83 protein-coding genes and 1 pseudogene (1 of these 84 only partly in view) are annotated in these 115,343 nt (G+C 54.3%); 45 read left to right on the forward strand and 39 right to left on the reverse strand.

Translation table 11 applies throughout. The features are described from left to right. The 5 genes from R3C20_11470 to R3C20_11490 all read left to right on the forward strand — a co-directional run. A protein-coding gene (locus R3C20_11470) for a hypothetical protein (GenBank protein MEZ6041119.1) crosses the window boundary here: on the forward strand, window positions 1–753 show its 3' portion. It extends 336 nt beyond the left edge of the window; only the last 753 of its 1,089 coding nucleotides appear in the window; the start codon falls outside the window, past its left edge; it ends in the stop codon at window positions 751–753. A 96-nt stretch (window positions 754–849) separates the two neighbouring features. Next, window positions 850–2,430, forward strand: coding sequence for an isochorismatase family protein (locus tag R3C20_11475; protein ID MEZ6041120.1), 1,581 nt, complete (start codon window positions 850–852; stop codon window positions 2,428–2,430). Beyond that, window positions 2,420–4,039, forward strand: coding sequence for a VCBS repeat-containing protein (locus tag R3C20_11480; protein MEZ6041121.1), 1,620 nt, complete (start codon window positions 2,420–2,422; stop codon window positions 4,037–4,039). Before R3C20_11475 ends, R3C20_11480 begins: the two co-directional genes overlap by 11 nt. 39 nt (window positions 4,040–4,078) lie before the next feature. Then, a complete protein-coding gene (locus R3C20_11485) occupies window positions 4,079–5,365 on the forward strand; it encodes a lysophospholipid acyltransferase family protein (GenBank protein MEZ6041122.1) in 1,287 nt (428 codons plus the stop codon). Continuing rightward, window positions 5,362–6,732, forward strand: coding sequence for an MFS transporter (locus R3C20_11490; protein ID MEZ6041123.1), 1,371 nt, complete (start codon window positions 5,362–5,364; stop codon window positions 6,730–6,732). Before R3C20_11485 ends, R3C20_11490 begins: the two co-directional genes overlap by 4 nt. A 95-nt stretch (window positions 6,733–6,827) precedes the next feature. Here R3C20_11490 and R3C20_11495 read toward each other — a convergent pair whose 3' ends face one another. Then, window positions 6,828–8,945 (reverse strand): prolyl oligopeptidase family serine peptidase, encoded by a 2,118-nt coding sequence (locus R3C20_11495; protein ID MEZ6041124.1) that lies wholly within the window; start codon window positions 8,943–8,945, stop codon window positions 6,828–6,830. A 103-nt stretch (window positions 8,946–9,048) separates the two neighbouring features. On the opposite strand from R3C20_11495, the gene R3C20_11500 reads away from it, so the two are divergent. Next, on the forward strand, window positions 9,049–10,008 hold the full coding sequence (locus tag R3C20_11500) for a hypothetical protein (GenBank protein MEZ6041125.1): 960 nt from the start codon (window positions 9,049–9,051) through the stop codon (window positions 10,006–10,008). Window positions 10,009–10,092: 84 nt separating this feature from the next. Here R3C20_11500 and R3C20_11505 read toward each other — a convergent pair whose 3' ends face one another. From R3C20_11505 to R3C20_11520, 4 genes are all read right to left on the reverse strand, one after another. After that, window positions 10,093–11,847, reverse strand: a complete 1,755-nt coding sequence (locus R3C20_11505; GenBank protein MEZ6041126.1) for an amidohydrolase — start codon at window positions 11,845–11,847, stop codon at window positions 10,093–10,095. A 187-nt stretch (window positions 11,848–12,034) separates the two neighbouring features. Further along, window positions 12,035–12,379, reverse strand: coding sequence for a zinc ribbon domain-containing protein YjdM (locus R3C20_11510; GenBank protein ID MEZ6041127.1), 345 nt, complete (start codon window positions 12,377–12,379; stop codon window positions 12,035–12,037). Between the two features lie 184 nt (window positions 12,380–12,563). Next, complete coding sequence (locus tag R3C20_11515) at window positions 12,564–13,727, reverse strand: Xaa-Pro peptidase family protein (protein ID MEZ6041128.1); 1,164 nt, start codon at window positions 13,725–13,727, stop codon at window positions 12,564–12,566. Window positions 13,728–13,854: 127 nt separating this feature from the next. Further along, window positions 13,855–14,979 carry a thioredoxin-disulfide reductase gene (locus R3C20_11520; GenBank protein MEZ6041129.1) on the reverse strand — a complete coding sequence of 375 codons (1,125 nt, stop codon included), beginning with the start codon at window positions 14,977–14,979 and terminating at the stop codon, window positions 13,855–13,857. 375 nt (window positions 14,980–15,354) lie between these two features. On the opposite strand from R3C20_11520, the gene R3C20_11525 reads away from it, so the two are divergent. Next, window positions 15,355–16,128 carry a dienelactone hydrolase family protein gene (locus R3C20_11525; GenBank protein ID MEZ6041130.1) on the forward strand — a complete coding sequence of 258 codons (774 nt, stop codon included), beginning with the start codon at window positions 15,355–15,357 and terminating at the stop codon, window positions 16,126–16,128. A gap of 322 nt (window positions 16,129–16,450) precedes the next feature. Here the strand turns inward: R3C20_11525 and R3C20_11530 are convergent, their stop codons facing one another. The 8 genes and pseudogenes from R3C20_11530 to R3C20_11565 form a co-directional block, all read right to left on the reverse strand. Further along, window positions 16,451–18,613, reverse strand: a complete 2,163-nt coding sequence (locus R3C20_11530) for a PDZ domain-containing protein (protein ID MEZ6041131.1) — start codon at window positions 18,611–18,613, stop codon at window positions 16,451–16,453. 430 nt (window positions 18,614–19,043) lie between these two features. Continuing rightward, a complete protein-coding gene (locus tag R3C20_11535; protein ID MEZ6041132.1) occupies window positions 19,044–20,192 on the reverse strand; it encodes an AI-2E family transporter in 1,149 nt (382 codons plus the stop codon). Between the two features lie 93 nt (window positions 20,193–20,285). After that, on the reverse strand, window positions 20,286–20,489 hold the full coding sequence (locus tag R3C20_11540) for a hypothetical protein (protein ID MEZ6041133.1): 204 nt from the start codon (window positions 20,487–20,489) through the stop codon (window positions 20,286–20,288). Window positions 20,490–20,580: 91 nt separating this feature from the next. Beyond that, window positions 20,581–21,006: a phage holin family protein gene (locus R3C20_11545; GenBank protein ID MEZ6041134.1), complete on the reverse strand. Its 426-nt coding sequence runs from the start codon at window positions 21,004–21,006 to the stop codon at window positions 20,581–20,583. A gap of 7 nt (window positions 21,007–21,013) precedes the next feature. Then, window positions 21,014–21,226: a hypothetical protein gene (locus R3C20_11550; protein MEZ6041135.1), complete on the reverse strand. Its 213-nt coding sequence runs from the start codon at window positions 21,224–21,226 to the stop codon at window positions 21,014–21,016. Beyond that, on the reverse strand, window positions 21,219–21,689 hold the full coding sequence (locus R3C20_11555) for a hypothetical protein (GenBank protein MEZ6041136.1): 471 nt from the start codon (window positions 21,687–21,689) through the stop codon (window positions 21,219–21,221). The genes R3C20_11550 and R3C20_11555 overlap by 8 nt, the downstream gene beginning before the upstream one ends. Window positions 21,690–21,952: 263 nt before the next feature. Continuing rightward, a pseudogene (locus tag R3C20_11560) lies at window positions 21,953–22,108 on the reverse strand (CsbD family protein). Between the two features lie 465 nt (window positions 22,109–22,573). Then, on the reverse strand, window positions 22,574–23,443 hold the full coding sequence (locus R3C20_11565; GenBank protein MEZ6041137.1) for an NAD(P)-dependent methylenetetrahydromethanopterin dehydrogenase: 870 nt from the start codon (window positions 23,441–23,443) through the stop codon (window positions 22,574–22,576). Window positions 23,444–23,529: 86 nt separating this feature from the next. Between R3C20_11565 and R3C20_11570 the strand changes: the two genes are divergently transcribed. Together R3C20_11570 and R3C20_11575 are read left to right on the forward strand one after the other, a co-directional pair. Next, the gene (locus tag R3C20_11570) at window positions 23,530–24,180 is read left to right on the forward strand and encodes a LysE family translocator (GenBank protein ID MEZ6041138.1); all 651 of its coding nucleotides are present in this window, start codon (window positions 23,530–23,532) and stop codon (window positions 24,178–24,180) included. A gap of 95 nt (window positions 24,181–24,275) precedes the next feature. Further along, entirely contained in the window at window positions 24,276–25,439 is a 1,164-nt protein-coding gene (locus R3C20_11575) for a serine hydrolase domain-containing protein (protein MEZ6041139.1), read from the forward strand. Window positions 25,440–25,541: 102 nt separating this feature from the next. Here the strand turns inward: R3C20_11575 and R3C20_11580 are convergent, their stop codons facing one another. The 5 genes from R3C20_11580 to argF form a co-directional block, all read right to left on the reverse strand. Continuing rightward, window positions 25,542–26,336 carry a DUF455 family protein gene (locus R3C20_11580; GenBank protein ID MEZ6041140.1) on the reverse strand — a complete coding sequence of 265 codons (795 nt, stop codon included), beginning with the start codon at window positions 26,334–26,336 and terminating at the stop codon, window positions 25,542–25,544. A gap of 8 nt (window positions 26,337–26,344) precedes the next feature. Beyond that, window positions 26,345–27,106: a HisA/HisF-related TIM barrel protein gene (locus R3C20_11585; GenBank protein ID MEZ6041141.1), complete on the reverse strand. Its 762-nt coding sequence runs from the start codon at window positions 27,104–27,106 to the stop codon at window positions 26,345–26,347. A 68-nt stretch (window positions 27,107–27,174) separates the two neighbouring features. Further along, entirely contained in the window at window positions 27,175–29,232 is a 2,058-nt protein-coding gene (locus R3C20_11590; protein ID MEZ6041142.1) for a POT family MFS transporter, read from the reverse strand. Window positions 29,233–29,282: 50 nt separating this feature from the next. Beyond that, window positions 29,283–30,011, reverse strand: a complete 729-nt coding sequence (rph, locus tag R3C20_11595) for a ribonuclease PH (GenBank protein MEZ6041143.1) — start codon at window positions 30,009–30,011, stop codon at window positions 29,283–29,285. A gap of 77 nt (window positions 30,012–30,088) precedes the next feature. After that, window positions 30,089–31,003 carry an ornithine carbamoyltransferase gene (gene argF / locus R3C20_11600; protein ID MEZ6041144.1) on the reverse strand — a complete coding sequence of 305 codons (915 nt, stop codon included), beginning with the start codon at window positions 31,001–31,003 and terminating at the stop codon, window positions 30,089–30,091. Between the two features lie 466 nt (window positions 31,004–31,469). Here argF and R3C20_11605 point away from each other — a divergent pair, with 466 nt between their 5' ends. Both R3C20_11605 and R3C20_11610 read left to right on the forward strand, forming a co-directional pair. Continuing rightward, window positions 31,470–33,179: a hypothetical protein gene (locus tag R3C20_11605; protein ID MEZ6041145.1), complete on the forward strand. Its 1,710-nt coding sequence runs from the start codon at window positions 31,470–31,472 to the stop codon at window positions 33,177–33,179. Window positions 33,180–33,386: 207 nt separating this feature from the next. Continuing rightward, on the forward strand, window positions 33,387–34,145 hold the full coding sequence (locus tag R3C20_11610; GenBank protein MEZ6041146.1) for a hypothetical protein: 759 nt from the start codon (window positions 33,387–33,389) through the stop codon (window positions 34,143–34,145). Window positions 34,146–34,592: 447 nt separating this feature from the next. Here R3C20_11610 and R3C20_11615 read toward each other — a convergent pair whose 3' ends face one another. The 5 genes from R3C20_11615 to R3C20_11635 all read right to left on the reverse strand — a co-directional run bounded on the left by R3C20_11615 (window position 34,593) and on the right by R3C20_11635 (window position 43,202). Beyond that, a complete protein-coding gene (locus R3C20_11615; protein ID MEZ6041147.1) occupies window positions 34,593–35,831 on the reverse strand; it encodes a hypothetical protein in 1,239 nt (412 codons plus the stop codon). A 471-nt stretch (window positions 35,832–36,302) separates the two neighbouring features. Then, window positions 36,303–36,794: a tRNA adenosine(34) deaminase TadA gene (tadA, locus tag R3C20_11620; GenBank protein ID MEZ6041148.1), complete on the reverse strand. Its 492-nt coding sequence runs from the start codon at window positions 36,792–36,794 to the stop codon at window positions 36,303–36,305. Window positions 36,795–37,570: 776 nt separating this feature from the next. Continuing rightward, window positions 37,571–39,463 (reverse strand): hypothetical protein, encoded by a 1,893-nt coding sequence (locus R3C20_11625; GenBank protein ID MEZ6041149.1) that lies wholly within the window; start codon window positions 39,461–39,463, stop codon window positions 37,571–37,573. A gap of 347 nt (window positions 39,464–39,810) precedes the next feature. Next, entirely contained in the window at window positions 39,811–41,709 is a 1,899-nt protein-coding gene (locus R3C20_11630) for a PDZ domain-containing protein (GenBank protein ID MEZ6041150.1), read from the reverse strand. A gap of 1,076 nt (window positions 41,710–42,785) precedes the next feature. Next, on the reverse strand, window positions 42,786–43,202 hold the full coding sequence (locus R3C20_11635) for a hypothetical protein (protein MEZ6041151.1): 417 nt from the start codon (window positions 43,200–43,202) through the stop codon (window positions 42,786–42,788). A gap of 291 nt (window positions 43,203–43,493) precedes the next feature. Between R3C20_11635 and R3C20_11640 the strand changes: the two genes are divergently transcribed. Together R3C20_11640 and R3C20_11645 are read left to right on the forward strand one after the other, a co-directional pair. Then, complete coding sequence (locus R3C20_11640) at window positions 43,494–44,084, forward strand: ECF-type sigma factor (protein MEZ6041152.1); 591 nt, start codon at window positions 43,494–43,496, stop codon at window positions 44,082–44,084. Continuing rightward, entirely contained in the window at window positions 44,081–47,224 is a 3,144-nt protein-coding gene (locus tag R3C20_11645; GenBank protein ID MEZ6041153.1) for a tetratricopeptide repeat-containing serine/threonine-protein kinase, read from the forward strand. The genes R3C20_11640 and R3C20_11645 overlap by 4 nt, the downstream gene beginning before the upstream one ends. Window positions 47,225–47,354: 130 nt before the next feature. Here R3C20_11645 and R3C20_11650 read toward each other — a convergent pair whose 3' ends face one another. Further along, window positions 47,355–48,317: a bile acid:sodium symporter family protein gene (locus R3C20_11650; GenBank protein ID MEZ6041154.1), complete on the reverse strand. Its 963-nt coding sequence runs from the start codon at window positions 48,315–48,317 to the stop codon at window positions 47,355–47,357. Window positions 48,318–48,518: 201 nt separating this feature from the next. On the opposite strand from R3C20_11650, the gene R3C20_11655 reads away from it, so the two are divergent. Further along, entirely contained in the window at window positions 48,519–50,087 is a 1,569-nt protein-coding gene (locus tag R3C20_11655) for an alkaline phosphatase D family protein (protein ID MEZ6041155.1), read from the forward strand. Between the two features lie 17 nt (window positions 50,088–50,104). On the opposite strand, the gene R3C20_11660 is transcribed toward R3C20_11655, so the two are convergent. Then, window positions 50,105–50,917, reverse strand: coding sequence for a DUF6655 family protein (locus R3C20_11660; protein MEZ6041156.1), 813 nt, complete (start codon window positions 50,915–50,917; stop codon window positions 50,105–50,107). A gap of 563 nt (window positions 50,918–51,480) precedes the next feature. On the opposite strand from R3C20_11660, the gene R3C20_11665 reads away from it, so the two are divergent. The 4 genes from R3C20_11665 to R3C20_11680 all read left to right on the forward strand — a co-directional run bounded on the left by R3C20_11665 (window position 51,481) and on the right by R3C20_11680 (window position 56,965). Continuing rightward, complete coding sequence (locus R3C20_11665) at window positions 51,481–52,143, forward strand: hypothetical protein (protein ID MEZ6041157.1); 663 nt, start codon at window positions 51,481–51,483, stop codon at window positions 52,141–52,143. 390 nt (window positions 52,144–52,533) lie between these two features. Then, a complete protein-coding gene (locus R3C20_11670; GenBank protein MEZ6041158.1) occupies window positions 52,534–53,904 on the forward strand; it encodes a nucleotide sugar dehydrogenase in 1,371 nt (456 codons plus the stop codon). Between the two features lie 262 nt (window positions 53,905–54,166). Next, a complete protein-coding gene (locus R3C20_11675) occupies window positions 54,167–54,334 on the forward strand; it encodes a hypothetical protein (protein ID MEZ6041159.1) in 168 nt (55 codons plus the stop codon). A 669-nt stretch (window positions 54,335–55,003) separates the two neighbouring features. After that, window positions 55,004–56,965 (forward strand): hypothetical protein, encoded by a 1,962-nt coding sequence (locus tag R3C20_11680; GenBank protein ID MEZ6041160.1) that lies wholly within the window; start codon window positions 55,004–55,006, stop codon window positions 56,963–56,965. A gap of 232 nt (window positions 56,966–57,197) precedes the next feature. On the opposite strand, the gene R3C20_11685 is transcribed toward R3C20_11680, so the two are convergent. The 3 genes from R3C20_11685 to R3C20_11695 form a co-directional block, all read right to left on the reverse strand. After that, entirely contained in the window at window positions 57,198–58,400 is a 1,203-nt protein-coding gene (locus R3C20_11685; GenBank protein MEZ6041161.1) for a TlpA disulfide reductase family protein, read from the reverse strand. A gap of 381 nt (window positions 58,401–58,781) precedes the next feature. After that, a complete protein-coding gene (locus R3C20_11690; GenBank protein MEZ6041162.1) occupies window positions 58,782–59,180 on the reverse strand; it encodes a hypothetical protein in 399 nt (132 codons plus the stop codon). A gap of 53 nt (window positions 59,181–59,233) precedes the next feature. After that, window positions 59,234–59,665: a TM2 domain-containing protein gene (locus R3C20_11695; protein ID MEZ6041163.1), complete on the reverse strand. Its 432-nt coding sequence runs from the start codon at window positions 59,663–59,665 to the stop codon at window positions 59,234–59,236. A 214-nt stretch (window positions 59,666–59,879) separates the two neighbouring features. Between R3C20_11695 and R3C20_11700 the strand changes: the two genes are divergently transcribed. The 6 genes from R3C20_11700 (at window position 59,880) to R3C20_11725 (ending at window position 68,543) form a co-directional block, all read left to right on the forward strand. Next, window positions 59,880–60,626, forward strand: coding sequence for a pyridoxamine 5'-phosphate oxidase family protein (locus tag R3C20_11700; protein ID MEZ6041164.1), 747 nt, complete (start codon window positions 59,880–59,882; stop codon window positions 60,624–60,626). Window positions 60,627–60,742: 116 nt separating this feature from the next. Next, complete coding sequence (locus R3C20_11705; protein MEZ6041165.1) at window positions 60,743–61,441, forward strand: hypothetical protein; 699 nt, start codon at window positions 60,743–60,745, stop codon at window positions 61,439–61,441. A gap of 34 nt (window positions 61,442–61,475) precedes the next feature. Next, complete coding sequence (locus R3C20_11710) at window positions 61,476–63,809, forward strand: hypothetical protein (protein ID MEZ6041166.1); 2,334 nt, start codon at window positions 61,476–61,478, stop codon at window positions 63,807–63,809. Next, window positions 63,806–65,092 carry a glycosyltransferase gene (locus tag R3C20_11715; GenBank protein ID MEZ6041167.1) on the forward strand — a complete coding sequence of 429 codons (1,287 nt, stop codon included), beginning with the start codon at window positions 63,806–63,808 and terminating at the stop codon, window positions 65,090–65,092. Before R3C20_11710 ends, R3C20_11715 begins: the two co-directional genes overlap by 4 nt. 34 nt (window positions 65,093–65,126) lie before the next feature. Next, on the forward strand, window positions 65,127–67,745 hold the full coding sequence (locus R3C20_11720; protein MEZ6041168.1) for an endonuclease/exonuclease/phosphatase family protein: 2,619 nt from the start codon (window positions 65,127–65,129) through the stop codon (window positions 67,743–67,745). 9 nt (window positions 67,746–67,754) lie between these two features. Next, the gene (locus R3C20_11725; protein ID MEZ6041169.1) at window positions 67,755–68,543 is read left to right on the forward strand and encodes a hypothetical protein; all 789 of its coding nucleotides are present in this window, start codon (window positions 67,755–67,757) and stop codon (window positions 68,541–68,543) included. Between the two features lie 33 nt (window positions 68,544–68,576). On the opposite strand, the gene R3C20_11730 is transcribed toward R3C20_11725, so the two are convergent. After that, window positions 68,577–69,077: a hypothetical protein gene (locus R3C20_11730; protein MEZ6041170.1), complete on the reverse strand. Its 501-nt coding sequence runs from the start codon at window positions 69,075–69,077 to the stop codon at window positions 68,577–68,579. A 475-nt stretch (window positions 69,078–69,552) separates the two neighbouring features. Here R3C20_11730 and R3C20_11735 point away from each other — a divergent pair, with 475 nt between their 5' ends. The 5 genes from R3C20_11735 to R3C20_11755 all read left to right on the forward strand — a co-directional run bounded on the left by R3C20_11735 (window position 69,553) and on the right by R3C20_11755 (window position 75,858). After that, entirely contained in the window at window positions 69,553–71,007 is a 1,455-nt protein-coding gene (locus R3C20_11735; protein ID MEZ6041171.1) for a sigma-54 dependent transcriptional regulator, read from the forward strand. Between the two features lie 511 nt (window positions 71,008–71,518). Next, window positions 71,519–71,674 carry a hypothetical protein gene (locus R3C20_11740; protein ID MEZ6041172.1) on the forward strand — a complete coding sequence of 52 codons (156 nt, stop codon included), beginning with the start codon at window positions 71,519–71,521 and terminating at the stop codon, window positions 71,672–71,674. A gap of 94 nt (window positions 71,675–71,768) precedes the next feature. Further along, a complete protein-coding gene (locus R3C20_11745; protein MEZ6041173.1) occupies window positions 71,769–71,933 on the forward strand; it encodes a DUF1328 family protein in 165 nt (54 codons plus the stop codon). Between the two features lie 85 nt (window positions 71,934–72,018). Next, window positions 72,019–72,264, forward strand: coding sequence for a hypothetical protein (locus tag R3C20_11750; GenBank protein ID MEZ6041174.1), 246 nt, complete (start codon window positions 72,019–72,021; stop codon window positions 72,262–72,264). Between the two features lie 192 nt (window positions 72,265–72,456). Continuing rightward, on the forward strand, window positions 72,457–75,858 hold the full coding sequence (locus R3C20_11755) for a response regulator (protein MEZ6041175.1): 3,402 nt from the start codon (window positions 72,457–72,459) through the stop codon (window positions 75,856–75,858). A gap of 124 nt (window positions 75,859–75,982) precedes the next feature. Here R3C20_11755 and R3C20_11760 read toward each other — a convergent pair whose 3' ends face one another. Continuing rightward, a complete protein-coding gene (locus R3C20_11760) occupies window positions 75,983–76,405 on the reverse strand; it encodes a hypothetical protein (protein ID MEZ6041176.1) in 423 nt (140 codons plus the stop codon). A 360-nt stretch (window positions 76,406–76,765) separates the two neighbouring features. On the opposite strand from R3C20_11760, the gene R3C20_11765 reads away from it, so the two are divergent. Beyond that, the gene (locus R3C20_11765) at window positions 76,766–76,969 is read left to right on the forward strand and encodes a carbon storage regulator (protein MEZ6041177.1); all 204 of its coding nucleotides are present in this window, start codon (window positions 76,766–76,768) and stop codon (window positions 76,967–76,969) included. A 39-nt stretch (window positions 76,970–77,008) separates the two neighbouring features. Here R3C20_11765 and R3C20_11770 read toward each other — a convergent pair whose 3' ends face one another. Next, entirely contained in the window at window positions 77,009–78,181 is a 1,173-nt protein-coding gene (locus R3C20_11770; protein ID MEZ6041178.1) for an AI-2E family transporter, read from the reverse strand. An 833-nt stretch (window positions 78,182–79,014) separates the two neighbouring features. Here R3C20_11770 and R3C20_11775 point away from each other — a divergent pair. Further along, the gene (locus R3C20_11775) at window positions 79,015–82,374 is read left to right on the forward strand and encodes a PAS domain S-box protein (GenBank protein MEZ6041179.1); all 3,360 of its coding nucleotides are present in this window, start codon (window positions 79,015–79,017) and stop codon (window positions 82,372–82,374) included. Window positions 82,375–82,435: 61 nt separating this feature from the next. On the opposite strand, the gene R3C20_11780 is transcribed toward R3C20_11775, so the two are convergent. From R3C20_11780 to R3C20_11790, 3 genes are all read right to left on the reverse strand, one after another. Beyond that, window positions 82,436–83,860, reverse strand: coding sequence for a hypothetical protein (locus R3C20_11780; GenBank protein ID MEZ6041180.1), 1,425 nt, complete (start codon window positions 83,858–83,860; stop codon window positions 82,436–82,438). A gap of 88 nt (window positions 83,861–83,948) precedes the next feature. Next, on the reverse strand, window positions 83,949–84,737 hold the full coding sequence (locus R3C20_11785; GenBank protein ID MEZ6041181.1) for a hypothetical protein: 789 nt from the start codon (window positions 84,735–84,737) through the stop codon (window positions 83,949–83,951). 214 nt (window positions 84,738–84,951) lie between these two features. Further along, a complete protein-coding gene (locus R3C20_11790; protein MEZ6041182.1) occupies window positions 84,952–86,109 on the reverse strand; it encodes a hypothetical protein in 1,158 nt (385 codons plus the stop codon). Window positions 86,110–86,450: 341 nt separating this feature from the next. Between R3C20_11790 and R3C20_11795 the strand changes: the two genes are divergently transcribed. The 6 genes from R3C20_11795 to R3C20_11820 all read left to right on the forward strand — a co-directional run bounded on the left by R3C20_11795 (window position 86,451) and on the right by R3C20_11820 (window position 96,081). Further along, window positions 86,451–87,485 (forward strand): hypothetical protein, encoded by a 1,035-nt coding sequence (locus R3C20_11795; GenBank protein ID MEZ6041183.1) that lies wholly within the window; start codon window positions 86,451–86,453, stop codon window positions 87,483–87,485. A gap of 77 nt (window positions 87,486–87,562) precedes the next feature. Beyond that, window positions 87,563–88,615, forward strand: a complete 1,053-nt coding sequence (locus R3C20_11800) for a hypothetical protein (GenBank protein ID MEZ6041184.1) — start codon at window positions 87,563–87,565, stop codon at window positions 88,613–88,615. 130 nt (window positions 88,616–88,745) lie between these two features. After that, window positions 88,746–90,188: a serpin family protein gene (locus tag R3C20_11805; GenBank protein ID MEZ6041185.1), complete on the forward strand. Its 1,443-nt coding sequence runs from the start codon at window positions 88,746–88,748 to the stop codon at window positions 90,186–90,188. A 173-nt stretch (window positions 90,189–90,361) separates the two neighbouring features. Then, window positions 90,362–91,276, forward strand: coding sequence for a dihydrodipicolinate synthase family protein (locus R3C20_11810; protein ID MEZ6041186.1), 915 nt, complete (start codon window positions 90,362–90,364; stop codon window positions 91,274–91,276). Window positions 91,277–91,466: 190 nt separating this feature from the next. Further along, entirely contained in the window at window positions 91,467–94,091 is a 2,625-nt protein-coding gene (locus R3C20_11815) for an alpha/beta hydrolase-fold protein (GenBank protein MEZ6041187.1), read from the forward strand. Window positions 94,092–94,224: 133 nt separating this feature from the next. Next, window positions 94,225–96,081 carry a hypothetical protein gene (locus tag R3C20_11820; GenBank protein ID MEZ6041188.1) on the forward strand — a complete coding sequence of 619 codons (1,857 nt, stop codon included), beginning with the start codon at window positions 94,225–94,227 and terminating at the stop codon, window positions 96,079–96,081. A 263-nt stretch (window positions 96,082–96,344) separates the two neighbouring features. On the opposite strand, the gene R3C20_11825 is transcribed toward R3C20_11820, so the two are convergent. Further along, window positions 96,345–96,563 carry a hypothetical protein gene (locus R3C20_11825; GenBank protein MEZ6041189.1) on the reverse strand — a complete coding sequence of 73 codons (219 nt, stop codon included), beginning with the start codon at window positions 96,561–96,563 and terminating at the stop codon, window positions 96,345–96,347. Between the two features lie 457 nt (window positions 96,564–97,020). Between R3C20_11825 and R3C20_11830 the strand changes: the two genes are divergently transcribed. Continuing rightward, on the forward strand, window positions 97,021–98,565 hold the full coding sequence (locus R3C20_11830) for a DUF4080 domain-containing protein (protein MEZ6041190.1): 1,545 nt from the start codon (window positions 97,021–97,023) through the stop codon (window positions 98,563–98,565). Here R3C20_11830 and R3C20_11835 read toward each other — a convergent pair. Further along, on the reverse strand, window positions 98,559–100,190 hold the full coding sequence (locus tag R3C20_11835; GenBank protein MEZ6041191.1) for a formylmethanofuran dehydrogenase subunit A: 1,632 nt from the start codon (window positions 100,188–100,190) through the stop codon (window positions 98,559–98,561). The two genes, R3C20_11830 and R3C20_11835, sit on opposite strands and share 7 nt — an antisense overlap. Window positions 100,191–100,492: 302 nt before the next feature. On the opposite strand from R3C20_11835, the gene R3C20_11840 reads away from it, so the two are divergent. The 7 genes from R3C20_11840 to R3C20_11870 all read left to right on the forward strand — a co-directional run bounded on the left by R3C20_11840 (window position 100,493) and on the right by R3C20_11870 (window position 111,223). Beyond that, a complete protein-coding gene (locus tag R3C20_11840) occupies window positions 100,493–101,938 on the forward strand; it encodes a VWA domain-containing protein (GenBank protein ID MEZ6041192.1) in 1,446 nt (481 codons plus the stop codon). Between the two features lie 144 nt (window positions 101,939–102,082). Next, window positions 102,083–103,894 (forward strand): HAMP domain-containing sensor histidine kinase, encoded by a 1,812-nt coding sequence (locus R3C20_11845; protein ID MEZ6041193.1) that lies wholly within the window; start codon window positions 102,083–102,085, stop codon window positions 103,892–103,894. Continuing rightward, window positions 103,891–104,571 (forward strand): response regulator transcription factor, encoded by a 681-nt coding sequence (locus R3C20_11850; GenBank protein MEZ6041194.1) that lies wholly within the window; start codon window positions 103,891–103,893, stop codon window positions 104,569–104,571. Before R3C20_11845 ends, R3C20_11850 begins: the two co-directional genes overlap by 4 nt. Window positions 104,572–104,943: 372 nt before the next feature. After that, a complete protein-coding gene (locus R3C20_11855) occupies window positions 104,944–105,837 on the forward strand; it encodes a uracil-DNA glycosylase (protein ID MEZ6041195.1) in 894 nt (297 codons plus the stop codon). Between the two features lie 122 nt (window positions 105,838–105,959). Beyond that, window positions 105,960–109,256 (forward strand): efflux RND transporter permease subunit, encoded by a 3,297-nt coding sequence (locus tag R3C20_11860; protein ID MEZ6041196.1) that lies wholly within the window; start codon window positions 105,960–105,962, stop codon window positions 109,254–109,256. A 1-nt stretch (window position 109,257) separates the two neighbouring features. Then, entirely contained in the window at window positions 109,258–109,419 is a 162-nt protein-coding gene (locus R3C20_11865) for a hypothetical protein (protein MEZ6041197.1), read from the forward strand. Window positions 109,420–109,462: 43 nt separating this feature from the next. Further along, window positions 109,463–111,223 (forward strand): SMP-30/gluconolactonase/LRE family protein, encoded by a 1,761-nt coding sequence (locus tag R3C20_11870; GenBank protein ID MEZ6041198.1) that lies wholly within the window; start codon window positions 109,463–109,465, stop codon window positions 111,221–111,223. A gap of 35 nt (window positions 111,224–111,258) precedes the next feature. On the opposite strand, the gene R3C20_11875 is transcribed toward R3C20_11870, so the two are convergent. From R3C20_11875 to R3C20_11885, 3 genes are all read right to left on the reverse strand, one after another. Further along, complete coding sequence (locus tag R3C20_11875) at window positions 111,259–112,266, reverse strand: endonuclease/exonuclease/phosphatase family protein (protein ID MEZ6041199.1); 1,008 nt, start codon at window positions 112,264–112,266, stop codon at window positions 111,259–111,261. Between the two features lie 409 nt (window positions 112,267–112,675). Continuing rightward, window positions 112,676–113,707, reverse strand: coding sequence for a Gfo/Idh/MocA family oxidoreductase (locus tag R3C20_11880; GenBank protein ID MEZ6041200.1), 1,032 nt, complete (start codon window positions 113,705–113,707; stop codon window positions 112,676–112,678). A gap of 144 nt (window positions 113,708–113,851) precedes the next feature. Continuing rightward, window positions 113,852–115,276 (reverse strand): DUF1501 domain-containing protein, encoded by a 1,425-nt coding sequence (locus R3C20_11885; GenBank protein ID MEZ6041201.1) that lies wholly within the window; start codon window positions 115,274–115,276, stop codon window positions 113,852–113,854. Between the last annotated feature and the right edge of the window lie 67 nt (window positions 115,277–115,343).

A 115,343-nucleotide genomic window follows, 5' to 3' on the forward strand; every position in this document is an offset into this window, starting at 1 on the left:
CAGGGATACATTTCTGTTCTGGCCTGCAATTTCAAGAGTAACCAGGACGAGAAGATCGATGTGGTTCTGGACTATCTGAAGAACAAATTCCGTCCCCAGTTTCTGATGGATGAAGCCAATGGCGGACTGTTTGCGAAGACTCCCGGTCGGCCGGGTCCGTTGAAGCCATGGGTCACTGTCAATCCGCTGCTCTCGCCTGCCGAGGTGAAGGAGCGCACGATCAGTCTGGAAGATCAGAAACTGATTCTCTCGCTGAATTCGGACAGCGACTATTCGCTGCTGAAGAATCGTGGCAAATACACGCTGGTCCTTGCTACGTTTTCCGGAAACATGATCACCCAGCTGGGGGGCAAGGCGGATTCAAAGAGCATGTTGCGATTTGGAAGCAGCTTTGGATCGAATCTGGACGAATCGGCAAAAGAAGCGTGGGCAATGACCGAAGGTCTGCGTCATGCGAAATCAGCGGGCTATGACCAGGACTACGAAGCCTGGCTCTACCACGATCGAAACAGGTCCTATGTTACGATCGGGGAATTCAACAGTCTCAACGATCCTCGCATTCAAACCCTTGCGACGCAGTTCAGGGCAAAGCTGCGTCGCAATCCGGCGACTGGCGAAGAAGAGATGATGCCTGAGGTCTTCTCCCTGCCACGGAACGCCAGAAAAGTCGGCAACGAACTGAAGTACGATCGGTGGTGGATGTTCGACGGCGAGCCAAAATTGATGGAAGTCCCGCGAATCTCGCGAAAGTAGCGTTTCCTGCCCGGAATGATCAGAATAGCAGAGCCCGACATCCCTGTCGGGCTCTCTGTGTTTCGGCCCCCCTTCCTTCAGAAGGAAACGTCTGGTATGAACGCTCCGTCATTGCTTCGAACAGCATCCATCCTGATCGTCTCGCTGCTGCTGCCAGCCATGGTTTACGGGCAGTCGACAGCGTTGTCGCTGAATTGCCGATCGCGACATGAAACGGAAGCTGGTTCAGGACGCTGGCATTCGGTTGTGAAGCCGGTTGAATGGAAGAGCAGCGAAACGGCGATTGTTGTGTGCGATATGTGGGACAAACACTGGTGTCCGAATGCGACTGCGCGCGTTGCAGAAATGGCCCCTCGGATGAACGTCGTATTGAAAGAGGCGCGTCGTCGGGGTGTTCTGATTATTCACTGTCCCAGTGATACGATGGACTACTACAAGGATTACCCTCAAAGAGAACTTGCCCGGTCAGCTCCGGTTGTCGAGACAAAGATTCCGCTGGAACGCTGGTGTCATCTGGATTCGGAACGCGAAGGCCCAAAGCTGCCGATCGATGATTCGGATGGTGGCTGTGATTGCGAGGGACCAGTCAAATCGTATCGAGCGTGGAGTCGACAGCATCCTGCAATCGAGATCGCGGATCAGGATGCCATCACCGACAGCGCGGAAGCCTGGTACCTGATGAAACAACGCGGCATCACCAATGTCATTGTGATGGGTGTTCACACCAACATGTGCGTCCTGGGTCGTCCATTTTCTATCCGGCAGATGGTTAATCAGGGACAAAACGTTGTTCTGATGCGGGACATGACTGACACCATGTATAACCCGGCTCAAGCGCCGTTCGTCAGCCACTTTACGGGCAACGATCTGGTGACGGAGCACATTGAACAATACTGGTGCCCTTCCGTGACCAGCGCAGACATCACAGGCGAAGAGCCATTTCGTTTTTCCGGGGACAAACGTCCGCATCTGGTAATTGTGACATCAGAACCAGAATACAAGACAGAGATTTCTTTGCCGAAATTCGCGCGCGAGCACCTTGGGAAAGATTTTCGGGTCAGCATCGTTTATGGAGATGCGAAGGTTGCCGACAGTCTGCCTGGCATAGAAGTGATTCAGTCGGCGGATCTGCTTTTCCTCAGTGTTCGTCGTCGAACTCCGCCGGCAGAACAACTACAGGTCATTCGGGATTACATTGCTGCCGGCAAGCCTGTGATGGGAATCCGCACAGCCAACCACGCGTTTTGTCTTCGCAACAAACCCGCTCCGGAAGGTTTGGCTGACTGGCCGGAATTTGATCGGGATGTGATCGGCGGCAGTTATACGAATCACTGGGGGAATGGTCCGAAGACCGTGGTCAGCGTCAGCAGCCGTGACGTTGCGATGCACCCGATCCTGAAGGGGCTCGCACCGGAACAATTTATTGGCCACGGTTCGCTTTACAAGGTCGCTCCGCTTCAGCCAACAGCCACCGCGCTTTTGAGCGGAGCTATTCCTGAGGCACCGCCGGAACCAATCGCATTTGTGAATCAGAGATCGGACGGTGGTCTGACGTTCTATACATCGCTTGGCCATATTGAAGACTTCGAACAACCGGAATTCAACCAGTTGCTGCTGAACGCTGCCCGCTGGCTGGTGAAGGAATCTTCAGAGAAGAATTCCACGAATGCAAAGTGATCTGATGAGTGATCGACGCCGGGAAAATTGCTTTGGATGGCCTGCATTGGTGCTGTTGGTTTCTTTGCTGTCGACGGGCTGTGGAAATCAGAATCCAAAACCAGGCGTTGCCTGGACTGATTTGCATCCGTCCACAGGGACGGTCGCGACAGCGGAGCAGGTTCGTACGTTTTGTGGTGCCTGCCACGCCGTGCCACGTCCCGAGAGTTTCCCTCGCGAAGCCTGGTACGATGAAGTTAAGCGAGGCTTCAATTTCTACTATGATTCAGGGCGAACGGATCTGGAGGTTCCTTCACAGGCAAGTGTCACCGCTTACTTTCAGCAGAATGCCACCGAGCAACTCGCGGCTCCGGAAATGCCCGAATCGTCGGTTCAGCCGCTGAAATTTCGGACGATCGACGTTGAGCTGGAAACGAATTTCGAAAGAAAACCGCTGCCGGCTTTTTCGTTCATCGATCTGGTTTCAGCCAGCGACGAAAACGTTGTCGTCCGATTCAGTGATATGCGATCGGGTTATTTTGGCGCTGCGACACTGCCCCTGGCGATACCGTCTTCGGGGACACCACCGGTGGTGACAGCGAACGCATCTGATCGCATGCGTGTGAAGCCGGACTGGGCGATTCCGGATCGGGTGATCAGCCCGGCGAGCATCCGGGAATGTGACCTGAACGGTAATGGAATAAGCGACCTGATTGTTGCAGATCTGGGCAGTTTTCTTCCGGAAGACCACGATCGTGGCAAAGTGCTGCTCATCCCGGACGGCAGAGCCGACAATTCGGTTGTGTTAATCGACAGGATCGGCCGTGTTGCAGATGTACAGGTGGCCGATCTGAATGATGACGAACTGCCGGATATCGTTGTCGGGGAGTTTGGATGGCATTCAACAGGTGGCATCCATGTCCTCCTGGCGACGCGGGCTTTTGATGGCGCGGATGCATTTGAGCAGATACAACTGGATCAGCGTCCGGGAGCCATTCACGTTCTTCCGCAGGACATGAACGGCGATGGCCGCCTGGATATCGTTGCGTTGATGAGTCAGGAATTTGAACAGGTTGTCGCCTATCTGAATCAGCCCGACGGTACCTTCAGTCAACCTGAGATCCTTTATGCGGCACCCGATCCCACGTGGGGGTCAAGCGGTCTCTTGCTGCACGACATGGATAACGACGGTGATCAGGATATCCTGTACACGAACGGAGATACGTTTGATTCCTATATCGTGAAGCCGTACCACGGTATTCACTGGCTGGAAAATGAAGGCGAACTGAGATTTAAGCTGCACGAAATCGCGGTGCAACCGGGCGTGCATCGCGCGCTGCCAGCCGATCTGGATGGCGATGGGGATACAGACGTCGTATCGGTTGCGTTGCTTCCGGAAAAGAGCCTTGCGGGGCTTGAACCGGAATTGCGCCATGCCATCGTCTGGTTCGAGAACATGAACGATGGACAATACCAGCGACACGTGCTGGAACGGGGAGAACCGAATTACGCTGCTCTGGTTCTTCGTGATCTGAACGGTGATGGTCGCCCCGATATTCTGGTGGGGAACTTTGCAGGTGTTGCCCGGGATCATCGGGTCGATTTTCGCATCCTTCTGAATGAAGGATAATTGATTTGTCATCGCCGCTGCCTCATACAGGGAATCAAAATGCCCTCTCTGTTAGTGACTGATTCGAAGTATGAGTTTGTGCCGCCGCATGAAGGCCGTATCTGGCCGCGGATTCTCAGTTGGCTGGCTCCCGGCTATCTTCGGCGAAAGTATGCCGTCACCGAGGTCGAAGTACGCGGTGCCGAATCACTGAAGCAACTGCACGATCAGGGGCATGGCATTCTGCTGGCACCAAATCACTGTCGTATGTCTGATGCGATTGTACTGCAGAGTCTTTCACGCCAGGCCGAATTGCCGTTTTATGTGATGGCCAGTTCGCATTTATTTCGAGGCGAAAAATCACTTGCCTGGGTCCTCAGACGGCTCGGTGCTTTCAGCGTGAACCGTGAGGGGATTGATCGTCAGGCTTTGCAGAAAGCCATCGATATTCTGCTCGAAGGACTTCGGCCTCTGGTCATCTTTCCGGAAGGGGCGTTAAGTCAGGCCAATGACCGGTTGAACGCGTTGCAGGAGGGCGTTTCGTTTGTTGCAAGATCTGCAGCATCGAAGCTGGAGAAATCGGACAACGCAACAGAAGGCTTCAAAAGGAAGGTCTTGATTGTTCCTGTTGCCATTCGTTATCTCTATCGGGGCAATATTGAAGCGACGGCTGGTGACATTCTTTCCAGCATTGAACGCCGTCTGTCGTGGAAACCATTCCAGAGCGAGGACCTGGTGACTCGGATTTATCGAGTTGGTAATGCTCTGCTTGGCCTGAAAGAACTGGAGTTCCTGGGGTCTACCCAGTCCGGTGAACTCAGCGATCGGCTGAATCACCTGATGAATCATCTGCTGGTTCCACTGGAAACAGAATGGTTGAATGGCCCCCGGGACGGTTCCGTCATTGGACGCGTGAAGGAATTGAGGAAGGCAATCCTGCCAGCCATGATCGACGGCGAATTGTCGCCGGAAGAGATGAATCGACGGTGGAAGCAGCTCGACGATGCCAGCTTCGCCCAGTCACTGAGTCTTTATCCTCCCCAATACGTGGCGGGCAGGCCATCTGTCGATCGGATTCTTGAGACCGTGGAACGGTTCAATGAGCATCTGAATGGCGATGAATCTGCGCATGGGCCCATGAAAGCAGTCGTGCAGGTTGGGCAACCCATTGAAGTCAGCGCGAAGCGAGATCGTTCGGTTGCAGGGGATCCTGTGATGGAAGCGATAGAGCGAGCACTGAACGAATTATTAAGTCAGACAGCGTCGGAATCACCACTCTATTCTGCATCTGCCTCTATTCGGGCAGATGTTCACAACGTCGATACTCCAGACAGGCTATCCAGATGACGTCTTCCGGCGATTCCATCAAGCCAAATCCATTTGATGAAGACGTCCGGTCGAACTTGCCGGATTCTGAATCATTCGTTCGTCAGCAGGTCAAGACCATCGGCACGATGTATGCCGCTTATGCGACATCCATGATTCTTCGCATGATTCCGACGGTTGCCGGCACTTCCATTATCAATGACGAAGCGTTGGGGATTGATCTTGACCAATGGGGAAAAGTTTTGTCTGCCGGAACGTGTGGGGCTCTTTCCGGAAAGTTTATCTGCGGATGGGCCGCGGACAGATTCGGTGGCCGGCGAACTTTTGCCATTGCGTTGTTCATCGCGTCGGTGTTCGTTGGTCTCTTTGCAATGTCGTCCACTCTGCTGCTGTTTCAGGCAACGTTTTTCGTGACTCTGATGGCCCAGGCCGCAGGCTGGCCCTCCATGACCAGAGTCATTTTGAATTGGGTACCACCTCGACAATATGGTCGCGTCTGGGGAATTCTTTCAACAAGTTCCCGCGTTGGCACACTGACAGCCACTTTTGTGCTGGGTTCGACTCTGACATTCCTGTCCTGGCGGCAGATGCTTTGGATTGCGTCGGGAATCGGTTTGCTGACGGCCTGTTTTTATGCATTCGCGATGAAAGATAAACCGACGACACCACTTCCTACCGACGACGAAGACAGCAAATCGGGCGAAGAAAATCCGAGAAACGCGAACCATCCATTCGATGGGCTGACTTTGCTTCAGGCATTGCCTCGATTTGCCGGAAGTCTCCGATTCTGGCTGATTTGCGGCAGCCTGATGGGCCTGACGATTCTGTGGGATTTTCTTCTGGTGGTGCCTGTTTACATGCAGGATACTCTTGGACTAAACGAGGCGTCTGCTTCCAGAGCGGCGTCTGCATTTCCGTTTGGCAGCCTGATTTCGGTGCTCATAGGCGGGTTTGTCTTCGACAAGCTGGATCGGACAAGTATGGCGTGGGTGATGGCAGGGCTGCTGGTCACCGCGACCGGCTGCCTGCTGGCGTTCACGTGGCTGCCTCAACTGGGTTTATCTGGTTCTGCTGCAACGCTGACGGTCCTTGTGCTGCTCTTTATGTTTGGACTGTGTGTTTCTCCGTGTTACTACATTCCATGCAGCGTTTTCTCGATCGATTTTGGTGGCCCTCACTCAGGTTTTCTGGTGGCTATACTCGATGCGGTCGGATTTGCCGCCACTGCCGTTTTCTATTATTTCGGCGGCGGAATCGCTCAGCGTCTTGGCTGGAATGCATTCCTATTTGTGTTGGTTGGGGTTTGCGTCTGGTCGCTGATGACAACTTTTTTCTTTATGCGGCGCGAAGCGAGGGCAAAAAAGTCGGGCGCTGTCAGTCGTTGTTAATGGGGTGGTGATCCGTGTGCAGTCGGTTTGCTGCAGGGGTTCCACGCGGAGTGCCAGCCTGCAGTCAAACCGATCGATTGCATCATCCCGGCCAGTTACCGCGACCTGCTCGAGAGTTGCCAGGTTTCATCAAAGAAATCTGCGTCAACGACTTCACCTGGCCAGACCGTTCCCGCAGGTGTGTCGAGATTGATGATGGCCCAGTCAGGCAGCATGGGTACCTGTCGGGCGTTGTTCAGGTAAGCGTATTCACGAAAAGTGAAACTGCTGTTCAGAACGACATACCGACCGGGATTCATTGGATTCGGGTAAATCAGCACGGGGGCGTGATTTGCCGAGCTGTAGACGTTGTCTCCAACGGTGATCGTGTCTTTGTTCCATTGGATGGGTAATTTATCGGCGATCTTTGCCATCACACTGTTGGATGAAGGATCCCCCCACAGGATCAGGTTCGCCTGTTGAGCAAGTTCATCTGTGACATCGGTGTCATCAATCACGCGCGCATCACCTCGGAAATGTCGTCGCCAGTGTTCAATCGCCCGGTCCAGTTCAGATGTGGCCCACTTTCCTGCGGCTTCGTTGGCGGCGGTTCCGGTTGGTCGCACAAAAACAAACGAATCCATCAGAGCATCGTCGATTGGCCCCTGCAGATTGTGACGCTTTGTGAGCCCATCGGGATCTGAATCCACCTGACGCCAGACTCCTGCAGAATCCAGACGAATCCGCAGAGAAACCGAACCATCGGATGATGCCATGATCCTGCGTGGTTCTTCTCCGTCTCGAACTCGCCACCGGATATCTGCAGCCGAAGTTGGTCCCGAAATCGTTCCTGCAGGAAGCGAAACGGAAACATCGGTCACATTCTGCAGCGCGATGAATTCAATGAAGAATGTCGAAGACTCACCGCTCTTCCCCCTGAAGTGTCGGGCTTCGACCTGAGCAGGAGTGAAATGCTGTTTCAGCCCGTTGACCTGAATCCATTGCATCCGGTTGTATTTCAGTGTGGAAGTTTCAAAGGTGACATGGGAGCTGACTTCACGGCCCTTGTCTGCGAGTGTGTTCAGTACGTCTTCAACAATTGCCTTCGATGCGTCGTCATACCGATGACCCATTCCGGCACCGATAATGTGCCGCAGGCGAATGCCATGTTTGGCGAGGGCTTCTTCCATGACATCGGCTGCCTGTTTCTGGCGGTCGACCTCACCGCTGTAGGCGATGGTTGGGCAGTGAGCCAGATTTCGAGCCCATTTATCACAGTCGTACAGGTTCCAGAGCGTTTTCTCCCATGGTTTGGGTGTCAGCGTTTCGTCCTGGAAGACATTCAGAAACCGTGGCGTTTCAGAGAATCCTGCACCCGGATTCGCTGCAAACCATCGATCGGCGTAGTGAGTTGCCAGTTGCCAGCAAGCCGCTCCACCCATTGAAAATCCTCGAACACTGATACGGTCTTCATCAATGCGATATCGCTTCTGAACATCTTCCAGTGCTTCAAGAACATCTATTTCACCGGCAAACTTATTGGCATTGCTATAGCGTCCATAAGGATGCAGGACGATGGTGTTGTCGGGTGTAAACTGACCACGATTCTTCATTCTGTCCCAGATGAAATTGACTTCGGACAGTGTTTCACCCCGGCCATGAAACCACAAATCGCAGCGGGTGGGCACCGTGTGACTGAATGCATACGATTCGGGAACGATCAGGCCATAAGGCTGAACCGTATGATCAATCCGGCTGACATATCCTCGTACAACTAACCCTGGTCGTGTGTGCCATGTTGGCTGACCAGCCAGCAGTTCTGCAGCGCGAGCGTGACCTTCTTCCAGAAGTGCGTCGCCGCGGTCCAGTTCCTTCAGGTCGAAGAATTCCTGGTGGTCGAGCGCTACTCGTACAGCGCGCTCGAAAATCAGAACGTCCGGCAGCATCTCCCGGACGGCGGTCTCTCTGGACTGTCGCAGTTTGCCAATTTGCGCCTGTAAGCGCTTCAGTTGATCGCGCATGGCCGCTTCGCGATCTGCAGGGACCTCTACGCCGAGCTTTGGAATTCGACGCACCGTAACGGGATTGTTGTCGGCTGGTCCATCCGCCGGAGCGAAATTTGCCATCTGGCACAGGATTGCGACAACGGCTGTCCCAATTCGAGCGAATCGCATCATTGGGCGCGGCTGCCATGGTCGAAGGGCTGATGGTTTGGGTGCCGAATATTCATCCATTTGTCGCTCCGGTCTGGCCATGTGAATTCAGGAACAGGTGCTTGTTTGGAAGGAGCGTGAACGACGGGATACGATTGGTCAAGTAACCCTGTGGAAGTTGATAATGGCATTCCGCAAACCTCGGCTTAACTACAGAATTCGGGGCCGACTCCCAACCAGGACCTCTGTGTCGCAGGGCTGGACAAAGTGGCTGTCGACAACCATCATCCCCCGAATCGTTTGGACTTTGCTTCCAGATTGGATGACCTCCCCGGAAGCTCAACCTGACCCCAAAGTTGTTCAACGTACACGTATGTCCAAAGCCCTTCGCAACCTGCTGACACACCGGACTCTGTCGCCTGAAGAGCAGCAGCAGGTGTTTCGTGAAATTCACGACACAGTGCTGATGCAGTCTGAATACATCACCGAACCCAATTTTCGGACTTTTCATCCGGACGACCTGAAGCTGATGTTTCAGCAGTATGACCAGAAACTTCTGAACGGCGCTTGTCTTCAGGCGCTTGGTGAAAGGCCTCTGGGGTTTCTGCTGTCGAAACGGATGACAAGAGCCGGGGGCAAGACAACGTGGAAAACCATTCGTAATCGGTTGACGGGTTCTGTCCGCGAAGAATTCGAAATAGCGGTATCGTCTCATCTTCTGTTTCAGAATTTCAGGGACGAAACGCGGTCGGTTACTGTCACGGGATTTGAGTGTCAGAATCGACTGGAGGCGATGCAGCGGATTGTTGAACACGAAATAGTCCATCTGAGCGAACGGCTCGCATGGAATACATCCAATTGCCGTGCTCGTCGGTTTCAGTCAATCGCAGAGCGTCTGTTTGGTCATCGTGTCCATACCCACGATCTGGTCACAACGAACGAAATGGCTCGCCGGCAATTGGGGATTCGAGTCGGCACACAGGTTCGGTTTGACTTTGAAGGTCATGCCATGAAGGGCATCGTGAATCGCATCACAAAGCGAGTAACGGTGCTGGTTCCCGATGCTCGGGGAACAAGGTATTCGGACGGCCAGCGATATACAAAGTACTACATTCCACTGGGAATGCTCAGCCGGGTCGACTGACGCAGCAGAGACATCTGCCAGGCCTGCTTGCCAGCCCTGTGAAATCGGGCAGTGTCGATCGGGGCAAGGCTGGAAAGTGCTCCGCTACCTGCTGCGTTCGTAGACGACCTTTCCACCAAGCCACGTCTGATTGACAGCCGTCTCTTTGATCGCGTCGACGTCGCAAGTCAGAATGTCCCGGTCGATAATGATGAGATCAGCAAGCTTTCCGGGTTCCAGCGAGCCCTTTTGCTGCTCTTCGAACGTCAGCCAGGCATTGTTAATCGTATAAAAACGAATGGCTTGTTCGCGACTGACAATCTGTTCGGGATGAAGCGGCTGATCGGTCCATCTTGGCTGCCGGGTGAGCATCGTCCAGAGTCCAAGAAATGGGTTGTACGGATTGACGGATCTCAGGCTTCCGATTCTCTGCATGTGATCTGACCCGCCGCCAACCTTCACGCCTTCCTCAAACAACGTTCGATAGGGCTGAAAGAACGCTGTCCGATCTTCTCCAAACTGGCGAAGTAGCGTGCGGCCGTCCAGGTGCAGCCAGACAGGTTGAATATCGGCGACAATCTCCAGTTGTTTCATTTTCCGGATCGCTTCTTCACTCATGAAGTTGCAATGTGTGATACATGGTCGCTTGCCAACGATCGAAAAGTCGTTGTCGTTGACTCGGGTGTACGCATCAATCAGTGCGTGCACCGCGCCGTCGCCAACAGCATGGGCGGTGATCTGGAGATCCCTCTGCAGACACAATCTTGCAATTTCATACATCCGGTCGGCTTCGATATTCAGCACGCCTCGATATTGCGGGTCCGTGATGGAATAGATGTCGCTCAGTCCCCAGGGCTCGCGCATCCAGGCGCTGCCTGTCAGCATGCCGCCGTCGAGAAAGACTTTTACGCCGCGAAGCCACAGCATGTTGTCATATTCATGGGCCGGATGCGTGGCGGCCGTCTCAATCTGTTCTGCGACTCGCGACCATTCTCCGGATGGATTCACGCCCCAGCACAGAAATGATCGGCAGGTTAACTGGCCCTGCTGACGGAGTGCGTCGAAGAGTCTGACGTCTGTTTCGCCGGCACTGCGCTGGACGATGCTGGTAATACCAACGGAGTTGTAATCGGCAAGAAGTTTGCGGAGCTGCTCGCGTCTTTCGTCGAAGGAAGGCGTCTTCTCTGTGGGCTTTGGTTTTACAAAACGCCCGGACGCGCGAATGATCCCGTTGGGTTCACCTGTTTTGGGATCCCGTTCGATTTTTCCAGGTTGATCTGCCGGGATCTGGAAGTCCTGATCAATTCCGCTGAGCTTCAGTGCCAGGGAATTCATGGATGCGTCCGGGCCGGTGCGAAAATACACCGGGTGTTTCGGAGCGACCTGATCCAGTTCCCATCGTGTTGGAAATCGCTGATCACGCAGCCGGGTGATGAAAACCTGATTGAGGACGATCCATTCTCCTTCCTTCACGATCTTTGTGCGCTGATGGACGTATTTCAGCACATCATCGATGGTTTCCATCGGAGGGATCGGATGGTCAAATTCGTAAACTGCCGCTCCCGTTGCGTGGACATGCGAATCGATCAGACCTGGCAGCACCGTCTGTCCATGCAGATCAATTGACTGTGTCTCTGCCCGGGCCAGTTTCAGGATTTCGGCATTCGAACCCGTCGCCAGAATTCGATCACCCCGAATAGCAATCGCATCGACAATGCGAAACTCATCATCCACCGTCACCACACGACCATGATGCAGTACAACGTCCGGTACATCATCCGCCTGAAGTGAGGATGCCGTCCACCATCCCACAAACAAAAAGATGATGAAGCAAACACCAGTCGAAGAAGACCTGAGCATGAGCGATTCCTCCGGGTGGCCGTTGGGTGCTGAAGTTACAGACGGCCGAACTCGATTCGCCGTCAAATTCTGGATTGTATGCGCATCATGGCACGAGCGATCATGGCACGATTCGCTGCCTGCCGCGAAGCAGCTTTGGTCGCTCATCAGGTGTGTGGCGATGTTCATCGCCGTCCTTCATCAATCGCTATGCCTTCCTGACAAATTCCGATTTGAGCTTCATGGCCCCGATGCCGTCAATCTTACAATCAATATTGTGATCACCGCCGACCAGTCGGATGTTTTTCACTTTGGTCCCCACCTTCACAACCGAGGATGATCCCTTAATCTTCAGATCTTTGATCACTGACACGGTGTCCCCATCATTCAGTATGTTGCCGTTCGCATCTCTGACAAAGGAGTCGTCACTTCCGGTGTTTTCGACTGGGGCGTTGGTCGACCATTCGTAGCCACACTCAGGGCATACGATCAGATTGCGGTCTTCGTAGCAGAATTCAGATTTGCATTCGGGGCACGGAGGCAGTTCGCTCATGTTTTTCGCTTAAAGTCTCTTAATGTTTCTGATTCACTGACAAAACAATGCTGGCTCATTCGATTTGGATAGTTCTACAGGGGCGATTGATTCATCCTGATGGGATTCAACCCCGATGGACACGGTCCATAGTTGCGCAGAGCCCTCCGCTGTTCTGCGGCGTCGCATCTGCCTGCGTTCGTGACTATCGTTGCAGGCCAATATGATGATGGCTCAGCTGTTCTGAACCTGTTTCTGAAATCAGATAGTTGTGCTCGAAACGCATTCCGCCGACTCCAGGAATGTAACAACCGGGCTCCAGTGTCACTACGTCTCCGGCCATCAGGGTATCGTTGCTTTCGGATACGAGCACCGGAGGTTCCGGATGTTCCATGCCGAGCCCATGTCCTGCGTGGTGAGCAAGCGGACCGAAGCCCCAGCGTTCCAGGACTTCGGAAGCTGCGGCCCAGATGTCACGGCATCGCATGCCTTCTTTCAGAAGACTGGCCGCCTGATTCAGGGCCTCCTGACACGCGTCAAATTGCTTGATTTGCTGCGTCGAAGGAGTTCCAACGCAGATGGTGTTGGTGAAGTCACTGCGATAGCCATGAATCACAACGCTGTAGTCCAGAATAAACAAGTCGCCGGACTTCAGGCGATAGTCCGTCGGGTGCCCGCCCGCTTTGTGCAGGTCTGCATTGGTCGCACGGAAGTCACCGTAGACGATGCACGGGCAGCCTGCCGCCTGTTGAGCCGCCTTCTGAACTTCGAGATAGACCTCAAATTCGCTGACGCCTTCCCGTACCACCTCAAATGCTTGCGCGTGTCCGGCCTCGCCGGCCTTCATACATCGACGCAGAAGTTCAATTTCATCGGCATGCTTGACGCGACGCAGCTTCCTGATGATATCACCCAGCGTGCCGGGTTGATTTGTCTGAACATCCACCAGTTGCCACTCAGCCTGTTCAGCAACAGTGGCTGCGACCATCTCAGAAACGCCTTCCGGCTCCAGAATTCCGGGTGATGACGACCAGATGTCTTCGACATCCTGAAGGGCAGCACACAAGCTGTCATCGCGGTTTGTCACCGAGTACTTGTGTGTGTACCAGGGAATTACGATTTCCTGATCCACAAAATACTCAACTGTGGCGGATCGCTTTGTGAAATTGTCCGTCAGCAGAATGGCACTTCCCGCGCGGGTCAACAGAAGCAGAGATCGTTGATCTGCCGAGAAACTGATTGGGTTGACCCGAAAATTGCTGAAGTACTGAACGTGCCGAGGGTCACCGATTAGCAGCCACTGAGCATTGCCCGGAATGTGGCTCCAGAGTTTCCTGCAGCGTTCTTTACAACCGTTATGCGTAAGCATTTTCCGAATCCATGTGGCCCGTGTTGAGCCCGCTTGCAGATTGCCATTCTGAATTCAGCCAGAATGGTGTCATGCTGCCCGTGAAAGACGTTGCCCGCGAAGGACGTTGCCCGCGAAGAGGATCTGATTAGTGGATGCCCTGAGCGGCCAGCCAGCGTTCGCAGTCGAGCGCTGCCATGCATCCGCTTCCGGCGGCAGTGATTGCCTGTCGGTAGTGGTCGTCGGCGACGTCTCCGGCAGCGAACACACCTTCGACACTGGTGTCGGTGCGGTGCGATTTCGGCCAGACAACATAACCCTTTTCGTTTGTCTGAAGTTGTCCGTTCAGGAAGTCCGTGTTCGGCGTGTGACCGATTGCCGCAAAGTATCCGGTTGCCTGCAGCTCCTCTGTTTTGCTTTCGTCCTGTGTGCTTCGAATTCGAACGCCCGTCACGCCCTTTTCATCGTTACCAAGCACTTCATCGATGACGGAGTTCCATTTGATATCAATCTTCGGGTTCTCGATGACACGATCGGCCATAATTTTGCTGGCTCGAAACGAGTCGCGACGATGCACGAGGTAAACAACGGAGGCGAATTTGGTCAGGTAAGTGGCCTCTTCCATCGCGCTGTCACCGCCGCCCACCACCACGACGGGCTGATCGCGGAAACGAGGCAGCGCACCGTCGCACACGGCACAGGCTGACACGCCCATGTTCTTGAACTTTTCCTCCGATGGCAGTCCCAGGTAGTTGGCTCGTGCACCGGTCGCAATGATGATGGAATGGCTTTCGAATTCGTCGCCACCCAGTGACTTCAGCTTGAAGGGTCGCTGGGACAGGTCGACTTCGACGATATCGTCCGTCTTGACCCGCGTGCCAAAGTTGGTGGCCTGCTGTCGCATCAGTTCCATCAATTCCGGGCCTGTCACACCACGATGGACATACCAGCTTCCACCGTGGGTTTTCAGGTGCGGTACGTATTCTTCGCGGATTTTGTTCCGCGCACCCACCTCCATGTTGGCCATGTATTTGAACTTGTCAGCCGCAATTGCCGAGCTGATGTAAGGGCCCAGATTACCGAAAGGAAACCCCGGGAAGTTCTCCACTTCCGTTGTCAGCGATAATTGACCGAGCGGCAGAGTGCCCTTTACCCGGTTTTCCTCCGTAAAGGCTCCTTCGTAGACGACTGGCTGAAGTGTTGCCCTCGCTGCATAAATAGCAGCGGTCCATCCTGCAGGGCCTGATCCAATAATCGTGACGCGTTCGGTCATGGTGCCATCTGTTCCTGAAACAAGTTCGCTGTGCGTTTGACGTCCATCTGTCGTCGGGTCGACCGCTGCTTCAGCCCGTCACAATCGGGAACCAGCTGGCAGATCGGTCAGAGCGGGAACTTACCTGAGGATCCGCCCGGGAACAACCTGACCGAGGGGTCCCTGTGTTCGTCTATTCATTCCGGGGAAACCTTCCAGAACATTCTGACGCCTGTACGTTGGGCGATCACGACGACATTCGGCATTTGCATCACAGTCGCGACCATTCCGTTCAAAACAATGGCTTGCTCAGGTTGAAGTCTGCCGAAAGCGGCGAAACAATGATCTCGATGAAGTTCTTTTGTCGATTCCTGACTCTTGAAACAGAGGTCTGAAATGCGTTGGGTCGTGACTGTGTTGTGTGTTCTCGGGATGTCATCGCTTCATGCGGAGATCAAAACAGAGGTTGTCGAGTATAAAGATGGCGATGTGACCCTGCAGGGGTTTGTTGCCTGGAACTCTGACAAGACAGATGCATCGCCCGGAGTCCTGGTCGTGCACCAGTGGACAGGTCTGACGGACTACGAAAAAGGGCGATGCCGGCAGCTGGCAGAACTGGGTTACGTTGCGTTCGCGGCCGATATCTACGGCAAAGGCATTCGCCCCGAAAGTATGCAGGACGCAGCCGCAAAGTCCGGTATTTACAAGAACGATCGAAAACTTTATCGCCGCCGCCTGAATCTGGGGCTGGATCAGCTGAAGGCTCGTCCAGGTGTGGCCGCGAACCAGCTCGGCGCAATTGGGTACTGTTTTGGCGGGACCGGCGTTCTTGAACTGGCTCGGAGCGGCGCGAAAGTCGCCGGTGTTGTCAGTTTTCATGGGGGCCTTGATTCACCGGAACCAGAGGCCGGTCAGAATATCAAGTGTTCGATACTGGTCTGCCACGGTGCAGATGATCCCTTTGTTCCCGCGGCCGACATCGATGCTTTTAAAGCCGAGTTGAATGCTGCCAATGTCGACTGGCAAATGGATATCTATTCCGGCGCAGTTCACTCATTCACACAGTCGATGGCGGGTAACGATAATTCCCGCGGAGCAGCCTACAATAAAAAGGCAGACCTGCGATCCTGGTCGGCAATGAAATCGTTCTTCGACGAAGTGCTGCAATAAACATCGAACTTGCTGATCGATCCTTCCGGGTTGTGAAACGCAGGAAAGCAGCCTGGCACTTGCTGCGCCAGGCTGCTGATTTCGGTGCATTTCCGTTTGACAGTGAAACCGTCGTACTACCGTTCGTGCCACCAAAACTGGTGAAGCAGAACCGTCACGAAATTTTCGTCCCGGTGAATTCTGCTCCCTGGCGATCCACATCGTCTTCAGCATCAGCCTGAACGGTCCTGAGAAAGCCTGCTACGGTCATCGTCTTTTCAAAGTCGACCGCAAGGCTCTGATTGCTGGTCCCCGGTCGCTCCGGGCTGCAACGGTCCCCTGGTCAACGTGTTCCGGCTACCGAATCGGTTCGCAGTCGGACGTCGTTGCTGCTGGAAATCTGACCAGACAAATTCACTGTCGAACTCGCGTAAAGCCGCAGGTCTTCGGAGGCCAGATCAACGGCGGCGATGGAACGGGCGATTTCTGTTTGAACGTCTGCCGGCGCCAATATGGCAGCGTCAACGAGTTCGCCTTCAATTTCATCAAGCTCGTTCATCGCCGATACGGCGGTAATCGTGGCATCCTCTACGGTTCCGTTCAGCGCTGGCGCGAATGATTCCTGCAGAGCGGCCAATTGGTCCTGCGTCGAACGAAGAGTCGCGGCTGCCGTGGCACTCGTTTGGTCGGATGTCCTTCCAATCGTGTCTGAAGCTGCTTTGAGCTGCTGGCTGACTCGGGCAATTGTTGCGGATGTATTCGGTTGAATTCCCTCGACCGTATTTGTCGTTAACAGCGTTGCATAGTCGCGAACGGTCGCCGCCTCTCCAAATACGCTGCTGATCCTGGCACGCACCGGAGGTGCCGCCTGGCGGGCAGCAATCATCATACGCGCCTGAATCATGGCCGCATTTTCACGAACCATCGCCGCGTTGTCTAATTGATCGACGGCCAGTGCCGCGGCCGAGTTGTGCAGACCTTGTGCGTCATTCATCGCGGCCGAAATCTGGGTGTTGACTGTTGCCGTGGCATCTTCAGGAATTTCATTGATGGATGTCATCAGCTTCTGGCTGACCTGCTGCACGGAGACGACCGCCTGTTGAGTGACAGGACCAATGGCGGCATCATTTACCTTAGCCATGGAAGTGATTTCCGACTGCACGGCGATCGTGTTGGCCAGTGCTGCATTGACATCCGTTGAAGCTTGTCCCGATGCCTGCAATCCCAGAGATTCCAGACTGGCTCTTACTTTGCTGGCCTCACTGATCACAAAACGGATCTGGTCCGCAGTGAGACCCTTTCCTGATTCTGCAGCTGCGCTGGTTGTCTTTTGAAGACTGGCAATGCTGTCATTCAGAGATGATACTCGTTCGGTCACCCCTGCAATCCCACTATCGGTCAGTCGGCCGAGAGTTTCAGAAAGGCCCGATACGTGTTGATTCAGCTGACTGACCTGACTCGTCGCTTTTTGAGAGTCGGTCGCTGATATGTTCGCACTAAGATGCTGTGATGCAGGCAGGGTGACATTCAAAGTCTTCTGCACACCACTGCGATTGATGAGCACCGCCACATCGCTCCCGGCGTTCGCGGTTGTGGCAGCCAGAAAATCGTTGCGAGACTGAACGGAAGTCCCATTGATGCTGACAATCTGATCGCCCGTCTTTAAGCCGGCATCTGCTCCGGCAAAACCATCAAAGACTTTCGTGACGGTTACCCCGTCATCATCGACTTTGTAAGCAGTTCCCAGCGCAGATCGTGTTTCACCGTCTGCATCGAGGCTCACCCAATCCTGTTTTCCTTTGCGATCCACCATCACCCAGGCATGACCGGTTGATGATAAAGCGGTTGCCAGATCTGCCTGAAACTGAGCGACTGATTTCACCCACTGACGGTCTACGGCCAGAATTTCGTCGCCCGATTTAAATCCGGCCTTCGCCGCCAGCGTGCCTGCTTTCACCTCTTGTATTTTCAGGCTCTTTCCTGTCGTATCGACAGAAAAGCCCACGTTTCCATTTGCTCCCAGGCCCTGAATCGTTTGCCCGGAAATCACAAGAGGCAGATTCGTGCCATGCAACTTGCTGCCTACTGCAGGAGCCTGATAACGGCTGACCGCGTTTGCGGGACCTGTCGTGGCGGCTGCCGCTGCCCCAACAGACGTCGATGATCTATCGACCGTTTTCCCAACAGAATCGACCGTGCGACCCGTGGAATTGCCGATCTGCCCGGCCGCTCGAGTCGTATTGCCCACAGAATTTGAAGCCTGGTTCGTGAGCCCGCCAATTTGTCCGGTGACCGAATTCAGATTGCCTCCGACAGTCGGCCGGGCAGGATTTGGGACTTGTGGAACACTGCCACCAAGTCCGGGCAGTGAGCCTGTTACGTTCCCTGTTGGGACTCCTTTTCCGCCGGGAATCGTCAATTGGGCCATCGCATCAACTTCCATTGTGAGCAACAGGCCAAGGGCAAGTGTGTTGACTCGCCAGAGTTGAATTTTCCTGTTCGACATCTTTCCTCTCCGCAGTTGAGTCATAGAAGAAGAGGCGACACCATGTCGGCCCCCTCATTACGTTGAGTGATCGTTACGCAAACCTCATACCGGTCGATGGAATCGATCTTCCTGAACGCTTTGTCATGTCGATCAACAGTGATTTCAGCCGATCAACAACAGCCCTTATTTGCGTTGGAGTTGCCAGATCCATTTCCGCAGGTCCGGTTGGGGACGGATACGCCACCGTGTTCTGGAAGCGCATCGACCGGTCTGATTCCCCAGCAGGCAACCGCAGCGATTCATGCGGACAGAAAGACCGAAAGGAAAGTCGATGGCCTGTTCATGCAGGAACGACGCTGCTGAAGTATCGTCCCGGGGTAATGCCGATTGCTCTCAACGGTAACTGGAAGGGTCCGCTGATTCGGCCGCCTGGCTTTCGAGTAAGGATTCAATTACTCAGCACATAAGCCAGTGATCGAGTTGCAGGGAACTGACGGCACACGGTGACGAAAATCGCGAGCATCGGAACGGCAAGAATCGCTCCGCCGAAGCCCCAGAGCCAGGTCCAGTAAGTGATGCTCAGGATGACAATCAGCGGGTTCAGACTCATTGATTTTCCAAGGATCGCGGGTGTAACCAGATTACCTTCGATGGCAGACAGCAACAGATACAGCGCGGGTGCAAGGCAGGCGTAAAGACTGGACTCAAATGAGAACAGGCAGACCAGCAAAAGAACTCCGGCCCCGACTAGTGCACCAAGATACGGAAGGAAGTTGAGCCCCGCTGCCATCGCGCCCCAGAGAGCTGCATTGGGAACACCGACGGCCATGCAGGCAACAGCAACGCAGATTCCGAGGCATGCATTGATCAGGGATACCGTTAACAAATAACGGGATACGCTTTTCTCTACAGCCGTAATCGTTGTACCGCTGTCACCATTCTGAGGTCGCGAAGAAAGCACCTCAGCGATACGCGTCAGAATGGATTCACCCTGAGCAAGAAAAAAGAACGACAGAACACCGCAGAGAATGGTTCCGGCTCCAAGCTGCCACGTTGAACTCAGCATTTCGGACAACAGCGAAGGAGGCTTTACAACGACAGACTGTGGGTCATCAGGATCCCGTTTCTTTGAAGTCGATTGTTCAACAACATCGCTCAGACTTTCAGATGCATCCTGCACAGCTTTCAGTGGAGCCTGAATTGGTTCCAGCTTTCGTTCCAGCTGACGCAGTCGGAAGCCAATTGGGGCTCGATTTAACCAGGCAGATGCCGGAGCCAGCAATTCAGAACTGAGCCATGCGGTGAGCGCGATGAACACTGCCAGTGTCATCAGGGCAGCGATCGATTCGGGGATCCTGAACATTGACAGGCGGCGAACGATGGGACGCAGGGCGAGCGCGATCACCATGGCTGCGGCTACCGGAAGCATAATAGCTTCTGCCAGGTGAAGAAAATGCGTTAGTGCAAGCAACGAAATGCACGCGAGGAACCAGGGAACGAGTGGATGGGTCGGTCTTGATGAAAAAGGCTGCCAGGTGAATCGCTGTCCCGTTTCCTGCACTGGTGATGCGGGCATGTTTTCGTTGCAGACGATCATCTTAACCTCGTTTCATGCGACGGACAGCTTTCCGTATTCACTGTGCATCTCGTCGGCCTGGTGTAACGTAAGGGAGAACGAGACAGCGCTCGCCTACCAGGGCTTGATTTTCCAACCGACGATGATGCCGATGCCAAGACACCAAAGTGCGGCGACATCGGGTTTCTGACCAGCGTACCTGCGCAGATAGCACATCAGATCATTTGCCGGGCGCAGTTCGTTTGTTCGAACGGCACGACGTGTATTGGCTTGAGTACTACCGAAAGGTTTGGTTGAGGCATTGGCGTTTACGTTCATGTTCGTTTTCCTTTTCCGGGATAACAATTTCCGGGATAACAATGGATCCGGTTTGGCTGCCAATCATCAGGCATCAGGTGCTCTGAGCGTATCAGTTGCCCGTCAAACGCTTCTTCAGCCACAGAACATTGCGATTGAGTTCGGCTATGGAGCGTGACAGAGGCTGCAGTTTTCCGTGGAGTGCCCTGTACCCGAAGATTGCCATTGTGGAGGCAGGGACAAGACCGACGGCCAGTGCGACGACGAAAGCAGAGAACCACATGGGCCAGGCCTGCCACGCCGACAGGCCTGAGGCAAGACCGAATAACAACAGTGGCAGACAGGATAACCCCAGAATAAGTCCAAGGATGATGCCAAGCAGGGGCAAGACGGTACCTGTGCGTACCAGCATCCAGTCGTGCTTCAAGAGCTGCCCCTGTAATTCCAGGAGCGTAATGCTGTCGTGAACAAGGTTTCGAATGCCCGGGCGGGATTTCGTGTCGTGGTCTGCATTCGACTGTGGAGCGATGCTGTCCATGGCGTTGTCACCTCCTTCGCTTCATGAAGAAGCCCATACAGATGCCAAGAGCGGCTCCTGCGATCAGTACCGCCATGGGATAGTTTCGCGCGGTCTGCCGGACCTTCAGGCTTGCGGCTTCGAGAAGCTCCTGACTCGGATGCAGCGAGCGCGTTGGCAGGGAGCCATCCAGGCTTTCTCCATCGCTCTGCGGTATCCGGTGCTTGATTCGGTTAATCATTGTTCTCGGTTCCTGTTGAACGGCAGGGGCGACCTGAAGCATGCTTGCTCTGCTTCGGGTAACTGCCACCGGACTTTGATGCCATCTGTGAAGCGACGTACTGAATGCCGTGGGCAACCACGGATCGGATCAGCATCGAAGAAATCGAACGAAGAACAGTGCCTGCAGGACCGGTTTCCGGCGTCGCCGATCCCGATGCCTTTGCGGATGCTTTGTGGGTATCCCCGGAATCGGTTCCTGCATCCTTCCGACCGACCGATGGAACTGTAAGGTACCCGGCGAAAGCAGATAAAGACGCGCTGAGAATGGGCGCCCTGGCTACGAGGCATCGCCAGTCGGTGACCTCCTGAGCCTGCCTGACAATGCCGCTCAGGTCACGATTGATTTCACGCCGAATCGCGGACATCTTCTGGCAGATGGCGTCGCCGTCGGAGTCTGTTTCTAACAGCGGCGAGTTTTTCATGACCGTCTATTTCCCAGCGTCAGACCCAGCACCGCGCCGGCGATCAGTCCGGCGCCGAAGCAGACCGCGATGGATTCGCCGGGCCGCCGCTTGATGGTCTCTTTCGCTGAAGTCAGGCCGTCCATTACCGCCGCCTGGGCTGCGTCGTATTGTTCATTCGCTGCTTCGTTGAGGCAGGCTGCATTTGAACGCAGTCTTTCGGCAGCCGAGTGAAGCATCGAGGCTCCATCATCAATCGTGGCTTCGACAAACGCTTCGATGCTTTCCTTTGATTCACCCGTTCGCTTCTGAACGATGCCGACCAGACGGTCAAAACTTCCCTGTACAGCAGCAAGATCGTCGTCTGTCAGCTTGCCCCATTTTTCCTTCATCGCACCCTTGATGATGTTCCAGTGTCCGCGTAATTCCTGTTGGCTGATCATTGTGTTTCTCCATCTGTCTGAGCATAAGAGGTGAATTCACACCTTTGCGGTGTGACTGCCAGACTTCGAATGCAGCAACTGTGCCAAAGTCGTTTCGCCGCAGAAACCACGGCGTTCTGGGGATGAGGAATGGGAACGATCGGGGTGTGAACGACCGCGCTGGTCCTCCATCGTTCGAAAACCTGGTATGCCCGACAGTTCGGCAAAAGCGTTCGGTTACAACGCAAATTCAGAGATTTGTCGTCCCGGTCCTGGAGTTGAAAGATCCACCCCGGGGCTTTGGCACGCCGATTGTATTACGACGACCAAAGCACGATGACTCAGGCATGCCCGTGACCCTGCGGCGGATTCAGCAGTCCCTGAAGAAAGGAACCTGATGCATCAGGCAGGGATCGTGAATGGCGGTCGGAACCTGCTTCATTCACGTTTCGGGTTGCTGTCCGATTGGTCTTCAACGGCTCGTCATGTCAGGCCAGCAACCTGCAACGCAAGTGTGTAGATGGAATAGGTATCCAGAACCTGATCATTTGACTCAAACAGTTGTCGGACCGCTCTTTTATGGACTTTCATTTTCAGGCCGCCGACACCGAGAGCTCCGTAGCAAATAACGCCCGAGTGATCCGTGGCCTTGTCTGTGACGCCGACGTCAGCGATTCCAACTGGAGGGACGGCATTCAGATCAATAGCGACCTGCAGGACAGACAGCCGCTGCAGAGCACCTTCCGGCAGGAAGCACGTCCCGGCTGCTCCGGCTGCTACAAGAAGGTTCTTGTTCTGAGACACCTGTTCGAATTCATCGTGCGAAACTGCGACCGCTGGTGTCAGACGAGCATTTGGTAAGCGCTGAAGGATTGCGTTGCAGGCTGCCTGAGCTCGATCCATTGTGCGGGAGACGATTGTTACGTGAGCTTTCTCCATGGCGAGGAGTTCTGCAACTCTCAGCCCGACCGGCCCGGTTGCTCCAAGAACAACTGCTGAAGCATCAGCAAGTGGAATGTGCTTCTTCGCCGAAGCGATTGCCGCTGCCGCTGTCGTGTTGCAGCCATTCGAATCCATCATCACCGAGACTCGCATCGGTCCGAAGAAGATCGACTGCACTTTTTTCATCAACCGTTCGGCATCGGCAACCTGACTACCACCGACAAAGATCGCCGTATTCTTCAGGTCTGCAGGTCCCCGGGTGAACATGGTGCCATGGATGAGGCCTGTCACGTTCTCGCACGTCACGCTACCGTAGCTGAAGAGCTGTTCGACATCCGAGTCAACAGCGACAACCCGGTCAAAGACGGCTGGATGATGGTCGGTATCGAGCTGAACGAGAATCTTGTTCATGATTGAGCCTATGGATTCCTTTTCGTGATGAGATACGCTTTGATCCGGCAGTTTACCGTTCTGATTCGTTCCTCACACCCATCTGCGTGATTGAACCTGCTGTGCCGGATACTGCCGCAATTCTGGGATTCGCTCTGGCCAGCTTTTGCATTTCGGTTTCGCCAGGCCCAAGTTGGCTGTACGTGATTTCGACGACTGTTTCATTCGGAATCCGCCATGGGCTGGTTGCCGTGGCCGGAAACGGAACGGGCATCCTGTGTCATGCCACTGCAACATCAATGGGGCTCGCACTGCTGGTAAAGCAATCTGCGACGGGATGGATGTTGCTGAAGATGGCGGGAGCTGCCTGGCTGATCTGGCTGGGAATAAAGTTGCTTCGACAAACCCGCCTGCCTGCCGACTCCAAGCCGAAAATGCGATCTGGTTCTCTGTGGCAGACATGGAAGGATGGCTGTCTTGTGAATCTGCTGAACCCAAAGGTGCCGGTGTTGATGCTGGCGCTGATGCCGCAGTTTGTGGATGTTTCGAGTGGTCAGCTGCGAAGCCAGATTTTTCTGCTGGGTTGCGTCCATCTCTTGATTGCCAGTGCCATTCTTGGCACGTTGGTTTTCATTTCTTCCGCCAGCGCTTCGCGCGCAGATCAATCACAATGGTTTCAGACCTGGTTCCAGCGGGGCGCAGGTTTTGTCATGATAGTCCTCGGCATTCTTCTGGCATGTGAACAGGGGCCGTCCTGATTTTTGCCGTCAGCCGAAACACATTACGGGAACTTTGATTGTGCGGGCGTCCGAAAGGAACCACCCCACATTCGATGAGGACAGAAAGGCGAGGCATGCGATCACCACATTTCACGCATCTTCACAGTCGAAGAACCGCCATCGGCTCGATTACGCGGCTGATGACCGCAAGCGGTTTGGCGACGCTCCTGAAAGGAACACACGTGATGGCTTTTGACTCGACCGATCTGGAGAAGCAGGTTTCCAGGGCCCTTGATGTGCTGGCGATGTCCGTGGAAAAGAAGCAGGTACGGGCCGCAAGTCTGTTTGTGCAACAGAAGGATCAGCAGTTTCAGGGGCATTTTGGTGCGGCGAAGTCCGAGGATGCTTCTTACCTGCTCGGGTCAATCTCGAAGCCGATTGCATTAACCGCGCTGATGCGATTGTACGATCAGGAGTTATTTCAACTGGACGATCCGGTACAGAAACATCTGCCTGAATTTGTGGGCGGCGATCGAAGCCGGATCACAGTTCGTCATCTGCTGACGCATGTCTCCGGGTTGCCGGATCAGCTGCCCAACAATGCGCAGCTTCGGGCAAGTCATGCAAAGCTCTCCGACTTTGTCGCCGGTGCGATGAAGGTGGATGTTGGATTTGAACCAGGCACAAGGTACGAGTACTCAAGCATGGGCATTCTTCTTGCGGCTGAAATTGCACAGCGGCTGTCCGGTCTTGATATCAGACGCCTTGTGAACGAAACAGTGATTGCACCCCTGGGTATGCAGAATTCGGCGTTGGGTAAGGGCCGGCTTCGCGATGATCAGATGATGCAGTGTCAGACCGAGTTCGGCGCCGTTGAATCTGGCGCGGGGGCGCCAGACGCGAAGAAGTGGGACTGGAACAGTGATTTCTGGCGAAGTCTGGGAGCACCCTGGGGCGGCCTGCACGCATCCGCAAAAGATGTCGGATTGTATCTGGGTTCATTTCTGGCTCCTGACGGCCGTGTTCTGAAGCCTGAGACCGCCCGCATGATGGTCCGCAACCACAATCCTGCGGGTCTGGAGTCGCGAGGGCTGGCATTTGATGTGGCGATGGAATCCCACTGCGAGAGATGTTCCGGGGAGACGTTCGGACACACAGGATCGACCGGAACAATTGCCTGGGCGGATCCTCATCGAGACCTGATCTGCGTCGTGCTGACAACTCTTCCTGCGCGGGCACTGCCCAACGGAGAACATCCAAGACAATTGGCCTCCAATCACATCGCAGCAGCTCTGTAAAGGCAACTGGACGGACTGTCTTTGGCTCAACCGTCTTTGGCTCAACCATTGCGGCGGCAGCAGGGATCGGAAGCGGTTTCTTAACCCGTTGGAAAACAGTGGTCAGTCGTCGTCATCGCTGGCGGCTTCTAACAAATCGATGAACTCGTCAGATAGTCCGGCCTGCCTCCTGGCGTCCCGCTGGAACAATGTTCCGCGTGCTTTTGATGGACGAATGGGCCAGCGAAGACTGGCTCTCCAGGCGTCCCAGTCGGATTGTCCCGGCGGTTTGAGCTGTCGCAACCAGTGCAGGCCGAATTCCACGTGGCGAATTTCATCCTTATGGATGGCCCTCATGATGGCCGCGCTTCGGCGGTCGCCAGCCGCCACGAAATACTGTTCAAATTCAACACTGTGATCCAGGTTAGCGCCTTCGAAGACCAGTGGCAAACCAGCGCAGTACTCCATGATACTGGTGTATTCCTGAGCTTTCTGCCAGATCCACGCGTTCACGGGGTAGTCTCCGAACTGGATCCCCAGTTCCTCACAACGCTGGACGTGCATGCGAGTGTGACGCTGCTCATCAAACATCACGTGAGCCATTCCCATACGGAATTCGGAAGGAGCATCGGGGAAGGCGAGCAGGATCATCGCCATCACCTCCAGCGCCTGGAGTTCGTGATTTGCCATGATGTGGTGGGCGATGGCTCGCTTTGCCGGATCGATCAGGGCCGCTGCCTTGGGCATTGGCGGGGCTGTTCGGCGTTTTCCGAACTGGAGGTTCGGGGGCCGGGTCGGTTTTTCAACGCGGTGAGGTTCGCCGGGACATACATCCGAGAGCGGCTCTGTGATCCGGGTGATTTTTTCGGCCAGTGTTTCCGTCAACAGGACTTGTTCCGCGAATGTGCGCAGTTCCATAAATTCCACTAGCCTGCATTCCGACTGGATGCGGAGGAATCGCGGAATTGTCGGAGGTCCTGAGCCGTCATCGAGCCGCTGTGGATGGCGGTTGCGACGAGCGCGCTATTGGCCCCCGCTTCTTCCAGTTGCATCAGGTGTGTGGTAGTTCGAACTCCACCACCGGCAGTAATCTGAGCGTCGGGCAGTTGCCGCCGCAGTTCACGGCAGGAGTCCAGTGTCGAAAGGCCTCGTCCTGTCCCCACGGCCGACAGATCCAGCAGAATGAACTGGTCGATTCCTGTTTCAGCGACCATCAGGCCAAGCTGAGTGGGCGAAACATCCCGCCAGGATGAGTTCCTTGTGACCAGATGGCCGGCTTTCAGATCAATACTAAAAATGAATCGCTCTGACCCGTATGTGTCGATGATCTGTCGAAGCAGGTCGATGTCTTCGACGGTTTCAGAACCAAGGATGATGTGATCCGGCTGAAGTTCCAGCAGTCGACCAACGTCATCCGTTGTTCGAACCCCAACGTCCACCAGAATGGAAGCTCCCACCTGGCGAAGCTTGATCAGCAGATCGACATTGACCGGGCCTCCTTCCAGCGCGTCGATGTCGGCGATGTAGCATCGTTCGATGCCGAATCGCCGTTTCATCACGGTTAGAATTCGAACGGGGTCACTGCTGTCTGTGATCGCGCTTTGCACCGGGCGGTAGAACTCACGAAGGCCACCGACTGCATGGACGGCCTGACCGTCCTTGATATCAATCACCGGAATGACGTGCATAACATTGAGTCCACAAGTGTTCAAATCAATCGGTAATGGCCGGTTTCAGGCTCTGAGTGAATCAGGAACTATGAACTGGCAGGTTCGTCTGGTCTCGAATGATCGCCCGAATCGGAGGCATTTGCTGTCGGTTCAGGGACTGTCGGTTCGGATGAATTGTCCTGGATGTATGACTTTTCTTTGTAGAAATAGCCAACGGGGATGAAAAGAATCGCGGCGTAAAACGCTGCTTTTGTCCAGAAGTCGAAGTAAGCAGCACCTTCAAGCTTGTCCTGCCCACCAACTGTAATGTCGTAGTCGACGACGGTTTTTGCGTTGTTTCCGCGGGCCTTCTCAACTTCATCGCGGCCCTCTGGTCCCTTGACTTCGATGATGCGTTTCTCCAGCCAGTCATATTCTGCCGGCGCTTCTGTGGATCCCGTGCTGGCTCGACTGACCGCGCCCACAAGGACGACGTCCCATTGTGTCTGGGGTGTTTTATCTGCACCTGCTGTCGCGATGCGGAATTGATTCCTCGTAATTTGCTGATATTTGAGGGCACCGCCGAAGGAGTCCCGGAGTTCGTCGATGATTTTTTGTCCTTCGCTGTCCGATGGCAGGGCGCGGCCTTCATCATCTGCTGCTGAGTTCATGAAGGCTTCCTGAATCCGATCGGCTGCCGTGGTCAGAACAGTGTTGTCTGTGGTGCTGACAGAGGTCATGCGGCCGTAGTCATCAAAACTCAGCTGTATGTCATCTTCGGTCCCGGCTTTCCCGTCGACTCCAAAGACGTTGATGGCTTTGCCGGGTTTGTCGCTGCCTTCAATGGCCGTTTCGGCCACCGACAACTTCCAATTGCCCAGAGTGGTATCGCTGGACACATCCAGTGAAGAAACCTCTGACGCGATCTGGTTCACACCGGGTGTCTGGATCGAATGGTTGACCCAACCTGTAAACAAGTTGCCTGCCGAAACGGAAAAGAGCCAAACGGCCATCACGACCGATTTCATGGTTTTTGGCGCCTGAGTGTAAGAGAACTCCAGGCCGGTGATTGAAATCATGATTTCTGCGCTGGTAAGCACCAGGTAGGCCCAGAGTTGCCATGCAATCGAGGGCGTTTCTCCCTGATCGATTAGACGCTGAGCCATCGTGATCAGGAGAAAGCTGGTGGCTGTCAGAAACAATCCGATCGAGATTTTACGGATCGGTGTCAGTTTGAAGACCTTGTCCACAGCCGGGTAAATCACAAACTGGAACAAGGGAATCAGTGCCATGACGAGGATCGGATTGACGACCTGAATCTGAGATTCGAGCCATTCAACACCGAGGAAGTTTCGATCCATGTTTTCGGCCTGAAGGACCCAGGATGAGCCGGTCTGATCAAACATTCCCCAAAAGACTGCCACGAAGGCATAAATAATGGTCAGCTTCAGCACCGCCATGATGCCTTCTTTGCTGAACGTTTCTTTGAAGAAATTCATGCCGCCGGGGGGGACATGGATGAAGACATGCCGCCCCATCCAGAACAGAAGTGTTGCCAGTGCCATCAGCACTCCGGGCACACCAAAGGCAACGTGGGGGCCGTACCATTTGAGCAGTACGGGCGTCAGGGCTGTCGAAACAGTCGATCCGAAATTGATGGAAAAGTAGAACCACTGGAAGACCTTGGTCATCAAATGGCTGTTTTTCCTTCCAAACTGATCACCGACATGTGCAGAGACACATGGCTTGATGCCCCCGCTGCCGAATGCGATCAGGAACAAGCCCGCCAGTAACCAGCCGGATGGCGTCATTCCTGGTCCGCCCATTAACGCCAGGGCAAGATGACCGATGCAGTAGACGATTGAAAGCCAGAGAATCGTGCGGTACTTGCCAACAAAGATGTCGGACAGAAGTGAGCCGAAGACCGGGAAGAAATAAGTCGCCGCAACAAAGTTGTGGTAGACCTCGTTGGCAGCCGCACCGGTCATTTCGGGCCCGGTTTGATTTTCGGACATCAGGTGAAGATACCTGGTCATGAAGACAACCAGGATGGTCCGCATCCCATAGAAACTAAATCGTTCGGCTGCCTCGTTCCCGATGATGTATTTGACGCCGCGTGGCAGTCCTGTTGTTTCTTCGGGGACGCTGAGGTAGTTGCTGGACATTCAAAAACGCTTTCAATAACGATGACAGCTGCTGATTTCAGCATTGCGAATTAAAAGGGCCAGTCTGCTCCGAGTGCCTGTTTCTGGAGAGCCGTTAACTGCCGGATCCCGTCTGTTGCCAAACCCAGTTGGGCCTGCAGTATTTCATAGTCAAAGGGTTCGCCTTCGGCGGTGCCCTGCACTTCGATGAACTTACCGCCACCCGTCATCACAACATTCATGTCGACTTCGGCGGTGCTGTCTTCGATGTAATCCAGGTCCAGTACAGGTTGGCCATTCACCACACCAGTACTGATGGCCGCGACATTGTCTTTTAAGATGGGTCGATCTGAAGGAAGCTGACGCACAGCTTCGCAAAGAGCAATGAAGCCACCGGTGATGCTTGTCGTTCGTGTGCCGCCATCCGCCTGCAATACATCGCAATCGATGACAATACTGTTCGCGCCAAGGGCTTCGAAATCGACGACGGCCCTCAGACTGCGCCCGATCAACCGCTGAATTTCTGTTGTTCGCCCATCGACCGATTTACGGTCCCTCTGTTTCCGCGGTGCGGTGCTGCCTGGCAGCATGTTGTATTCAGCGGTTACCCAGCCCAGGATTGGGTCGTTTTCTGTTCTGGGTCGACGCCACGGGGGCAGGTTGTTTTCGACACTGGCCGTGCACAGCACCATGGTCTGACCGCATTCGATCAACACACTTCCAGCAGAAGACTTTGTGAATCCCCGGCGAATATTGAAGGGACGAAGCTGGTTAGTCTGTCGATTGTCGTGACGTGGCATAGACTCAGGCTCAGTGAAGAAACGAGGCAGGCTTTGTGTTTTGGCTCAATTGCCACCTTGCGGCAAGTGGAACCTGACTATTTTTTGAGCAGCCAGGCAAACAATCCTCGTGCCAGATGCATTCGGTTTTCGGCCTGCCGAAAAACAATGCTGTAGTCCGCATCCATCACTTCATCCGTCACTTCCAGTCCGCGTTTTGCCGGAAGATCGTGCATAAACTTCACGTCCTTCGGAGCGTGACGCATCAGTTCCTGGTTGACCTGAAATGTTGCGAAAGCCTTCTTTCGACGTTCTGCTTCATCTTCCTGCCCCATGCTGGCCCAGACGTCCGTATAGACAACGGTCGCAGAAGAGACCGGAGTGATGGGGTCATGCGTGACTGCCGTCTGATGATTCGGATAGTGGTCGGTCAGCACCTTCATGAATTCCGCGGGGAATTCAAAGCCTCTGGGAGCAGCCAGCGTCATCCTCATGCCGCTCATTGCTGCAGCAATTGCCAGAGACATCGAAACGTTGTTTCCATCACCCACGAAAACCAGGTGCTGGTCACGCAGGGTACCGAAGGTCTCACGAATCGTCAGCAGGTCGGTCAGAGCCTGACAGGGATGTCGATCGTCCGAAAGACCATTGACGACAGGGCAGTTGGAATGGCGAGCAAAATCAACAATCAACTGATGCGAGAATGTCCGCATCGTGATGATATCGCTGAAAGAACTCAGGACTCGAGCGACGTCCGAAAGCGACTCTCGGCCATTCAGTCCGGCTTCGGCCGTTGTCATAAAGATGCCTGTGCCACCCAGATTTGCCATCGCAGCTTCAAAACTGTTCCGCGTTCGCAGTGATGGTTTTTCGAACAACTGAGCCAGGACCCGCCCGGGAAGCAGTTGCGGACGTTCGCCTTTCTGGTAAAGGCTCTTCAGCTCTGTCGCTCGGTCCAGGATTTCAAACAGCTGTCCTGGTGTCAGGTCAAATAGAGAGATGAGGTGTTTCATGGACATCCCGAAAAACAAAAACGACTGAGCGGTCCCTGTCAGGAACGACTCAGCCGGAGACGTATTGAAGGGGCGAAGTGTCTCAACTTTCCCTGCTGAGGTTAAGTCCGGTGTTCAAAAAATTCGTATCCCGCCACCATCCCCCAACACCGGCAAAAATCGCCGAAGCGTCCGTGAGGGCCAGTTTTGGGCATAGTCGGGCGATGGCTGGAGGTTAAATGGCCTGCGAATCCCTCGCTGGTCGCTGTCGACACAGCCCAAAAAACCAGAGCGAAAGGAATAATCGCTACAGATTCCCAAATTGCCAGACCGATACTACCGACAAGACCGTCATGGTGCGCGGAGTCTGTCGATGTGTATCGACGGGTTCAAATGTGCATCCGGACGTGGAAAGCCACTGTCGCAAGAGCCTCGACGGCTTCTGAAGGATGGATCAATGCGGATTCGGCACCTACTTACTTCTGCTGTGCCTGTAATGGTAATGCTGTTGACGAGCCTTTCAGCGCAGGCTCAATACGGTATGCCGAGTCCATCAGTCGGGCCGGCGTACTTCAACGGCTCACCCGGCTCCAGCGGAGTTGCACCGTCGCAGTTTCGGCCGAGTCCCGGAATTTCGCCTTTCGACCATATGTTCGATCAGACTTACAACAGCAACGGAATGTGGTTTCGAAACCAGACAAATGGTTTCGGCCCGTTCAACCACCCGCGAAAGTGGTCCTTCAACGTTGACTACACGCGAACAAAGACCAGAAAGCTGGCCGGATACATTGGGGCTGACAATGTTCAGACCTACCTGCAGCAAAACGACCCGGAGAATGACGGTGTCGTGACTGATGACTCCTTCTATCCGTATTTCGATGCCGCCCCGGCCAGCATCATCCCGCAGCTTACGAACAGCGGTATTCGATTGAGCGGTGGTTTTGACAACATTGACGGCTCCGGTTTCATGTTTCGAGCCGGATGGATGGCGGAGCGAACCGGTACCTTCAACGCCAGGGCTGCAGAACAGGCAAAACGAGTTGCCCTTGCGGACACCCTGCGAATGAACCGAACCGGTTTCAGAGAAGACCGATCGGGATTCAATCTGAACGGCCTTGATGATCTGTTTATTACAGAAACCTACCTGCTGGCTCCGGGCACTGTTTTTGATACGGCTGGTAATCAGATTTTTGCGAGAGCTCCGTCGTTCGGGACAACCTTCGACATCCTTGATCGCACTGTCATGAATCTGTACGGGCTGCCCATCCAGTACGGCTTTAACAACCTCTCACCGCAGCAGGGTTCAACGGTACCGTTTGACCTGCAGTATCTTGTGGAACATCGCCTGCAAACTCTGTACGCCGATGGCGACTGGGCTTTTGCACCGATCCTGGATCGTCGCGGCTTGACTGTTCGACCCATTGTGGGAGCTCGCTACACCTACATTGATGAAGGCTTTGGGTTTCGAGGAGCTTCGACGCTGTTGAGTTACGCTGGAAACGGCGACAACGATACTCCGATAACAGGTAAGGTGTTTCCCGTGAAGAACGGCGTGGACGAAGACGGCGACGGTATTCCGGACAACCCTGACGAAGAAGCAGCGACGACGTTTGTCGCCCCGATCGGTGTCGATGGTCTGGTTGCATACTCCCATCTGAATGCCGATGTAAGAACACATCTTGCTGGTCCTCAGATTGGTATGCAGTACGAAGTGGGCGACCGGAGTGGTGTTCGAATCAGTGGTGCAACACGGCTTGGTGCCTTTGCGAATAACGAAACCATTACCGTGTCCGGTGATAACATCGGAGATTTCATCGGCGTCGAAGTCACACCTGACCCGATCACTGGTGCCAACATCGCGACTGACATGTTCGATACGAATATTGCCAACGGGCCGACCCTGAACGCCTTCCGCGATACTCGCCGAAGCACTCACATCTCTCCGATGTTTGAACAGACATTCAATGCAGACATCCCACTGTTTCGAAATGTGCCTGTGCTGAAAGACATGTGGCAGCTGGATGATGCGAAACTGAATCTGGGATGGACGTTCGTCGCCATTGGTGAAGTTGCAGACCCCCAGGAATCTGTGAACTGGACCTCAAGCCCGATTTTTGGAATCACGCCAACAGCCCGGCCTGAGAGACATACCTTCTACCAGAATACGTTTAACATCGGTATCAACTGGAACTACTAAACAGTCCCTGATGGTGCACCGAATTCACCGACCAGCTGGAGAAAGCGATAATGCTCCAGCTGGTCGCGTTCATTCAGCAGTTCTCTTTCAGCGGAATGAGCTGGCATTTCTGTGAATCTTCCGAACCGGACCCCCCGGACCTTCTGGTGGAATTCCTTCCGGCCCGACTGACTGGGGGGTGGCACTTTCACTCGATCGATTCCGATTATGCTCGTCCGTCGTTTGAATCCATCCGGCACAGAACAATTTGCGACCTTCCTGAGTCTGATCCGAGAGGACGCAAATGTTGATCCTCCCAAAGAACTCTTGACCGACCCCGGTCATTCAACTCCGCTGGATGTGGAAGTGGATGCCGAGCCACGGCGGTTTCACTCGAGGTTTGAAGTGGGTGAGCATCTGGCAAGAATCCTGCGAGGGGATTCTGCTACGCTCAGAAACGATGCCGGATTCTGGAACTGGCTTTCACTTTGCTGGTTTGATGAACTTTGTCCGCACGTTCATGATCAGCGCCAGCCTGGTGAACAGGCTCGATGGATTGTTGAGCTGGAGAATCCTCGGAAGGCATGTCGGCACTTTCTCGCAGGCCCCTTTCAAATCTACTGGGCCCATCGCGATAACCCCCGCCGCGCGCTGTCGCTGCTTTGTGGTTCGCTCAGTCAGCCTGGTCCGCTGGTGACAACAATCGCAGCCAAGCCCTCTCTGGTGACCTGCAGGGCGGTTGTCGGAGCCGCGACTCGGCTGTACTACAATCATGCAACCGGAAAAAATCGCACGGGATTGACCGCAAAAACACCCGGCAGCCCGAAACGTTTTGCTGACATCCTCAGCCAGCTTGACCTGACCTGGGATCTGCATTCGCTGAGTGTCGAGGAACTGCTGGACTTGCTGCCACCGGAATTCGACCATTTTCACCGGAAGGACCCACCAGCGTCCTCGGGTCCAAGGCAATTGTCACTCCTGGACTAACCTAACAGCCAGTTGAGAAACGGACTGGCTTGAGCAGGAGACCTGAAAACACGATGGTGTCCAGTCGTCCTGCGTACCGTCCCGGTTTTTCAACGGACAGCGAACGTCACTCCCGGGCACAGTCTGACGAGCCTGACCGGAATGTGGTGGTGTATCACAGACGCCGGATATCACGGCCAGATGAATATCACAGGTAAATATCACAGGTAAATATTACAGGCAAATATTACAGGCCCGAAACGAAAATGGGCACCGGTGTGATACCGGTGCCGCGAGGGGACGCATCAATTAACCAGGGGAAGGGAGAAAGAGACAGGTGGGAAGAGAGGGGGAAAGGATGAAGAGGCACTTCAAGGGAGACAGGAATTGATGAAGTGCCGGTTGTCTCAGAGGAAAGTCGATGCGGTTTTTGAGCAGCGGGGAGCTGCCCGCGTAACAGTGTTCGGACTACTTGTTGTCTGCCAGAGAAAGCTTCGGGTCGCTGGAACGTCGATCCGAAAGGCGGCTCTCGTTGTAGGCACGAGCAACGTTCGTTCGACGCCAGCCAGTGGCTGAAGCCGTGCGAGCAGAGGTTGCTTCCTGCTTACGTTCGAAGCCGACGGTGTTGACTGGCTTCCGCTGCAGTTGAGCCGATGGAAAGAGCGGTAGTTCGTTGTTGGTTTCCGTAGCCGGGTCATCCCCTGGAAATGGACGTTCGAGGGAGGATCCACGAATCGGGTCCTCTGTTCGCTTAAAGCTGCTGTCGCTGGAACGAGGGTCTTCCGGAAATGGAACATTCTCTGTGGTTCGAGTCGAGCTGGATCCTCCACCAATAGTATCCGGCTTCGGTCCAAGGGCGGTTCTGGGTGCTTCCTCGATGATGGTTCCACCGAAGGCTGTCATCGCGCCACCGTAGTAGGGCGAATAAGCTGTGACGGGACCGTATCCACCACCATAGGCGACGGAAGTGCCAATGGGCACGGTGCGATAAGCCGTCTGCGGCCGCATGACGGTCACTTCTTCCTTGCGGTAAGCGAGCTTCTGCACAGGAACCCGTTCGACTTTCTTTTCAGCGACCATCTTCGTTTCGCTGACTGTGACGCGGCGAGTCCCCTGAACGGCAACCTGGCGAGTGACCGGCACGGTGCATGCCATCATGTTCGGAACGTATTCTCGCGATGTGGTGTAGTTAGGCATGAACGCGGTCTGCATTGAGTAGCCGGTTCGATTCAGCCACCCAATCACGCCGGGGCGAGGATCAACCTGGCAGGGCGAACATCGCATGATGGGTTGATATCGTGTGACCCAGCGACCGGCATCACGATTCACCGTGCGATACTCGGTTACGTTCTGGTACGACACTGTCGGCACTTCAACTTCGCGTTGTTGTGTGACAGGTCGCATCACGGTTACTTCGCGCTCTTCGTACGATGTTTCGTAATAAGGACGCTCGACTGTTTGCTTTTCACGAGTGTAGGTCGTGACCGGCACCGTCTGGTAGCAAGTCTGCATTACCGGTTGAATCGGTGTGCACGACGCTGCACCATAAGAAACGGGAGCAGGTGCGTAAGACACCGGAGCTGGTGCGGCAGTTCCACAACTTGAACAACCGCTTCCAGGATAGTACTGACCGACAGCAGTCGAACTGCTGCCAACAACCAGGGCCATGGCCACACTTGTGGCTAACGAGATTCTTCTGGACAGCATGAGCTTCTTCCCTGAAGAAGGTGTCACAAGCGCGCAGTCAGACAGTCCGTGCCTGTTTAGCGCGAGCGGGTGAGAAGACCGGTCCTTTGCTGGTTCAGTGTCGCCGTGCGATGGCGAGAATCTGAGATCCATCAAAGGATGATGAAAGGTAGGTTTGGCTGAACAATTCGTCCGGAGATCACCGGACCAGACGTCCCGCCTGAACAGCAGAAAGGTGTTTGGAAGAGCAACCAAGCGGCTCATTTTGCCGACCGATCACTCGCGTGAGGCGGTGATGTAATCCAAACCGAAGAAATGGGTCAAGACCTGTTAAAGTTTGAAACCGGATTCTTCGACGACCAAATCGAAATGGACTTCCGGACGACAGATTTGCATGGCTCTTTCGGCACATTCTGCCGCTGGCATCAAAACGATGCTGTTCATGCCGGTTCAAATACGGTCCTGGTCGTAATCTGTCGGCAGAAAACCGACTTATTTCTTGCCCATGGCTCGCTGTTGCCGGAAGAACTCCTGCAAAATCGCGCGACAGTCTTCCATCATCACGCCACCCAGAACAGCTGACTGGTGGTTGAGTCGGACGTCCGATGTAATCTGAAACAGAGAATGGCAGGCCCCGGCTTTGGGATCACTGGTTCCAAAAACAACATACGGAATTCGGGACTGCACAATGGCCCCCGCGCACATGGGGCAGGGTTCAAGCGTGACATAAAGCGTGCAGTCCAGTAATCGCCATGACCCCAGTACTTCTGCAGCCTGAGTGATCGCAATCATCTCCGCATGCGCCGTGGGATCGTTCAGCATTTCGCGCTGGTTGTAAGCTTCCGCAATCACTCGTTCCTGATGAACAATCACTGCACCAACCGGAACTTCATCCTGATCAAACGCCATGACCGCCTGGTCCAGTGCTTTCTTCATCCAGTACTCATGTGGCGCTAATGGGTTGATCGGAAGAAGGCCTGTCACTGATACGACTCTCCAGAAAAGAATGGTCCTGAAATACAGATCGGGACAGCCCGGAAGCGTACTGACTTTGTAAGAATTGCAACGGGAGATCGTTGTAAGAAATTCAAATTGCGCGGGTTTGATGGAAGCCCGTGAGAACATTTCAAAAACGTGCCAGCCTGTTCCTGGATTGCTAAATGCTTTGCACAAATGAATTTGCGTCGGGTCTTCTCTGATCGGTCGACGATTGCCGCGGTCAAAAAAGAGTTTTTGGCATCGAGGTTGCTTAATAGTTCCGGCGAGAGAGAGACACGGGCTCGGAGATGAGATCCCTTGAGCCCGCTATCGGCAGCCTTGAGAAAGCGGCCGAGTTGAAGAGAGAGAAGGTTCGCCTGAGAAACGAACCTGGAGAGAGAATGAGAGACAGAGCGATCCGCCTTTGTGGTCGCTCTTCAGAAAAAGGCCATCGGCATCAACCAGATCCGATCGGCCTTTTTTCATGCGCGCGTCATACACGAATGTCTGTGTCTCGCTGCGGCTCCGCCAACGTGTTCTGTTCCGGCATCGTCCGCTGTTTTCTTTGCTGTCTGATCTCGAGATCAGGACCGCCGTTTCTGGTGCAAAAACGAAAGAAGGCGCTGCACGCAAGCCGGATTTCGTGCAGCGCCTCTGGATGATCAGCCCGAAGGCCGTCATCTGAATCATGTGGTTGCCAGTAAGACGATTCTCTGGACAAAAGGGTTCAAAGAATTCGGCAAGTTCCTGAAAACAAGCCCGAATGAATACGGCGAATCCTTTCAGGTCTCCGTCTGTTTTTTGCGAAAGCAGTGTTGCAGCATCCCGGACTTGCCCGCACTGATTGCGATGGCCACCAGAAAACTCAGGCCGGCAAGGGCCACCGATTTGATACCGGCAGGCAGATCGGAACGTACAAAGAGCCAGCTACCATAACCGGTCGCCAGCAATATTCCGCCAAGACAATGGGCGGCCGCCGTCCAGAAGAAAAGCTTGTTGTTCATCAGTCGACCTGCGGCAAACAGAGTAGCAGTGACGGCGACTGCGTAGAAGATCGAAACGGCGACTCCTGCGTGGAATCGAGTCAACTGTACCACGGTCACCAGCATGCCCAGCGAAGTCGCGGCCGCAGTCACCTCACGCAGAAATTCAGCGAAACGGTCTCGATAAGACAGGCAGATACCCATCAGCCCGAGGAGCACCACGTGCATCGTAATCAGCGGGACCATGCGGGGGAGCAGCCCGAATGATTGAACTGACGAAACAAGATATCCATGACTGGCCCATGCGATGCAAACCAGTGAAATGGCGGCCAGGATTGAACGGCGAGTGTGAAGGCTGATGTAAAGCAGAACTGCTGCGTTTAAGACGATGGGCCAGATCTGGTTCGGAAGCCAGTTGATCGATGCCAGCTGAGGCATTGACACTCTGGCAGGAACGATCGTCGCCAGGGATGTCATGGCGAAAAATCCGAATTCCGCAAACCGAAGGCCTCGCCACCAGGCAATCGCATAGAAACCACCGAGAGCAAGGATCGTTAAGTACAGGGGCGATGCTGCCGTCATTGTCAGATTTTCAAGAAAGCCCCGATACGCAGGGAGCCCGTGCCACGGCACAATGAGCGGGTGCGCAGGAAGAAGTAACAAAGATGCCGTCAGCATCAGGCACCATTGAAGTTTCCTGCGTTTTTCAACAATACTGATTTCCAGCAACAGCAGCTGGACAGCGAGCAGGAATGGAACCAGCTGGTACAAGCCAAAAGTGGTATCCCAGAAGTGCTTCATTGTGACCGGCACATCGAACGAGATGGTCAGCGAATAGCTTCGGAAACAAACGGTACCAGCGACCAGAACGAATGGTGTCCATGGAAACCATGGCCATCGCCAGGGGGTACCGTTTTCTGCAACACTTGAAGAGCCAGAACGGATGGCAGGAATCAGTGTCAGTGCGAGGACGGAGGCTGCGGACGGAAATGCGGCGATCAACCATCGCACTTTTTCGTTGGTGAATCCCATGACTTCGGGAAGCAGGCCAAGCGGATAGCAGAAGAACAGGCCAAGAAATCCATAGAGCGGCAGACGCCATGACCGGGAAAGTCGAACCCGCTGCCCACGAATCAGCAATTCCGAAAGCACTACACAGAATCCATAACTCATCAGTATCAGTGCGACGACGCTTTCAAATGAATGGCCGTTGTCGCGGTCTGATCGCACAGTGATTAGTTCATCGAAGCTGATGGAAATGGCGAGGAACATCATCAGCACGATCAGGACAATCGAACGCGCGTCTTCCCAGACTTTGCCGACACGAACAATGACGATCGCCGTAATCGTCATCAGGACAGTTACAGCAGCAAGGCTCAATGCCAGCCCCCACGGTTCCATGTAGGCGACAGAACCCTGCCCGAAAAGAATGCTTTGATCACCCTGCCGAAACAGTTTCTTGAGCCCATAAACAAAAAGGCATGCACTGATCAGATAAAACGGGTTATGGGTGTAGAGCAACTTGAGAATACCATCGGATGCCGGAACAGCAGCCCGGACTGTCGAGCCGGATTCCATTTCATCGGAAGTTGCCTCCGGGGGAAGCGCAATGGGAGGCGACAATTGAGCGTCGACAGCGCCCGCAGCAGGACCAGAACTTGGCGCAGGGGTAGCGGCAGAATCTTCTGACATGATCAAACTCCCCGGAATAGACAGGAGGTGAGGGGATTCACCGGAAGAAAGACAGGGTTCCGGTGAAGCGATCGTTCGTAAAATATCGTGTCATCAATTGAAGAGACGAGCCACGATCATGACAGAGAGGGCAGGAAACTTTGTCTGGCTTTTTTGTAACGCTTCAGAATTTAGTTCCTGAGCGACACGTGTCGGGATTTCGCTCACAGTGACAAGTGACAAGTGACAAGTGACAAGTGACAAGTGACAAGTGACAACGGCCCTGGTCGCGTACGAATGAAGCGATTGCAGTGGTTTGGCGCAGTGCCGATCCATATCAATGGTGAGATATCACTGGGAAGAAAACCTCACTGGGAAGACAACCATTTCGCAAGTCGGGCCTTTACTTCATCGGACGGCTCAGTGACAGGTTTCAGGTTCCATTTTTCTTTGGGTTCGGTCACCGGTTTGACTTCGATCGTCCGGATTTCGCCGCGGCGGGCGATCAGCACGTCAATCGTCTCGCCGATACCAAGTTGCGTCAGTTGATCCCGCCAGGTTCTGGAGTTCACTCGATATCGATTGAAAGCCAGAATTTCATCATCCACATTCAGCCCCGCCTCGTGGGCCGGTGAATCGTGCGTCACGCCGGTAATGATGACCGACGCCGATCCATCTGATGTCTGGATTCCAATCCATGCTCTGGGTTCCTCCCGTTTGTCATTCGGGGTCTCGTCTGTCTCAGCAGGCTTTACTTCCCGGGCGGCCTCGTTTGTCGGCGCAGTGGCCGCCTTGGTTTCAGCAACAGTCGCTTCGGATTTCGATTCCGCAAACCGGAGCCCCAGCCAGTTCAGCGCGGGCTGGTAGTCCAGTTCATCGGTTGTTTCGACGTGCTGAGCCAGCCAGGCATTCATGTCCGTGCCCGCAACTTCGCTCAAGATCGCGGCAAAGTCACTGTTCGAATAACCCTTCGGGCCGGAGTGCCGCTGGTACAGCAATCGCATGGCATCGTCCAGACTGCGCGCATCATTCGTGAGTTCACGAATGCGTGCATCCAGCAGGAAGCCAACCACACAGCCCTTGACATAGTAGCTGACGCGACTGTTCGAACTGTTCTCATCAGGTCGATAGAACTTGATCCAGGAATCAAAACTGGATTCAGACAAAGACTGCACATTGCGCCCTGGGTTTGTCTGAAGTTTCTCAATGCTTTTTGACAGTCGTTTCAGGTAGGCCGACTGGTCAATCAGCCCGGCCCGCACCAGCATCAGATCTTCGTAATAACTGGTCAGCCCTTCGGCCACCCAAAGACTGCGGGTATTGTTCTCCGTTTCATAATCGTATTGAGTCAGCTCGACTGGTCGCAGACGCCGAACATTCCACGTGTGGAAGAATTCATGGCTGACAAGACTCAGCCAGTCTTCGTACTTTTCCTTGTTGCGATAATTCCATCGACTGGTCATAACCAGCGTTGAGTTATCGTGTTCCAGTCCACCACCGGTTTCGGAAATCACATTCAGGAATTTAAACCGCGAATACGGAACGACTCCCCAGAATGCCTGCTGCCGGGCAACAATTTGCTGAACGTCCGCAGCCGCTTTGGCCGTGTCCCACAACGAACTGTCGCCAATTGTCGCCAGAACATGCGGTACGCCACCGGCGTTAAAATCCTGCACGACCGGGTTCCCGCACAGCACCGGCGAATCAATCAGCTCATCAAGATTCTCCGCCACGTAGGTATGATCGCGACCCTCCACTGCCACAAGAGACGTCATTGAGCGAGACCAGTCTTCCGGAACATCGAAGTGAATTCGATGGGGGGTTGATTCGGCGCCGGCGACGGTCAGGAAGGTGGCCGCGCCGTTCAAAACGGCCATGTCCCGATCCACCCAATTGGTTCGCACAGACATCTCGTGGCAATAGAGTTGATAAGTGATTCTGACATCTTTCCCAATCGGGCACTCGACCAGCCAGCGATTCTTGGAAGTCTTTTGAATAGACAACGGTGCTTTTCCATCGCTGGTCGCATGCAGATGGTCCACATGACGTGCGTACTCCCGAATCAGGTACGATCCGGGTGTCCATGTCGGCATCATGAGTTCAATGGTTCCGGTGGCTGGCGTTGGAACGACCATCTGAATTTCAGCGTAATGCGCCGCCCGGTGCTCGAACGATACGGTGTACTCCAGAGCTCGCTTTTGTTCGGCTGAACATGACAATGAGGTCAGCAGAAACGAAACGGCAGAGTAAAAAAGGACTCGAATCATGTTGTTTCAATCGTGGAGAGACCGCATACAAGAGCTGGATCACGTCAAACGCTGAGTGATAACATAATGCCAGTCATCCGTCAGCGAGGTTTTCGGGGTCAGCGACGGCCTGGTCCAGCTGTCCGTTGAAAAATCGGGACGGCGACGGTGTTAACGGAGATCAAGTTTCGGATTGGAGATTTGTATTTCGAATTCGCCGTTTTTGTGTGGATGGGGCGCTGCACAGCTCGGGATCAGCAAACGGGGCTCAGACAAGCTCGTAGTCACCAACAGGTGGTGAAGGATCTTCCCAGAGCTGATCCGTACGAACGGGCGTCTTGAGGATCGTGATGAGTTTTCGCATGACAGCCGTGAGTGCCACGGCCATCCCAGAGCAACTCTCTTCCGTGAAGAAGAGGCGATGAACACTGGCCTGTCAAACCAAGCCTCAGACGAGAGATGAGGTTTCACGACTGAATACAAACACAAGTCGGGAAGAAAGGCCATCTTTTTCTGCCAGAAACACACTTCCCAATGTGGTCTTTGTTCCAGTGCAATCATCATTCTGCAGGGCCAGAATCGGCGCTTCCCGGGACTGAAGCTCAGGGCAACGCGAAGACACTCACCAGTGCTTGGCAAATCCCATGTTTGCCCGGCCAAACCTGGCGAAGCAAAACGCAGAAGGCTGACCTCTGCGGCGATGAATGGCTTGGCTGTCCGTTCAAAAAAACGGGTCAGGTAGACAGGTACGCAGGACGACTGGAAACCGTCGTGTTTTCAGGTCTCCTGCTCGAGCCAGTTCCGTTTTCAACAGGCTGTTAGGTTAGGCTGTTGTGCTCTCTGGCGTCGCCTACTGTGTTCTTGTTCTGCGACGGCTGCCGGGAGGTTGGCAACTTCGGTTCTTGATAGCGTCTTCATTTTCCATGAGCAGCGTCAGCGCACGGCAAGAAAGCGGGGAACAGACGCATGTCGTCCGGCGGTGGGCCGCAGTCATACGAAACAGACGCATTGCGCTGCTCCCCGTCTTTCACTTCAGCTCAGCTGAACGGTTAGCTTCACCCGGTGATACGCTCTACCGGACCTGGTGGCTGCAGTGATCAGTTGGTCAACTGCCCCACCATGATTCCGAAGAGGTATCCATCAAAGAGGATTTCACCCCAGTAGTCCGTGGTTGAGTCCCGGTGAAGCACATACTGCACCGTCGTAAAGTACCCGCCTGGTGGCGGAACGTAGTTAATGGTGATTGTGTTGCTGGTCTTCGTGTAGGTGGCTGTTTCTGTACCCATTGAAACGGTGCCGTTTGGGTAAAACACGAACGTTGGCAGTGCATCTTCCACGCCGGGGTAGAGATCGACATAGTAGTCGTATTCTTCAACAGAACTGACTCCCATCAGATAGGATCCATTGAAGTACCTGACTTGCCGAAAGGCCGTTCTTCCTCCGGCTGAAACGGTGCCGGCGCACATGGCCGACATCACCAACATACAAACACTCAACCTGAACTTTGCTGACATCGATAACTCCCGAATCGTTTGACGTCACGCCATGGCGTGAACTTCCCTGTCCATGGTCCGAAGCGCACCTTCATCGCAGCCATCTCAGGTGTGTTTTCTGAGAGGTAAAAGTGCCCCGGACCATCTCCGTCAACAGACAATCCGTGAAACATGGATTCGTCCTTCACTTCGCCCGAAGATTCTTCGCGAAATCTGAAAAGGTTTCGTATCGACGAATGCGGTCATTCGACTAGCATGACAAACCTCAGGAAGGAACCAGTCCGCGGCGGGCCACGCAGCGAGAGGCAGGAAATGAATAATCAGTCGGCGATGATCTCATGGTTGGGGCAACTGCGTGATGGTGACGATGCAGCAGCCTGTCGACTGTGGGATCAGTATTTCAGCCAGTTGCTGGCCCTGACACGCCAGCGACTCCGGCATACGTCGCGTGCGATGTCGGACGAAGAAGACATCGTCATCAGCGCGATGAAAAGCTTCTGTATCGGGTTGAGGAATGGTCGCTTCGAACAATTGACCGGGCGGGAAAGCCTCTGGCGTGTCCTGCTGACAATTACCCTGAGGAAGATCGCCGACAAACATCAGTTTGACCATCGCGGAAAACGCGACATCTCAAGGATACAGTCTGGTCACGCGAATGACGTTGGTGGTGACACCACTCTTGAGACGCTTCTGAGTCGGGAACCCGATCCGCAAACCGCCATTGCCTGTGCCGACGAGATTGCTTCCCTGCTGGAACGTCTGGAGCACGATGACCTGCAACGAATCGCGTTAATGAAAATGGAAGGATTCACGAATCAGGAAATCGCGGAGCGGGTTGACTGCAGCCGCTCTTCTGTTGAACGCAAGTTGCGAACGATACGCATGATGTGGAGCCAGGAATGACCCGTACCGGTTCAGGCGAAGATCGCCACCTGACCCGCCAGCAGTTGCTGCAGATTGAAAGCATTTGCGACCGCTTCGAAAGGGATGCTCGCGATGTTCCATCGGATTCGGCTGAGTCTCTCTATCAGGTTTCGCCCACAGACAGCCAGACAATTTCCTGCAATGATCGTTACATCGAGACTTATGTTGCGGAAGCTGACCTGGATCTTCGGGATATCGTCAGGGAAGAATTGCAGCGGATCGCAGATGAGCTTTGCGATTCGGCCATGGCATTGCGTCGGACCGAGGATTTTGACTCATTGAACGTCGCTGCGGAAGATCTTTCGATCAGCGACTCCTTCACCCTGGAGCCTCCATCTGTTGAATCGCAGAGCGAGACAACGCGATTGAAGACTCTTTTCGGCGAGCGATTTGATCCCATCGAACAGCTGGGTGCCGGAACCTACGGGAAAGTATGGAAGGTTCGCGACCGAAAGCTGAACCGCACCGTCGCGATCAAGTTCCCCCATATTCCGAATGCAACAAGTCATGCGAGATTCCTCCGCGAAGCACGCGCGGCCTCCCGGCTCGATCATCCGGGAATTGTCCGCATTCTGGAATTAAACGACCATCACGACACCTGTTTTCTCCTGATGGAATATGTCGACGGCCCGTCCCTCTCCCGTGTGATGCGCACAGAGAAGCAAAGTCATCGACAGATTGCAGTCCACCTTCGATCGATCGCAGACGCACTTGCCTATGCTCACGGACTCGGGGTCATTCATCGCGATCTAAAGCCTCAGAATATCTTGTTTGATCTGGCGGGCAGGATTCAGATTGTTGACTTTGGACTGGCAAAAGACTGGTGTGATGCCGACGCATCACTCACCGCCAGCGGGATGCTGATGGGCACACCCGCATATATGGCTCCGGAACAGGTCAGTGTCTCCAGGTGTGACGCGGCTCCAACGCTGGACGTATACGCTCTGGGCGTTGTGTTGTACGAGATGCTCACGGGCGAACTGCCGTTTCGCGGATCAACAGATCGTGTGCTCTACCAACTGTCCAGCGTCGACCCCGTTCGTCCGCGGTTGCTGAATCCTTCGGTCCCGGAAGAGCTTGAAACGATCTGTTGCAAGTGTCTCGAAAAACGACCTGAAGACCGATTCCGTTCGATGGCGGACCTCCGCGACGAACTGACTCGCTATCTGGATGGGATGCCAATCCATTCGAAGCCACCGGGCAGTTTGAAACGCCTGCAAAAATGGGCCGCTCGCAATCGACGGCTGGCGGCCGCTGCGGCGAGTGTCGCCACCCTGGGCTGCATCACAATTGCCGTGTCGCTGATCGCTGCAGCGGTGCTGAAAGAAGGCTGGAATCGGGAACACCATCTGCGCGTTGATGCTGAGCAGGCAAAACGGGAGCTTGCTGCGGCCCTGAAAGATGTATCCGCAGCCAGAGATGCAGAAACCAAAGCGAGAATTTCTGCCCAGAACAATGCCGAAACCGCTCGCCAGCAAATCGTGGCAAACCGCGAATCTCTAAGGTTCATTGAGACCGTCTTTCAGGATGCTGACCCACTGCAGGCGCTGCTGGATGGCCAGGGTTTCGGTCAGCCGTCTCACGAACAGACGACGCTCTCCGCAGTCATCGATGCCGCTGCCGCGCGAATCGATGTGGAACTGATGAGCCAGCCTGCGGCCAGGGCGCACGTTCTGGACGTGATCGGGAATGCGTATCGGTCGATCGGACAGTTCGCAAAAGCCGAGACGGCATTCTCCCGCTCAGGGCAGATCAGAGATCAATTGTCTGTCGGTGGCCCGGGATCCGGAGACACGAGCGTCAGCCCTGAAGCTGTTCATCACTGGTTTTACCTGGGTCGACTTGCACACGACCAGTCCCGGTGGGATCAGGCAGAGGATCTTTACCAAAGGGCCATTCGCGAGACGGAGATTGCTGATGAACGCTCTATCCACTTCAGGGACTTGCAGCTGGCGATTGCGGACATAGAGTTTCAGCTCGGCAAGCTTAAGGCAGATCGAGGAGAAGGTGAAAACGCTGCCGCCCATTTTCAGCGTTCGCTTGAGATTCGGACAAAATGGCTTCCCGCGGATTCGACTCTCGTGCAGGCTTCACAGGTGGGACTTGCGATGGCCTTCTCCGGGACCGAATCAGAGCAGCCGCTCCGTGAACTTCTGTCGCTGCCCGGTCAACAGGACTGGCTCAGGAAAGGTGCACACCTCTTCGCCGGTGCAACTCTCCATCGGCGCAACGGCGAGCTGGACGATGCCATCCTGGAATACGAATCTGTTATCGAGATCGTGGACCGGCACCTGTCTGACAGCCATCCGATTGCAATTTTTGTCCGCGCAGATTTTGCGGGGCTGCTTTACGAACGCGGAGTCTATAAACGAGCCCTGCCAGTAATTCAGGATGTCCTGCAACAGGCCGATCAAATCTGTACCTCGCACCGGAAGTTGCTGCCCATTCGATTGAAGCTGGCCTTCGAATTCAGTCGAGCAAATCGTTTTGATGAGGCGAGGCAGCTCTATAATGATGCTCTTCGATATCATAGGCCGGACACCGCTTCGCTGATGGAAATACACCATGGCCTGGCATTTTGTGATCTGGTCGCCAACCAGGCGACTGATGCCCTGAAGCATATCGAATTCGTCTGGGACCAGCGGCGGACTTTTGTTCTGGAGCAAACAGCATGGTACGCCCATGTCTACGCACTGGCGCTGAAGCAGGCCGGACGGGAATCCGAAGCGGTTCGGCTGGAAGCGGAATCGTACGACGCGGCAAAAGCGATCGAGCACCCACTCGAACATCCTGTCTGGGCCGAACGCATCGCTGTGGTTTTCGCCCACAACAATGATTTTGACAACGCCGTACGAATGAACAGTCACGCCGTCAGGCTGGAACGAATGGTTCGACCTGCAGACCATCCCCGGCTCGCTGACAGGCTCAGTTCTCTCGCGTTCCTGTTGCAGCGACAGGGATCGACTGACGCGGCAGTGGATGCATGGGAAGAATGTCTTTCGATCCGGGAAATGCAATTGCCATTGGACGACATCCGTATTCAGGAAACACGTAATCGCCTCTCGTCGCTGAAAAGTGAAAGGGGCGTTTCGGATACGCTGGCAGACGCGACCGAGTAACCGTCAATTTTAATCCGTCTAACCTGACCTGACGGCCTGTTGGAAGACGGGACTGGCTCAAGCAGGAGACCTGAAAACACGACGTTTTACAGCCGTCCAGCGTGCCTGCCCCGATTTTTCAACGGACAGCTCACGGATTATTTTCGTTTGTTTGCTCCACCCGGCGTGATCTGTGACTCCGCCCCCACCAAGCGGCAATAATTCCTCCAACAATATTCTGAATGATGCCACTGAAGACAGCCGCGGCAGCAGACAGTGGCATCGCCGCAAAGTGTTCCCGCGCGAGTGAAGCGGCAAGCCCGCCATTTTGCATCCCGACTTCAATGCTGACTGTTCTGGCGAGTGATTCCGGGTACCGCAGGAGTTTTGCAAGACCATATCCTGTTCCAAAGCCAATGAAGTGCAACAGCGTTGCAGCGAACAGTAAACGAACAAAGTTTGACGCGATGGAGTCCGCACTGGCTGCAACAATTCCTGCTGTCACGAATGTGAAGGCAAGAACTGCGACTGTGGGTCCAAGGATGCCAATGCGATCTGCGGTGACCGGGAATTTCCAGCGTATCAGTACGCCCAGCGCTACCGGGGCTACAGTAAGCTGCAATGCAGAAAGGCACATACCAGGCACGTCGACGGGCACGATCTGCCCAGCGAGAAGGCTCGTCCAGAGCGGTGTCATGACGAATGCCATGACCGTTGATGCCAGCGTCAAAACGACAGAGGCAGCGACGTTCGCTTTCGCCAGATAGCTGATCATGTTGGAGGCCATCCCTCCGGGGCAGCTGGCGACCAGCATGATGCCAACCGCCAGGCCGGATTCCAGGTGCAACAGTGCGGCGACGCACCAGCCACTGAGCGGCATGATCGTGTACTGCAGCAGGAAACCAGCGGCAATGCAGCCCGGCATGCGAGTCACCTGGCGGAAATCGTCCAGACTGAGTGTCAGCCCCATTCCCAGCATGGATGCCGCCAGAGACCAGAAGATCCACGGCTTGTCGAACCATATCATTGTGGCCGGTCGAACAAATGCGACAGTTGAGAGCAGTAAAAGCCAGAGCAGATACAGACGATTAAATCGATGTACTAACTTCCCCATGTCTTGATGCATCTCTTCATTGTTCGCAGGTCTCGGCCAGATCTCTTAACACAGAACGATCAGACCACTCAAAGATCGCTCAGGACGACATTTCGTGATCGCCACACTGTAATCAACCGTCTGGCCGTTGTAAGTTGCTCTGCACTGCTTTCGAGGCGAACATTCGCTGAACATTTCAAAACTCTTGATGGAGTGCGTCCAATGGCATCCGGGACAAGTCATCGTCATGGAATCGAACGCCGCAAGTTCCTTCAATATGTCGCAGCTGTTTCGGCTATACCGTCCTTCGCTCTTCGCGCTGAAGGAGCCATCAGTGCCGCTCCGCATTTCAGCGACAATCCCTTTCAACTGGGAGTCGCTTCAGGAGATCCCGAACCAAACAGTGTCGTCATATGGACGCGTCTGGCTCCAGAACCGCTTGAGGGCGGCGGTATGTCCGGTGAGCCTGTCCGTGTCACCTGGGAAGTTGCTGACGATGAAGCGTTCAGCCGGGTTGTCCGTAAAGGAACCGCTCTTGCCATGCCTCAGCTGGGGCATTCGGTCCATGTGGAAGTTGATGGCCTGCAACCGGATCGCTGGTACTTCTATCGTTTCCATACTGGAGGCGAATTGAGTCCTGCAGGACGAACTCGCACAGCTCCCGCCAGGCACGCGATGCCCGATCGGATGCGATTCGCTTTCACATCCTGTCAGCATTACGAGTATGGATACTTCAATGGGTATCCGCATATGCAGCAGGAGGATCTGGATCTGGTGATCCATCTGGGCGACTACATTTACGAATATGCTGGTGCAGAAAAAAAGCCCCGAAAGCACATCGGCAAGGAGGTCACCAGCCTGGATGACTACCGCACGCGTTACTCCCAGTATCGTCTGGACATGACCCTTCAGGAAACACACCGATTGTTTCCCTGGCTGGTTACATGGGATGATCACGAATTCGATAACAACTACGCGAATCTGGTGTCAGAAGAAGACGGTATTTCGCCGGACGAGTTTCTGGTTCGCCGGATGAACGCGTATCAGACATACTACGAATTCATGCCTCTCCGACGACGATCTTTTCCGCAGGGTCCCTCTATGAAGCTGTATCGAGGCTGCCCGTTCGGGCGCCTGGCTGGTTTTCATGTTCTGGACACTCGACAGTATCGAACGGATCAGCCAAATGGTGACCACCAGAAGCCCATGGAAGGCAAAGTCTTCGACACCAACGCCACAATGCTGGGCGCTCAACAGGAAAGCTGGCTGATGTCCAGCCTACTGAAATCAACCTCTACCTGGAACGTTCTGGCCCAGCAGGTCATGATGGCCCCACTGAATCGGGGTGAAGGCGAAGACAAACGCTACAGCATGGATCAGTGGCCGGGTTATGACGTCAGCCGAAGACGTCTGCTGAATTTCTTCCACGAACGAAAAATCCCAAACCCTGTTGTACTGACAGGTGATATCCATCTGAACTGGGTGAACGATCTTCAGCTTGACTTCGAAGATCCGAATTCACCGCTGGTGGGGACAGAGCTTGTTGGTACTTCGATGACTTCCGGTGGCAACGGTGGCAATTCAATACCAGAATACGAACGAGCGGCCGCACAAAACGATTTTGTTCGATGGTACAACTCCAACCGGGGCTACGTGAGTTGTGAACTGACTCCCCGAACGTGGACCAGCTATTTTCGTACGACACCATTTGTCGACAAGCCCGGCGCGCCGATAGAAACGAAGGCGACGTTCGTCATTGAAAACGGCAAACCCGGTGCGCAACAGGCCTGATCGGGTGGGTCGTCATTCTATTGCTTCTGTATTTCTTCTTCATGACCGGCCTGCCGGATAGCAGCCGCTTCTTCAGCGGCTTTGGCGTCTGCGAGTTGCTTTTCGAGCACAGCCGGGTGCATGAAGTTGTGGCTGTCGGCGATGCTCAGCGGTCCCGAATCGTCGGTCTCTCTGGAGCGGAAAAATGGAATGCCTAAACGGATTCCAGCCAGCCGGTAACTTTTGTACACGCTGCCGCGACTGAGCGGTCCGATACCAAACATCCAGGAGTCTGTGGCATTGCTTCGAGCAATGGCATCTCCGGACTGCCAGACAGGAATTCCGGTTTCACGGTGATAGGCATACACCATCACCTTTGATACCCCGATGCTGGCATTGCGTTTGCCAACTGAGATTTCCGGAATCGCTGCGATGGATGGGAAACCTGTGATTGCGGTTGCAGCCTGGCCGATCCCATTGCTGGACGGAATTCCATAGGTGACTTCCATTGAGTCGGACCCCAGCGCGCCGATGCGGGCTTCGAGCACATAGTCGGCAGCATTCTTGTCCGTTTGAATCAGACAGCCGGACATTGTCATCTTCTGTCGCATCGCGCTGGCAATGTATTCTGAGTTGACAAACATGTTGCCCTTGATGGCCTTCATGTACTCTGTGTCCAGGTAGACTCGTTTTCCGGCTAATGGTGACAGATCCAGTTGATCGACCGCGCGATCAACCGAATCGGACAACAGAAGTTGTTCGGTTCCACTGCGTTGCACGGCAGTACCGCAACCTGCGATAGCCGCCATTAACAACATCACCAGGGTTGAGTGCACTCGTTGGGCGATCACGACGGGGAGACTCGGCGGGACAATGAATGAATGCCCGAGGCGCAGGAGACCGGCTTCGGGGCTGCTGCGAATGATAGAGGTGTGTGCGCGGTTGGCAGCCGAATCTTGACCAGAATTGCATACCAGAACCCAGTGGCTTTCGTGACCCCGACGCATTTCGGCAAATCCTGCGGCTGACTCTACCCTTCAAACCAGCTGTCAACAGACCTCATTCCAGTCTGGGGCCTTCGTAAAGTGATTACTGGTAAAGAGTTAGGGGACTAGTGTACAAGCCCGAATAATCGGAACATGAATGTTGGTTCGGTCGTAACCTGTTCGCACGAGTTGTTTTACCGATTCCGTAACGCCGCAAAACTACCCCCAGAATTGCCCAGTCATCACATCTGGATGTCGTAACTGCATGCCTGCTCGTAACTTGCGCTGTTCATCTGGAATCCGCTTCGCGTCACGGTAGGATCATCCGGAGTGAGAACCACCACGTTGCCAGGGAAAGATCAGTCGGCAGCGTCATCCCCGAGAAGAATGGACGTCTCCCGCAGTTTTGTTTGAAAGCGGGTGCAATTGTGAGTCAGAAGAATCAAAGTCGAGTTCGGTCCGGACTCCGCAAGGCAAGGCAGTCAGCCCGCGTGGTCGCTGCTTTACCAGCTTCAGCCCATCAGCACCGTGGCAATGGTCTGGCCGCGGGTCGCCCATTTGATGCCCCCGAGAAATGGCACGAACCTCGGGGAGATGGCACTCTGAAGGTCGTTCGGGAAAACCCGGGCGGCGGATACATTCATGTGGTGGACGAGAGTGATATTCGGAGACGCGTTTCACAGCTGCCGGAAGAGTTCCAGACAAATGTCGAAGTCGTTCAGCTGAGTCGAATGACGCGGAAGCGTCGACTGTTTCCCTGTTACGGGTTGCAGTGGGGCACGGCTGTCTATCTATACCCGATCGAAGCCTCTCTGGAAGAACTCTACACCCGCGCGCCCCGGCCAGCACAGCGCATCGAAACTGAAATGTTCGGGGGTCAGTGGACACAGGACGGCAATTACTGGCGGCTTTCCTGGACAGAAGAGACCATTCGTGACTACTACCTGAACAATGTCCTGATCCATGAGATCGGCCATATCAATGATGACAGAAATCGCAACTTTCGGGATCGCGAGCGCTATGCCGACTGGTTTGCGATCGAGTACGGTTACCGCGCCTCGCGGCGCCGAAGGTCAGGTCGGCGTTCCTGATCTTTCAATTCCGTCCCCGAGGAAGGATCCAACAGTGTCGATCCATCTGTCGCGATAACTGTTCCGGAATTCGCAATGTTGACGGTTTGGTCTAACCTGACCTGACAGCCCGTTGGAAAACGGGACTGGCTCGAGCAGGAGACCTGAAAACACCATGGTTTCCCTTCGTCCTGCGTGCCGGTCCCGGTTTTTCAACGGACAGCGAATGCCTGATTCCGGGACTTACCGGAATGAAGACAGACATCTTCCATCAATGCCCGGCTGGACGGCGTATTCAAAGCATGGTTTCTGACACCGTTTTTTCAGAATCCAGAGGTGATCTGTCACTGTTTTGTCGGGCCTGACCGGGAAGTATGCCCGCCCCATCGGCACTTGAGATCGACTGGTTTTATGAATACATCGGTTACGACTTCGGTTACCACATTGGCGACTTCTGCGGCGGGAGCACTTCAGAAAAAGATCGCAGCCAGAACCGCAACGGTAGGTGTCATTGGACTTGGATACGTCGGACTGCCGCTGATCAGCGCGTTCACGAATGCGGGCTTGAAGTGTATCGGATACGACGTTGATCCTCAGAAAGTTGAGCAACTCAAGGCTGGCCGAAGTTACATCAAACATATTGAATCCAGCCGGGTTGCAGACTGGATTTCACGTGGCGTGCTCGAACCCACGGCAGAAATGTCGCGTCTGGGCGAAGCCGATGCTTTGCTGATCTGCGTGCCAACTCCGCTGAACGCGAGCCGTGATCCGGATCTTGCGTATGTCGAGTCCACCAGCCAGGCGATTGCCGACACGTTGCGTCCCGGTCAGCTGGTTGTGCTTGAAAGCACGACTTACCCCACGACCACCAGGGATGTGATGGTGCCGATCCTGAATTCCAATCCAAAAGGGCTGAAGGTCGGGCAGGATTTCTTTGTTGCCTACAGCCCCGAACGCGAAGATCCGGGCAATCCCGATTATTCTGCAGCGGGGATCCCCAAGGTTGTGGGAGGGGTTGACGAAACAAGTCGTGATCTGGCCTGCCAGTTGTATTCCCACGCCATCGTCAGCATCGTCCCGGTGGCAAGCACAGAAATCGCAGAAGCCTGTAAGATTCTTGAGAACACTTATCGTGCGGTTAACATTGCCCTCGTGAATGAGCTGAAGGTTCTGTTCGACCGAATGGGTATCGACATCTGGCAGGTGGTTGAGGCTGCCAAGACAAAGCCCTTCGGCTTTCAGGCGTTCTATCCGGGACCTGGTCTTGGCGGTCACTGTATCCCAATCGACCCGTTTTATCTGAGCTGGCTTGCGCGGCTGCAGGGCCTGAATACGCGGTTCATTGAACTGGCTGGCGAAGTTAACGCATCAATGCCGCGGTATGTCATTTCGCGTTTGACAGAGTTTCTGAACGATGCAGGCAAACCAATCCGTGGAAGTCGAATCTGTCTGCTGGGTATGGCGTACAAGAAAGATGTGGACGATCCGCGTGAGAGCCCTTCCTTTGAATTGCTGGAACTGCTGCTGGAACGCGGGGCAGATCTCACCTACAACGATCCCCACATTCCCCGCCTGCCAGTGATGCGACACTACGATGTTCCCGATATGGAAAGCAGTGAGCTAACACCGGAGTTTCTTGCGGCTCAGGACTGTGTGCTGATTGCCACTGACCATTCGGCGTATGACTACGAATTTATCGTCAGCCATGCCCGACTTGTTCTGGATACCCGGAACGCGACGAAGAACGTCATTGATGGTCGTGAGAAAATCGTACGAGCCTGATCGTCAGCATTGGCGGGTTCTTGATTTGACCGGAGACGCCGGAGAATACAGTTCTCAGGTGACCTGTGCGCACGGGAAGGCATTCGTAGTTCACTGGTCATTGGTTGTTCATCAGCAATTGTCCCCGATTGCTGCACGTCTTTTCTCCTCCGGGAGATCACCTTCTTTGGGGGCACGAAAGAATGGAAGACAACTCGTCCTTTCGTCATAGAATGGTTGTCGGAGTTCAAAGAATCTGTTTCCACAGCCGAAGGAATCAAACATGAGTGATCGTTTTCCTGTCCCGGCAGATGGATCTGACACCGGGATCACACCAGAAATTCGTACGGGGAAGAATTCGATGAATGATTTTCTTTTTCTTGCCGGCTTCCTGTTTCTTTGGTTTGTACTGAATGCGTGGGTTCTTCCACGCTTTGGCGTTCAAACCTGAATGGGTGGTGCGTGTGCGGTCCGGTCGGACCGCGAAAAAACGGATCACAGCAAGCAACAGGATGAGCCTCAATCTTCTTCGCCGACGTCGGAGCAGGATTCCGTCGAACCAAGGTAAATTCGCCTGCGGGTGCCTCCCCCAGCTTCCTCCATGACGCACCTGTTTGCCGTTCTCATCTGGTGCTTTGCGGTTGCAGAATGTGGTCGTCGATTTGGGGGACCCTGGATGCCGCGTGGCACGTTCGGTCGTTAGCTCCGTTCTCGAAGGATCGAACCCTCGTTGATTTCGCGCTGTTGCTTCGTAGCTGTCCGTCGAAAAATCAGGACAGGCACGCTGGACGACTGGAAACTGTCGTGTTTTCAGGTCTCCCGCTCGAGCCAGTCCCGTTTTCAACAGGGTGTTCAGTTCGCGTCGGCCCGCAAACATTGTGAGAATTCACGTCAGCCGGAAGATCTGTCAGACTAAACAGCTCTGTAACCGAATCCATTGGACGCGACCGGGATTGTGATCCCGTAACGAACAGCGCTGGTCTCCCATTCTGGTGCGTTGAGGGTCACGTCTTCAGGATGAGATGCGGGAATTCTCAACATCCGATCAAAGATGAACGGGGGCGGGGCCTGAGTTTGGGCATTGGTTGGAGAGATTGAACGTTCGGAGAAGGTTTCTGACATGTTGATACGCGTGCGCACAGCTGGTTTGTGGATTGGTTTCACTTTGCTTTTCGTGCTGATCTGGCCATCAACTGGCATGGCTCAACTGCAGGGAACGCTGGCAGAGGAGCCGCTTGGTTTGTGGTACATGCGAGGCATGACAGGTGCCGACACTCTGAATTACTCCCGCAGGCTGAGCGAGCGACTTCAGATCGGTGAGGAATTGATGAAGCAGATCCCGGAGGAGCGACTGGAGGGTTTATTCACAACTGCTCCCGAGCCCGTTACCGGTGGTGCCTACTATATGGTTCGTGGCTTGCTTCCTTCATTTGAAACGATTTCCTTTCAACAGGTTGTCGACGAGGTCGAGGCGCGTCGAATGCTTGATGCTCGCAAGAGCCAGTTCGGTGGTTCGTCGAATCAGGTGGCGATCGAGGTGCGTGGTGACAATTGCTACGTGCTGAAGAATTCCTGGAGCAGCCGCTCTCAATTGCCCGAGGGTGCCGATGAACAACAGTATCTTCAACCCGTTCAAAACTCGGGTTCGCGATTTCAGGTCAACAGGAAGATTGTGGAGGAAGACGGGAAGAAATACCTGGAACACAGTTCGACGATTACGCAGTGTTTTCGGTATCACGATGGGCTGCTGTACGAATCCGGGTTCGAAGAGCTGTTCGACATGTCTCTGCCAGCGACCGATTCGCTGACACGGGCCGTCGATGGACAAAACGATCTTGGAATTCAGGTGTTCTTCGATCGGATTCCCATTGGTATCCGCCAGCTTGGGTGGACGATGATCAACAGCGGTCTCGGAACCGAGCTGCAGCAGCGCGATGACGAAAAGGAAGAAGAGTACAAACTTCGAAAGTCGGCGGGTGATACATTTCTGCCTCTCATCAGGGCCATTCTGTTTGATATCGACAAGACCGAAGGTTGGATCCGCTTTGCAGATGAAAGCTCCGGGTCAATTCGGGCCCGACTTGAATTTGCCGCACGTCGCAACAGCGGTATTACAAAATCTCTGCAGGAAATGGGTGCGGGAAATAGTCGCTTTGCGCCGGTGCTGAATGACGGAGCAGCGTTGACTTTGCATTCCTGTATTCGACTGCCTGAGGAATCGAAAAACTTTTTCGAATCAGCGGCGCAGTTTCTGACCATCAAATCCATTGACGCTCCCAATGCCGAGATCACCAGTGCCATGCAGGTCATCGCGACCTCCCTGAACGATATGGCGGAAGACCACACGCTTGAATTCCTGATTAAGGCTGGCTGGTCTCCGGCATCGGATGGAGTGATTTATGGTGGTGTTCAGATCGGTGAGGATGCTTCGCTGATCAAGGCACTTCACCAAATGATGACACGCCTGCCGGGAATTCCTGACGAGGCCCTGAATGGAATCAGTCTTCTGGAAAATGATGGCCTTCAGGTTCTTGAGATGCGGATTCGTGAGGCTGATGCTGCACAGATCGAACAGTTCACATCGATGAAGATGTCACATTTGTTTGTGGCACAAAGCAACGGTTGCCTTTGGTTCTCTCTTGGCAATGAAAACGCTCTGCAGATGATTCACCAGTCTCGCGCGAAGACGGACAGTGCGGGCTACGCGATGAGGGCTCCGCTCTTCTCGTTCGAACTGGATGGTCAGAGATGGCTCGACTATCCGCAGGACGAACCCGTTGGTGTGGGCGGCTTATTGGGATGGCTGGACGAAAATGCCGCGTGGTTTCCTCCTGGCCCGATGTCTGTGGTGACAGAAGACAAGCCGACCAAACTTATCGAAGCCGTGCGCGCACTCGGTGGCGATGAAGTATTCCAGCTGAAGATCGACGCTGATGAATCGGGCCTTGTACTGGATGGCAGGATGGGAGAATCAATTGGAAACTACTACATCGCTCGGATGATCTCTGTTCGGGACGCTATGCAGCGCAGGGCCATTCAACGGGAAAATGAAGCAGCAGCCAGGAATAGAGCCAGGAATTAGGTGAGCTCGAAATCGCCAAAATTAAAGAACAGCCGTCGCATCTTTGTCGTCCAGACGCAGTGTCCGGTGAGATCCCGGTTGATCGAATCCGCAGGTTGAAATGTCTGCTGGTATTCCGTTCAATCGGCTTCCTGCGAATATCTGAAGACGGGCGCAGGAAAAGAGTCCACTGCGTAAAGAAACATGCAGTGGACTCCAGAGTTCGTTTTTTTGCCCTAACCGATGTTGATTGCTACTTTCCTGCCGCTTTGGCTTCCAGAGCTTTGCCGATGAATTCGCTTAGTTTTGGGCCACGAAGCTGGCTTGCATTGGCAAGGATTTCACCTGAATCACCATCGACAAGCAGGACGAATGGAATCCCGCTTACGTCATACTGCAATCCAAGTGAAGTTTTCCAACCTTTTCCTTCGTAGATTTGGGGCCAGGAGATCTCCTTGTCTTCCAGAAACTTCTGGACTCGTTCCATTTCGTCTTCGTTATCAAAGCTGACGCCCAGAATTTCGAAACCCTGATCATGCCACTGCGTGTAGGCTTCCTTCATGTGGGGGACTTCACCGATACATGGGCCGCACCATGTGGCCCAGAAGTCCAGCATGACAATTTTGCCAGCAAAACTGGAAGGGAATTGAATCTCAGCATCATCGATGGTTTTGGCCTCAAACGTCAGGGCCTGCTTGCCCACAGAGACGTCCGGCGGTAACGGCGTCATATCTACCGGATCGCTGGCTTCTTCCAGCTTCAGCTTACCGGCATCCACGCTGAACACGTATGAAGTACCAGTGAAGTTGAACGGCGTCCCGATCGTGACATTCTCCAGCCGCGAACTGATTCGCTTGTTACCGTCCCGATCAATTGGCAGACGGCCACTGCTGCTGAGGCTGCCGGCAACGAAAGTCGTGTATTCCTTGCCATCGAGGTCGAACGCATACTCAGAACCAAAGTCGCCGTAGTACATCAGGGTATTGGCAAGCGATGCCCGGCGTTTATCCGAGGGATCAAAACGGTACGCCCGAATGGCCCCGGTCTTTTCCTTGTTCAGTTCGATCTTCCCACCGCCAAAATATGTTGTCAGTTCTCCCTGTTCGCGAGGCTTCCAGTCCGTTTCCGGGTCATTCGTCAGATCTCCGTCACCATTGGAATCGATCCAGAGCTTTGCTTCCCCTTCCTCGGGCTCACTCAGAATGAAAGCCCACTTGTTCTCCCCAAACTCAAGGTAGCCGAATTTGGGCGATTCCAGACCTTCGGGCATCTTGCTGACGATAGATTCGTCCTGATCCATTTCCGCGCGGATTGGGCGATAACCACCAATCTTTGCAGTGACTCCTTCCGCGATAAAACTCTCACGCACTTCACCTGCAGTGGCAGATGAACTGCTGGACAACACAAACAATGACAACGCTGCCGCAGCGGCCCGATTCAGAACGCTTTGTGACATACCTGGATTCCTGTGAATGCATCAGACAACGAATTTCGCTTGAGCCGATTGAAAGTCTGTTCGACTCGAGTCTCGCCACAGGGCAGCATCGCAAATTCTGAGGGAATTGCCAAAGATTTGGACTGCCCAGGCAACAGAACCCTCAAATTTTGCAATGACCAGGCTCGCCGGATCGATGGGTGTGTCCTGCAGACGCCTATACCGTTGGGCTAAATCAGGTACGGTGGGTCGCACTGTCCTGAAATCGAACTTGTATTCGAAAGACGGTGATGCTGACCGTGATCATGTTGTTCACAGTCATTTGGACCATTGAACATTTGGACCATTGAAGAACCAGAGTGATGCAGGGACGACATCGTCATCCGCATGGATCAGCCTGTCTTAAGCCTGAGTCACACTATCAGAAGCAGTGATGCCAGAAGCAGTGATAGCAGGAGCGGCGATGGTAGAGCTGGAAGGGGAAGAATGATCCAGGGCAGAAGTGACAGGTTCATCAATGTCCTGTTTGCCAGTCCCGAACCTCACACTCTGTCTGGGCTGTAGGTGTTTTGCGGTTGCAATCATCGCGGACGATCCGATCACGGCAACTGCAACCCATGCCGCTATTCCAACATCTTTATTCTGATTGACCCGAGTCGAATAAGCGGCCGCGCATGCGACGCCAAAGACTGTCAGACCACTACTGAGCAGTGCGGGCCAATATTGCGGGTCCTTCGAATTCGAGGAGACCAACTGCTGCTCATTGGTCGAGGACCGCGGTCCATCAATCGACATGTTCATCTCTTGCTCCTGATACGATTTACCCCTGCCGCTTCCGCTCGTATATCAGATTCTCACGTCCATGAAAAACTGCTCCCGGGGCGAGGCATGCGGCTGTTCTCTTCGCTGACCTGCTCATTCAGGGTCCAGAGATCGTAGAGCCATCCCAACAGAAACAGCCCACCGGTCAGGAACCAGAGAATCCCGGTGACCCACTTCCCAAGATACAAGCGATGGACGCCAAAGATGCCCAGGAAAGTCAGCAGCAGCCACGCCACGTTGTAGTCCATCACACCGGAGTGATATCGACGCTCGGCACTGCGATGTAATGACGGCATCAGGAACAAATCCACCAGCCATCCGATGCCCAGCAGGCCCAGTGTGAAGAACCAGATCGTGCCCGTTACCTGCTTTCCGTAATAGAAGCGATGGGCTCCCATGAAGCCAAAAACCCAGCAGAGATATCCAACGATCAAGCTGTGATTTGACGATTGTGTCGCGTTCATTTCATTTTACCCTGACAGACTGGGGAGACGTTTGTAATGCGAAAGCGGTTTCGCCTGGTGTCGTTCGCTTTTCGATATCAGATATTCGTTTGTTGAATGATCGTCTGCTGGATCTGTCCCGCAATCGACGTGCCATTTCCCGATCCCATCCGGCAGACGAACATTCAAAGGGCATGTTCCTTTATTTCTGCCGACCATCGGTTTCTCAGCCACCATGGTGACGGGTCAGCGTTCGGTGGATGTCCGGTTGCAGGCGGCCGAAGTGAAGAAATGCGGGGAATTGTGCCCGGCAGACCGGGAATTGACCCAGCGGCACGCGATTCGCGTCACTCTGCTTTTGATGACTCGACGACTTTCAGTTCCCGCGCCAGTCACCGTGTCGAGATCCATTCATTTCGGTCTGGCGCATGATCTATCAGCAGAGGCCAGCAAAATGACACCCATCGAAGACCGAAACCATTTTCGAAATCTTTTGGACTCTTTCGACACCGCACTTCTGGTAACGCACGGACGAGGGCGGAGTCTTCACTGCCGTCCAATGACAGTGGCAGATGTGGAACACGACGCATGCGTGTGGTTCGTGACCTCACTTGATGCAGGTAAGGTTCGTGAAGTGACTACCACGTCAAGCGTCTGCGTCGCCTGCCAGAGCGGAAGGAAATTTCTTTCGCTCAGCGGCGAAGCGACTGTCGTGCATGACCGAGCCCGGATTCGAGATCTCTGGAAAGAATCCTGGCGCGTCTGGTTTCCATCCGGACCCACAGACAACTCCATCGCCCTCATTCGAGTGGAGCCGACAGAAGGTGAGTACTGGGATGGTTCAGGCTTGAATGGTCTGGCCTATCTGTTCAAAGCCGGAAAGGCCTACTTTGCCGGAGAAAAAATTGAGCCCGTCGAAACGATGAATCGCTTTGTCTCTTTTCGTGAACCAGCGAATTCCTCCCGGGCATCCGCTCAATAACGCATGCAATTGTCACCTGTTGGTCCGTCATCCCGATGGATTTCCGACACCCCATTACTCCCGCATCAGCGAAGTGACATCGGCGATGTGGTGAAACATATTCAAAGGAATACCCTATGATTTTTCATTGTTCAGATTTGGCTGGCTGGCACATCAAGTCCAGCGACAGACACCGATTTCTTCTGCACGACATCCTGTTCGATAGTCGAACTGGACAGGTTCACCGATTCGTAATCATTCGTGCTGACGAAACCGGCGAAAAGTTCTTGCTGATCGATGCCGACAAAGTCGATTCGTACTGCGAGTCGGAACGTGAAATTCATGTCTGCCGCACGGCTGAGGAATTTCAGCATGCGTTGCCGCTCGAACAGGACCCGCCACTCGATGTGCAGGAGGCATCGCACCTGGTGGCCTACTACGACTGGCCCACTTACTGGGCTGTGCAGCAGAAAAAAATGAGTGAGTTGCGGATCGCTTCGGAAGAAGTGGCAGGCTCAAACTGGAATCCATGGTTATGGAGTGCAGGGAGCTTGCTGGGTTTTGATGTTTATCGTCAGGACAAACATATCGGTCAGATCGCAGATCTTGTCATGGACACTGCAACGCGCCACATCATCACCGTCGCAGTCGCGGCGAATCAGTCGGCGAATTTTGGCGACCTGCATCTGCGAGCGTGTGATCTTTCGGTTCCGGACTTTGTGAAGCGTTTTGTGGTTGCAAATGTCCCGGGTGTGGTTGTCAGTCATCAGGAAGACTGTGGCCGGAAGACCTCGCTTCCGGTCGTACCGCGAGAATCACTCTGCCAGTCGCGTTGATGCGGCGATTGTCTTACCGGAAGGACACTCCGAAATGCTTCGTTTCTTGCCATGGAGATCAGTTGTTCGTCGAGCCGCCAGAGCCTATGGAATCATGGATCCTGCTCTTTGGCTGGCGCGATTGCGACAGTTCTCGCAACCCAGTGAAGTGCAGGAGCCCATTGAGTTGCTGCGAGCCGGGATTCATTTTCATGCCCGGGGACTGATTAACACAAAAGCCATCCAGCACAACCTTGACTGGGTCTGGCCTTACTGGGTCGAACGACAGTTTGATCCTCACGATGCCTCTTTCATCCCTCGCGCGTTTTCCTTCAGTCATATCAATCTGACGCACCGGAACTGGACAGCGGTTGGTCTGCCAGATTTGCCAATCGTGTCGCTGGTGGATCCTCGAGGGCTCGTAACGCCCCTGCATGATGGATGGTCGATTGATTTCTGGGTCGTCGACCAGTTTGGGGACGTGCTCTACCCAAGCCGATCCGGCAGTCACGAGTGTCAACAGGTGATGGTGGTCGGAGAGAATCAGGTCGTCGAGACGATTACCAGTCGGGACTCGATGTCGTTGAAGAACTCCACAAGGCTCAAATGGGAGAGCGAAAGACCCTTGCTGGAGATTGATTCGGTCGTGAGCGGGGCACGTGGCGGTTCACTGGTGGTCGCGATTCGGCCGTATAATCCGGAAGGCATCCAGTTTGTTGACGAAGTGAAGCTGCTTGCTGATGGAGCTGGATGGCGTGTCAATCAGCAAACAGATGTTCTCACCAGTCGGCCAGCTGATTCCACAATCACCTCGCACTACGACCACGGAGACGTCGCGGGCAATCTGAGTAGGTCCAAACCGGGACAATCCATTCCTCAGCATTCTGAATATGAATCCTGCGATCAGGGTATGGCCACTGCTGCTTCTTTGTTTCGGATTGATGCAGACCGGTTCCAGCTACGAACAACCGTTTGCCTTGAACAGGAACTCCGCAGTCAGGGGAACAGCTGCCCGGCGGATCCGTGCATCGACTGGGCTCAGATTCGTACTCAGGTGGCCACACTTCAGGTGCCGGATGAGCGATTCATGAAACTGTATGATTCGGCGGTCGTGACGCTGACTCTTTTGTCCGCGGGAGAACTGGTCCCTGGCCCGTATACATATCGAAGGTTCTGGTTCCGTGACGCCTGCCTGATGATGAATCCGATGCTTTCGATCGGGCTTGTGGAGCGTTGTCGCCGACACCTCAGTCGGTTTCCCTCGCGACAGCAGAGAGACGGCTACTTTCGTTCGCAACAGGGTGAATGGGATTCAAATGGCCAGGTCCTCTGGATTCTGAACCAGTTCCGAAAGCTGACGGGAGAACAGGCACCAGACTCGCTGCTCGGCGTCATTCGGTCGGCATTACGATGGATTGAGAAGAAACGAGTTGATCCCGGGGTTGATTGTCGACATGCCGGTCTCATGCCTGCGGGATTCAGCGCAGAGCACCTTGGTCCGAACGATCACTATTACTGGGACGCCTACTGGTCTGAGGCTGGTGCGAGAGCCGCGGCAGAACTGCTGGAAGAATTCGGCCAGGATGCTGAAGCCTGTCGGGCCATTGCCCTTGCAGATTCCTTTCTGGTGTCCATCGATCGCAGCCTGTCGAAGAACATGACGGCCAAATCTGCCCGTATGATTCCCGCGTCTCCCTATCGCCGGATGGATGCCGGATCGATCGGCTCACTGGTTGCGGACTATCCCCTCAGGCTGACTGCACCTGATGATGCGGCCATCTGGAACACTGCGGATCACCTGTTACGGAAGCACTTTGTCAACGGTGGCTTTTTTCAGGATATGGTTCATTCGGGTATCAATGCTTACCTGACACTGAATGTCGCACAAACGTTACTTCGTCATGGCGACACGCGTTTCCAGACTCTGATAGAGAATGTTGCCCAACTGGCGTCTCCCACGGGGCAGTGGCCGGAAGCCATCCACCCACAAACTCTGGGGGGATGCATGGGAGACGGACAGCACGGCTGGGCTGCCGCAGAATGGGTCATGATGATGCGCAACTGTTTCGTCCGTGAGGAACAAGGCGGTCTCATCATTGGTTCCGGCATCTTTACAGAATGGATGCAGTCGCGAAAGACACTGTCATTCGGCCCGACCCTGACGCCGTGGGGAGCTGTCTCTGTTCGGATTGAAGACGCGGCAACAGAGCCTGTTCTGTTCATCGATGCAAAATGGAGACACACACCGCCGAGCATTGAAATACGTGTTCCCGGTTACGAAGTCGTGTCGAACGCGAGCTCAGGGACTGCTGTTGCTCTGAAACCAAAACGTCAGAACGCAGAAACGGCGGCATTACAAGACACATCAACCCCGGGAGTGACATCATGAAGATAGCCATGTTTACCAACACGTACCTGCCACATGTCGGCGGCGTCGCCAGAAGCGTCAGCACTTCTGCAGATATACTCCGTCAACTTGGCCACGACGTCTGTATTGTCGCTCCTGAGTTTGATGGCGCAGAGATGTCCAGCGACGATGTCCTGCGTGTTCCCGCCATACAGAATTTCAACGGCAGCGATTTCTCGCTGAGGCTGCCGCAGCCCTGGCTGATTTCTGAATTCATTGAGAAGTTCCGTCCCGATGTTATTCACAGTCACCATCCGTTTCTCCTGGGGGATGCGGCTGTTCGAGTGGCTTATGAGCGACGTCTTCCGCTGATCTTCACGCACCACACAATGTACGAACAGTATACCCACTATGTGCCAGGGGATTCAGATTCTCTGAAACGCGTGGCTGTCCAGATGGCGACTGAGTACTGCAATCTTTGCCACCAGGTGATTGCGCCCAGCCAGAGCGTTGCAGATCTGATTACAGACCGTGGCGTGAGCGTACCCATATGCAGCCTGCCGACAGGTATCGATACACACTTTTTCGCCAACGGAGAGGCCAGTCGGTTCCGCAGGAAACATCAGATCTCTGACAAAGCCTGCGTGCTGGGACACGTCGGTCGCCTCGCAGAAGAAAAGAATCTGATTTTCCTGACAACGGCTGTGTCCGAGGCCCTTCAACACCGGCCGGAGACCATTTTTTTGGTTGTAGGTGATGGTGACAGCAGGCCGCAGATGGACAGAATCCTGAGCTCACACGTCGATTCAAGTCGCATTGTGTTTACAGGTCGCCTGTCCGGTCAGGATCTGGCGGACGCCTACAGTGCCATGGATGCATTCGTGTTTGCATCTCGTTCTGAGACACAGGGGATGGTACTTGCAGAAGCGATGGCTGCAGGTTGCCCTGTTGTGGCTCTGGATGCTCCGGGTGTGCGCGAAATTGTGACGGATGCCAACGGAAGGCTCCTCAGCAGTGACGCTACAGAATCGGACTTTGCCATAGCGATCATGCAGCTGACGGAGAATACAAAGCAGTTGATGCAAATGTCAGAAGAAGCACTTCTTACCGCTCAGTCCTTTGGTCAGGACGTTGTCGCGAAGGATCTGATCAAGGTCTACGAACAGTCCCTGGACAACGTCAGGGCAGCCGACGGCGGAGATCTGACGGGATGGGACATGTTGCAGGGCCGCCTGCAGGCAGAGTGGTTTCTTCTGGAAGAAAAAGCATCGGCGCTAATGGCATCCATCATTGAAACAGAAGCCACTCAGGCAGAACTCGTTTAAGTTGACCGGTGATCCAAACAAATGGGAGAACCTCATGTTGTCCAGAATCGGAAGCACACTCCGAAAACTACGTCGCAGATTCAGTCGAACGCAACTTCTTATTCGATGGCTGCGTCTGGAAGATGCAGGTGAGCAGAATAGCAACAATCAGCATGGTGTCGTTGTGCTGCAACTGGATGGACTTTCCAGAAAACAGTTCGAAGCAGCGATCTGTAAGCATCGATTGCCATTCCTGAAGAAGATGATTGACCGAGGCTACTTCGATCGAATGAGCTTCTATTCAGGCGTACCTTCAACGACACCCGCCGTTCAGGCCGAAGTGATGTATGGTGTTCCGTGTGCTGTACCTTCATTTCAGTTTCTGCACCGAGCAACAGGCCGCATTTTTCGAATGTTCGACATGGAGGCTGCTTCGGCCACGATCAGAGAACAATGCGCAGAAACGCAGCCGCTTTTGCGCGGTGGCGCAAGTTATTCGAATCTTTATTCGGGAGGTGCGGAAGAATCGGCCTGCTGCGCGGAAACGACGGATGTATCCAGAACCCTGTCGGATCTGAATCCACTCAGAGCGGTCGTGATGCTCGCCCTGTACTTTGTGACACTGTTACGAATCACATTGCTGACATTTGCTGAGGTCCTTGTCGCGACATTCGACATGCTGAAAGCGTTGTTTTGCAGAAAGGACTGGCGATCGGAAATCCGCTTCGTGCCTGCGCGCGTACTGGTCTCTGTGATCATGCGTGAATGGGTCCGAATTGTCGTCAAGCTGGCCATGGCCAGAGGAAAACCCATCATCTACGCAAACCTGCTTGGCTACGACGAGCAGTCACACCGACGAGGTCCGGATTCTTATTTTGCCCACTGGGGGCTGAAAGGAATCGACAGAACAATCGAAGACATCTTCCATGCAGCGCAGCGGGAAGATACGCGTGACTATGAAGTGATCGTGTTTTCAGATCATGGTCAGGAAGCAGCAACCGTCTACGAATTTCGCCATGGCCAATCCATTCAGACAGCTTTGAAGAATGCTTTCAGCCGGCTGCTTTCGGAAATGCCGGAGATCTATCGGCCGGATGACGCACAGAAAGCGTCCCTGTTAAACCAGCGGACAAGACACCTGATGCACACTCGTCGTGGTCGAAAGGCAACGTCGGACCTGAAGTTGAATGAGATGGCTGAATCGGTGGTGGTGACAGCGATGGGACCACTGGGGCATATCTATCTTCCTGAAGGGACATCGACGGATGTCAGGGCCGAGCTGGCTCAGGAGCTTGTGCTGAAAGAGCACGTTCCACTCGTGTTGTACAGGGATTCGTCCGGCGCATTTGCAGGAAGAAACCGTCGAGGTCTCTGGAATCTGCCCGATGATATCATCTCGCTTGTAGGTCCACAGAATCATTTTGCGGACGAGATCGCGACCGACCTCATACGATTGTGTCAGCACGAAAATGCGGGCGATCTGATCATCAGCGGCTGGGATCCCGAATCCGAACCGATGACGTTTGTGCAGGAAAATGGTGCGCACGGCAGCATCGGTCTTCAGGAAACAAGAGGTTTTGCACTCATTCCGCAGTCGATTCCGGTGGAATCAAGAACGGCCTCCAATGGTGAAAAGTATATTCGGGGGATTGACCTCCACGACTGTATCACCAAATACCGGGAGTCCGGGAATATGCGCTCTGAATGGAATGCTTATGGCCGGACAAGTCATGAAGTGGCTGAACCGGCACCGGGCGGGTCAGCGAGAGGCGAGTCATCAGCGGCTGTGCGGGTGGAATCTTCCGTGTCGCTAGCGGGACCGGCTCAAGGAAGACTTCGTGTCATGACGTGGAATGTGCATCATTGTCGAGGCATGGATGGAAAGTGTCGGCCGGATCGTATTTCCCGAGTGATTGCCGATTCGAACGCTGATTTGGTTGCCCTTCAGGAACTGGATGCCTACCGACCGCGATCTCGCGGAGAACATCAGGCCGCACTGATTGCTGCGCAGCTTGGTATGTATCATCGATATTTCCCCGTGTGGGAAGTCAACCATGAGAAATACGGCCTGGCCGTCATCAGCCGATATCCAGTCCGTCTTTTTAAGGAAGGACTCCTGAATGACAGAACAGGGAAACGTCGATCAGAACCACGTGGTGCGATATGGGTGAAAGTCGATACGCCTCAGGGCGAGGTAAGTTTCCTGAATACGCATCTGGGTCTGACGTCCAGAGAACGCCGCGAACAGACTCATGCGCTGCTGAGTTCGGAGTGGCTTGGTCGAAGTGATTCCGATCACGCGATCGTTGTTGCGGGTGATTTCAATGCGGGACTTGCCTCGCCTGTTGTCAGCATGCTCAGCGAAAACCTGCAACCTGCAACCCCGGCGAACGTAAAGAATCGTCACGTCAAAACGTTTCCCTCTCCGATTCCACTGCGCTGGATCGATCACATTCTTGTCAGTCCCCATTTTGAAGTGGAACAGGTGCAGGTACTGCAGCGACACCCGGCCAGAGTGGCATCGGATCATCTGCCCCTTGTCGCGGATCTTGTGATATGTCCGCCGGAACAAAGCCTGGATGCTGAAGCTTCGAAATCCCGCGAGGTCGATATTTGCAGCGCTGACGAAGTGTTTCATCAGAAAGCCGAAACACCCATGACAGAAGTTGCCTGAGCGGCTGTGATGCCACGAATCTCCCAGCATGATGGACCGTCCCAACAGGCATCGCTGAATGGTGCCCGGGCCAGCCGATATCGACTCTGGCTGCTTGTTCTCTTCTTGTCCGTATTGCTGTTCCTGGGTTGCTCTCAATGGATTGACTGGACCACAGTGCGCGACTTGTACATGAAGACGCACCCGGCGGTCTTTGTTTCAACCCTGATCTTACTTCCGTTGGTTGGCTTCCCCATCAGCGTCCTGCTGCTGTTGACTGGTGCGCGTTTCCGTTTTCCGGTGGCATCAACCATCATCGCTGTTGTGATGGGGATCCATACCGAAGCGGCCTGGCAGATTTGCCACAGTGCAATCCGCCCGGGAATTCTCCGGAAACTGGAGGAATGGCGCATGAAGGTGCCGGAAATCTCTGATCGACACCAGTGTTGGTTTACCGCCGTTTTTGTGACAGTGCCCGGTTTGCCGTATGCCACCAAGATCTATTCGCTGGCACTGTCCAACCTGCCACATGCCAGGTATCTGGTGATCGTCTGGCTATTTCACTGGCTGAATGCGTTGATGTTGCTGGGGACAGGGAATGTCGCCTTCAATCATACGGCTTGGTTGCCGGTGATCATTGCTGCTGTACTGGGCGTCAGTCTTTTGACTCGATGGTTCCTGAGAGGGAGGCGGGCCCGACTCCAGCAGTTGGTCACTCAAGCTTCGTTCAGTCAACTCGGGCCCAAATCGAACCTCGACGAAGATATCGATTCTTCTCCTGATCGTTTGCAGGATGCCGACCTGCAGAAGATGCGGTAAAGGCCGGATCCGGAATTACTGAAGGACCCGGCACTAAAGTATCAGCAGCAGAATCGCGAATGCCAGAAAGCAGCCACTGGCCAGAAGTACAAGCAGCGAAACGGCCTTTGGATACGTCTGAGATGGCATTCCGCCGGGAATGTTTGCCGCCTCAACACCACCCCGCGTCAGGGCTTTGGTTGCGGTTTCGGTGAACAGGACCTTCATTCGATGTTGTTGTCCATCGATTTCCCAGCAGGCAACGGCTTCACCGGGCAGGTACCCGCCGTTCGCAATTTCACCAGAATAATATCCAAGCACGAATCTTCCGTTATTTCCAACGGCATGGCGTGCAGACAGCGGCTGAGACTCGCCCACAAAGATCAGCTTCACGGCGCGACATGCTTCTTCCGCAGACTTGAAGCCCCTCACTTCCAGATCCAGGCGGATCAGACCGGCATCGGCTCCTTTGGTATGAACGACCAGGCGGCCGGATTCGCACCATTGTTCGGCGGTCGTATGTGACTCTGGCTTCGGTGTCATTGTGGAAGACATAATTGACCTCCGAATGGCCCTGTGATTTGTGAACAGGAGAATGCGCGAACGAACAGGAGCAACTTCGTTTCCTGTCCATGCTTCACTACCTGCAGGGTGCAAAGTCCGTGCCGGACAGTACTTGCTGCATATCGGGAACTTGGGAGTATCAGAGACCGAACGATTTTCTGATGGGAATGCGATGTTTTGACCCCGGTTTCGGAATGGTCTGATTGCTGAAAGAACAGCGCGGTCGTTCAGCGACCAGGATCACTCGCCATAGAAATCGCAGGCTTGTCCTTCGGACGCCGGAAAGCGAAGGATTGATGGTCGCCGTTTGGCGGCTAGACTTTGCACCCGTCGCATGTCGCATTTGGCCGGTGCTGCGATTCCCTCCGGTGAAATCGCCCCCTCTTCCACGGTGGGGACAGTTTCTTCGAGAGGCCCGGAAGTGCTATGGCCAAAAGAGCAGCGGCAAGATAACCCGGACAATCAAATGACAAATGTACTTGTAATAGATGATGATCGATCGGTCTGCGAGATGGTCCGACACTCGCTGGCTCGCGCTGACCTGACCACCGTTACTGCGATGACGGCCGATGAAGGGCTTCAATTGCTGGCGTCGGAGCAACCGGAAGTCGTGTTACTCGATGTGATGCTGCCGGGTGTCTCCGGGTTGGACGTTTTCAAGCAGATTCAGGAACACGATCGACGGCTTCCCATCATCTTCATTACTGCAGGATCTGACAGCACGACTGCGATCAAAGCGATGCAGTTGGGTGGCTTCGACTACGTCACAAAGCCTCTCAATCTTCCTGCGTTAACCGATCTGATTGAGCAGGCTATTGAAACGCGACGGATGATGAGTACCCCCGTTGCTCTTTCAATGAAGGATCAGGTTGATCCCAACATGGAAGCATTCGTGGGTCGCAGTGGCCCGATGCTGGATGTATTTAAGTCGATTGGTCGAGTCGCCGCCCAGAATGTGCCGGTCTTGATTCGCGGCGAAAGTGGAACCGGAAAAGAGCTGGTCGCCCGAGCAATCTACCAGAACAGCGACCGAGCGAATGCGCCATTTATGGCTGTTAACTGTGCCGCGCTACCGGATGCATTGCTGGAAAGTGAACTCTTCGGGCATGAAAAAGGCGCCTTTACGGGCGCGGACAAGCAGCGAATTGGCAAGTTTGAGGCATGTACCGGCGGGACCATCTTTCTGGATGAAATCGGGGACATGTCGTTGCTGGTTCAAAGCAAGATGCTTCGCCTGCTGCAACAGCAGGAATTCGAACGCGTTGGCGGAAACACCACCATCAGGACGGACGTCCGTATTATCGCAGCGACCAATCTTGATCTGGATCATATGGTGAAGGAGGGTGAATTCCGCGAGGATCTCTTTTACCGATTGAACGGACTCACCATACATCTGCCGCCACTTCGTGAACGTGGCGAAGACATTACGCATCTTATCGAACATTATCTGCGATTCTGGGCGAAACAGATGCATCGGGAAGATATTGAGGGGGTCTCTCCGGAAGCACTTGAGCTCCTGAAGAACTATCGATGGCCTGGCAACGTGCGTGAATTGCAAAGCGCGATGCGGCAGGCGCTGCTGAATTCCACAGGCCCGGTTGTGGTGCCGTCCTGTTTGCCAGTCGATGTGATTGGAAAAACATTGTCGGCGGAGAGTTCCAGCGATGAAGAGAGCGCATCGTCGGGTGTCCCTTCAGACCTTGCTCCCTTTGTCGAACGGCGTTTGGCGGCGGAATCAACAGACCTTTATGCCGAAGCGCTCGAACAGATGGAATTGTTTCTGATGACACGCGTGCTGGAATTTACCGAAGGGAATCAAACGCGCGCCGCTGAGATTCTGGGGATCACTCGGGGTAAGATCCGGAACCGAGTCAAGCAGTTCGGTATTACGCTGGACAAACATGTGGGGCTCGAAGATTAGCGGTCTCGCTTCTCATGGCGTTTGTTCAGCGCAGCAATGGCCAGATCAGAAAGAGTAGAGCTCTTCATCGGTTGACTCGCAAGCTCAACGGTTTTGCTGTGCAAATGCGCTAGCGTTCAAACGTTCGATCCTGAACTCGGGATACGCGCAGACTGGATGTGAGCGGAAACCGGATGCGCGCGAGCGGACAACGTTCAGGTTGGCCGCTGTGGATCCGCTGCATCGTTCTCGAACCCAGAAATTTCCACTGGTTCGGCCTCTTCTGTGATTCCTTTTAATGACGCAAGTGCCTTCAGGGATAGGTCTTGCGCTGTCATTGATAAGTTTACTCTTCGCCTTCGGCACGACACGTGCTTTACATCTCCATACAAGTCAGGAATGAACTTTAACGGAGACAATGTTTCACCACTCTCAGAACAGCTCTTCAGACGCTGGTTGCAATCGGAGTTTTCAACTGCACTCTCACGGGGAGGTGCCAGCCAGTCACTCGGCTCCACAGCAGGAGTCATCCGTGACCAGCGGTGAAGAAGCTTCCGGGGCGGATATCAGCGTATCGGCTCCTGGTTTCCAGTTGGACATCAATGGCAAAGACACGTCCGGGACGAATGAAGTCGATGTCAATGTGACCGAGGGAAACGCAAGTGCTGATGTGGATTTGAAGGATTGAAGTGAGAGAGTTTGAGTCAGCTGCATGTGCTGCTGACGGTTAAGAACCTTGTCGGTCGTTGTCGAAGCAACGATCTTTCGCGAAGGAAAGTATCATGTTGAGTTGGGCATTAACCTTTATCGTCATTGCATTGTTGGCTGGTCTGTTTGGCTTCGGCCTGGTGGGTGGGATGGCTTATACGGCCGCAAAAATCTGCTTCTTTGTCTTCCTTGTGCTGGCCATTCTCAGCGCACTGACTGGTCGTCGAGCTCCGCTTTAATGTTCGGTGATCAGCCACAACAGGAATTCAAATAATGACTGGGCGATGTTGTTATTTCGTCATCTATTGAAAAGGGGGAATCGTCATGAAAGCCATTCTGATCATCGGGGTCGCTGTATTGCTGATGGTTGTCGGCGGTTGGGTCACGGTCACAAACACTGATGGCTCGACGACCGTGACACTCGATAAAGACGAAGTGAAGGCTGACACTGCAGAGGCAGTAAAGAAGGGTGAAGATCTGGTAGACGGTGCGGTTCAGGAAGGCCGAGACCTGATCGACCGCGCAACGGAGAAAGATAAAAATGAGACCAGTCCGACTGCGGAGGAATAGCCTGCCTCAACGGATGATTCTTCAGGTCAATTCAGACAGTGCAGCTCGTTCTTTCCTGCAAAGAACAGGGCTGCACTGTCTCTTTCGTTCTGATCACGCGGTGTTCGGCAAATCGTACTCCGGCCGGTGACTTGATCTGATCCGTTCGCGGTTTAGAGTTCTGGTACTTGAGATAGATCTGCTGCCAAACTGGTGCTGACGGTTAATTCATTTCCTACACCAGAATCAATCACATCGGAAGACAAGCCGATTCCAATTACGATGGCCGTACCAGAGGCAATTATTGACGAGAATCCTGACGCGATTGTCGTCAGTGACAGCCACGGCACCATACTCCGCTGGAATCGAGCTGCGGAAAAGCTGTTCGGCTGGGACGCAACCGAAGCCATCGGCCGGAACGCCAGCGAACTGATCATCGCGCCGGAGATTGCTGACCAGTACCGCGAAGCGATGAAGCAGCTTGTGGCCGCATCGATCCCTTTTCAGGGGCAGCGGCGCATAACGGTCCGGAACCGGGAACAACGCAGGATTGCTGTCAGGTTCTGGTACCACACGGTTCAGGAAGAAGGTCACGTTCGCGTGATCGGTTTCTTCCGCGACAGTTCGCAATCCGATTATCTGGAAGCGTTGCTGGCACGGCAGCGAATGGAGTCGCGTCTTCTCAATCCGGATGCATTGCACGCCAACGAGGATGAATCCTTCGAAAGTGCATTGCTGGAGACTCTGCATTCCATCTGCGAGATAACGCACTGGCCGATCGGCCGGGCGTTATTGCCATCGGATGACGAGCAAACGCTGCTGTCGACAGTGTGGACGTGCGTTGACAAAGTGAATGAGCCCTTCTGCGAAGTATTCGCAGGTCAGGCTTTCCGGCGAAATGTAGACCTGGCGGGCCAGGTCTGGGAAACGGGGCAGTCTGAATGGCAGCGAATTCAGCCTTCAGATCCGTATTCGCAGGACTCAGGTCACCACATTGATATTCGAAGTCAGTATTGTGTCGCGGTCCGGCATCGCCGCGAGGTGATCGCCGTTCTGCAGTTCTTTTTGACGGAAAATGAGCCCCCGGATGTCGGGCTTCGGAATTTGGTCCGAAAGCTCAGTCGTGCCCTGGGACACACTATTGAACGGAGAGCGTGGGAAGAGGAGCGGCGACGGCTGGCTGCAATCGTCGAATCGACTTATGACGCAATTCTGAGCAAAGACCCCGGGGGAATCATCACGAGCTGGAATAAAGGTGCAGAACGCCTGTACGGTTTCTCCGCTGACGAAGCGGTTGGTCAGTCCATCGAAATCATTCTGCCGGGCTCACTTCGACAGGAAGAGCGGGAGATTCAGGAGTCCATCCGAACGGGTCAGCGACTCGAGCAATTCGAAACTCAGCGCCAGCGTAAGTCCGGCGAAGTGATTAATGTTTCGCTGACGTTGTCTCCTTTGATGAACGAAGAGGGCCGCGTCATCGGAACGGCATCCATCGAGCGAGACATCACTCGCCGTAAGGAAGCCCAACACCGATTGCAGGAGGCTATGGAAATCGCCGAGGCAGCGAATCTGGCGAAGAGCGAATTTCTGGCAAACATCAGCCATGAGCTGCGCACGCCTATGAACGCAATTCTGGGCATGACAGATTTATCGCTGAAGGAAGAGTTGCCAGAGGATGTTCGCGACTATCTGGAGACGGTCCGGGATTCAGCAGACACGATGTTGTTCCTGATTAACGAAATCCTGGATTTCTCTCGCCTGGAAGCTGGGCGATTTGAGCTGGAGAATGCGCCGTTCGATATCCGGGGAATGCTTGACCAGACTCTTCGAGCGTTGTCTTTTCGAGCTCATGAGAAAGGATTAGAGCTAGTTGCGGATGTCAGTTCTTCCGTGCCGCAATGTGTAGTCGGAGATGAAATCCGGCTGCAACAGATACTGAGCAATCTGACAAATAACGCGATCAAGTTCACGGAGTCTGGCGAGGTTGTTGTAACGATTGGGGTTGAAGACGTTCTTGTCGGAGGTTCACAGGATTCTGCCAACCAGGCGAATTGTGAAACCGTCACACTTACGTTTTGCGTGCGAGACACCGGAATAGGCATCAGCCCGGAGGACCACGAACGAATTTTCGCTCCGTTTACTCAGGCGGACGCCTCAACAACGCGTTCATACGCTGGTACAGGGCTCGGCTTGTCAATCTGCCGAGAACTGGCAACCCTGATGGGTGGGCAAATCCGTGTTGAAAGCAAGCCCGGTAGTGGGAGCAGTTTCTTTCTGACGGTGACTTTTCTGACAGGTGAATGCGATACTGATCGCGACGCGACTACAGACACCATCATTGACGACCTTTCCGGGACGGCCGTACTGATTGTTGACGATAACGAAACGATCCGTGCCAATCTGAAGGACATGGTGGAATCCTGGTCGATGCGGGCTGAAGTCGCGGAGAGTGGTGATGCCGCATTAAGAGCTCTGCAGACAGCCTCGTCAGACAGAGATGGTTTTTCCCTGTTGATTGTCGATGCTGTCATGCCGGGCATGGACGGGGTTGCCCTTCTGGAGCACGTTCAGAATTCCGCCGAATCCAATGGCACAGCAATCCTGATGATGTCGCCAGCGGATCAGCGACTGTTTAAGTCGCGAATAGAACATCTGGACGTCGGTGCATTTCTGGATAAACCCGTTTCGCAGTCCAGTTTGCTCGGAGCGATCTCTGAAGCGTTCGGGGAGGCTGTATTGATCAAATCGAACGAAGACCGCATCGTCAGGACAAGGCGGCCTCTTCGGATTCTTGTTGCCGAAGACATTCCGGCGAATCAGAAAGTTGTCAAAGCTATCCTCGCAAAACGGGGGCATTCGTATCGCATCGCTCACAACGGGCGGGAAGCGATTGATTTTTACACACGCGAAGCTTTTGACGCGATTCTGATGGATGTTCAGATGCCAATCATGGACGGATTGCAGGCTGTACGAGCGATACGGAGTAGCGAAGGTGGCAACCGCCATATACCCATCGTGGCGATGACTGCCCACGCGATGCGTGGCGATCGGGAGACTTGTCTCGCCGCTGGTATGGATGCCTACGTTGCAAAACCAATTGATGCCGCTTTGCTGCTGAATACTCTTGAACGACTCACTGATTCGCTCGTTGAGGTTGATCCTGAAAATGGCGCCCCGAATCGCTCCCGCGGTCAATGGACGTTGAGGAGCAGTTCCCATTCAACACCACCGGCTGAACTACGAAGAAACTCCGAGGGTGCATCAGAGACTACCGGTCGGGTCTGGCACGTGGATGTTGCCATGAGTCGAATGGGCGACGATGTGAATTTACTGGCGAAGATGGTGGACTTCTTTCTTGAGGATTCCGGCGAGCTTCAGAGTCGTCTGAGTGAGGAAGTGGCAGTGGCTAACTGGGCGGAAGCGAAGCGGATCGCCCACAGCCTGAAAGGCCTCTGCTCAAATTTTGAAGCGGCACCTGCAGTCGCTGCAGCATTCGCTGTTGAAAGAGCCTGTTCAGATGTCAGTCCTGCTCAGATTTCCCAACTCCTAACCGTGATGAAACAAAGAATTGCAGAACTGACGGAAGCACTGAGAAATTGGCAGGCACAGCACTAATCCCGTCAGGCCACACCGCCGGCGGCCCACTGCTTTTCCGGCGAATCTGAATCTTAGACCTGAGTTCTGACGATTGCCCCGTGTCTGCGCATTTGCTTTCATGATGGCTGTTGAACGCTGTCAATCAGAATCGGGACTGAAGACCAAAGGCCTCAATCTTCTCAGGGGTCCGATTGCCATCACGGTCGGTTACTCGAGCCACATCGCCTTCAAATACAGCCTCCAGCGTGGTGCTCACTCCGTCTTTCAACACGGGACAGCTATTGGGAATTCGGAACGTCCGTTCGTTGCCATCAATCGCAATTGTCAGCGCATGATCATCGACTTCGGTAACGATACCCTCTGTCATTGCGCCTGCATCGACTCTGTCATCCAGAGATCCGGGTCGCGTATTTGTTGCAGCGTGGTCCGGGCCGGGCTGCAAATTGTCTCGTGCAAACGTCGGCCATGCGCTGGTTAACTTCGCGTGTCGGTCGGCAGCAGCGACCGCCATCACCAGGAAAGGCATCACCAGCCACACACGCCATCGATTTCTGGAGTGGTTCATTGCATTCTCCTTCTGCAGAGTTTCCGTTTGCCTGATCGAACTGCAGACGTCGCGAATGCCATGCCAAATGGCATTCGAGCCCCTCGACTGTCAGCCGTTGCCGTTGGTGGCGGGAACCACTGGACGCTGAGCGTCCAGCGCGGTTTCCAATCTGTCGGACCACCGGTGTTGCACACGAAATGTGAAAGGCATCTGGTCCCGGAAATCACTGGATTTCTGCAGATTAGGGTCGTAGTTCTGGCGCTTCGGCAAGAAATGCCGGTAATGGCATGACGTGTGCACCGGGTGCTCGTCAATTGAAGTCCGGTCCATTGTTAAATCGAGGCTTTTTTCAATGGCGCAATCAGGGAGGAGAGGGAGATGCTGGTACTTTCAAGAAAAGTGGATGAAGTCATCGTAATCGACGGACGAGTGCACCTTCGAATTCTTCAAATTCGTGGCAACCGAATTCGCATCGGTATTGAGGCGCCTGACGGGATGAGCATCACGCGATCGGAGATCACACGCGAACTTCTGTCGGATGCAACTTCAGAAGACGTATTCGATCGAGCGACGATTGGGTAGGGCTCGGAGTCGCTCGGTGCCCAATCGGACCTGAGCAATTCAAACGTTTGCTGCGTTGTTCCCGTCCGGGACGTGCTCGTTGGACATGTCGATCATTGTCCCCAGTAGTGTCAGCAAAGGCGAGGCGACAGCCGCGCCCAGAAAGCCGAACACGGCACCCAGAATGGCCTGCGTGATGATGACACTGGCAGGCAGCAATGATACCTGGGATTGCTGAACCACTGGCGTGATGACGTAGCTTTCCAGAACCTGCACGACGGCGAATCCGCCGATGACCATCGACACCGTGTCTGCTCCCTGAGGCACAGCGAACAGGACGGCCACCAACAGTGACAAGATGCCTCCGGCGTTTGGGATGAACGTCAGTATTGCTGTCAGCAATCCGGTCATAAAAGCCATGGGCACATCGCAAAGGTAAAGTACAAGCCAGGCCCCGAGCCCCGTCACACCCATGGATACAAATCTCGCCATTAACCATTGTTCGAGTCGGCGAACGCCTTCCCGAACGAAGGCACTGGCTGCAGTTCGATAGTCTGGTGGCAGCATCATCAAACCGTTTTCGACATATTGTCCTGGCGTCGCGGCAAGGAAGATGCCTGTGGCAAGAATCAGCAGACTATTGATGGCTATGCCAAACGTGGTGCGAAACAAATTGCCAACTGCCAGCAGTCCTCGTCCAGCGGCTCTCGTTGCCAGCGTCTCGCCGGCGGATACGTCATTTGAATCCGTTTGCTCACGTGAATCTGTCTGCGTCTTCGCTCTGTCAGACTCGGGAGAGGTGTCCTGCTCCGGGATCAGCCATTCCCCGATGATCGGAGTCGACCTCACCAAAGATACGAGGTGCGGTCTTGCCAGGGCAGCTTCCGAAACCCTGGCACGCGCTTCCGCAATGACATCAGCGCTTTCGGAAAGCTGCTGATTAATCTGAACACCGAAAGCGTATCCAAAGGCCGTAAACGACGCGGCACCGGTTGACAGCACGATTGCCAGAGCAACCGGGTAGCTGGTCCTCAGGTTACGAACAACAAATCGTGTTTGCATCCGGAGAAGTATTGCGAACAACAACGCCAGGAACAAAATAAAGACGACGTCGGGAGCCACAAGCAGAATCACCAGAGCGATCAGCACTTCGACCACCAGAACTGTGCTGAAATTGAGCGAGCGGTTCCCGATCGTTCTGACTCGACAATTCGAGTCGGTTTTTTGGGGCATCGTTTTGCATCTTTCGAACATCTGAGTCCCCAGCGGAAAAGGCCTGAACACTCAATGGTGTAGCCATTCAGTCACGCGGACTCACTTTTACGTGAGACCGGCGGCTGACAACAGCCGTGGTGCTGAATCCGTGAGGGAGAGCAAATCCCGCGGATGGCTCCGGGAACAACAGTCATCAAATCCGGGGATTTACCAATTTGGCGTTCGGAAGTCAGTTTCTTGCTACGAGCATTCGTAGAAATGCAATTTGCGATCGAATCAGAGGATCACGGGCAACGATGCGTCGAACGGGCTGTGAATTCTCCCGAATGTTTGAAAGTGTATTGTAAGGCTTGAAGCTCCGATTTTCCTGTGGGTGTTGATTCCGGGGATTTTGGAATGTGTTCATGAAGAGAGTCCTTCTTCCTTCATCATTTTCCTGAATGCGACCACAAAACAGACCAGTGAGACGTTGGTCGTCTTCACAGAGAGGAATGTTACCTGACGGACTCTCAGCAGGTTGCGTGCCAGTCCCTTGAGATTTTTCGTGGGAAGTTGTTGCTGTGGTCTTTGTTCAGGCGGCGGGATGCTGCAGAACGCATCGCGTTCTGCGTTGCCGGAGTCTGAGACGTTTCGCGCCGAATTACAGTTTGACAAACTGACGTTAAGAGTGCCCGTTTAAGTTAGGTGTGTGAGCCGCAGGAGTCTTATCCCCTTGAGAAAATTCAGATGACCATTCGATTGCTGCGTGTTGCAGCAACATTGCCACCAGTATGATCCTGCCACAACCCGTGTACGGGCTGCAGAAATCTCCCTGGTGTTTCCCGATTTAAGATGCATTGCCGACACGAACTGTGAAACCCGCAGAACAACCCAACCTGAAGCGGTACGCCTGGGCCACCGTGCTTCTGCTGGCAGCAAATGTTGTTCTGGGCGTGGCCACCATCCATCAGGTTCGTAACAGCGAACGCGATGCTGCTCAGGTGCAACAGATTCAAACCACGGTTGCTTTGCTGCTTTCGATGATTGTCGATGCCGAAACCGGGCAGCGTGGCTATCTGATCTCCGGTGAAGAGGAATATCTGGAGCCTTATCGGGAATCGATTACGGCAATTGAACGCCTGCTGTCAACACTGGATGAATTTGGTGAAGACGACGCTTTGCTGGCGGGCCGAATGCCGGAAATCCGACGGCATGTGGCTGCACGCATGAAAGAGCTGGCGCGATCGGTCGATGCCCGAAAAGAATCGGGTTTTGAGACTGCTCGTGCGATCATGCTGAGTGATCGGGGTAAGCAGGAGATGGAGCGTCTGCGCGTTATTTTTGAAGACCTGAATCTGCACAATGCTCGTAACCATGCCTCACAGCAGCGGCGTTCGACATTTACATACTGGCTTTCTGTTTTCATTGCTGTGTTGCTGGGCGTCGCGGTGATTGCGGTACTGGTGATGTATAGTAAGGTCGTTGAACGTCACAGTGAAAAACAGCAGCGCGCGACAGACGCCATCGCAGCACATCGAGAACGACTCCGAACTACGTTGAGCAGCATTGGCGATGCAGTGATCTCAACGGACGCTGATGGTCGCGTTGTCGACATGAATGCCGTGGCTGAAGCATTGACGGGATGGAAGACTTCGGATGCCGTCCAGCGGCCCTTGTCCGACGTGTTTCAGATCATCGGCGAAGCGACTCGAAAGCCTTCACCCAGTCCCGCCGCCGCCGTGCTGAGGGGAAGCCGGATCACTGGTGACAGAGGCAGCACACTGTTGATTGCAAAAGACGGTACCGAGAGGCTCATTGAAGATAATGCAGCTCCGATCCTGAACGAAAAATCTCAGGTGACCGGGTGTGTGCTGGTATTTCGCGATGTAACCAGCCGCCGACAGCAGGAGATGCGGCTGGCACAGAATGAACAGACTTTTCGAGAAACCTTCGATCGGGCTCCAACTGGAATTGCCCACGTAATGCTGGATGGACGGTGGCTTCGCGTGAACGAAAAACTCTGCGAGATCACTGGTTACTCACGGGATGAATTGCTGAGCCGCACCGCTCTGGAGATCACCCATCCCGAAGACGTTACGCTGGCAACGGAACTGGTCAAACAGCTGCTTGCGGGTGACATCCCGTCTTTTGCACTGGAGAAACGATACCTGAGCAAAAATGGTGATCCGGTCTGGGTGAATCTGACAGTCGCGCTGATGCGAGACAACGTCGGAAAGCCTGATTTCTATGTTGTTATGATCGAAGACATCCGCGAATGGCGTCAGGCAGAAGAGAATCGAATGCGGCTGGCGGCAATTGTGGAGTCTTCGAACGACGCCATCATTGGAAAGAGCTTTGAAGGAATTGTGACGAGCTGGAACCCGGCAGCTGAGCGGCTGTTTGGTTTCACCGAGGCCGAAATTCTGAATCAGCCGGTTTACCGTATTGTGCCGGAATCCCTGCATGAAGAAGAGCGCCAGCTGCTCGAAAGAATCAGCAACGGGGAGACGGTGGATCGGTACGAATCCGCGCGATTGCGAAAGGACGGAACCTCCATTGATGTCGTGCTGAACATCTCGCCAATTCTGAATGCGAAGAAGGAAAAAATCGGAATCGCGTCCATTGTTCGCGACATTACAGAGCAGAAGAAATCCGCCAGGATTATTCAGGAGAGTGAAGAGCGGTTTCAGACCCTCGCGGACAACATTTCTCAGTTCGCCTGGATGGCTGACGCGAATGGATGGATTTACTGGTACAACCGCCGCTGGTACGAATACACGGGAACGACGTTCGAAGAGATGCAGGGATGGGGATGGAAGAAGGTTCATCACCCGGATCATCTTGACCGTGTTGTGGAGCGAATTCAGCACAGCTGGGATACGGGTATACCGTGGGAGGATACGTTTCCGCTTCGAGGAAAAGACGGTCGCTACCGCTGGTTCTTATCACGTGCGTTGCCAATCCGTGATGGACAGGGAAACATCGTCAATTGGTTTGGTTCGAACACAGACATTACAGAATTGAAGGAATACGAAGAGTCACTTCAGCAGGCGAGGAAAGCGGCCGAAACCGCAAGCCATGCGCGAGGAGAGTTTCTGGCCAACATGAGCCACGAAATTCGCACTCCCATGACGGCAATCCTTGGGCATGCAGACATTCTGGCCAGTCATGTTCAGAACCCGGACAATCTGGCATGCATCGACACCATCCGCAGGAATGGAAAGTTTCTCCTGCAGATCATCAATGACATTCTGGACCTTTCCCGCATTGATGCGGGCCGATTTCATGTGGAACGAAACAAGGTTCAGCCGGACAGCCTGCTGGCAGATATCCAGTCTCTGATGGACGTCCGGGCAGAAGAAAAGCAGCTGGCCCTTGCGGTTCGAATTGATGGCCGCATTCCGGCCGCCATCGAAAGTGACGCCATCAGACTTCGACAAATCCTTCTGAACCTGGTTGGGAATGCCATCAAGTTTACGGACGAAGGTCGGGTCGAACTGATCGCGCGATTCGATCCTGAGCGCAAAGCGATGCTGTTTGTCGTTTCGGACACAGGCATCGGCATCAGCCAGTCAGATCAGCATCAGCTTTTCGAACCCTTCATGCAGGTTGATACGTCTTCGACGCGCGCTTACGAAGGAACAGGGCTGGGACTCGCCATCTGCCGTCGCCTGGCTCATGCGCTGAATGGTGAAATTCTGGTGTCGAGTGTACCGGGTCAGGGTAGTACGTTCACACTGGTCCTGGATTGCGGCGATATCGAAGATCTTCAGCTCGTCGAAGCATCCGTCTTCCAGAACCTGCGCCGTCCCGAACAGGAGGCGGTGTCACTGCATGGATCTATCCTGGTCGTTGATGATCGCAGAGACATCCGATTTCTCGCGCAGCATATGATTGAAAAAGCGGGCGGCAGAGTCCTGACAGCAACCAATGGTCAGGAAGCCATCGATCGTCTCACTGGCAGTCAAGCACCCCATGGCATCGATCTGGTGCTGATGGATATGCAGATGCCCGTAGTTGACGGCTATACGGCTGCCCGGACTCTGCGAGAACGCGGATGCCGGATTCCCATCATTGCGCTCACGGCCAACGCGATGATGGACGACCGTAACAAATGCCTGCAGTCCGGCTGCACAGACTATACAACCAAACCGCTGGATGGCCCCCTGTTGCTGAGAATGATCAGCAAGTACCTGCCCCCGACGGACCACGTCTTACTGAAGGCAGAGTGATCGCGGGCAGGTACTGGCCAGGCTTTCCCGCATCGAAATGCGGTATTCCGGTTGGCCGTCCCTAACGGACTTTCGTTTCGAATGTAATCACGCCACGGGAATGAGCTTTCAGTGGGCCATCCAGTGTGAACGTAAGAATATGGCTGCCCTCGCCGTTGGATGTAACTGACAACTGTCCGGGGTTGTCGTTGTCGATTGAGCCGCTTTCCGGGATATACTCGAGTCGAGGAGTGAGGTTGTCGACGATTCGAACATCGTAGACATCGAAGTCTCCCGGGTTTTCGAACTGAATGGTGAAGGTCACCACGTCGCCAGCCAGTGCGGTGTCACGATCAGCCAGTTTGATAATACGGATATCGCCCTTGATACGTCGCTGATCTTCGACGCCGATTGTTTCCTGAACCTTAAACACGGAACGTACTTCCGAGTTTGAAGTTGTGTTCGCGGTGATCTGCGGGAACAGATCTCTCGTCCACACCACTGCGTTCTGCCGTTTCTCGGTGACGATCGCTGCGTTTGCGTAGTCGAAAGCATCCAGGCCGATGTACTTGCGGCCTTCGAAGCTTTGATCCACTTTTCGATTCGTGGACGGGCGTGAAGCACCAGCGGAAGCTGATGGAGGCAAGGCCATTTCAACACCGTCCGCGCGCCGGCTGGAGCCCAGACCGACGATACCGGTTCCGTGGCGATTTTCAGCAACATTCTGCCCCAGTTTCAGGTTGCCTGCCGTAATCGCATCGCGTGCACCAACTGCACCTTTGACTTCAATTTCAGCTTCGAGTCCATCGATGGTTCGGATCGACCCAAAGCGTGGTGAATATACTGCGACCCGATTCGACGGTTTGACTCGGTTTCGACCTGTTTCGTCGGCGAATTCAACGATGGTGTCTTCTGTTTCGAAGCCTCGACGATCTCCTGCTCCGTAGTGCACTGGTGCGCCGCGGTCTCCGCCGTCGAAGACGTACTCGTCCGGATACAGATCAGCCATTGGGCCAGCAGCCACTGTTTCCATCAATGCTGCCTGGGCTGGATCGACGGGTTGTTCCTGTCTTGCTTCGGCGGGTATGAACCTTGCCAACGATCCGCCGGAGTACGTTTCCGAAACGTCAAAGGATGCCAGCTGAAATGGATTCCTGCTTTCGTCTGCATTCCATGTCGCATGACGAACAGCAGACCGCTGATCGGGTGAAGGGATGCCCTTTGGGCCGGGCATCACGGACGATGTTGAAGTTGCGACGGCCTTATTTCCGACGTCAGAAACGCGAAATGTAATTTCGCCAGCTTGCTGTTCGTCCGGGTACTCGGCTCGTGCAGGCACGGGATCTACTTCGTAAATTCGTTCCAGATCTGCTGGAGATGGAGGAGAAAAGACGTGATCTGGCTGTGCCGTCTGAACTGGCAGAATTCCGCAGGCCGGAATGACAAGTAGTCCTGCGGCTGCAGCAAATCGGAGTCGCCATGCGAATTGATGTTGTTTGGAGTTCATTCGAAGGTTCCGACGTGGTGTCTCTGATTCGTTTGCTTCGCCGGCGAACCGGACAAATTCAGGCAGCATTCGCTGTTCTTGTGATTATCTAGTTTGAAGCCAGAGCTGGACGGGCATCCGAAGACAATCGCACAAAGCCAGGGTTTCTGATTTCGGGTACAGTCATATCAACCCCGCCGCCGGTTCCATAGTAGAATTGGGCGTCATCGGGACCGGCGGGAGTGCGTCCGCCGATGCGAACGATGGCAATCGGTCGACCCAGCCGGTCCGCTTCTTTAAGCGCGTTATCTGCAGGAGAAACAGTCTGTGGAATCTCACGGCGAAGTGGATCCAGCAACTGAGCCATCGATGGTTGTTCGAGGTAGATAATGCGAGTGACCAGCTTTCCCGAGAGAGCCACCTGCAGATCATCGAGTGAGAAAACCACGGGAACGGGAAAATTGTGTTCCATGCCTGCGGGTGGATGCAGATGGTCCAGCAGTTCGATTGTTGGATAGATTTCTGCTCCCGGAAGTTCCGGAAGTTCAGACAGCCGAAGTCGGTAGACGTGGCCCGCGTTGATTGAAAACTGTGCCGGAGTTCTCGCGTTGCCGGAGGGTGCAGTGGAGGCTGAGTAGACGGATACGATTCCATCCGTTGGCAACTCAACCCGAACCGGCTGCAGATAGGATGGATTGTATCCGCGGACGGAATTTAACATGCCTGCCGCCATCCCCGGAGGCATGCGATGATTCAGGGGATGGTACATTTCACCGGGCGACTGCCCCGTGCACGTGCCTGTCGTGAGGCTGATCAGCAGCGTTGCCAGAGCGCAAACAGGCAGAAAGCGGTTCGAACTGCTCCTGGTAAGCAGTGATTTTTGTCGAATTGCGATCATTATTCGGGGGGCGGGGCTGAGCATCCGTCTCATGGTTCCATCCATTCATTTACTGGTCAGCCGTTCGCACTTGCTGTTTGCTGTCGAACGAGTGATCCCGGACTGTCATACGAAAGGAGGGCGATCGAAGCATTCGGCTTCGAATCGCCCCCGATTCTCAGTTCCTGATTTGGCAATAGCCTGTAGTCAACGGTCTCTTCCGAATCTCTGGTGCTTAGAACCCACCCTGAAATGCCGGAGTTGCGACTTCACCCGGTGTGTGTACCGGATGTGTTTCCCGGTACTGAATGTGTCGGACAGGATCCGGCACGCTGTAGCCAGGATTATGCTCAACATCGATCAGCATATGATCAACAGGGTCTGGCATCCGATTGTCGCTGAGATTGCGAATGGTGTGAGACTGCAGGCCGGCTGGTCCGCCCAGCGGAAGGTGTGGCGGTCCAACGAGTCCGATCGGAGTACCGGTCTGAGGCATTCCCCAGGCTGGCATCGATCCCATACCGGCGACCGGCATGATCGGCTGACCAGGAGCACCGCCACCGGCAGCAATCATGGTTCCCGGAACCCCCTGGATATCAGAAGGAATCATTGCGATGGGTGTCGGAGGAGCGTATTGTCCTTCATCACCGTTGTAGATCACGTAGTTAACTGGGCGAACCGCACCACTGGCATCAACCTGCTGCTCTTCAAAGTTCAGCTCCTTGTTGCCTACACGCAGAACCGCCATGATTGTACCCATGCGTTCAGCCTGCTGGATGGGATCAATGCCCGGATCGAGCGTTGTTGAAACAAGCGTTTCAACGCCGGCAATTGCTCGAGCCTGGAACTGAGGATCCGGCAGGTAGATCACCTTGGTCACCATGTTGTTGCTGCGGATGTGTTCCAGATCTTCGTTGGTAATCTCTACCGGTACTGTATTGTGTGCCAGATAAGACAGCGTGTTTGGATGAGCAGAACGGACTTCAAGAGTCGGATACAGGCTCACACCTTCCCAGCCTTCGCCAGGAATGCTGTTGAAGACCAGCTGGTAGACTGACCCCTGAGGAAAGTCTGCCCGACCTGGCATATATCGCTGGTTGCGAGCGATGACGTCGCCCACGGCCCAGCCCACTGCCATTCCCGGCTGGCCAAGAAATTTGACCTGTGTGTTCATTGGAGGACCGGCGGGAGCCATCATTGCTCCGCCGCCTGGCTGAGCCAGCATTCCCAGCACACCCGGTCCCGGCCCGTCGACCATCGGTCCGGGATGGTGCATCATTGCAGCCGGAGGGGCTACGTATTCGTCTGTTCTCAGGACGCCTTGGCCGTCCACGCCGGCGCAGCCCATGCAGACAACCGCGAGGGCGCCCAGGGCAAGAAAGTACATCTTCATCGCAACCCTTTCCTTGTGCTGCTGAGTGATTCCGCCAACAGCTACCCGTCAGATGACCGTATCTTCAATGTGAGGAACTGACTCAATGCTTTTCCGATGGCACATTTGCCGTCGACCTCGATACCGGGGTCGCCTTAGAATGCGCTTTGCAGTCTGGCTCTCAACCAGGCCTGTTGACTGCCGGTCTACTGCTCTGATGTCGTTTGTTGGCTGGTTTGAATGGCCTCACGGCTATTCCATAACCAGGCAATCAGTCCGCCACGAACGAAACCGTCGGTCCTTCTGTCTTCTATTCGGGTCGGAACAACACGTTTCTTTGACAAATCCCGCAAAATCCCGCCATGAACTACAAGCCGCAAACTTTGACAATGTTCACTCGCCTCACTGCAGCTGCCGCTGTTGCCATATCGCTGGTCGCGTTTTTCTGGATACGGCCGGCAGCTTTGGCCGACGAATCTGCCGCCCCAGCAGCATCCGCCGACGAAACGAAGGAAAATCCCTCCCGCGAGGTGTCTCAGGAAGGCGTTCCGGCCCCGGCCGCTCTCTTGTCAAATGTCAGAGCCAAACTGGATGGGCTGGATTCTCTTTCCTGCGACCTTCATGAGACGGTCATCCTGTCGGGCATGAAATTCTCAGCCGCTGGACGCTACCTTCAGTCGTCAGGCAATCGTTTCCGGCTCGAATTTCGAATTATGCCCTCCACCGGCGCTACAAACTCGAATGCACAGCCAGTCACACTGGATGGAGAAATTCCCGAAGACGTCTCCAAAGATGCTCGCGGTTCACTGACACAGGTGAGCGACGGTTCTATCGTCTATTCCTACTGGCAGAACGGTGCTGACAGGAAAGTCACACGCCGAAACATCAACGATATTCTGAAAGCCACCGCCGATCTGGCGGCCTACGATTCGTCGCGGGCAATTCAGGACCTCGGTCTTGGTGGGTTGAAGACGCTGTTCGCTCGCATCGAAAAGACGATGGAGTTTATGCCGGTTCGCCGTGAGCTTGTTGCAGACCGGCCCGTCCTGGTCATCAACGGACGGTGGAACAGCGAAATCCGGGAGAAATTATTTCAGCTGCCACCCGATGCCGAAGTTATTCCTCAGGACTTTATTCCGGAATATGTTCGCATCTATGTCGACGAAGAAACCAGCCTGCCACGTCGCATCCAGTATCTCAAGCGAAGTCAGGACCCCAGTGTGAAGCAGGTCCGTCCAATCGTCACCATGGATCTGCGTCAAATCGTTCTCAATGAAGCGCTTGATGAAGGTCTGTTTCAGTTTGAAGCACCGGAAGGTGTCGTGGAAGAGGACATTACAGAGCAGACGCTTCAGGAGATTCGGCAATCCGGTCAGGGTGCCCCGCCCCAACAATAGCGATTCGACCGTCTGAAAAAGTGAACCGAAGTCTGATCAGTTGAACGGACAATGCCGGTTTGAGGAGTTGTCGAGAGATGCAAACAGCAACGCGGTCAACAGCGAGGCACTCTCCGTCCCTTTACGGCAGCGCGGCTGGTTCGATACTTGTGCATGTCCTGATCTTTGTTATTGCCGGGATGTCACTGCGGGGGTGTCAGAAAACGCAGACTGGTGATTCCGGCGGAGCGAAATTTCGCGAAGTCGGTTTATTCGTGGTGGATGGCAGTGACGAGATCTCACCGAATTCAGGTGAGGGAACCGGGCAGGCGCTCGAAAACACGCCCAGCCCAGCCGAACCCGTTGAATCTGAGATGACAGCAACGCCATCAGTCATGGATTCCCCCCTGCCTGAACAGGCTCCGGATATTCGTGAGTTACTGGGGCAACCGGACAGTAATTCGCCCTCCGAATCCAGCAGCAATCTGGATCTGCCGGCAGTCATTGGAGCCGGTCAGCCAATATCGGGTGTCCCTGCTGAGTTGCTCGCAGGCGGTGGACTGATTGCACCGTCTGGTGCGGTCGGGCAGCAGGCTGTCGGCACCGGAGCCCTCGGGCCCGGTCAGACAGCCTTCATGGATATCGCTGATTCCGGCAGCAAGTTTGTGTACGTCATCGATGTCTCAGCCAGTATGAGCGAAGGAAATCGTTTGCAGGTTGCCACGAGCCAGCTGAAAGCCAGCCTTCGATTGCTGCAGCCGAATCAGCAGTTTCAGGTGATCTTCTATAGTGAAGGAACCCACCGATTGCGGCTGAAACCGCCTCGGGATATGTACTTTGCAACTCCCGTCAATGTGATGCTGGCCGGGACCGCGGTGGATCGGGAACAACCGGAAAACGGAACCGAACATAAACCCGCTCTGCTGGAAGCACTCAGTCTGGAGCCCGATGTCATCTACTTTCTGACCGACGGTCGGGAACCCGCGTTGTATCCGGCAGACCTTCGCGACATTAAGTCACTGGCAGGGCGAACGACCATTCACGTCGTGGAATTCGGTTCAGGTGCCATCAGTGATCGCAGTACCAGCTGGCTTGAAATCCTGGCTCGACAGTCCAACGGTCAATACCGCTTGTTTGGTACTGGTCGCTGAGCCTACCGGAATCTTCCCGAATTCTTCGTAACAATATTCGGCTCCGCGCAAACAAGAGGCTGTTCAACCTGTCAGCTTCCAGCCTTCGTCGATCACGACGTTCGCCTGTTTTTTGCAGAGAGCCATACCAATGCACCGTCAATTATCCGAAGTCGTCGCCCGCAGTCACCGATGGCAATCTACCGAACGGCCCGCGACCCGACTCCTTATTGGATTCAGCCTGCTGCTTGCCGTCGTTGCAGCGACGACAGAAGCCTTCTCCGCCCGTCCCACATGCAATCCCGACGAAGTCCGCACGGCAGAACGGACTCAAGTCCGGATGTCACAGGCAAGTAACCAGTTCGGGCTCGACCTGTACCAGCAGATCATTTCGAAGGAAGGTCCGAATCAGAATGTTTTCTTCTCTCCGTATTCCGTATCCACAGCGTTGATGATGGCGGCATCTGGTGCGGTTGATGAAACAGCAGACGAGATGCGAAGAGTCATGCGGCTGCCGAACGATCACTTCGACGTGAACGCAGCGATGGCTGCTCTGTCTAACAATCTTATGAGCACACGTGAGTGTGATTTGAATATTGCAAACGCAATCTGGGCGGATACTTCGTTTGATATCCGTCCACCGTTTGCGGCAATTCTCAATCGTCATTTTGGAACCGGCGGACCGTTTTCCGTCGACTTCCGCCATCAATCAGAATCTGTCCGGCAGGAGATCAACTCCTGGGTCGAAGACCGAACCAATCGCCGGATCAGGGACTTGTTATCAAAAGGCTCAGTAAGTCCTGCGACAAGAATGGTTCTGGTGAATGCCATCTATTTTCGCGGAGACTGGTCCGTTCAGTTCGATAGGAGTCTGACGAAGCCCAGACCGTTTCTGCTGGCCGATGGAACAAAGATTGACGTCCCGACAATGTCAATCCGTTCTCATGGCGAAGCAAGATACGCAGCATTCCATTCCGACGGTTCGTTCTTTGAGACACCTCGCATGATTCCGATGAGTCGCCGTTCCCCGAATGGGGAGCCTGAGGAAGTACAATTCTATCCGGCGGATGGCTTCAGCATGGCAGAGTTGCCTTATGAAGGAAACACCTTATCGATGGTCCTGATTGCCCCTTCGCAGATCGATAGTCTGAATCGGATTGAATCGATGCTGACGGAGGAGAACCTCACTTCCTGGGTGTCTCGACTGGTGAAACGGCCGACCAATATTGACCTGCCAAAACTGAAACTGGAAACCGGTTACACTCTCGCTCAGGGAGGCCTTTCCGCGTCGGGTATGCTTCCATCGATGGGGATAAAGCGTGTTTTCACGGCAGGCCAGTCTCAGCTGGATGCAATGACCTCCGAAGAAATTCACTTTGACACGGTCGTCCATAAGGCGTTTCTGGAAGTTGACGAGAAAGGGACCGAGGCAGCTGCCGCAACGGCATTTGTTGGTGTTGGACCGACCAGTGTCCAGTCAAAACGGCCATTCACCCCCACGTTTAAAGCGGATCGACCGTTCCTGATGATCATCCGGGATCGCAAATCGGGGTGTGTTCTCTTCATGGGCCGTATCCAAAATCCGATGCAGTAGAGTTAATCCCGCTGAATAGAGCCCAACCTGGATGCCTGTCGAAGTTGCACAGCAATTGAACATCCATTCGCATCGACTACGATTCGGCGGCAATGCGGGCTCTTTCTGCCGGGGTGATCCCGTGAAGGTGGCCTGAAATACTGAATCCAATTCGCGTTCACCTCGAGAATCCAATGACTATCCAGGGCATCGTTCCACCACTGGTCACGCCACTTGCAGACAGAGATACACTGGATCGAGCCGGGTTAGAGCGATTAATCGAGTCGCAGATCGAAGCCAGTGTCGACGGGTTGTTCATTCTGGGGACGACCGGTGAGGGTCCGAGCCTGAGTGAAAATCTTCGCCGCGAAATGATCGCCGAAACGACTCGCGTCCTTCGTGGACGTGTTCCTTTATACGTAGGCATCACGGATACGTCTCTGGTCGATGCGATCCGGCTGGCGTCGTTTGCCTGCGATAATGGAGCTCACTCCGTCGTGGCCGCTCCTCCTTTTTATTTCCCGGCTGGCCAGACAGAACTTCGGCACTGGTTTACCGAACTGGCCAACGATTCGCCGCTGCCACTGATCCTTTACAACATGCCATCCTGCGTTCGCATTGTGATTGAGCTCGATACGCTGACGGCATTGATCCAACACGACAACATCGTCGGGTTAAAAGATAGTTCCGGCGATCTGGACTACTTCGGTCAGTCCATTCAAATCGCCAGTCAGAACAGACCAGGCTGGCCCGTTCTGATGGGACCGGAGGCACTGCTCATCGATGCCATGAAACTGGGGGCCGTTGGCGGAGTTACAGGAGGCGCGAATCTTTGTCCAAAGCTGTTCACAGATTTGCTGGCAGCCATTCAGGCAGAGGACACGCAGGCCATGAAACGACTTCAGCAGACCGTTGTCGAATTGCAGACACTGTACACCTTTGGCAAATACGGTTCGTCGTACCTGAAAGGCCTGAAGTGTGCTCTGGAGCTGAAGGGGCTTTGCTCTGGCCTACTCGCCGCGCCGTTTGATGTGTTCAAGCCACCTGAACGCGCAAGAGTTCAGGAATGGCTGGCTGGATTCGAATCCCGCACCAGCGCAGTCCAGTAATGCTTGCCGTTTCATGCGGCGAAACCAGTGTGTCGAAGGACCTCGAGACCCGGTACGTGGCAGCGTTACAACATCTGCCGCGATTCGCATCCGGGGAAACAGGTGATTGGTGTTGGCGTGATTTTCGGTCGTGAGCCTGTCAGAATCCCTGTCATTGTTAGCCAGAAAACCAACAGGGAGCTCCTTCCAAATGCGCTGTCCAACTTTATGGGTCCACCGAATTCAATTCATCGCGACGGTATTGCTGACACTCAATGCTGCGAATGGCATTCCTGCTGCAGCTCAGGATCATCCCGATCGAATTGTTCATGACGGTGTTCCTCAGGGAAAGATCACCGACGGAACCTGGACTGACAGTGCGACTTATCCGGGAACAACGCGCGACTACAGCATCTATGTCCCTGCTCAGTACAGGGCCGACCAGCCAGCGAACCTGATGGTGTTCATGGACGGCCGGGGATACTCGAATCCAAAGGGTGCATTTCGAGCTCCCGTTGTGCTGGACAATCTGATTCATCAGAAAGCCATGCCGGTCACAATTGCGGTCTTTGTCAATCCCGGCAACATCCCGGCCACCATGGACGGTGCCAGAGACCGCAGCAACCGCTCGTTTGAATATGATTCGCTCGGCGACACGTATTCGAAGTTTCTGATCGACGAGTTTCTGCCCGTTGCCCTGAACGGACTGAACGTATCCAGCGATCCTGCAGACCGAGCCGTTTGCGGGATTTCATCCAGCGGCATTTGCGCATTTACGGTTGCATGGGAACGGCCGGATCAGTTCGGCAAAGTGCTGAGCCACATCGGCAGCTTCACCAACATTCGCGGCGGCTGGGCGTACCCGGGTCTCGTTCGCAAGACAAAGGACAAGCCAAAGGCCATCAAGGTCTATCTGCAGGAAGGCAAAGAAGACCTGAACAATCTGCACGGCAACTGGCCACTGAGCAATCAGGATCTGGCTCAGGCTCTGCAGTTTGCGGGCTATAACTACAAGCTGGTGATGACCGAAGGCGGTCACAGCGGCAAGTGGGGCGGCGAAGAACTTCCGAACGCTCTGCGATGGTTGTGGGATGATAACGCGGAATCCACCAACATGCCGATCGTGAACACCAAGCCCGAATGGGTGCCGCATCCGGACGCTGTTGCGCAGGATGGCGTCCCCAAAGGCGTCGTCGAAATGCAGGAAGCGTTCGAATCCAAAGTCTTCGGCGGCACAACTCGCGACTGGGCGATTTATGTTCCGGCTCAGTACAAGGCCGACCAGCCTGCCGCTCTGATGGTGTTTCAGGACGGCATCGGCATGATGAACGAGAAAGGTCGCTGGCGAGTTCCCGTGGTGTTCGACAACCTGATCGCTCGCGGTGAGATGCCGCCCACGATTGCCGTGTTCATCAATCCCGGTCACGAAAAATCCAGGCCTCGCCAAAACGGAAAACACTCCAACCGCAGTCTGGAATACGATAGTCTCGGCGATCGCTACGTCCGCTTTCTGACGGAAGAAATCATTCCGGAGGTCAGAAGGAAGTACAACATTTCCGACGATCCCGAAATGCACGCGATCGGCGGTTCCAGCAGCGGAGCTATCTGTGCCTTCACCGCCGCATGGGAACGCACGGACGTCTTCCGCAAGGTCTACAGCAGCGTCGGCAGCTTCACGAATCTGCGAGGCGGCAATGTGTATCCATCGCTGGTTCGCAAGACCGAACCAAAGCCCATTCGAGTCTACATGGCTGACACCAGCGGCGACGTCGACAATCAATTCGGAAGCTGGTGGTGGTCGAATCTGCAGATGGCCTCGGCCTTGAGCTACATGGGTTACGACACGCGATTCGATCAGGCGGAAGGGTACGCTCACAACGCCGACTTCGGTGGATCAAAATTTCCTGAAGCGATGAAGTGGTTGTGGCGAACTGAAAAGCACACGCCCATGATCGACACCAAAGGCGATCTCGGCGGCGACCTCACACTGCTGAACCTGCTGATCCCCGGCGAAAGCTGGACACTCGTTGCAGGTGATCTCGGCTTTGCAGATGCGCTGTGTGCCGACAAAGACGGCAACCTGTACTTCTGCGACATGAAAGCGCCCGCCGTCATTCGTATCAATGCCGCCGATGGATCTCGCACGGAGATCTGCAAAGAAAGCGTCAGTGGCCTGGAATTCAGCGCTGATGGTTCGTTGCTGTATGCCTGCCAGGGTTCGCAGTCCCGAGTCATCAGCATCAAACCGGCCAATGGCGAAGTCAAAGTCATTGCTGAAGGAGTCAAACCCAACGACCTGGCCGTCACCAAAGACGGATTCATCCTGTTTACCCAGACGGGCAAATCAGAAGTCGTGCGGATCAACCCAGCCAGCGGCGAAGTGACCGTGGTTGACACAGGCATCACCAAACCCAACGGCATCGCACTGTCCAACGACGGAGGAACGCTGGCGGTTTCCGATTACGGCGGCACCCACACATGGACTTTCCGAGTCAACGCCGACGGAATACTCGACGCCAAAATGCCGACGATGCCAATGCGTCTGCCGATCGATCAAAAAGGCGAATTCAAATTCGGCGAAGCTCCGCCGTATGTCCAGGTGGCCAAAGGAGACGGCATGGCCGTTGACAAAGTCGGCCGTTACTACGTCACGAGTGAACTCGGAGTCCAGATCTTCGACCCGACCGGCCGCCCGTGCGGAGTTCTCCCCAAAGTCGACAAAGACCAACCCCTCACCACCTGCATGCTCGCCGGCCCCGATCACAGCACGCTGTACATCGCGCATGGCACCAAGATTTATTGCAGGAAGCTGACGGTAGAGAAGCCAGGGAAGTAGATTTCAAAGCTCCGATTCCTGATTTCCTGTTCACCCAACGGAGAATCTCAGACAAATTGATCGTGCCAATGTCTTCGTCATGCGTTGGCAGGGTTCAGTTATCCACCAGGCGTTGCGTGAAAAGGGGCGGAAGATGTTGCGAGCATTGGTCGTGACGATCGCGTTGAGCAGTATCTGGTTTGGGGCAGGCTGTTCATCTGAGAGTGCGCCGAACGGCCAGAGCTTGACAAGTGGCACGAGTGTGTCGGATATTGAAAGTGATCTGCGACGTGTTAGCAATCCTGGGAAGTACCGCCTTCGTAATGCGAATAGCGGCAATCAATATGACATTGCTTTATTGGTCGCCGATCTAAATAGCGATGATGCAAGAATCCGAATTCCCGCCGCCATGGGAATTCCGTTCGATGCGCCGCCGGAATTTGAACCTGCCATCGAGCCACTCGTCTCAATGCTTGGCAAAAATAGTGACTTCGAAAAGCAGGCCGCAGCGGAGGGAATCGCTCATCTGACGTTCAAATCGCCCTTGCTGGCTGAAGCATTTCAGCCATTGAAGCAAATCATTCAGGGAAATGGTCCTGACGAAACGAGACGCTGGGCAACAATCGCGATTGCAGACATCGGTCCATTTCTACCTGACGAACAACAGATAGAAGTCGTCGAACTGCTGAAAGCGACAATCAACGACCGTTCATATGACATTGCCAGATTTGCCATGGAGGGACTTGGAAATCTGGGCCCCCGCGCTGAATCGGCAATCCCAGCGATCCTTGTGCAACTGGATGCCGGTAAACATCGAACTCTCATCGCTTCGCACGCTCTGGAGAAGATTCATCACCGCCCGGATCTGTGTGTTCCAAAACTCATAGGTGCTCTGTCAAAATCTCCGGAATGGACCGAGTACATTCTGCGGGCTTTGGGTGCGTTTGGTGTCGATGCCGCACCGGCGGTGCCGACGATCCGGAGGTCCCTCGACAGTGGCGATGGAAATGTCTTGATCGCTGCTGCAATTGCTCTGGCGGCAATCGGACCGGCTGCGGATTCGGCAACGGACGATCTTTATCGAGCATTTGAAGCGAGAAAAGACTCCCCCGGCGTCATCCAGGATGAAGCACGTATCGCCCTTCTTTACGCAATGGATTCTGTTGGTTCAAAAGGCAAAGCGAGAGCTTCCGAAATTCTTGGACAAATCCATAGCCTGCGTCTGTTCAAAAATACGCTATTGCCGATTCAACCCGACGTGGTGCTGAGAATCACAGAAAACTCATCAGGCATAAAAACGCTGCTGCTTTCTGGGGCAGGACTCACCGATGAACAACTTGCGCCCGTTGCATCGCTCGCCAACCTTGAAGAGTTGGCGATGCCGCACTCAGCAACGAACGACAGCTTCCGTCACATTGCGGGATTATCGAAACTTCGAATCCTGAAACAGGATTTGTGGAATTCCGGGGACTGGGGAGAGAACGTCCTTGATGACCGCGTGCTGGTCCATTTGCAGAACTGTTCGCAACTGCAAACCCTGGCACTTCGGATTCGCCTTTCCGGTGATGGTGCAAAACACTTAGCAGGTTGCCCGGAGCTTCAATCGCTTACCGTGTTACAGATGAATGATGAAGCCCTTCGAAATCTGCCGGACCTCGCACATCTAGAGACACTGAACATCAACGACGGTGCGGTTTCTGATGCTGGAATCGAATCGTTGAAACGGTTCGCAACGCTGCGGCATCTCAGCCTTCGTTCAACGGATGTGACCGACACCGGGATTGAGCAGCTTGCCTTGAATCATCCAGGACTCGTTTCGTTGAACCTGGCACACGTCAATGTGACTGCGGCGTCCGTGAGCGCACTGTCACGACTGAAGAATCTCAAAGAGCTGATCGTCTATGCAACACCACTCGCTGGCAGCCGCGATGTCTTCGACATGCGAATGACACCCGCAGTTGTTCAACTGATAAAGGCACTGCCGAATTGCAATGTGATATACGCAGATTAAATATTCGAAAGAGAAGCCGTACTGAAAGTACGAGACGGTGGTGCGATTCACGAACGTCGGCATGCATTGACGTGGGCGATCTCCGATGGCGTCAGCTGGGACGACACGGACCTCAGCACGTAACCAAAGGTGTAAGAATTCTGGGCGAAGCAAGGGTTCCTGATTGCTGACGAATCCTGCTCCAGAATCTGATCTTCGAGCGTCTGCCGCCACCGTCACTACTGTCTGCTGGCGAAACAGACTTCTGAAATCGCTTCGCCCATTCAGGCATCTCGATCCAGTCGGCAGGCTCTGGCAGCTGTGCTCACTCGGACCAGCAGGATGCCAGCTCGCATCACGGACGTTCCGACAAACATTACAACGGCCGCTTCAACAACCCGGGGTTCCTGCATGTCTGTGACGTAGCTCAGACCAATGTTGATCAGAAACAGGGCGATGGCCACCAATGCCCAGCCAGCAATCTCGCGCAGCCAAAAAAACATTGCACACCTGATTTCAGAGGTAACCTTGTTATGCAGTCCAGGGACGCTCCACGCTGCTGCGATCTTGTTTCTGAGGGCCTGAATCAGCGAACAGGAGCCGGAAAATTGTAGTCGAATCTGCAATCCTGAAGGTAACAGCGAAACGAAGCAAACACGGAATTCGGTCAGATCCATTATCCGGGGATGACGGGGTTGTCGTGCGGAATACGATTCCATTGAACTCAGTCAGACCGGTTGCGTGTCGATGTGATCTTCGAATCGTGAGATTCTGATGGAATTGCATATCCAGGCTACCCTGAATTCACTCAGCCAACTAGAACTGCCGGTTGAAGAAACGAACTTTGAAGCCGCGAATGCATCGCCAAACTAAGGGCAGTGCAAACATTTTGTTTGATGAAAGCGTGGCCGTCGGCCGCACGTTCAGCAAGATAACCACCGGAGGCTGCACGAATCACAAATGGATTCCATCGTACTTGCCACCATGAATGCCCGCTACAGCCACACGTCGTTTGGTTTGCGTTACCTGCTGGCGAATATGGGGGAGCTGACTGAGCAAACCCGGTTGATGGAATTTGTGATTCAGGACAGCATTGTTGATGTTCTTGCCTGCATCCTGGAGCAGAATCCGGTGATTGTCGGGCTGGGGGTATACATCTGGAATGTTCAGCCTCTGACGCAGCTTGTGGCCGATCTCAAACGATTGAGGCCTGAGGTGATTATTGTGCTGGGTGGACCCGAAGTCAGCTATGAAACCGCTGACCAGACCATCATCCACTACGCAGATTATGTGATCTGTGGAGAAGCTGATCTGGCCTTCTCCTCGTTATGCCGCCGCATACTTTCGGGGAACCCGCCGGTCGAAAAGATTCAGCAGGCCGTCCTGCCGCAGATGACCGAACTTCAATTGCCCTACGGTCTTTATTCTGCAGACGACATTGCCCACCGCGTCATCTATGTGGAAGTATCTCGCGGCTGTCCTTTCACCTGCGAATTTTGTCTGTCGGCTCTGGAGATCCCGGTTCGGATGGTGGAACTGGATCTGTTTCTTACTGCCATGCAGTCACTGCTGGACCGCGGGGCTCGGCAGTTCAAATTTGTTGATCGCACCTTTAATCTGAATCTGCGAATCAGTCGCGAGATTCTGCGATTCTTTCTGGAACGATATCAGCCGGGAATGTTTCTGCATTTTGAAATGATCCCGGATCGACTTCCGGAATCTTTGCGCGACCTGATTCAGCAGTTTCCTGCAGGATCTCTCCAGTTTGAAATTGGCGTTCAGACTTTCAATGAAGAGGCCGGTCGCCTGATCAGTCGTCAGCAGGACAACCTGAAACTGGCAGACAATTTTCGATGGCTGCGTGGGCAAACCGGGGTTCATATTCATGCCGACCTGATCATCGGGCTTCCGGGAGAAGACTGGCAAAGTTTTGCGAGCGGCTTCGATCACCTCTTCGAGCTGCGTCCTCAGGAAATTCAGGTTGGTATTCTGAAACGACTTCGGGGCACGCCGATCGTACGTCATGACAACGACTGGCAGATGGTCTACAGCATGCATCCGCCCTACGAGATCCTGAATAATCGGCTTCTGACTTTCGAACAGATTCACCAGCTTCGAAGGTTCGCTCGATTCTGGGATCTGATCGGGAACAGCGGCAATTTTGGTCAGACTCTGAGGCTCCTGATTCCCGATGGCACATCCGCTTTCGAGCGAATGGTTCAGTTGTCGGAATGGATCTACGAACGCGAACAACGACGGCACGGTATCGCACTCATTCGTTTGTTTGAGCGAGTTTTTGAATTCCTGACTACGGAGCTGCAAATTCCGGAACAGCAGGTTGCCGAAACTCTCTGGGCCGACTATTCACGCCACCGACGCGATACACCGGCCTTTCTGCGTCGCTTTGATCTGAAGAAACAGGACGTCAGCAAAGCCGTTCCGGACGAACCATCAGGCTCCCGATTGCCCTCACGGCAGGCAAGACACAACGAGCTCAATCATTGACATTCCCGCAGGTCGGCATTCTCAATGCGGCTGATTTCGACGGGGTAGTTTTCGAACGACATCGTGTAGCATTCTTCGAACAGCGGCCGCATAAAGTCATCGATTTTCGGGTCCATCGGTGGCTTCACCAGAAATTCGCGGCCATGCGGCGTTTCGCGAATGTCGCCTTCTTCGATCACGATTTCTCCCGCTTTGATCACGTAGCGGGGATGGCTGAACATGCGAGCTACATCGGTGGTGTCCTCGTCGTAAATGACGATATCCGCGTCACATCCAACACCCAGGTTGCCTTTCGAATGCAGCCCCAGTGCTCGTGCGGGACCTGCAGACATAGCGGTTGCAACTTCGTACAGCGTGTATTCACGAGTCACTTCCGGAAGGGTAATCTTCCCCTTGATCTTGTCGGGCAGCTGTTTGATACATTCATTTCGAAAATCTGCGCACATCAGCAGCTTGATGATTTCCGGATACCGCCAGAAACAACCACCATTTGGATGGTCTGTTGACAGGAAGACCTGCCACGGATCTTTGATCAGAAGCATCAATTCCAGCCCACTGGCCCACTGGACCGCATTCACAAGATTGCTGGGACGATACGTATAGGGCACGATGCCGCAGCCGGTTTCATTTTCGACGTCGAGGTTGCCCCACTTGCGACCGGTTAATTTGTAGAGCAGATGCTGCCACGGGCCATCAGCTGTGATAGTCACGGTATCGCCAAACAGGACGGCCCCGGCATCGGTGGTGACGTTCCTGTGCGTGTTAAAGTATTCGGCCAGCTCGGCAGTTGCAGAACACATCGTGTCCCAGTCGTCACCTCCATAAGCATGGTACTGCGAATGAGCGATGTGGGCTCGGCGGCCTTCCAGATTCTTCAGCGTATCAATGGTCGTGGAGATATTGCCGGGAGCCCCCAGATTGTTGCAGTGAAGGTGCATCGGATGTGGCAAACCCAGTTCTTCGCAAATCTGAGCGAGCTGGCTGACGATCTTTCCCGGCGTCAGGCTGCTGTAACCTTCGATGGGATCGTTGAGTTGTTTGGCATCCTTCCCCCACTTCCAGGCCGTGACACCGCCGGGGTTGACGGCTTTGACACCATACGACTTGGCCGCCCAGATGTACCAGGCAACAACACTTTTCGCACGTTCGTATTCGCCCGCCTGAAGCTGGTCCAGCATGATTTCGTTGTTGGCCATCAGAGTCAGCGTCGATTTGTCGACGATGGGGATATCCGCGAGTTCTTCGTGGGTGTGGCGAGCTGAAAGTACAGGCACGGCTGCTTCGTTTACCGTTGTGAAGCCCATTCCGGCATAAAGATAACCGGTGGCAAACGTTGTCGGCGCCATCCCGCCAAGGCCACTGCGACGAGACTTTGTGCGAATAAATGCCTGAACTCGTCGATGATCTTCAGGAGTCATTGCTCGGGCAAAATTGATCGCTCCGCCAGCGACATGCGTGTGGACGTCAACGCCTCCCGGAAAAATGATCATACCTGTAGCGTCGATTGTGCGCCCGCCGTCGACAGATTCCACAATGCGACCATGGTCGTCGATGCAGATATCCCTGACGATTCCGTCAATACCATTCGCAGGGTCGTAAACTTTTCCGCCAGTAATTCTTAACATGAAATCTCTTACCTTCAGCAGGGGCGATCTCGCAACAAACGATCGCATGAGGCCAAATGGTAGACGGACGGAGCAAAAGACGCGACACAGATTCGTATTCACACGGAGATGGCGAGAAAAGCAGGATGAATCCACCGAATCTGTTCGCCGGACGGATTTGCTGGATGGATTCACACTGACATTTTTCTGACAAACTTCTTACAGGTCGCTGACCACGACTTTGGACATTCGGCATCTAATAACGTTGACGTCCGCGAGAAACGCGGAATGCCAGAAATGACCTACATCAAAGGAGTTGCCAGATGATTTCTCTTCGCGTCTCAAATTCGCCAAAACACTGCTTCCGTTGCTGGTCGTTCTTACTCCTGCTGCTGGGTGCGCCTGTCGCGGCGACCGCTTCGGATCAGTTGACGCTGTCTGTATCGCCGGCCCGCAACGTGTTGAAGGCCGGGGAAAAACATAACGAATGGATTCGCGTAGGACTGAAGGGGTTCACTCTGGATTCCGATAAGAAGCGACCGGGGGTCAACCTGGCGATCGTTCTGGACAAGTCGGGATCGATGCGCGGAGAGAAAATACGTCGTGCGCAGGAAGCGGCAATTGATGCCATTGGACTACTGCAGCCAACGGATATTGTGTCAATTCTTACCTACGATTCGACCGTCCACGTTCTGGTACCCGCCACGAAACTCACCGACAAGTTGGAAATCATTGACCGCATCAGAAGCATCGGGGCCGATGGCAATACCGCACTCTTTGCCGGTGTCAGCAAAGGCGCGGCAGAGGTTCGAAAGTTTCTGGACAAGGAGCGAGTCAACCGTGTGATCCTGTTGTCCGACGGTATGGCCAACGTCGGGCCATCTTCGCCCGGAGAACTTGGCAATCTGGGAAAGTCCCTGATCAAAGAGAACATCACTGTATCGACGCTGGGACTGGGGCTTGGGTACAACGAAGATCTCATGGTGCAACTGGCTGGCAGCAGTGGCGGGAATCATTTGTTTATTGAAGATGCCGCGGAACTGGCAGATGTTTTCCGAAACGAATTCAACGACGCTTTGTCGGTTGTCGCTCAGGAAATTGAGATTCGCGTAAACCTGCCCGAAGGCATCCGCCCCATACGCGTCCTGGGCAGTGATGCCGACATCACAGGACAAAAGATTGTTACTCAGCTTGCTCAGGTCTACAGCGACCAGGATCGCTACCTGGCTGTTGAAATAGAAGTTCCAGCGTCTGAAGAAGCGACCCGGCTGGACCTGGCAACCGTCTCTGTGACCTACGCAAATATGAAGACACACGAACAGGATAAGTTATCCGCCACAGCAAAATGCGAATTCAGCACCGATGAAAAGCAGGTTTCTGAAAGCGTCAATTCTGCAGTGATGGCCGACGTTGTTCTGCTCGTTTCCAGCGAACAAAGCAAGCTGGCCACCATGTACCTTGATCAGGGTAACCTGGAAATGTGTCGGCAGTGCCTGGAAGGAAACGTAAAATATCTCCGTCTTGAGGCCATGAAGTGTCCGGAAAACAGTGACAAGCTGATGTACTACGCCACTCAGAATGCCACACAGTTGTTCGATCTGAAATGTGCAGAAACGACAGGTGACAAGGATGCCACCTCCCGATTCCGCAAAAGCCTTCGTGGTTACCAGATCGGAGCCGACACTCAGCAGCGACTGGAAGTCAGTCTTCCGGAGCCAGGCCAGCAATCACAACGGCCCAGCGATCCGTCTCAGGTCAACAATCCGTGACAGACTGACACCTGGTGACAGGTCAACACTCAGTGATGAGCATCCTGCCTGCCTACCCATGACCGTTCTGCCAGATGCTCGGCCCGCAATCCAGGGGCCGAGCTTCTTTCATGAACCACCAGTGGCTCGCTAACATCCATCAACATGAAGCGAAATTCCATCATCCTGATCGTGCTGATTCTTGTGGTGCCCCTTGCAGCGCTTGGATGGGCGATGGTGCGCATCGCGGAAAATGAGCACGTTGTTGTCCGGCAACGATTCCGCCAGCTTCTTGAGGATCGCCTTCAGGATGTCAACGGCAGCATTGCCGTCTACTTCGAAAGTGTCGAACGCGACCTGGCCACGACAACAAACATCGATCGCTACGCTGTGGACGAACTGCGGCAAATCCATCGGAAACAGCCTCGCCTCCTGCAACTGTTTATCCTCAGCCCCAGGGGGCAGTTGATTTACCCCGATCCAATGGAATCCAGCGGGCCGCTCAATGGCAATGAACGAATGTTTCTCATTGAAGCTGCCAAGATGTTTACGGGACAGGACCTGAAAGAAGCCGTCATTCGAACAGAACAAACAAGTGCTGACGCTCCGCAGGGCAAGACCCGATCGAATTCACGAAACCAGGGAACCATTAGCCCTGGCCAGAATACGTCTCGAACGTCGCCTCAGGAGGCAGTGGCTGATCAGTGGGCGGTCAGCGCGAAGGACATCATGAATTCGGCCTATCAGCAAATGCCGGTCCAGACTCTGGAACAGTTTAAAGAATCGAAGGGATGGTTTGTCTGGTACTGGGATCGCGGTGTGAATCTGATTTACTGGCAACGTCGACCGTCCGGCGACATCGTTGGGGGAGCTCTGGAAAGAGCACGATGGATGGCCGATCTGATTGCTCAGCTGCCTGACACGATGCCGGATCGGGGCGCCGAAGATCGAACGCTGGAAACAAGAATCCGACTGGTCAGCGAATCCGGCGAAACCGTTTACCAATGGGGTTCCTATGAACCCCAAACCGGCGAAACGGCATTCTGCGAAATTCCGGTTGCAGCGCCCCTGTCGCCGTGGCGACTGCAGTGTTTTGTGGCTCAGCAACAACTAACGTTGGGTACGGGTGGCAGCACGTTTCTGAGCCTGTGGGCCGTATTGATTGCCGTCGCGCTGACACTGTTCGTCTGCGGCTTTCTGTTCGTCCGTGAATACAAACGCGACATGCGATTGGCAGCTCAGCAGGTGAGCTTTGTTAATCAGGTCTCCCACGAACTGAAGACACCTCTGACAAATATTCGCCTGTACGCCGAACTGCTGGATCAGGATCTTGACCACCTGGAATCGGCGGAAACGGAGAAACCACGACGGCGCCTGAGTGTAATTTTGTCTGAAGGACAGCGGTTAAGCCGTCTGATCGGGAACGTTCTGACATTTGCCCAGCAGCAACGCAGAACTCTTCAGGTTCAGCCGCAGCTTCAGTCTCCCGGTATTGTGGTCGAACAAATTGTGGATCGATTTCGGCCTGCAATGGCAGATCAGAATATCGATGTGCGCCTGCAGTGCAGCCAGAATGATCCCGTCTGGTTTGATGCCGATTGCCTGGAACAGATTCTGGGAAACCTGATCAGCAATGTTGAAAAATATGCAGCCGCCGGCGGGTTGCTGGATATCAGCACCAGTGTGGTGGGCGAATCTATCACGATTGATGTGAAAGATGCCGGTCCGGGAATTGATCCGTCCAGGCGAACGGCTGTCTTCGAACCATTTGCTCGCCTTTCCAACAGCGTCAGCTATGCAGCCGGAACCGGAATTGGACTCTCGATTGCCAGGGAGCTGGCTCAGCTGCACGGCGGAGATCTCAGGCTGATGAATCATGACCGTGGTTGCTGGTTTCAGGCGACGATCAAACAATTTGCGTCCGGCAGGCGAGCCAGCGATCCGTCATCAGACGAGAGACAGGAAGAAGTAGAATGAAAGTGCTGGTAGCAGATGACGATCGGTTTACGCGCGAAGGTTTGGTTGAGCTGCTGTCGACCGAAGGTTTCGATGTGATTTCGGCCTGCGATGGCGTTCAGGCGATTTCGGAATTCGAACGGCACAAGCCGCATTTTGTCTGTCTGGATGTGATGATGCCCAGTCAGAGCGGATATGAGGCCTGTCGGGCGATCCGAAGGCAGTCTCCGAACGTCCCCATCATCTTTATCAGCGCGAAGTCGGAAGAACTGGATCGTCTGACGGGCTTCGACATGGGCGCGGATGACTTTATCACAAAGCCGTTCAGCGTGCGCGAAGTCATTGCGCGTGTAAGAGCCGTCGCACGACGTTGTTATGCAAATCTGGAGTCCAGGCCCTCTCATTTTCAAATGGGTGACCTGGTGATTCTGCCCTCTGAACTGCGAGCGAAACGCGGTGATGAAGTCATCGATCTGAGTCCCCGGGATGTCTCCATCCTGCAGTTGCTTGCCAACAACCCCGGAAAAGCACTCGGCCGGAATGAGATCTTCAACTACGCGTGGGGAGAAGATCACTTTCCAAACAGTCGCACGCTGGACCAGCATGTCTCACAACTCCGTAAGAGAATCGAAATCGACCCTCGCAAACCGCTACTGATCCAAACAGTACACGGTGTTGGCTATCGATTCGATCCCTGATGAGTTCCGGTTCCAGCCGTGACCACAGCCAGCCGCGATTGCGTTCCCGGGCATTGGGACGCTACATGTCGACGAGCACACGGTAGCGTCTTCGGAAGCTATGAACGTGGGCGGGACATGTTGCCGAATACCGGGAACTCTGTTTGCCCTAATGCCTTTGTTCTTCCGACGAAAGGCATGAGATCCTCTTGCAAACGTGGTACCATGCTGCGATCGGCAGCCCGTTCAAAAAGATACGCAACGCCGCAGCGAGGGGGGCGTCTCGTGAAAGCCTGTGACAACGTCCCTCGCTATCACTTCGGGTTGCCTTTCGGATGATTTTTCAATGGACTGCCAACGGACAGCACTTTGGGTTCCCGGGCTTCATCGAACATGAATACCAAGCGAGCGATTGCTCAGATTCTGCGACACTTGTCGGCTCGAGGTGTGACACATCTTCCGCGTGTGATTCCGCAGGCTGTTCCGGCACGCCCCACTGCTGGTCGTCCGGGCCCCCCGAATCGTCCAGTTGGGGGAGCAAAGACCGGCCCGGCGGCAACACTTTCCTCAACCAGCCCGCCTGCTTCCGGAGCTCGATCGCCAGGCGCTCTGTTTTCCAAAGCGGAGATCGATGGGCACGGTGTGGCGAGACCAGAAGCTCATCCCGAAACCATTACTATCACGAGTCAGTCATTCGAATCCGCGCAGGAGAAAACCGAGGCCCTTTGTGCGGTCGCGGGACTGGTCGCCCAGTGCAAAAGATGTGAACAGCTTGCCAGCACACGCAAGCAAACGGTGTTTGGTGTTGGTAACCCGGATGCGAGGATTATGTTTATCGGGGAGGCCCCCGGCGCGACAGAAGATAAGCAGGGAGAACCTTTTGTTGGTGAGGCGGGACAGTTGCTGAACAAGATCATCACGGCCTGCAAGCTTAAGCGCGATGAGATCTACATCTGCAACGTATTGCGATGTCGTCCTCCTGGAAACCGAACACCACTGCCTCAGGAAGCTGCCAACTGCCGCGAATATCTGGACGCTCAGATTCACATCGTGAAGCCAGAGTACATCGTTTGCTGGGGAAGCGTGGCGGCTCAGAATCTGTTAAACGAAAAACGGCCCATCGGAAAATTGCGGGGGCAGTTTCTGGAATACCGTCATCTCGACCAGGATGACATCAAAGTCCTTTGTACCTACCATCCGTCTTACCTGCTGCGAAATCCGAATGCAAAAACGCTGGTCTGGGAAGACATGAAGCTTCTGATGCGAGACATGGGTGTCGAACTTTAATTGAATTTCTCCTGCGATTGTTCCCGCCGTTTCAGGTCCGGCAATACAATATTCCGTTACCCCCTGCCGACCGTTTGCCTTCCTGCCAATTCCTTCCTGCATCCTGCCTGTGAGACTTCCGCGTGTCGTGGCTTGCCGAAATCTGCGTAAAGCGCCCGGTGTTTGCATTGATGATGATTGCCGCCCTGATTGTTGGTGGGGTGACTGCGTTTCCACAGCTGGGCGTGGATCGATTTCCGAACATGGATCTGCCCAACATTTACGTGCGGTCTGCCTATCCGGGCGCTGCCTCAGAAGAAGTCGAATCCGAAGTCACATCCCTTATCGAAGACGCGGTCGCTACGGTTGCAGGCATCGAAGAACTGCGTTCCATTTCTCGCGATGGTCAGTCATTTGTCATTGTGACTTTCGGCCTGGATCGCAATATCGATGCTGCAACACAGGACGTTCGGGACGCTGTGTCGAGCGTTATGAATCGGCTGCCCCCGGGGCTGGATCCACCCGTTGTACAGAAGCAGGATCTGGACGCTTCTCCTGTCATGTCACTGGCGGTGTCCGGGCCGCGTTCTGCGCGGGAACTCTTCGTCCTGGCGGACAACTACGTCAAGAACGTTATTGAATCGTCTCATGGCGTTGGCGAGGTTCAAATTGCCGGAGCAGCCGATCGCGCGGTCAAAGTGGATATTGATGCGCGCCGCCTGGCCGCACATCAGTTGTCTATTCTGGAAGTGCGTGACGCCATCACTCGCCAGAACACCGAAGTGCCTGGCGGTCGAATTGATGAAGGCCTGCGTGAGCGGTCACTGCGTACTATGGGGCGCCTCGCGCATTCTCGCGATTTTCCCGACATGGTGGTCACCACCGTCAATGGGACACCAATTCGGCTGAGCGATCTGGGTCAGGTTCACGACGCCACCAAGGATGTTCGAACCCTTGCCAGACTGAATGGACAACCGGCAGTGGTGCTGCAGGTTCAGCGACAGTCGGGTGAAAACACGGTCGCCGTCATTGAAGGCATCAGGAAGATGCTGCCCCGCTGTCGTGAACTACTGCCGGATGATGTTCAGGTGGAAATCATTCAGGATCAGTCTCGATACATTGTGGCGGCCCTTCATGAAATCGAACAGCACCTGATATCGGGCAGTATCCTCGCATGCATCACCGTCCTGATTTTCATGCGATCGTGGCGTTCTACGCTGATCGCATCGGTGGCTATTCCCGCATCCATTGTTGCCACCTTTGCCTTCATGCGCTGGTTTGGGTTTACGCTGAACAATGTGACGATGCTGGCACTGGTTCTGATGGTCGGTGTTGTGATCGACGATGCCATTGTGGTGCTGGAAAACATCTTTCACTGCATCGAAGAAAAAGGCATGGCACCAGGCGATGCTGCCATTTACGGCACCAGAGAAATCGGCCTGGCTGTACTGGCGACGACACTGTCACTGGTGATTGTCTTCCTGCCCGTTTCGTTTCTGGGTAGTGTTACGGGACGCATGTTGTTTCAGTTTGGCGTGACGGCAACAGTCGCTATCCTTGTTTCGATGTTTGTCAGCTTCACGCTGACCCCCATGATGTGCAGTCGCCTGCTGCGACGCGGTGACAGCCTGGATGGCGATTCCAGCGCTTCCTCCAGACGAGGATTCTATCGGTGGATCGAATCGTCTTATCTCTGGATGCTTCGATGGGCCATGAAACTTCGATGGCTGGTTCTGGCCGTTTCGATTGCTGTCATGGCTTCCAACTTCTGGCTGTATAAACTGGTTCGTCAGGACTATATCCCCCTGAATGTGGATGAATCGGAATTCGAAGTCCGCATCGAAGCACGTCAGGGCGCAAGCATGGCCTCCATGCGCGAAGCTGTCGATGTGATTGAAGACCGGCTGATGAAGATTGATGGCATCACAACCATCCTGACCTCGCTGGGAACGCGAAGCTTTGGCGATGTGAACCGGGCGGAATTCTTCATTCGGCTTCAGGAAAGCAGTACACGATCCTTTTCTCTCAGCCGACTCTGGAAAGGCCTGCTGAAGGGGGATCCGCAGGCGGCCTTCCGCGGCAATTTTTCTCAGCGCGAGAAGATGGCTGAAGTGCGTGCCAGACTGAATGGCATCCCGGGGCTGAGAGCCTCTGTTCGAAATCTGACTTCGCTGCGACAAGGTGCGCCGGTTGATATCGATTTTTCCATCACTGGTCCGGACATCGACCAGCTGCTGAAGTTCAGTGACAAGTTAGCTGGCAAAGCCAGAACGATTCCCGGAATCGTCGATGTTCAGACAACGCTGAGGATCGACAATCCCGAATTGCTGGCACGAATTGACCGCGAGCGAGCGGCTTCGATGGGTATCGACGTGAGAGAAGTGGCAGATACGCTCCGGATTGCTGTCGGAGGTGATGATCGTGTTTCACGATATCGCGACCCGACCGTTGGAGATGCCTACGATGTGGAGATTCGCCTGGTTGGGATTGACAGAGGCGACGCCGAATCGATTTCGCAGCTCTACGTGCGCGCCCCGGCATCGGCCGTTCTGAATGGCGCATCGGCACAGATCAGCTCCGGTGGTGCAGACCCATCCGTTCGAGACAACGGGGCAACCAGACCCCGAGGTACCGTTCCCGTTCGTCTGGATAACTTAGTTTCATTTCAGGCAAACGAAGCCGCCTCCCGAATAGACCGTCTCAATCGTCAGCGCATGGTTGCAGTGCGAGCAAACATCGACGGTGGTTACGCACTGGGCGATCGTATTCAGGCGATGCAGGACGCAGCCGAGGAAATCGGTATTCCCGATGGATTTGCAACTCAGGTGCTGGGAGGAGGACGTGAGCTGGAACGCACCCTGGCAGACTTTGGCTGGACTTTCGTCCTTTCATTTATCTTCATGTACATCGTCCTGGCAGCGCAGTACGAACATCTGGTACACCCTTTTGTGATCCTGCTTTCGCTTCCACTGGCTGTTCCGTTTGGATTGCTCAGCCTGCATTACGGTGGCGAGACGCTCAATCTGTATTCGGCGATGGGGATTCTGGTGTTGTTTGGTGTCGTCAAGAAGGCGGCGATTCTGCAGGTAGATCACACCAATGCTCTGCGAACGTCAGGGATGAATCGCCTTGATGCCATTATGCAGGCCAATCGTGACCGGCTGCGGCCCATTCTGATGACCACCGTTTCATTCGTCGCCGGGCTGCTTCCACTGTTAATCGCGACAGGTCCCGGAGCGGAAGAACGTCGTTCCATTGCTGTTCTTGCCGTTGGTGGTCAGACTTTTTCATTGCTGTTAACACTGCTTGCCATCCCTGTGCTGTATTCATTCTTTGATGACCTGGGAAACATTCTTCGAAAGTTGTTCCCTTCGCGAAAAGCGTCAGACCTGTTCGAAGATCCTTCGCACGTCGTCGCTCAACCCGCCCCGGAAACATGAAATGAACGTCGGATTGTGGGCTGGCGGAAAGGCCTCACTTCGCATCAAACCATTTGCGCTGCTGATCATTCGAGAACCACAATTTGCTGAGCCGACTTTCCCGGAATTCGTGAGCGTCGCTCAGGGCATCCAGTGGTTTCGCAGGCTTTGCCGTTTGATCTGATAAGACCTGTGATTGACTTCTACTAACTGTACTGGAACTGCCTGTGAACCTCCGATTTCTGGTCCTTAGTTTTTTGTTCATTCTGGTATCGGTCCCTCCTGATGTAAGGGCCGATGAAGCGGATTCGCCCGTTGATCGCTCCAGTGATCTGAAACTGGTGAGCGATGAGTTCGGCCTCGCGGACGGACCAGCATGGGATGGACGATCCGCACTTTATATCCCGGATGTCAAGGGACAGTTGATCCGCAGATACATCCCGGCTCAGTCGACCTGGTCGACGGTCGTCGAAGGAGAAAATCGATTCAGTGCAGCATTTTTCAGCCATGACAAACTGTTTGTCAGCAATAATTCGCAGGCGAAGATTGAATCGTTTGTGGCTGGCCGACTCAGTCAGCCAGCAATTGTGGTTGCGAACTGCGACGACGCAGATCCGCCGAAACGTCGGCCGAATGACCTGGTCGTCGATCATGACGGTGGTATTTATTACACGCTGACCGGGCAAAATGAAGTGATCTATGTCAGTCCGGGTGGCGAACAATCGGTTGCAACAACAGAGGTTATTTCACCCAATGGCATTACGATGTCTCCGGACCACCGGACGTTGTATGTCGCCGCCTACAAGCCAAAAACCATCATCGCGCTGGATTTGGCTTCACCCGGCAAAGCGATCCATGCGAGGCAGTTTGCGGCGATGGATGATGGCGATGCGCTGGGAGCCGATGGCATGACCATCGACCGCGCTGGCAATGTCTACTGTGCGGGTGCCAATCACGTCTGGATCTGGAGTCCCGAAGGCCGACTGCTTGATCGTATTGCGTGCCCAACACGGCCAATCAATTGTACGTTTGGCGGTAGTGACATGAGGACACTCTACATCACCGGATTCGGTGGTCTGTATGAACAGCGCATGAAAGTCTCCGGACGGCCGCCGGAACCGACTCATGCAGCATTCGACGAAACAATCCGTCAGTGGAGATCCAGTACCCCTGACACGGCCATCCCGGCTGGTATCAAAGCGCATCTCGACGTGCCCTATGCCAGGTTTGGTCAACGTAAGGTTCTGGCAGACATTTTTGTGCCGTCAGGCGACGGTTTGTTCCCTGCCGTCATTGTGGTTCACGGAGGTGGCTGGCTGAACGGCGACAAAACGAAATTTCGCGCGCTGGCAATTGAGCTGGCAAATCGAGGATACGTGAGCGCTGCAATTGAATATCGACTGGGGGACGAAGCTGCCTTTCCTGCCGGAATTCATGACTGCAACGCAGCCACACGATTCTTGCGGGCAAATGCCGATGCCTACAGGATTCATCCTGACAAAATCGGCGCTGTCGGAGGTTCGGCGGGTGGCCACCTGGTTGGATTGATGGCGACAGGCTGGAAGGAGAAGTCACTTCAGGGCGACGGCGGATACGCGGATCGTTCCTCACGCCTGCAGGCAGCCATCGTGATGGCTGGTCCGATGCAGATCGCGAGCGGCAGCGTCGCGGAACGATCCAAAACGGCCAGAAAAAACTCGAATGCCGTCCGATGGCTTCGCGGCGACGTTGACGAAAAGGCAGGTCTGTACAAATTGTGCGATGCCTACGAGAAGATTTCCGCGGACACGCCGCCCGTCTTGTTTATGCATGGCGAACATGACAAGCCAGAATCGTGCCAGCCCTCGATGGATAAGCTGAGCGAAGCTGGCGTTATAACGGGACTGAGAGTCTATAAAGACGGCAAGCACGGTTGCTGGAATCAACTGCCCTGGTTCAACGATATGGTCGCAGATATGGACACGTTTTTTGCAAAGCACCTGAAGTGAAACCGCTCGTCAGCGTACGACTGCAAAGGCAAATCTCACAGCGCAGACCTCAGTTGTACGGTCACGAAGCGGTGATCCGATCCAACATCTGCTCCGACGCTGCAGCTGTCGCTCGACAGATTGTCCGTCGAAAGCACGTGATCAATGACCAGCCCAAATGCGAATGCTGGAAACCGGTACCACGTTGGACGAATTCCTGGTCCACTTGTATGTCGCCGAAGTTCTGAGTTGCCTGCAAAATCCTGGAAGATGGGCGACCAGGGAGTGATATTCAAATCTCCCATCACGACAACATGTGATGTCGGATCGTCGGACCTTAATCGTTTCACTTCGTCGCTCAGCATTTGCAGGTGCTGATTACGATGAGCGAATTGCTGCCTGCCGACTGGCGGCAATGTATGGGTTGCGAAGATGTGCCATGTTTGACCGCTGTGATTAATGGTTGCGACAACCGACTTCAGATCATTGTCGTTGAAATGGGTTAGTGCTGCATTGGTCCAGGGGATTCTGGAATACAGTGCAATTCCAAAGTTGCCCGAATCCTGCACGTAGAATACCGAGTGGGGATATTGGCGTGAAAAATCTGCCGACAGAAAGTCTCGAAGCGCGGTACTGATTTCAATGATGGCGACAACGTCCGCATCCGAAGCCAGCAACTCGTTTGCAATATCAGCGTAGCGTCGATTGGAGGTAAGAACATTTGCAGTTGTCACTCGCAGAGTACCAGCATCCGTTTGTGAGATTCCTGAGCGAGCGGCAACCGCGTCGCTCCGGCAATACCGATAGTCTGCCACGTACGCTGGTGCGTGAAACAGTAAACCGGCCCCAATCAGGACGACCAGTTTCCAGCTTTGGAAACCCGTGTGAACGGCAATGCAGACCAGCAATCCGAGCACTTGTTGAATCCGCAGGTTGGCCAGCAGATCGGCGATCCAGAAATTTCGGGCGACCGTTGACAGCAGCGTAGTCGCCAAAAGAATGAGGGTTGCGGCCAGAAAAAGATTCTGAAACCATCTGCCGAGTGCCCGTCGGATAGATGCCATCCGAGACGTTTCGGCGGGTGCCGATTCAGTCGCTGCCATTGAGTCGTGCTGCCAGATTTCTACAACGGGACATCCCGTGAAGGCGTGCGGAATTTATTGCTGACAGGATCAAGCATACATCCTGATCTGGTCAGCGAGAAAGCAATCAATGGCTTCTCATCCGTGATTCTCGACACTCCCGGCCGAATTTGTGGAGGTGTGTGTTCCGGGCATTCCAGACTTGCATCTTCCCGAAGGCATTTCGATCGCATGCGAACCTGCTTCCCGGGTGGTGCGAGACGGATGGCATCAAATCAAGGTCTTGGATGTTCCTGATATTCCCGGGGCGGATCACCCGTCGTCGCGAGGTGAATCGCCAAGCGATCTGCAACGTGCCGGACAGATTCCTGCCCTGATGGAACCACTACCACTAAATGAAATTCGACAGTTCGATAATCTTTCCGGTGCGAATCGATTCCTCTGCTGCGAGGCAAATGGCGACATTCAGTCGAGCGGATTCGCCGCTGTTCAAAGGCTTTGTGCCGGACCGGCAGCAATCGATAAAATGAATCAGTTCGGCTTTGATGCCACGGTCGACTCGCCCCGATGCATCTCGAAACCCCGCTTCATCGTCCGAATCCGGCACCTGTTCTTCGAGGTGTGTTCGCGGTTCGAAGCGGTGATAGGATAGGTGAATCGCCTGATTGCGAGTGTCGATACGTCCATTTGTTCCCACGACTCCGATTTCGCAATCTCCGCCAACAGGTGCAAACAAACAGATCTCCAGCACAGCGCGGCGACCACCTTCGTACTCCACCAACACCTGAGCATTGTCGAGCAATTCGCGATCGGTGAGCACATCGCGTCCGCCGAATGCTGACACTCGCAGCGGCTTTGTGCCGAACATCCAGTTGAAAATGTCGAAGTGATGGCAGTTTTTTTCGAGGAAAAGCCCGCCTGTGACCTTCTCGCTGGATCGCCATCCAGGTCGCATTGGTCCTCGATACTCCCGACACCACATGATGCGGGGTTCGCCAATGTCACCCGTGTCGATCATGGATTTCATGCGCTGATAAAGCTGCTGATGTCGAAGTTCATGTCCGACCTGGAGAACCTTCCCCGCTGCCTGAGCGGCAGCGATGATCTGGTCACATTGCTCAATTGTCAGGCCCAGTGGTTTTTCGCAGAGCACATGCAAACCCGCTTCAAATGCCGCCATCGCCGCGTCGTAGTGCTGATCATTTGTCAGCGCAATGATGACCGCATCCAGCTCGGGTACCTGAAGAACATCACGCCAGTCTTCAAACGTTTGCAGATGATTGCCAACCAGTGATTTGGCAGCGTCGCGACTTTGCTGGCTTCGGCTGCTGGCAGCGACAACGTGAACATCGGGCAGCAGCAACAGGTTCTTCAGATGCGCTTCACGGCCAAACCAGCCCGCGCCAAGCAATGCGATGTTCATGGAAATTTGAAATCGGGAAACGAGGAATTCAGAAGCAGGTGAGACCGGATTGTACTCCGTTCGCCATCATTTATCCTCTGGTTCGCAGTCATCCCGCTGCAATTCGGCCGAGTCGAGGTCGTGGAGATGCATCTTGTAATGCATTCAGGCGATGACATTACCGACAACTTCGCCGTGGACATCGGTGAGTCGGTAGTCACGACCGCTGTGGCGATATGTCAGGCGTTTATGGTCGAGTCCCATCAGGTGCAGAATCGTCGCATGAAAGTCATGCACATGCACGGGGTTCAATTCGGCTCGCATCCCATAGTCGTCTGTGGCTCCGTAGACGATTCCGCCTTTCGTGCCTCCACCCGCAAGCCAGGAGCTGAATGCCCAGTTGTGGTGTTCTCGACCCTTCGCGTCCGCCGAATTGTTAAATGGCGTGCGTCCGAATTCAGTTGTCCAGACAACCAGTGTGTCGTTCAGGAGTCCTCTCTGTTTCAGATCACGAATCAACGCGGCAATCGGTTGATCGACATTCTTAGCGAGTCGCTGGTGGTCCATCATGTCGCCATGTGAATCCCAGTTGCCGGAGGAACCCGTATCAATGAGTTCGACAAAACGAACGCCTTTTTCCACCAGTCGACGGGCCATCAGACATTGCCATGCGAAGCCGGTGGTTGCTCCTGGTTCCAGACCATACAAGGCAAATGTTTCAGCTGTTTCTCCCGCAAGGTCGAATACTTCGGGGACAGCCGTTTGCATCCCAAAAGCTGTTTCGAACGAGCGCATGCGGGCTTCCAGCAGCGGATCACGACCTGCTTCGGCCAGATGTTGTTCATTGAGCTGTCGGAGGATCCGCAGCTCCATCAGCTGTTGTTCTGTGTTGACCAGTGGCTTGAGATTTGCGACCGGTTCTGCCCCCGGCACCACCAGCGTCCCCTGATGAACACCCGGCAGAAAGTCGCTGGCATAGACCTGCGATCCGGCATACGTCTGTGCCGGCGCGATGGTAATGAAAGAAGGCAGATTCTGATTGAATGTGCCCAGTCCGTAGCTGACCCAGGCTCCGATGCTTGGCCTTGAGAATGCGAACGAACCCGTATGCATACCCAGCGTTGCGTTATAGTGATTGGAATGACTGGTGTGCATCGAACGAATCAGGGCAATGTCGTCGACGCATTCTCCAACGTGTGGAAACAACGTGCTGACTTCTGTGCCACATTGACCATGTGGATGGAAGTCCCACTGAGGACGTTTGAGAAAAATTCGTTCGTAGCCCGGACGATCTTTGATTTCAGGATGGTCCAGCTTGACCTCGCGACCAACATCGGAAACAAGTTTTGGTTTCGGATCAAACGTATCAACGTGTGAGACACCGCCCGTCATGAACAAGAAAATGACATTTTTTGCCCGGGGGACAAAGTGTGTCTTCTTCGGAGCCAGTGGGTCACTCGATGTCTCTGCAGACGATTCTTCAGCCAGCAACTGGTGCAGAACCCCAGGCATTAACAGGGAACCAGCTACCATCGAATTCACGATGGTGCGACGGCGATGTGGAAGTGTTCCGGCAGGCAAACTTGGCACGATATCTGGTCCCCGGGAGGCGGGCGATTGGTGTTTCCAGGATCCGGATCCTAACACAGTCCATCAC

The organism is Planctomycetaceae bacterium, assembly GCA_041398825.1.
In the GTDB taxonomy this organism is placed as follows: Bacteria; Planctomycetota; Planctomycetia; order Planctomycetales; family Planctomycetaceae; genus F1-80-MAGs062.

Excerpts from the sequence above, each read along its gene's own strand:
- R3C20_11765 (MEZ6041177.1), top strand. The coding sequence starts at position 76,766 with ATGCTGGTACTTTCAAGAAAAGTGGATGAAGTCATCGTAATCGACGGA.
- R3C20_11485 (MEZ6041122.1), top strand. The coding sequence starts at position 4,079 with ATGCCCTCTCTGTTAGTGACTGATTCGAAGTATGAGTTTGTGCCGCCG.
- R3C20_11850 (MEZ6041194.1), top strand. The coding sequence starts at position 103,891 with ATGAAAGTGCTGGTAGCAGATGACGATCGGTTTACGCGCGAAGGTTTG.
- R3C20_11780 (MEZ6041180.1), bottom strand. The coding sequence starts at position 83,860 with ATGAACTCCAAACAACATCAATTCGCATGGCGACTCCGATTTGCTGCA.
- R3C20_11655 (MEZ6041155.1), top strand. The coding sequence starts at position 48,519 with ATGGCATCCGGGACAAGTCATCGTCATGGAATCGAACGCCGCAAGTTC.
- R3C20_11480 (MEZ6041121.1), top strand. The coding sequence starts at position 2,420 with ATGCAAAGTGATCTGATGAGTGATCGACGCCGGGAAAATTGCTTTGGA.
- R3C20_11515 (MEZ6041128.1), bottom strand. The coding sequence starts at position 13,727 with ATGCTTACGCATAACGGTTGTAAAGAACGCTGCAGGAAACTCTGGAGC.
- R3C20_11730 (MEZ6041170.1), bottom strand. The coding sequence starts at position 69,077 with ATGTCTTCCACAATGACACCGAAGCCAGAGTCACATACGACCGCCGAA.
- R3C20_11645 (MEZ6041153.1), top strand. The coding sequence starts at position 44,081 with ATGACCCGTACCGGTTCAGGCGAAGATCGCCACCTGACCCGCCAGCAG.
- R3C20_11745 (MEZ6041173.1), top strand. The coding sequence starts at position 71,769 with ATGTTGAGTTGGGCATTAACCTTTATCGTCATTGCATTGTTGGCTGGT.
- R3C20_11510 (MEZ6041127.1), bottom strand. The coding sequence starts at position 12,379 with ATGAGCGAACTGCCTCCGTGCCCCGAATGCAAATCTGAATTCTGCTAC.
- R3C20_11650 (MEZ6041154.1), bottom strand. The coding sequence starts at position 48,317 with ATGGGGAAGTTAGTACATCGATTTAATCGTCTGTATCTGCTCTGGCTT.
- R3C20_11530 (MEZ6041131.1), bottom strand. The coding sequence starts at position 18,613 with ATGTCGAACAGGAAAATTCAACTCTGGCGAGTCAACACACTTGCCCTT.
- R3C20_11540 (MEZ6041133.1), bottom strand. The coding sequence starts at position 20,489 with ATGAACGTAAACGCCAATGCCTCAACCAAACCTTTCGGTAGTACTCAA.
- argF (MEZ6041144.1), bottom strand. The coding sequence starts at position 31,003 with ATGAAACACCTCATCTCTCTATTTGACCTGACACCAGGACAGCTGTTT.
- R3C20_11710 (MEZ6041166.1), top strand. The coding sequence starts at position 61,476 with ATGCTTCGTTTCTTGCCATGGAGATCAGTTGTTCGTCGAGCCGCCAGA.
- R3C20_11535 (MEZ6041132.1), bottom strand. The coding sequence starts at position 20,192 with ATGATCGTCTGCAACGAAAACATGCCCGCATCACCAGTGCAGGAAACG.
- R3C20_11795 (MEZ6041183.1), top strand. The coding sequence starts at position 86,451 with ATGAACTACAAGCCGCAAACTTTGACAATGTTCACTCGCCTCACTGCA.
- R3C20_11750 (MEZ6041174.1), top strand. The coding sequence starts at position 72,019 with ATGAAAGCCATTCTGATCATCGGGGTCGCTGTATTGCTGATGGTTGTC.
- R3C20_11630 (MEZ6041150.1), bottom strand. The coding sequence starts at position 41,709 with ATGATTCGAGTCCTTTTTTACTCTGCCGTTTCGTTTCTGCTGACCTCA.
- R3C20_11690 (MEZ6041162.1), bottom strand. The coding sequence starts at position 59,180 with ATGAACATGTCGATTGATGGACCGCGGTCCTCGACCAATGAGCAGCAG.
- R3C20_11830 (MEZ6041190.1), top strand. The coding sequence starts at position 97,021 with ATGGATTCCATCGTACTTGCCACCATGAATGCCCGCTACAGCCACACG.
- R3C20_11500 (MEZ6041125.1), top strand. The coding sequence starts at position 9,049 with ATGGCATTCCGCAAACCTCGGCTTAACTACAGAATTCGGGGCCGACTC.
- R3C20_11580 (MEZ6041140.1), bottom strand. The coding sequence starts at position 26,336 with ATGGAACTGCGCACATTCGCGGAACAAGTCCTGTTGACGGAAACACTG.
- R3C20_11835 (MEZ6041191.1), bottom strand. The coding sequence starts at position 100,190 with ATGTTAAGAATTACTGGCGGAAAAGTTTACGACCCTGCGAATGGTATT.
- R3C20_11810 (MEZ6041186.1), top strand. The coding sequence starts at position 90,362 with ATGACTATCCAGGGCATCGTTCCACCACTGGTCACGCCACTTGCAGAC.
- R3C20_11840 (MEZ6041192.1), top strand. The coding sequence starts at position 100,493 with ATGATTTCTCTTCGCGTCTCAAATTCGCCAAAACACTGCTTCCGTTGC.
- R3C20_11700 (MEZ6041164.1), top strand. The coding sequence starts at position 59,880 with ATGGTGACGGGTCAGCGTTCGGTGGATGTCCGGTTGCAGGCGGCCGAA.
- R3C20_11785 (MEZ6041181.1), bottom strand. The coding sequence starts at position 84,737 with ATGATCGCAATTCGACAAAAATCACTGCTTACCAGGAGCAGTTCGAAC.
- R3C20_11565 (MEZ6041137.1), bottom strand. The coding sequence starts at position 23,443 with ATGAACAAGATTCTCGTTCAGCTCGATACCGACCATCATCCAGCCGTC.
- R3C20_11855 (MEZ6041195.1), top strand. The coding sequence starts at position 104,944 with ATGAATACCAAGCGAGCGATTGCTCAGATTCTGCGACACTTGTCGGCT.
- R3C20_11735 (MEZ6041171.1), top strand. The coding sequence starts at position 69,553 with ATGACAAATGTACTTGTAATAGATGATGATCGATCGGTCTGCGAGATG.
- R3C20_11520 (MEZ6041129.1), bottom strand. The coding sequence starts at position 14,979 with ATGACCGAACGCGTCACGATTATTGGATCAGGCCCTGCAGGATGGACC.
- R3C20_11525 (MEZ6041130.1), top strand. The coding sequence starts at position 15,355 with ATGCGTTGGGTCGTGACTGTGTTGTGTGTTCTCGGGATGTCATCGCTT.
- R3C20_11615 (MEZ6041147.1), bottom strand. The coding sequence starts at position 35,831 with ATGCTGTCCAGAAGAATCTCGTTAGCCACAAGTGTGGCCATGGCCCTG.
- R3C20_11770 (MEZ6041178.1), bottom strand. The coding sequence starts at position 78,181 with ATGCCCCAAAAAACCGACTCGAATTGTCGAGTCAGAACGATCGGGAAC.
- R3C20_11760 (MEZ6041176.1), bottom strand. The coding sequence starts at position 76,405 with ATGAACCACTCCAGAAATCGATGGCGTGTGTGGCTGGTGATGCCTTTC.
- R3C20_11845 (MEZ6041193.1), top strand. The coding sequence starts at position 102,083 with ATGAAGCGAAATTCCATCATCCTGATCGTGCTGATTCTTGTGGTGCCC.
- R3C20_11820 (MEZ6041188.1), top strand. The coding sequence starts at position 94,225 with ATGTTGCGAGCATTGGTCGTGACGATCGCGTTGAGCAGTATCTGGTTT.
- R3C20_11800 (MEZ6041184.1), top strand. The coding sequence starts at position 87,563 with ATGCAAACAGCAACGCGGTCAACAGCGAGGCACTCTCCGTCCCTTTAC.
- R3C20_11815 (MEZ6041187.1), top strand. The coding sequence starts at position 91,467 with ATGCGCTGTCCAACTTTATGGGTCCACCGAATTCAATTCATCGCGACG.
- R3C20_11555 (MEZ6041136.1), bottom strand. The coding sequence starts at position 21,689 with ATGAAAAACTCGCCGCTGTTAGAAACAGACTCCGACGGCGACGCCATC.
- R3C20_11790 (MEZ6041182.1), bottom strand. The coding sequence starts at position 86,109 with ATGAAGATGTACTTTCTTGCCCTGGGCGCCCTCGCGGTTGTCTGCATG.
- R3C20_11705 (MEZ6041165.1), top strand. The coding sequence starts at position 60,743 with ATGATTTTTCATTGTTCAGATTTGGCTGGCTGGCACATCAAGTCCAGC.
- R3C20_11805 (MEZ6041185.1), top strand. The coding sequence starts at position 88,746 with ATGCACCGTCAATTATCCGAAGTCGTCGCCCGCAGTCACCGATGGCAA.
- R3C20_11695 (MEZ6041163.1), bottom strand. The coding sequence starts at position 59,665 with ATGAACGCGACACAATCGTCAAATCACAGCTTGATCGTTGGATATCTC.
- R3C20_11590 (MEZ6041142.1), bottom strand. The coding sequence starts at position 29,232 with ATGTCCAGCAACTACCTCAGCGTCCCCGAAGAAACAACAGGACTGCCA.
- R3C20_11490 (MEZ6041123.1), top strand. The coding sequence starts at position 5,362 with ATGACGTCTTCCGGCGATTCCATCAAGCCAAATCCATTTGATGAAGAC.
- R3C20_11675 (MEZ6041159.1), top strand. The coding sequence starts at position 54,167 with ATGAGTGATCGTTTTCCTGTCCCGGCAGATGGATCTGACACCGGGATC.
- R3C20_11545 (MEZ6041134.1), bottom strand. The coding sequence starts at position 21,006 with ATGGACAGCATCGCTCCACAGTCGAATGCAGACCACGACACGAAATCC.
- R3C20_11495 (MEZ6041124.1), bottom strand. The coding sequence starts at position 8,945 with ATGGATGAATATTCGGCACCCAAACCATCAGCCCTTCGACCATGGCAG.
- R3C20_11635 (MEZ6041151.1), bottom strand. The coding sequence starts at position 43,202 with ATGTCAGCAAAGTTCAGGTTGAGTGTTTGTATGTTGGTGATGTCGGCC.
- R3C20_11680 (MEZ6041160.1), top strand. The coding sequence starts at position 55,004 with ATGTTGATACGCGTGCGCACAGCTGGTTTGTGGATTGGTTTCACTTTG.
- R3C20_11865 (MEZ6041197.1), top strand. The coding sequence starts at position 109,258 with ATGAACGTCGGATTGTGGGCTGGCGGAAAGGCCTCACTTCGCATCAAA.
- rph (MEZ6041143.1), bottom strand. The coding sequence starts at position 30,011 with ATGCCACGTCACGACAATCGACAGACTAACCAGCTTCGTCCCTTCAAT.
- R3C20_11505 (MEZ6041126.1), bottom strand. The coding sequence starts at position 11,847 with ATGCTCAGGTCTTCTTCGACTGGTGTTTGCTTCATCATCTTTTTGTTT.
- R3C20_11720 (MEZ6041168.1), top strand. The coding sequence starts at position 65,127 with ATGTTGTCCAGAATCGGAAGCACACTCCGAAAACTACGTCGCAGATTC.
- R3C20_11550 (MEZ6041135.1), bottom strand. The coding sequence starts at position 21,226 with ATGATTAACCGAATCAAGCACCGGATACCGCAGAGCGATGGAGAAAGC.
- R3C20_11585 (MEZ6041141.1), bottom strand. The coding sequence starts at position 27,106 with ATGCACGTCATTCCGGTGATTGATATCAAGGACGGTCAGGCCGTCCAT.
- R3C20_11825 (MEZ6041189.1), bottom strand. The coding sequence starts at position 96,563 with ATGTTTTTTTGGCTGCGCGAGATTGCTGGCTGGGCATTGGTGGCCATC.
- R3C20_11625 (MEZ6041149.1), bottom strand. The coding sequence starts at position 39,463 with ATGTCAGAAGATTCTGCCGCTACCCCTGCGCCAAGTTCTGGTCCTGCT.
- R3C20_11610 (MEZ6041146.1), top strand. The coding sequence starts at position 33,387 with ATGCTCGTCCGTCGTTTGAATCCATCCGGCACAGAACAATTTGCGACC.
- R3C20_11575 (MEZ6041139.1), top strand. The coding sequence starts at position 24,276 with ATGCGATCACCACATTTCACGCATCTTCACAGTCGAAGAACCGCCATC.
- R3C20_11880 (MEZ6041200.1), bottom strand. The coding sequence starts at position 113,707 with ATGAACATCGCATTGCTTGGCGCGGGCTGGTTTGGCCGTGAAGCGCAT.
- R3C20_11640 (MEZ6041152.1), top strand. The coding sequence starts at position 43,494 with ATGAATAATCAGTCGGCGATGATCTCATGGTTGGGGCAACTGCGTGAT.
- R3C20_11875 (MEZ6041199.1), bottom strand. The coding sequence starts at position 112,266 with ATGGCATCTATCCGACGGGCACTCGGCAGATGGTTTCAGAATCTTTTT.
- R3C20_11670 (MEZ6041158.1), top strand. The coding sequence starts at position 52,534 with ATGAATACATCGGTTACGACTTCGGTTACCACATTGGCGACTTCTGCG.
- R3C20_11715 (MEZ6041167.1), top strand. The coding sequence starts at position 63,806 with ATGAAGATAGCCATGTTTACCAACACGTACCTGCCACATGTCGGCGGC.
- R3C20_11685 (MEZ6041161.1), bottom strand. The coding sequence starts at position 58,400 with ATGTCACAAAGCGTTCTGAATCGGGCCGCTGCGGCAGCGTTGTCATTG.
- R3C20_11725 (MEZ6041169.1), top strand. The coding sequence starts at position 67,755 with ATGCCACGAATCTCCCAGCATGATGGACCGTCCCAACAGGCATCGCTG.
- R3C20_11475 (MEZ6041120.1), top strand. The coding sequence starts at position 850 with ATGAACGCTCCGTCATTGCTTCGAACAGCATCCATCCTGATCGTCTCG.